The sequence below is a fragment of the Aliidiomarina soli genome (assembly GCF_003986975.1).
Taxonomy (GTDB): Bacteria; Pseudomonadota; Gammaproteobacteria; order Enterobacterales; family Alteromonadaceae; genus Aliidiomarina; species Aliidiomarina soli.
Map to the genome: position 1 here is coordinate 346,030 of NZ_PIPO01000002.1, position 111,838 is coordinate 457,867.

118 protein-coding genes and 1 pseudogene (2 of these 119 running past the window's edge) are annotated in these 111,838 nt (G+C 52.4%); 65 read left to right on the forward strand and 54 right to left on the reverse strand.

Annotated elements, in window-relative coordinates:
• On the reverse strand, positions 1–436 hold the 5' end (the start) of the coding sequence (locus CWE14_RS05195; RefSeq protein ID WP_126798429.1) for a dicarboxylate/amino acid:cation symporter. The gene continues 737 nt to the left of window position 1, outside the view; only the first 436 of its 1,173 coding nucleotides appear in the window; the start codon lies at positions 434–436; its stop codon lies off the left edge, out of view.
• Positions 437–516: 80 nt separating this feature from the next.
• Complete coding sequence (dinB, locus tag CWE14_RS05200) at positions 517–1,587, reverse strand: DNA polymerase IV (RefSeq protein ID WP_126798430.1); 1,071 nt, start codon at positions 1,585–1,587, stop codon at positions 517–519.
• Between the two features lie 225 nt (positions 1,588–1,812).
• On the opposite strand from dinB, the gene CWE14_RS05205 reads away from it, so the two are divergent.
• Positions 1,813–2,196: a c-type cytochrome gene (locus tag CWE14_RS05205; RefSeq protein WP_126798641.1), complete on the forward strand. Its 384-nt coding sequence runs from the start codon at positions 1,813–1,815 to the stop codon at positions 2,194–2,196.
• Between the two features lie 263 nt (positions 2,197–2,459).
• Positions 2,460–5,060: a sensor domain-containing phosphodiesterase gene (locus tag CWE14_RS05210; RefSeq protein ID WP_126798431.1), complete on the forward strand. Its 2,601-nt coding sequence runs from the start codon at positions 2,460–2,462 to the stop codon at positions 5,058–5,060.
• 1 nt (position 5,061) lies between these two features.
• Here the strand turns inward: CWE14_RS05210 and rep are convergent, their stop codons facing one another.
• Complete coding sequence (gene rep, locus CWE14_RS05215) at positions 5,062–7,077, reverse strand: DNA helicase Rep (protein ID WP_126798432.1); 2,016 nt, start codon at positions 7,075–7,077, stop codon at positions 5,062–5,064.
• Between the two features lie 93 nt (positions 7,078–7,170).
• On the opposite strand from rep, the gene ubiK reads away from it, so the two are divergent.
• The 7 genes from ubiK to CWE14_RS05250 all read left to right on the forward strand — a co-directional run bounded on the left by ubiK (position 7,171) and on the right by CWE14_RS05250 (position 13,659).
• Complete coding sequence (gene ubiK, locus CWE14_RS05220; protein ID WP_198676537.1) at positions 7,171–7,464, forward strand: ubiquinone biosynthesis accessory factor UbiK; 294 nt, start codon at positions 7,171–7,173, stop codon at positions 7,462–7,464.
• An 8-nt stretch (positions 7,465–7,472) separates the two neighbouring features.
• On the forward strand, positions 7,473–8,735 hold the full coding sequence (locus CWE14_RS05225) for a paraquat-inducible protein A (protein WP_126798433.1): 1,263 nt from the start codon (positions 7,473–7,475) through the stop codon (positions 8,733–8,735).
• A complete protein-coding gene (gene pqiB, locus CWE14_RS05230) occupies positions 8,719–10,362 on the forward strand; it encodes an intermembrane transport protein PqiB (RefSeq protein WP_126798434.1) in 1,644 nt (547 codons plus the stop codon). The genes CWE14_RS05225 and pqiB overlap by 17 nt, the downstream gene beginning before the upstream one ends.
• A complete protein-coding gene (locus tag CWE14_RS05235; protein ID WP_126798435.1) occupies positions 10,359–10,991 on the forward strand; it encodes a PqiC family protein in 633 nt (210 codons plus the stop codon). The genes pqiB and CWE14_RS05235 overlap by 4 nt, the downstream gene beginning before the upstream one ends.
• 6 nt (positions 10,992–10,997) lie before the next feature.
• Positions 10,998–12,431 carry an ATP-binding protein gene (locus CWE14_RS05240; protein WP_126798436.1) on the forward strand — a complete coding sequence of 478 codons (1,434 nt, stop codon included), beginning with the start codon at positions 10,998–11,000 and terminating at the stop codon, positions 12,429–12,431.
• Complete coding sequence (locus tag CWE14_RS05245; protein ID WP_126798437.1) at positions 12,428–13,144, forward strand: response regulator; 717 nt, start codon at positions 12,428–12,430, stop codon at positions 13,142–13,144. The genes CWE14_RS05240 and CWE14_RS05245 overlap by 4 nt, the downstream gene beginning before the upstream one ends.
• A gap of 80 nt (positions 13,145–13,224) precedes the next feature.
• The gene (locus tag CWE14_RS05250) at positions 13,225–13,659 is read left to right on the forward strand and encodes an EF-hand domain-containing protein (RefSeq protein ID WP_126798438.1); all 435 of its coding nucleotides are present in this window, start codon (positions 13,225–13,227) and stop codon (positions 13,657–13,659) included.
• Positions 13,660–13,672: 13 nt separating this feature from the next.
• Here CWE14_RS05250 and CWE14_RS05255 read toward each other — a convergent pair whose 3' ends face one another.
• Genes CWE14_RS05255 through CWE14_RS05265 form a run of 3 tightly spaced genes read right to left on the reverse strand, consistent with a single transcriptional unit; the run spans position 13,673 to position 16,142 of the window.
• Complete coding sequence (locus CWE14_RS05255) at positions 13,673–15,214, reverse strand: PH domain-containing protein (RefSeq protein WP_126798439.1); 1,542 nt, start codon at positions 15,212–15,214, stop codon at positions 13,673–13,675.
• A gap of 18 nt (positions 15,215–15,232) precedes the next feature.
• A complete protein-coding gene (locus tag CWE14_RS05260) occupies positions 15,233–15,712 on the reverse strand; it encodes a PH domain-containing protein (RefSeq protein ID WP_126798440.1) in 480 nt (159 codons plus the stop codon).
• Between the two features lie 4 nt (positions 15,713–15,716).
• On the reverse strand, positions 15,717–16,142 hold the full coding sequence (locus tag CWE14_RS05265) for a hypothetical protein (RefSeq protein WP_126798441.1): 426 nt from the start codon (positions 16,140–16,142) through the stop codon (positions 15,717–15,719).
• Between the two features lie 223 nt (positions 16,143–16,365).
• Between CWE14_RS05265 and CWE14_RS05270 the strand changes: the two genes are divergently transcribed.
• The 3 genes from CWE14_RS05270 to CWE14_RS05280 all read left to right on the forward strand — a co-directional run bounded on the left by CWE14_RS05270 (position 16,366) and on the right by CWE14_RS05280 (position 20,794).
• Positions 16,366–17,922, forward strand: a complete 1,557-nt coding sequence (locus CWE14_RS05270; RefSeq protein WP_126798442.1) for a YifB family Mg chelatase-like AAA ATPase — start codon at positions 16,366–16,368, stop codon at positions 17,920–17,922.
• Between the two features lie 168 nt (positions 17,923–18,090).
• A complete protein-coding gene (locus CWE14_RS05275) occupies positions 18,091–18,723 on the forward strand; it encodes a hypothetical protein (RefSeq protein WP_126798443.1) in 633 nt (210 codons plus the stop codon).
• Between the two features lie 184 nt (positions 18,724–18,907).
• Positions 18,908–20,794, forward strand: a complete 1,887-nt coding sequence (locus tag CWE14_RS05280; RefSeq protein ID WP_126798444.1) for a S8 family peptidase — start codon at positions 18,908–18,910, stop codon at positions 20,792–20,794.
• A gap of 77 nt (positions 20,795–20,871) precedes the next feature.
• Here the strand turns inward: CWE14_RS05280 and CWE14_RS05285 are convergent, their stop codons facing one another.
• Complete coding sequence (locus CWE14_RS05285; protein WP_241972331.1) at positions 20,872–21,504, reverse strand: hypothetical protein; 633 nt, start codon at positions 21,502–21,504, stop codon at positions 20,872–20,874.
• Positions 21,505–21,693: 189 nt separating this feature from the next.
• Here CWE14_RS05285 and CWE14_RS05290 point away from each other — a divergent pair, with 189 nt between their 5' ends.
• Genes CWE14_RS05290 through CWE14_RS05300 form a run of 3 tightly spaced genes read left to right on the forward strand, consistent with a single transcriptional unit; the run spans position 21,694 to position 24,278 of the window.
• Positions 21,694–22,659, forward strand: coding sequence for a PLP-dependent cysteine synthase family protein (locus CWE14_RS05290; protein ID WP_126798445.1), 966 nt, complete (start codon positions 21,694–21,696; stop codon positions 22,657–22,659).
• 9 nt (positions 22,660–22,668) lie between these two features.
• A complete protein-coding gene (locus CWE14_RS05295; protein WP_126798446.1) occupies positions 22,669–23,841 on the forward strand; it encodes a cystathionine gamma-synthase in 1,173 nt (390 codons plus the stop codon).
• Positions 23,841–24,278 carry a VOC family protein gene (locus CWE14_RS05300; RefSeq protein ID WP_126798447.1) on the forward strand — a complete coding sequence of 146 codons (438 nt, stop codon included), beginning with the start codon at positions 23,841–23,843 and terminating at the stop codon, positions 24,276–24,278. The genes CWE14_RS05295 and CWE14_RS05300 overlap by 1 nt, the downstream gene beginning before the upstream one ends.
• On the opposite strand, the gene CWE14_RS05305 is transcribed toward CWE14_RS05300, so the two are convergent.
• From CWE14_RS05305 to CWE14_RS05320, 4 genes are all read right to left on the reverse strand, one after another.
• The gene (locus CWE14_RS05305; RefSeq protein ID WP_126798448.1) at positions 24,275–24,601 is read right to left on the reverse strand and encodes an ArsR/SmtB family transcription factor; all 327 of its coding nucleotides are present in this window, start codon (positions 24,599–24,601) and stop codon (positions 24,275–24,277) included. The two genes, CWE14_RS05300 and CWE14_RS05305, sit on opposite strands and share 4 nt — an antisense overlap.
• Before the next feature lie 53 nt (positions 24,602–24,654).
• Positions 24,655–25,284 carry an SRPBCC family protein gene (locus tag CWE14_RS05310; protein ID WP_126798449.1) on the reverse strand — a complete coding sequence of 210 codons (630 nt, stop codon included), beginning with the start codon at positions 25,282–25,284 and terminating at the stop codon, positions 24,655–24,657.
• Positions 25,285–25,454: 170 nt separating this feature from the next.
• Positions 25,455–26,561, reverse strand: coding sequence for an alanine racemase (locus CWE14_RS05315; RefSeq protein WP_126798450.1), 1,107 nt, complete (start codon positions 26,559–26,561; stop codon positions 25,455–25,457).
• Positions 26,558–27,547 carry a threonine ammonia-lyase gene (locus tag CWE14_RS05320; RefSeq protein ID WP_126798451.1) on the reverse strand — a complete coding sequence of 330 codons (990 nt, stop codon included), beginning with the start codon at positions 27,545–27,547 and terminating at the stop codon, positions 26,558–26,560. Before CWE14_RS05320 ends, CWE14_RS05315 begins: the two co-directional genes overlap by 4 nt.
• A gap of 94 nt (positions 27,548–27,641) precedes the next feature.
• Here CWE14_RS05320 and CWE14_RS05325 point away from each other — a divergent pair.
• Together CWE14_RS05325 and CWE14_RS05330 are read left to right on the forward strand one after the other, a co-directional pair.
• Positions 27,642–28,242, forward strand: a pseudogene (locus CWE14_RS05325) (YhgN family NAAT transporter).
• Positions 28,239–28,856: a YjaG family protein gene (locus tag CWE14_RS05330; RefSeq protein WP_126798453.1), complete on the forward strand. Its 618-nt coding sequence runs from the start codon at positions 28,239–28,241 to the stop codon at positions 28,854–28,856. Before CWE14_RS05325 ends, CWE14_RS05330 begins: the two are co-directional and overlap by 4 nt.
• Here the strand turns inward: CWE14_RS05330 and rsmD are convergent.
• Positions 28,846–29,457 carry a 16S rRNA (guanine(966)-N(2))-methyltransferase RsmD gene (rsmD, locus tag CWE14_RS05335; protein WP_126798454.1) on the reverse strand — a complete coding sequence of 204 codons (612 nt, stop codon included), beginning with the start codon at positions 29,455–29,457 and terminating at the stop codon, positions 28,846–28,848. The two genes, CWE14_RS05330 and rsmD, sit on opposite strands and share 11 nt — an antisense overlap.
• Positions 29,458–29,587: 130 nt before the next feature.
• On the opposite strand from rsmD, the gene ftsY reads away from it, so the two are divergent.
• The 5 genes from ftsY (at position 29,588) to CWE14_RS05360 (ending at position 33,949) form a co-directional block, all read left to right on the forward strand.
• On the forward strand, positions 29,588–30,811 hold the full coding sequence (gene ftsY / locus CWE14_RS05340) for a signal recognition particle-docking protein FtsY (RefSeq protein WP_126798455.1): 1,224 nt from the start codon (positions 29,588–29,590) through the stop codon (positions 30,809–30,811).
• Positions 30,812–30,893: 82 nt separating this feature from the next.
• Complete coding sequence (gene ftsE, locus CWE14_RS05345) at positions 30,894–31,598, forward strand: cell division ATP-binding protein FtsE (protein WP_126798456.1); 705 nt, start codon at positions 30,894–30,896, stop codon at positions 31,596–31,598.
• Complete coding sequence (ftsX, locus tag CWE14_RS05350) at positions 31,595–32,581, forward strand: permease-like cell division protein FtsX (protein WP_126798457.1); 987 nt, start codon at positions 31,595–31,597, stop codon at positions 32,579–32,581. Before ftsE ends, ftsX begins: the two co-directional genes overlap by 4 nt.
• A gap of 242 nt (positions 32,582–32,823) precedes the next feature.
• Positions 32,824–33,684 carry an RNA polymerase sigma factor RpoH gene (gene rpoH / locus CWE14_RS05355; RefSeq protein ID WP_126798458.1) on the forward strand — a complete coding sequence of 287 codons (861 nt, stop codon included), beginning with the start codon at positions 32,824–32,826 and terminating at the stop codon, positions 33,682–33,684.
• A 13-nt stretch (positions 33,685–33,697) separates the two neighbouring features.
• Complete coding sequence (locus CWE14_RS05360) at positions 33,698–33,949, forward strand: YkgJ family cysteine cluster protein (RefSeq protein ID WP_126788714.1); 252 nt, start codon at positions 33,698–33,700, stop codon at positions 33,947–33,949.
• Between the two features lie 3 nt (positions 33,950–33,952).
• Here CWE14_RS05360 and CWE14_RS05365 read toward each other — a convergent pair whose 3' ends face one another.
• Together CWE14_RS05365 and gpmI are read right to left on the reverse strand one after the other, a co-directional pair.
• The gene (locus CWE14_RS05365; RefSeq protein ID WP_126798459.1) at positions 33,953–35,104 is read right to left on the reverse strand and encodes a murein hydrolase activator EnvC family protein; all 1,152 of its coding nucleotides are present in this window, start codon (positions 35,102–35,104) and stop codon (positions 33,953–33,955) included.
• A gap of 7 nt (positions 35,105–35,111) precedes the next feature.
• Entirely contained in the window at positions 35,112–36,659 is a 1,548-nt protein-coding gene (gene gpmI / locus CWE14_RS05370; protein WP_126798460.1) for a 2,3-bisphosphoglycerate-independent phosphoglycerate mutase, read from the reverse strand.
• A 237-nt stretch (positions 36,660–36,896) separates the two neighbouring features.
• Here gpmI and CWE14_RS05375 point away from each other — a divergent pair, with 237 nt between their 5' ends.
• The 3 genes from CWE14_RS05375 to gpsA are packed head-to-tail and all read left to right on the forward strand — an operon-like array spanning position 36,897 to position 38,924.
• Positions 36,897–37,346 (forward strand): rhodanese-like domain-containing protein, encoded by a 450-nt coding sequence (locus CWE14_RS05375; RefSeq protein WP_126788711.1) that lies wholly within the window; start codon positions 36,897–36,899, stop codon positions 37,344–37,346.
• Positions 37,347–37,379: 33 nt separating this feature from the next.
• Positions 37,380–37,892 (forward strand): protein-export chaperone SecB, encoded by a 513-nt coding sequence (gene secB / locus CWE14_RS05380; protein ID WP_126798461.1) that lies wholly within the window; start codon positions 37,380–37,382, stop codon positions 37,890–37,892.
• A gap of 12 nt (positions 37,893–37,904) precedes the next feature.
• The gene (gene gpsA / locus CWE14_RS05385; RefSeq protein ID WP_126798462.1) at positions 37,905–38,924 is read left to right on the forward strand and encodes an NAD(P)H-dependent glycerol-3-phosphate dehydrogenase; all 1,020 of its coding nucleotides are present in this window, start codon (positions 37,905–37,907) and stop codon (positions 38,922–38,924) included.
• Between the two features lie 16 nt (positions 38,925–38,940).
• Here the strand turns inward: gpsA and radC are convergent, their stop codons facing one another.
• Positions 38,941–39,621, reverse strand: coding sequence for a RadC family protein (gene radC, locus CWE14_RS05390; protein WP_126798463.1), 681 nt, complete (start codon positions 39,619–39,621; stop codon positions 38,941–38,943).
• 162 nt (positions 39,622–39,783) lie between these two features.
• Between radC and coaBC the strand changes: the two genes are divergently transcribed.
• From coaBC to CWE14_RS05420, 6 genes are all read left to right on the forward strand, one after another.
• Positions 39,784–41,022: a bifunctional phosphopantothenoylcysteine decarboxylase/phosphopantothenate--cysteine ligase CoaBC gene (gene coaBC / locus CWE14_RS05395; protein ID WP_126798464.1), complete on the forward strand. Its 1,239-nt coding sequence runs from the start codon at positions 39,784–39,786 to the stop codon at positions 41,020–41,022.
• A gap of 3 nt (positions 41,023–41,025) precedes the next feature.
• Positions 41,026–41,496, forward strand: coding sequence for a dUTP diphosphatase (gene dut / locus CWE14_RS05400; RefSeq protein ID WP_126798644.1), 471 nt, complete (start codon positions 41,026–41,028; stop codon positions 41,494–41,496).
• A gap of 67 nt (positions 41,497–41,563) precedes the next feature.
• On the forward strand, positions 41,564–42,151 hold the full coding sequence (gene slmA, locus CWE14_RS05405) for a nucleoid occlusion factor SlmA (protein ID WP_126798465.1): 588 nt from the start codon (positions 41,564–41,566) through the stop codon (positions 42,149–42,151).
• Between the two features lie 113 nt (positions 42,152–42,264).
• The gene (rpmB, locus tag CWE14_RS05410; protein WP_126788705.1) at positions 42,265–42,501 is read left to right on the forward strand and encodes a 50S ribosomal protein L28; all 237 of its coding nucleotides are present in this window, start codon (positions 42,265–42,267) and stop codon (positions 42,499–42,501) included.
• Positions 42,502–42,520: 19 nt separating this feature from the next.
• Positions 42,521–42,676: a 50S ribosomal protein L33 gene (gene rpmG / locus CWE14_RS05415; RefSeq protein ID WP_111568740.1), complete on the forward strand. Its 156-nt coding sequence runs from the start codon at positions 42,521–42,523 to the stop codon at positions 42,674–42,676.
• A 64-nt stretch (positions 42,677–42,740) separates the two neighbouring features.
• Positions 42,741–43,109, forward strand: coding sequence for a hypothetical protein (locus CWE14_RS05420; protein WP_126798466.1), 369 nt, complete (start codon positions 42,741–42,743; stop codon positions 43,107–43,109).
• 6 nt (positions 43,110–43,115) lie between these two features.
• Here CWE14_RS05420 and CWE14_RS05425 read toward each other — a convergent pair whose 3' ends face one another.
• Positions 43,116–43,733, reverse strand: a complete 618-nt coding sequence (locus tag CWE14_RS05425; protein ID WP_126798467.1) for a 2OG-Fe(II) oxygenase — start codon at positions 43,731–43,733, stop codon at positions 43,116–43,118.
• Positions 43,734–43,803: 70 nt separating this feature from the next.
• Between CWE14_RS05425 and CWE14_RS05430 the strand changes: the two genes are divergently transcribed.
• Both CWE14_RS05430 and mutM read left to right on the forward strand, forming a co-directional pair.
• The gene (locus tag CWE14_RS05430; protein ID WP_126798468.1) at positions 43,804–44,292 is read left to right on the forward strand and encodes a hypothetical protein; all 489 of its coding nucleotides are present in this window, start codon (positions 43,804–43,806) and stop codon (positions 44,290–44,292) included.
• 11 nt (positions 44,293–44,303) lie between these two features.
• Positions 44,304–45,113: a bifunctional DNA-formamidopyrimidine glycosylase/DNA-(apurinic or apyrimidinic site) lyase gene (gene mutM, locus CWE14_RS05435; protein WP_126798469.1), complete on the forward strand. Its 810-nt coding sequence runs from the start codon at positions 44,304–44,306 to the stop codon at positions 45,111–45,113.
• Here the strand turns inward: mutM and CWE14_RS05440 are convergent.
• The 5 genes from CWE14_RS05440 to bioH all read right to left on the reverse strand — a co-directional run bounded on the left by CWE14_RS05440 (position 45,110) and on the right by bioH (position 48,484).
• Positions 45,110–45,781: a GNA1162 family protein gene (locus tag CWE14_RS05440; protein ID WP_157981780.1), complete on the reverse strand. Its 672-nt coding sequence runs from the start codon at positions 45,779–45,781 to the stop codon at positions 45,110–45,112. The genes mutM and CWE14_RS05440 overlap by 4 nt on opposite strands.
• Positions 45,768–46,229: a DUF4810 domain-containing protein gene (locus CWE14_RS05445; RefSeq protein ID WP_126798471.1), complete on the reverse strand. Its 462-nt coding sequence runs from the start codon at positions 46,227–46,229 to the stop codon at positions 45,768–45,770. The genes CWE14_RS05440 and CWE14_RS05445 overlap by 14 nt, the downstream gene beginning before the upstream one ends.
• Before the next feature lie 11 nt (positions 46,230–46,240).
• Complete coding sequence (locus tag CWE14_RS05450) at positions 46,241–46,579, reverse strand: hypothetical protein (RefSeq protein WP_126798472.1); 339 nt, start codon at positions 46,577–46,579, stop codon at positions 46,241–46,243.
• 32 nt (positions 46,580–46,611) lie between these two features.
• A complete protein-coding gene (locus CWE14_RS05455) occupies positions 46,612–47,559 on the reverse strand; it encodes a CsgG/HfaB family protein (RefSeq protein WP_241972332.1) in 948 nt (315 codons plus the stop codon).
• Between the two features lie 172 nt (positions 47,560–47,731).
• Positions 47,732–48,484 carry a pimeloyl-ACP methyl ester esterase BioH gene (gene bioH, locus CWE14_RS05460; protein ID WP_126798473.1) on the reverse strand — a complete coding sequence of 251 codons (753 nt, stop codon included), beginning with the start codon at positions 48,482–48,484 and terminating at the stop codon, positions 47,732–47,734.
• A 65-nt stretch (positions 48,485–48,549) separates the two neighbouring features.
• Between bioH and CWE14_RS05465 the strand changes: the two genes are divergently transcribed.
• Positions 48,550–49,221, forward strand: coding sequence for a ComF family protein (locus CWE14_RS05465; RefSeq protein ID WP_126798474.1), 672 nt, complete (start codon positions 48,550–48,552; stop codon positions 49,219–49,221).
• Here CWE14_RS05465 and CWE14_RS05470 read toward each other — a convergent pair.
• Positions 49,218–51,851, reverse strand: coding sequence for a M14 family zinc carboxypeptidase (locus CWE14_RS05470; RefSeq protein WP_126798475.1), 2,634 nt, complete (start codon positions 51,849–51,851; stop codon positions 49,218–49,220). The genes CWE14_RS05465 and CWE14_RS05470 overlap by 4 nt on opposite strands.
• A gap of 164 nt (positions 51,852–52,015) precedes the next feature.
• Between CWE14_RS05470 and nfuA the strand changes: the two genes are divergently transcribed.
• Together nfuA and CWE14_RS05480 are read left to right on the forward strand one after the other, a co-directional pair.
• Positions 52,016–52,594, forward strand: a complete 579-nt coding sequence (nfuA, locus tag CWE14_RS05475; protein WP_126788693.1) for a Fe-S biogenesis protein NfuA — start codon at positions 52,016–52,018, stop codon at positions 52,592–52,594.
• Between the two features lie 164 nt (positions 52,595–52,758).
• On the forward strand, positions 52,759–54,168 hold the full coding sequence (locus tag CWE14_RS05480; protein WP_126798476.1) for a DUF4397 domain-containing protein: 1,410 nt from the start codon (positions 52,759–52,761) through the stop codon (positions 54,166–54,168).
• A gap of 67 nt (positions 54,169–54,235) precedes the next feature.
• Here the strand turns inward: CWE14_RS05480 and CWE14_RS05485 are convergent, their stop codons facing one another.
• On the reverse strand, positions 54,236–55,558 hold the full coding sequence (locus tag CWE14_RS05485; protein WP_241972333.1) for an MATE family efflux transporter: 1,323 nt from the start codon (positions 55,556–55,558) through the stop codon (positions 54,236–54,238).
• A gap of 12 nt (positions 55,559–55,570) precedes the next feature.
• On the opposite strand from CWE14_RS05485, the gene CWE14_RS05490 reads away from it, so the two are divergent.
• Positions 55,571–56,638, forward strand: a complete 1,068-nt coding sequence (locus CWE14_RS05490) for a polysaccharide deacetylase family protein (RefSeq protein ID WP_157981781.1) — start codon at positions 55,571–55,573, stop codon at positions 56,636–56,638.
• A gap of 84 nt (positions 56,639–56,722) precedes the next feature.
• Here CWE14_RS05490 and CWE14_RS05495 read toward each other — a convergent pair whose 3' ends face one another.
• From CWE14_RS05495 to CWE14_RS05515, 5 genes are read right to left on the reverse strand one after another with little or no spacing between them, the layout of a single operon-like run.
• On the reverse strand, positions 56,723–57,415 hold the full coding sequence (locus CWE14_RS05495) for an SCO family protein (protein ID WP_241972334.1): 693 nt from the start codon (positions 57,413–57,415) through the stop codon (positions 56,723–56,725).
• Entirely contained in the window at positions 57,412–58,311 is a 900-nt protein-coding gene (gene cyoE, locus CWE14_RS05500; RefSeq protein WP_126798478.1) for a heme o synthase, read from the reverse strand. Before cyoE ends, CWE14_RS05495 begins: the two co-directional genes overlap by 4 nt.
• Positions 58,312–58,330: 19 nt before the next feature.
• Positions 58,331–59,320, reverse strand: coding sequence for a COX15/CtaA family protein (locus tag CWE14_RS05505; RefSeq protein ID WP_126798479.1), 990 nt, complete (start codon positions 59,318–59,320; stop codon positions 58,331–58,333).
• Between the two features lie 6 nt (positions 59,321–59,326).
• Positions 59,327–59,920: a hypothetical protein gene (locus CWE14_RS05510; RefSeq protein ID WP_126798480.1), complete on the reverse strand. Its 594-nt coding sequence runs from the start codon at positions 59,918–59,920 to the stop codon at positions 59,327–59,329.
• Complete coding sequence (locus CWE14_RS05515) at positions 59,917–60,759, reverse strand: SURF1 family protein (protein ID WP_126798481.1); 843 nt, start codon at positions 60,757–60,759, stop codon at positions 59,917–59,919. Before CWE14_RS05515 ends, CWE14_RS05510 begins: the two co-directional genes overlap by 4 nt.
• A 24-nt stretch (positions 60,760–60,783) precedes the next feature.
• On the opposite strand from CWE14_RS05515, the gene CWE14_RS05520 reads away from it, so the two are divergent.
• Positions 60,784–61,002 (forward strand): DUF2909 domain-containing protein, encoded by a 219-nt coding sequence (locus CWE14_RS05520; RefSeq protein ID WP_338022818.1) that lies wholly within the window; start codon positions 60,784–60,786, stop codon positions 61,000–61,002.
• Positions 61,003–61,066: 64 nt separating this feature from the next.
• On the opposite strand, the gene CWE14_RS05525 is transcribed toward CWE14_RS05520, so the two are convergent.
• The 6 genes from CWE14_RS05525 to lexA all read right to left on the reverse strand — a co-directional run bounded on the left by CWE14_RS05525 (position 61,067) and on the right by lexA (position 66,807).
• Entirely contained in the window at positions 61,067–61,951 is an 885-nt protein-coding gene (locus tag CWE14_RS05525; protein ID WP_126798482.1) for a cytochrome c oxidase subunit 3, read from the reverse strand.
• A gap of 10 nt (positions 61,952–61,961) precedes the next feature.
• Positions 61,962–62,537 carry a cytochrome c oxidase assembly protein gene (locus CWE14_RS05530; protein ID WP_126798483.1) on the reverse strand — a complete coding sequence of 192 codons (576 nt, stop codon included), beginning with the start codon at positions 62,535–62,537 and terminating at the stop codon, positions 61,962–61,964.
• 11 nt (positions 62,538–62,548) lie between these two features.
• A complete protein-coding gene (ctaD, locus tag CWE14_RS05535; protein ID WP_126788684.1) occupies positions 62,549–64,153 on the reverse strand; it encodes a cytochrome c oxidase subunit I in 1,605 nt (534 codons plus the stop codon).
• Between the two features lie 12 nt (positions 64,154–64,165).
• Entirely contained in the window at positions 64,166–65,263 is a 1,098-nt protein-coding gene (gene coxB / locus CWE14_RS05540) for a cytochrome c oxidase subunit II (protein WP_126798648.1), read from the reverse strand.
• 393 nt (positions 65,264–65,656) lie between these two features.
• On the reverse strand, positions 65,657–66,184 hold the full coding sequence (locus CWE14_RS05545) for a hypothetical protein (protein WP_126798484.1): 528 nt from the start codon (positions 66,182–66,184) through the stop codon (positions 65,657–65,659).
• Entirely contained in the window at positions 66,181–66,807 is a 627-nt protein-coding gene (lexA, locus tag CWE14_RS05550) for a transcriptional repressor LexA (protein ID WP_126798485.1), read from the reverse strand. Before lexA ends, CWE14_RS05545 begins: the two co-directional genes overlap by 4 nt.
• A 217-nt stretch (positions 66,808–67,024) precedes the next feature.
• Here lexA and plsB point away from each other — a divergent pair, with 217 nt between their 5' ends.
• Entirely contained in the window at positions 67,025–69,463 is a 2,439-nt protein-coding gene (plsB, locus tag CWE14_RS05555; RefSeq protein ID WP_126798486.1) for a glycerol-3-phosphate 1-O-acyltransferase PlsB, read from the forward strand.
• Here the strand turns inward: plsB and ubiA are convergent.
• Positions 69,460–70,341, reverse strand: coding sequence for a 4-hydroxybenzoate octaprenyltransferase (ubiA, locus tag CWE14_RS05560; protein ID WP_126798487.1), 882 nt, complete (start codon positions 70,339–70,341; stop codon positions 69,460–69,462). The two genes, plsB and ubiA, sit on opposite strands and share 4 nt — an antisense overlap.
• Positions 70,342–70,379: 38 nt before the next feature.
• Positions 70,380–70,928: a chorismate--pyruvate lyase family protein gene (locus tag CWE14_RS05565; RefSeq protein ID WP_157981782.1), complete on the reverse strand. Its 549-nt coding sequence runs from the start codon at positions 70,926–70,928 to the stop codon at positions 70,380–70,382.
• Between the two features lie 120 nt (positions 70,929–71,048).
• Here CWE14_RS05565 and CWE14_RS05570 point away from each other — a divergent pair, with 120 nt between their 5' ends.
• Positions 71,049–71,477, forward strand: coding sequence for a flagellar basal body-associated FliL family protein (locus CWE14_RS05570; protein ID WP_126798489.1), 429 nt, complete (start codon positions 71,049–71,051; stop codon positions 71,475–71,477).
• On the opposite strand, the gene CWE14_RS05575 is transcribed toward CWE14_RS05570, so the two are convergent.
• The 4 genes from CWE14_RS05575 to CWE14_RS05590 are packed head-to-tail and all read right to left on the reverse strand — an operon-like array spanning position 71,471 to position 74,904.
• Positions 71,471–72,268 carry a rhomboid family intramembrane serine protease gene (locus tag CWE14_RS05575; RefSeq protein ID WP_126798490.1) on the reverse strand — a complete coding sequence of 266 codons (798 nt, stop codon included), beginning with the start codon at positions 72,266–72,268 and terminating at the stop codon, positions 71,471–71,473. The genes CWE14_RS05570 and CWE14_RS05575 overlap by 7 nt on opposite strands.
• Before the next feature lie 21 nt (positions 72,269–72,289).
• Positions 72,290–72,628, reverse strand: coding sequence for a thiosulfate sulfurtransferase GlpE (gene glpE, locus CWE14_RS05580; protein ID WP_275065551.1), 339 nt, complete (start codon positions 72,626–72,628; stop codon positions 72,290–72,292).
• Positions 72,629–73,657: an L-threonine 3-dehydrogenase gene (gene tdh, locus CWE14_RS05585; protein WP_126788676.1), complete on the reverse strand. Its 1,029-nt coding sequence runs from the start codon at positions 73,655–73,657 to the stop codon at positions 72,629–72,631.
• 53 nt (positions 73,658–73,710) lie between these two features.
• Entirely contained in the window at positions 73,711–74,904 is a 1,194-nt protein-coding gene (locus CWE14_RS05590; protein WP_126798491.1) for a glycine C-acetyltransferase, read from the reverse strand.
• A 181-nt stretch (positions 74,905–75,085) separates the two neighbouring features.
• Here CWE14_RS05590 and coaD point away from each other — a divergent pair, with 181 nt between their 5' ends.
• From coaD to CWE14_RS05625, 7 genes are all read left to right on the forward strand, one after another.
• Positions 75,086–75,571: a pantetheine-phosphate adenylyltransferase gene (coaD, locus tag CWE14_RS05595; protein WP_126798492.1), complete on the forward strand. Its 486-nt coding sequence runs from the start codon at positions 75,086–75,088 to the stop codon at positions 75,569–75,571.
• Positions 75,572–75,760: 189 nt separating this feature from the next.
• Positions 75,761–77,362: a phosphoenolpyruvate carboxykinase (ATP) gene (pckA, locus tag CWE14_RS05600; RefSeq protein ID WP_126798493.1), complete on the forward strand. Its 1,602-nt coding sequence runs from the start codon at positions 75,761–75,763 to the stop codon at positions 77,360–77,362.
• 153 nt (positions 77,363–77,515) lie between these two features.
• Positions 77,516–78,451, forward strand: coding sequence for an ABC transporter ATP-binding protein (locus CWE14_RS05605; protein WP_126798494.1), 936 nt, complete (start codon positions 77,516–77,518; stop codon positions 78,449–78,451).
• Entirely contained in the window at positions 78,448–79,644 is a 1,197-nt protein-coding gene (locus tag CWE14_RS05610; RefSeq protein ID WP_126798495.1) for an ABC transporter permease, read from the forward strand. The genes CWE14_RS05605 and CWE14_RS05610 overlap by 4 nt, the downstream gene beginning before the upstream one ends.
• Before the next feature lie 165 nt (positions 79,645–79,809).
• The gene (locus tag CWE14_RS05615) at positions 79,810–80,184 is read left to right on the forward strand and encodes a DUF6746 family protein (protein ID WP_126798496.1); all 375 of its coding nucleotides are present in this window, start codon (positions 79,810–79,812) and stop codon (positions 80,182–80,184) included.
• Positions 80,185–80,235: 51 nt separating this feature from the next.
• The gene (locus CWE14_RS05620; RefSeq protein WP_126798497.1) at positions 80,236–81,093 is read left to right on the forward strand and encodes a cysteine hydrolase family protein; all 858 of its coding nucleotides are present in this window, start codon (positions 80,236–80,238) and stop codon (positions 81,091–81,093) included.
• 26 nt (positions 81,094–81,119) lie between these two features.
• Complete coding sequence (locus CWE14_RS05625; RefSeq protein WP_126798498.1) at positions 81,120–82,298, forward strand: acyl-CoA dehydrogenase; 1,179 nt, start codon at positions 81,120–81,122, stop codon at positions 82,296–82,298.
• Here the strand turns inward: CWE14_RS05625 and CWE14_RS05630 are convergent.
• Both CWE14_RS05630 and trhP read right to left on the reverse strand, forming a co-directional pair.
• Complete coding sequence (locus CWE14_RS05630; RefSeq protein WP_126798499.1) at positions 82,295–82,495, reverse strand: YfhL family 4Fe-4S dicluster ferredoxin; 201 nt, start codon at positions 82,493–82,495, stop codon at positions 82,295–82,297. The two genes, CWE14_RS05625 and CWE14_RS05630, sit on opposite strands and share 4 nt — an antisense overlap.
• Positions 82,495–83,805 carry a prephenate-dependent tRNA uridine(34) hydroxylase TrhP gene (gene trhP / locus CWE14_RS05635; RefSeq protein ID WP_126798650.1) on the reverse strand — a complete coding sequence of 437 codons (1,311 nt, stop codon included), beginning with the start codon at positions 83,803–83,805 and terminating at the stop codon, positions 82,495–82,497. Before trhP ends, CWE14_RS05630 begins: the two co-directional genes overlap by 1 nt.
• Positions 83,806–83,961: 156 nt before the next feature.
• Here trhP and CWE14_RS05640 point away from each other — a divergent pair, with 156 nt between their 5' ends.
• Positions 83,962–84,273 (forward strand): ArsR/SmtB family transcription factor, encoded by a 312-nt coding sequence (locus CWE14_RS05640; protein ID WP_241972335.1) that lies wholly within the window; start codon positions 83,962–83,964, stop codon positions 84,271–84,273.
• Positions 84,274–84,277: 4 nt separating this feature from the next.
• On the opposite strand, the gene CWE14_RS05645 is transcribed toward CWE14_RS05640, so the two are convergent.
• Entirely contained in the window at positions 84,278–84,712 is a 435-nt protein-coding gene (locus CWE14_RS05645) for an Rrf2 family transcriptional regulator (protein ID WP_126798500.1), read from the reverse strand.
• Positions 84,713–84,794: 82 nt separating this feature from the next.
• Between CWE14_RS05645 and CWE14_RS05650 the strand changes: the two genes are divergently transcribed.
• The 3 genes from CWE14_RS05650 to CWE14_RS05660 all read left to right on the forward strand — a co-directional run bounded on the left by CWE14_RS05650 (position 84,795) and on the right by CWE14_RS05660 (position 86,768).
• Positions 84,795–85,016 carry a hypothetical protein gene (locus CWE14_RS05650; RefSeq protein WP_126798501.1) on the forward strand — a complete coding sequence of 74 codons (222 nt, stop codon included), beginning with the start codon at positions 84,795–84,797 and terminating at the stop codon, positions 85,014–85,016.
• Between the two features lie 50 nt (positions 85,017–85,066).
• The gene (locus CWE14_RS05655; RefSeq protein ID WP_126798502.1) at positions 85,067–86,236 is read left to right on the forward strand and encodes an NnrS family protein; all 1,170 of its coding nucleotides are present in this window, start codon (positions 85,067–85,069) and stop codon (positions 86,234–86,236) included.
• Positions 86,237–86,351: 115 nt separating this feature from the next.
• Positions 86,352–86,768, forward strand: coding sequence for a putative zinc-binding protein (locus CWE14_RS05660; RefSeq protein ID WP_126798503.1), 417 nt, complete (start codon positions 86,352–86,354; stop codon positions 86,766–86,768).
• A 3-nt stretch (positions 86,769–86,771) separates the two neighbouring features.
• On the opposite strand, the gene hemN is transcribed toward CWE14_RS05660, so the two are convergent.
• Together hemN and CWE14_RS05670 are read right to left on the reverse strand one after the other, a co-directional pair.
• The gene (hemN, locus tag CWE14_RS05665; RefSeq protein ID WP_126798504.1) at positions 86,772–88,136 is read right to left on the reverse strand and encodes an oxygen-independent coproporphyrinogen III oxidase; all 1,365 of its coding nucleotides are present in this window, start codon (positions 88,134–88,136) and stop codon (positions 86,772–86,774) included.
• A gap of 165 nt (positions 88,137–88,301) precedes the next feature.
• Positions 88,302–90,320, reverse strand: a complete 2,019-nt coding sequence (locus CWE14_RS05670) for an alpha/beta hydrolase family protein (protein WP_126798505.1) — start codon at positions 90,318–90,320, stop codon at positions 88,302–88,304.
• 167 nt (positions 90,321–90,487) lie between these two features.
• Here CWE14_RS05670 and CWE14_RS05675 point away from each other — a divergent pair, with 167 nt between their 5' ends.
• A complete protein-coding gene (locus CWE14_RS05675; protein ID WP_126798506.1) occupies positions 90,488–91,177 on the forward strand; it encodes a hypothetical protein in 690 nt (229 codons plus the stop codon).
• On the opposite strand, the gene fabR is transcribed toward CWE14_RS05675, so the two are convergent.
• The gene (gene fabR, locus CWE14_RS05680; RefSeq protein WP_126798652.1) at positions 91,110–91,769 is read right to left on the reverse strand and encodes an HTH-type transcriptional repressor FabR; all 660 of its coding nucleotides are present in this window, start codon (positions 91,767–91,769) and stop codon (positions 91,110–91,112) included. The genes CWE14_RS05675 and fabR overlap by 68 nt on opposite strands.
• Before the next feature lie 146 nt (positions 91,770–91,915).
• On the opposite strand from fabR, the gene CWE14_RS05685 reads away from it, so the two are divergent.
• From CWE14_RS05685 to CWE14_RS05695, 3 genes are all read left to right on the forward strand, one after another.
• On the forward strand, positions 91,916–93,016 hold the full coding sequence (locus tag CWE14_RS05685; RefSeq protein ID WP_126798507.1) for an acyl-CoA desaturase: 1,101 nt from the start codon (positions 91,916–91,918) through the stop codon (positions 93,014–93,016).
• Positions 93,017–93,174: 158 nt separating this feature from the next.
• Positions 93,175–93,561, forward strand: coding sequence for a hypothetical protein (locus CWE14_RS05690; protein WP_126798508.1), 387 nt, complete (start codon positions 93,175–93,177; stop codon positions 93,559–93,561).
• Complete coding sequence (locus CWE14_RS05695) at positions 93,558–94,178, forward strand: hypothetical protein (RefSeq protein ID WP_126798509.1); 621 nt, start codon at positions 93,558–93,560, stop codon at positions 94,176–94,178. Before CWE14_RS05690 ends, CWE14_RS05695 begins: the two co-directional genes overlap by 4 nt.
• Before the next feature lie 18 nt (positions 94,179–94,196).
• Here CWE14_RS05695 and CWE14_RS05700 read toward each other — a convergent pair whose 3' ends face one another.
• Both CWE14_RS05700 and CWE14_RS05705 read right to left on the reverse strand, forming a co-directional pair.
• Positions 94,197–95,129, reverse strand: a complete 933-nt coding sequence (locus tag CWE14_RS05700; RefSeq protein ID WP_126798510.1) for an AEC family transporter — start codon at positions 95,127–95,129, stop codon at positions 94,197–94,199.
• 3 nt (positions 95,130–95,132) lie between these two features.
• Positions 95,133–97,469, reverse strand: coding sequence for a Tex family protein (locus tag CWE14_RS05705; protein ID WP_126798511.1), 2,337 nt, complete (start codon positions 97,467–97,469; stop codon positions 95,133–95,135).
• Between the two features lie 147 nt (positions 97,470–97,616).
• On the opposite strand from CWE14_RS05705, the gene CWE14_RS05710 reads away from it, so the two are divergent.
• The 7 genes from CWE14_RS05710 to envZ all read left to right on the forward strand — a co-directional run bounded on the left by CWE14_RS05710 (position 97,617) and on the right by envZ (position 101,824).
• A complete protein-coding gene (locus CWE14_RS05710; RefSeq protein WP_126798512.1) occupies positions 97,617–98,201 on the forward strand; it encodes a DUF4097 family beta strand repeat-containing protein in 585 nt (194 codons plus the stop codon).
• A 104-nt stretch (positions 98,202–98,305) separates the two neighbouring features.
• Positions 98,306–98,476: a sll1863 family stress response protein gene (locus CWE14_RS14705; protein WP_157981783.1), complete on the forward strand. Its 171-nt coding sequence runs from the start codon at positions 98,306–98,308 to the stop codon at positions 98,474–98,476.
• Positions 98,477–98,503: 27 nt separating this feature from the next.
• Positions 98,504–98,755, forward strand: coding sequence for a hypothetical protein (locus CWE14_RS05715; protein ID WP_126798513.1), 252 nt, complete (start codon positions 98,504–98,506; stop codon positions 98,753–98,755).
• A 35-nt stretch (positions 98,756–98,790) separates the two neighbouring features.
• The gene (greB, locus tag CWE14_RS05720; protein WP_126798514.1) at positions 98,791–99,258 is read left to right on the forward strand and encodes a transcription elongation factor GreB; all 468 of its coding nucleotides are present in this window, start codon (positions 98,791–98,793) and stop codon (positions 99,256–99,258) included.
• A 43-nt stretch (positions 99,259–99,301) separates the two neighbouring features.
• Positions 99,302–99,589, forward strand: coding sequence for a hypothetical protein (locus tag CWE14_RS05725; protein ID WP_126798515.1), 288 nt, complete (start codon positions 99,302–99,304; stop codon positions 99,587–99,589).
• A gap of 148 nt (positions 99,590–99,737) precedes the next feature.
• Complete coding sequence (gene ompR / locus CWE14_RS05730) at positions 99,738–100,472, forward strand: osmolarity response regulator transcription factor OmpR (protein ID WP_126798516.1); 735 nt, start codon at positions 99,738–99,740, stop codon at positions 100,470–100,472.
• On the forward strand, positions 100,472–101,824 hold the full coding sequence (gene envZ / locus CWE14_RS05735) for a two-component system sensor histidine kinase EnvZ (RefSeq protein ID WP_126798517.1): 1,353 nt from the start codon (positions 100,472–100,474) through the stop codon (positions 101,822–101,824). Before ompR ends, envZ begins: the two co-directional genes overlap by 1 nt.
• A gap of 13 nt (positions 101,825–101,837) precedes the next feature.
• Here the strand turns inward: envZ and sthA are convergent, their stop codons facing one another.
• Positions 101,838–103,244, reverse strand: coding sequence for a Si-specific NAD(P)(+) transhydrogenase (gene sthA, locus CWE14_RS05740; protein WP_126798518.1), 1,407 nt, complete (start codon positions 103,242–103,244; stop codon positions 101,838–101,840).
• 40 nt (positions 103,245–103,284) lie between these two features.
• Positions 103,285–103,947: a GMP/IMP nucleotidase gene (gene yrfG, locus CWE14_RS05745; protein ID WP_198676538.1), complete on the reverse strand. Its 663-nt coding sequence runs from the start codon at positions 103,945–103,947 to the stop codon at positions 103,285–103,287.
• A gap of 62 nt (positions 103,948–104,009) precedes the next feature.
• On the opposite strand from yrfG, the gene nudE reads away from it, so the two are divergent.
• Together nudE and cysQ are read left to right on the forward strand one after the other, a co-directional pair.
• The gene (gene nudE, locus CWE14_RS05750) at positions 104,010–104,570 is read left to right on the forward strand and encodes an ADP compounds hydrolase NudE (RefSeq protein ID WP_126798520.1); all 561 of its coding nucleotides are present in this window, start codon (positions 104,010–104,012) and stop codon (positions 104,568–104,570) included.
• The gene (gene cysQ / locus CWE14_RS05755) at positions 104,567–105,391 is read left to right on the forward strand and encodes a 3'(2'),5'-bisphosphate nucleotidase CysQ (RefSeq protein WP_126798521.1); all 825 of its coding nucleotides are present in this window, start codon (positions 104,567–104,569) and stop codon (positions 105,389–105,391) included. Before nudE ends, cysQ begins: the two co-directional genes overlap by 4 nt.
• 14 nt (positions 105,392–105,405) lie before the next feature.
• Here the strand turns inward: cysQ and CWE14_RS05760 are convergent, their stop codons facing one another.
• The gene (locus tag CWE14_RS05760; RefSeq protein ID WP_126788643.1) at positions 105,406–105,633 is read right to left on the reverse strand and encodes a YheU family protein; all 228 of its coding nucleotides are present in this window, start codon (positions 105,631–105,633) and stop codon (positions 105,406–105,408) included.
• A complete protein-coding gene (locus CWE14_RS05765) occupies positions 105,630–106,652 on the reverse strand; it encodes a hydrolase (RefSeq protein WP_126798522.1) in 1,023 nt (340 codons plus the stop codon). Before CWE14_RS05765 ends, CWE14_RS05760 begins: the two co-directional genes overlap by 4 nt.
• Before the next feature lie 129 nt (positions 106,653–106,781).
• Here CWE14_RS05765 and ptrA point away from each other — a divergent pair, with 129 nt between their 5' ends.
• On the forward strand, positions 106,782–109,682 hold the full coding sequence (ptrA, locus tag CWE14_RS05770) for a pitrilysin (RefSeq protein ID WP_126798523.1): 2,901 nt from the start codon (positions 106,782–106,784) through the stop codon (positions 109,680–109,682).
• A gap of 13 nt (positions 109,683–109,695) precedes the next feature.
• Here ptrA and CWE14_RS05775 read toward each other — a convergent pair whose 3' ends face one another.
• Together CWE14_RS05775 and CWE14_RS05780 are read right to left on the reverse strand one after the other, a co-directional pair.
• Positions 109,696–110,103, reverse strand: coding sequence for a TIGR02444 family protein (locus CWE14_RS05775; protein WP_126798524.1), 408 nt, complete (start codon positions 110,101–110,103; stop codon positions 109,696–109,698).
• On the reverse strand, positions 110,055–111,838 hold the 3' portion of the coding sequence (locus tag CWE14_RS05780; RefSeq protein WP_126798525.1) for an ATP-binding cassette domain-containing protein. The gene runs 139 nt beyond the window's last position; the window shows 1,784 of its 1,923 coding nt (coding positions 140–1,923); the start codon falls outside the window, past its right edge; its stop codon occupies positions 110,055–110,057. The genes CWE14_RS05775 and CWE14_RS05780 overlap by 49 nt, the downstream gene beginning before the upstream one ends.

Below are 111,838 nucleotides of genomic sequence, written 5' to 3' on the forward strand. Positions count from 1 at the left end.
ACGTAGCCTGCAGTGCGCTGATACCTAAGCCAAATACAAAAGCGGCTGCCAGTGCCGTCATAACACTGAGCAAGGGCGGAATTTCAAGGCTAAGCAATGGCAGCACACCATGTGCACCGAGGTTTTCAACCGAACCACTTGCTGCGGTGAGCGAAGGGACGATGGCCGCGGTTATAAAATAAGCCAAGCTGCCGGCGACAATAGTCGAGCCGTAGGCAATAGCCAGGGTTCGCCCAAGCAAATGGCCGGACTTTTGCGGCAGGTTTGCGATCCCACTGGTAATAAAAAATAAAATTAATAAAGGAATGGTGAACGTGAGCAACTCACTGAACAGATCTTTAAACGTGAGCAGAACACGGTTTAACCATTCCGGGGCGAACAGGCCAATCAGGATGCCGCCGAGAATACCGGCAATTAATTTCAATATCAGTTTCATAATACAGCTGTAACAGGTTGGTCAGGGGATAACGGAGATTACCACAGCTGAGGTAACGGCGTTAGCCGACCAGTGTTGGTTTACTCGAGGTCGAGCTCAAGCTGACGCGAGGAATCAGGGTCGGGCAGGGTAACGCTGATGCCTATTAAGCGAACTGAGCGCAACGCACGGCGGTCCCAGGCCTCGCGTAGCAGGCTATAAAATATCGAGGGACTGATACGGTTGCTGGCGCGGGAGACCGTCGTTTGCTGAAAATCATTGAACTTCAGCTTAACGGTCTGAGTTTTGATGCGGGCATCCTGCCAGCGGTCAATACGCAGGCGGCGCTTTAACGATGGCAGCAGTTCGCGTTCCGTGAACTGCTCCACTGCGCGCAGCGAGGTCAGATCCTGACGCAAGGTTTCTTCGGTGCCGACGCTTTTGCGAACGCGGGTGGTAACGACCTCGCGAAGATCAATCCCCAGGCAGCGCTGGTGGAGCACATAACCTGCCTTGTCGCCGAGTACTTGCTGCAGCTGCTCGAGTTGCAGTGCCTGGATATCGGCGCCGTAATGCCAACCCATGGTTTGTAAACGTTGCTGACTTTTGGGCCCGATGCCTGGAATTCGGGCAAGTGCCAACTGACCAATATAACTGAATACCTGATCGGGTTTGATTAGGGTCTGGCCATCGGGTTTGTGCTCTTCCGAGGCAATTTTAGCGACCATTTTCTGATTTGAGATACCGGCAGATCCAGTCACTCCAAATTCTCTTAGCTCGTCACGGATCATCTCCATTGTCAGTGACGCACTGCCCTTACACAGCTGGTTTTCAGTCAGGTCGAGATAGAACTCATCAATCGAGGCAGGTTCCATATGAGGCGTTACTTCCAGTAAACGTTGCTGGATTTGCAGGGAAGTATCTTTATAGGCAGCCATGTCAGGTCGCACAAAATGCAGCTGCGGGCATAGCCGGCGGGCCTGATGACCGGGCATGGCGCTGCGAACACCAAACTGGCGGGCGAGGTAGTTGGCGGTTGCGACCACCCCTCGCTCACCACCACCGCCTACTGCAAACGGAACGTTTGCCAGCGCTGGATCTTTTTTTACTTCCACCGCGGCAAAGAAGGCATCGAGGTCAAGTAAGGCAATTTTACGGTCATGTGGGTCCATCCACTGAGTTTATCACAGTGATCTTTTTCCCATACGAGTGGTAATGAAAAGAGACAGCTATTTAACCGAGCAAGGTTTGTGGCTATAATCGGCGGAGGTTTAAACCTCTAAGTACGGTGATAACCCCCCAGGCAAAGGTTGCGAATGGGGTAGGCCGTCGTTTGGCAATCTCAGGAGATAACTGTGAAAGTAGCGAAATTAGCGAATTGGAAGACTTGGGTAGCGATGGCGGCAGGAATGGCTATCGCAGGCGGTGTTGCTGTTGCACAGGATATGTCAGAAGACAGCATTGCAGAACGCATAAAGCCAGCGGGCCAGGTTCGTATGGCGGGTGAGTCGTCTGCAGCGCAAAGCGGTGGTTCGAGTGAGCCTCGTTCAGGTGAACAAGTTTATAACCAGGCTTGCGCAGCTTGTCACGCAGGTGGTGTACTGGGTGCGCCGAAAAAAGGCGATGCCGGTGACTGGGAAGAACGTATTGCCAAAGGGATGGACGTATTGTTAGACCATTCTATCAATGGTTTTAACGCGATGCCTCCACGTGGTGGTTGTGGTGCGTGCTCGGACGACGAGATTGAAGCCGCCGTTGAGCACATGATCGCGGGCTTATAAGTCCGGTAAAAATTTGAGTTCTATAAAGCCGCCTCATTGAAGGCGGTTTTTTTTGTCTACAGCTTGCTCGCGGCGAACTCATTTCCGTGAATAACTTGAAAAGTCTTATTTTTGTACTATTTAAAGAGCAAATATTAATATTATTTTAAACTAATTGGACGCTTTTCAGACTTTTGTGACCCATGTATAGTAGTGGTTGCTTATATGCTGATGTTTTATAACTTAATGACTGACCACTTACTATAGGGTACTAGTCTAACAACATGACACAAGTTGCCGCCCCCAACGAGCAGCTCTCAGAACTCAAACGCCAGCAAAAGGTGATTGAGCGGCTGAAGCTGCTCACGCATAAGTACCGCCAGGCAGAGGTGGTGCAGAAAGCGCTGTTCAGGATTTCTGAGCTGGCGGCCTCGGCACGTGACATGGACCAGCTTTATGCGTCGGTACACGCCATTATTGGTGAGCTTATGGCCGCCAATAACTTTTATATTTGCTTGTATGACGCGGCCTCTGAAACGGTTCACTTCCCCTATTTTGTTGACGAGCAGGATAACCTCGACACCCTGACCCAAATGCCCGCAGAAAAATTGAAGCGCGGTATAACTGGTTATGTGCTGCGCACAGGTGAACCTTTGTTATTGACCAAGGACACCTTCCGCGAACTAGAACACAGCGGTGAAATCGATAAAATGGGCTCGCTGCATGTGGACTGGCTGGGTGTCCCCTTATTATCTGGTGACCAGATCATGGGCGCGATGGTAGTCCAGAGTTACCAGGAAGACGTTCGCTACAGCCAGCAGGATCTCGAATTACTGATGTTCGTTTCGCAACACGTTGTGAATGCGCTGGAACGTTTTCGTCAACGAGAGTTGATGCAGGCAGAGATTAAAAGGCAGACAGCGGAACTGCGGGTCACCAATGAAGATCTGTTGAAAGAAATCACCGTCCGCGAAAAGGCTGAGCTGCAAACGTCGGTGTTGTTTGCGATTTCAGAACTGACCAATAGCTCTGAAGATATGCACAGTTTCTACAGTGAGCTGCATAAACAGATCAATAAGCTACTGAAAGCGCAAAACTTCTACGTCGCGCTGCTGACAGAGAATAACCAGCAGGTGTACTTCCCTTATTATGTCGATGAAAACGATCGTAAAGCCAAGCAGCGACGCTTGCGTAAAGGGATGACAGAGTACGTTCTGCGCCAGGGCTCGCCCATTATGATCGGCAGTCGTGAACGTGAGGAGCTGGTGCGTCGCGGTGAAATTGTGGTTGGCGGTGACAACGGCATGCTGGCACAGCAATGGCTGGGGTCGCCGCTATCAATCAATGACGACGTTTTCGGCGTGCTGGCGGTGCAAAGCTATAACAACGAGTCGACCTATTCGAGTGATGATCTAGAGTTGCTTAATTTCGTTTCTCAGCACGTGGCAGTTGCTATCGAACGCCGGCGTTCAGCGGAGAAACTGGCTCGGGCCAATGTTTTCCTGGAAAAACGTATTGCGGAGCGAACCGAGGAACTGGTCGAGGAAATAGAACGGCGTAAGAAGATTGAAGAAAAACTTTATTACGATGCCCATCATGACAACCTGACCGGATTACCGAACCGTCCGATGTTTACAGAGCGGGTCGAAAAAGCAATTCGCCGGCAACAACGTGAGCGAAAGGGCAACTTTGCGGTGCTCTTTATCGACCTTGACCGTTTCAAAAATATTAATGACACCCTTGGACATTCGGCCGGTGACCAATTTCTGCTTGAAGTCAGTCAACGCATGCGCAGTTCAGTCTCGCAACATGATCTGATTGCCCGTATCGGCGGTGATGAGTTCGTAATTTTGCTGGAACATATCGAAAGCCTTGAGCAGGCCCAGCAGGTTGCTGAGTCAATTATTCAGATGATGCGGGCACCCTTTATCCTGGACGATCAGGAGCATTTCTCCGGGGCCAGTATTGGCATTGCATTAAGCCGCGATATTAATGAAAGTGTTGACCGCCTGCTGCGCGATGCAGACGCTGCTATGTATGAAGCGAAAAGCTCGGGCCGCGGCCGCTATGTGATCTTTGACGATACCATCCGCCACGGCCTGGTGGCAGCAGTTAGTCAGGAGTCGGCGCTGCGAAGTGCGCATACCTACCGCGATTTTCGTTTGTGGTATCAGCCTATTTATGGGCTTGATAGCGACCGTATTGAAGGGCACGAAATCCTCTTGCGCTGGCAACGAGGTGATAAGTTATTGGCCCCGGGGTCCTTTATTAAACAGGCAGAACGTTCAGGCGCTATTTTGGATATCGACCACTGGGTCATTAAACAGACGGCGTTGGTGCTGGAGCAGCAAGACGGCGAATTACCGCAGGCGCCGGTTCATTTTAACCTGTCGACACAGCACCTGATGACCATGCGCCATCTTAAAGCCCTGGAAGAAGCAATCGATGCGTTGCCGATACCTAAGGACATGGTAGTACTGGAATTTGACGAACAAAACCTGCTCAGACAGGAAGGACGACGACTGCTGGTCAGTCTGCGCCGGTTGCACGCATTCGGCGTCAAGCTGGCGCTGGATGATTTTGGACGGGGGTCAGGACCGTTGCAGTTTATCTATAATTATCCGTTTGACATTATTAAGCTCGACCGCAACTTCGTTCGCCAAACAGGTCGCAAGCCGCGCGCCCGTGCGATGGTGCGACACGTGGTCACCTTATGCGAAGAACTTTCTATTCGTCTGACGGCGGAGGGGCTTGAGTCAAAGGCACTACTTAAACAATTGCGTAAACTGGGTGTGCATCATGGCCAGGGCAACTTGTTTAGTGCAGCACAACCGTTGCAGGAAAGCGATAACGGAGCCAGCGACGAGCAAGAAGCCTACGCTTAAGTCAGTCTTTTTTCAGCATATTGCGTAATGCGGCAATGTTGCTGGCACTGCGTTGTTGTTTTTCTTCATGACTGACTTTGGTCTGACTATCTTCCCACTTAACGTCATCCTGCGGCAGCTCGAATAAAAAACGGCTTGGTTCGGGCCGTATAGTTTCACCATACTGGCGACGTTCACGGGCCAGAGTGAAAATCAGTCGTTGTTGGGCGCGGGTAATACCGACATAGGCCAGGCGCCGCTCCTCTTCAATATTGCCTTCATCAATACTCGACTGGTGCGGCAACAAACCTTCTTCCATGCCGACCATAAAGACGTAAGGAAACTCGAGCCCTTTTGAAGCGTGCAGCGTCATTAGCTGCACCTGATCGCCGTCGTCTTCTTCGTCCTGTCGCGAGAGCATATCGCGCAGCATCAGTTTATTCACTGCCTGCTCGAGACTCAGCGCCTCGTCATCGTCGTCCTTTAGCATGTCGCTGACCCAGCGATACAGCTCATTAACGTTCTTCATCCGCATTTCGGCGGCGGCCGGACTTGGGCTGCTTTCGAACAGCCACTCTTCGTACTGAATGAATTTAATTAAATCGCGGATGGCATGGACGCTTTGTTCACCGGGTTCAGCCGCTTTGCGTGCGGTTCGCTGGATAAGCTCAACAAAGCTTTGCACCGCATGAAAGGCAGGCGCGCTTAACAAAGTATTCAGGCCATGAATTTGGCAGGCAGAAAAAAGACTAACCCTTTCCTGATTGGCAAGTTCGCCAATTCGTTCCATGCTAGTCGGGCCTATGCCTCGACGCGGAAGGTTGATGATACGCAAAAACGCATTATCGTCGTCCGGATTCACCAGCAAGCGCAAATACGCCATGATGTCTTTAATTTCGGCGCGCGAGAAAAACGACTGACCACCGGTCATTTTGTAGGGTATACGGTTGTTTATCAGTGATTTTTCGAACCCACGTGCCTGGTGGTTACCGCGATACAGAATGGCGTAGTCACCATAGCGTGTTTTCTCTAAGAAACGCTCGCGGACTATCTCGGCGACTACCCGTTCGGCTTCGTTTTCTTCGTTGCGGCCAAAGATGACGCGTAACGGCTCACCATACCCCATATCGGAAAACAGACGTTTTTCAAACACATGCGGATTATTGTCAATCAGGATATTGGCGCATTTGAGGATCCGCTCCATGGACCGGTAATTCTGTTCAAGCTTGACCACGCGCAGCTGTGGAAAATCGTCCTGTAGCAATGCCAGGTTCTTCGGCTGCGCACCACGCCATGAATAAATACTCTGATCATCGTCACCCACTACGGTAAAGCGAGCGCGTTCGCCAACTAACAGGCGAACTAACTGGTACTGACTGGTATTGGTATCCTGATACTCGTCGACCAACAGGTAGCGGATGCGTTTCTGCCAGCGTTCACGAACGGCTGGGTGATCGCGAAGCAGCACCGTTGGCAACAGGATCAGATCGTCGAAATCAAGTGCGTTGTATGCTTTCAGGTGGCGCTGATATTGCTCGTAAACTACCGCAAACACTTGGTCGTCACCCTCAGCTGACGCCAGTACGGCATCAGGCGAGCGCATGTCATTCTTCCAGTTACTGATTTTACTGACCGCTAATTTAAGCCAGCTTTTATCGACATCCAGTTCATCGTCGGTGAGCGCTTTTAGCAGTGCCATTGAGTCCTGGTCGTCAAACAACGAAAAGCCAGGTTTCATACCCAGGGTGGCGGTTTCCCGGCGGATAATATCGAGACCCAGGGTGTGAAAGGTGGAAACACGGAGTCCACGGCAGGCCTGGCGGCCAAGGGTTTTGTGAATACGCTCTTTCATCTCGCGCGCGGCTTTATTGGTGAAAGTTACCGCGGCGATGTCTTTGGCCCGGTAGTCGCAATGGCGGACCAGGTGAGCGATTTTCTCGGTGATGACTCGGGTTTTACCACTGCCAGCACCGGCCAGCACCAATAATGGGCCGCCAATGTAGGTTACTGCTTCGCGCTGACGTGGATTTAACTGCATAAATACCTCGAAGAAAACGCGCAGAGTGTACCCCATTTCCCGTGCTATAGTTAAGGCAAGAGTTAAACATGAAGTAAAAACGGATTAAGCCTAATGATTGATACTAAAAAAATTGAACAACTCGCCAAGCAGATCACCGACAGCATCCCGCCGGGTGTACGTGATATGGCCGATAATATTGAAAACCGGGTGAAATTAACGTTGCAGCAACAGCTCGGCAAGCTCGATGTGGTGACACGTGAAGAGTTTGAAATACAGCAACAAATGCTATTACGCCTGCGTCAGCGTATCGAAGTACTGGAAAAAGCCGCACACGATGACAATGCAAGTCAGCCGGCCACGGTTCAGGGTGCTGACGAGGCGAGTTCAGTGGATACTACCAACTAAGTGCAGTCATGAAACGGCGTCGAGCATGTCCGGAATGTGATCTTGTCGTCGCCTTGCCAGCATTAAAGGCCGGGCAGGCGGCGAATTGTCCTCGTTGTAAACGGGAACTAACCTACCGTGCTCACGCCCCCGCCGAACGTGTTTTAGCCTATGCACTGTCGGCGTTGATCATGCTGGCGTTTACCATGCCATTTTCCTTTATGTCCTTCGCTTTAGGCGGCCAGGCTCAGGATATTGTGTTGCTGGACACTGCGACCGCCTTTCGCAGTAACGACTGGCCGTTGTTATCTATTCTTATCGCGGCAACGGTCCTGGTGTTACCGGGTTTGTATTTAATAGCGGTGGTCTATGTCTACTCAGCCGTTGCCCTCCGCCAGTACTGGATGGGCGCCATCTGGTTAGCGCGGGCGATCAGCAGCATTAAACCCTGGCTAATGACTGATGTATTTTTAGTCGGAGTGTTAGTCAGTCTGGTAAAGCTGTTGGGCATGGCCGATATTCAGCTGGGCATGTCGTTTTGGGCATTCTGTGGCTACGTTATTCTGCTGGTAAAGACGGTTTCTAACATCGATACCGACTGGATGTGGTTTGCGTTGCGCCATGAAGCGAAAACGCCATACGTCGCCAAAGCAGGCGTGGATGCATTGTCTCAGGGGCTGGTTGGCTGTGACAGTTGCGGCCTGTTGAATCGAATTGAACAGGGCCATTGCCGCCGCTGTTTTCGTAAGTTGCGTATGCCCGGACGTCACCGTATTGAGTGGTGTCTTGCGTTGCTGCTTACGGCGAGCATTCTATATATCCCGGCCAACCTCTACCCGATGATGCGAACCGTTACCGTGGGTGGCACTGTCGATTCGACGATTATCGGCGGCGTTTGGCAAATGGCCGAGATGGGCTCGTACCTGGTCGCAGCGATTATCTTCTTTGCCAGTATTATTATTCCAATCGCAAAAATAGCGGTACTTAGCTGGCTCTGTTTTGTCATTCGTCGGCCGCAGCCACTCAGCGTCGAGCGCCGGGTGTATTGGTACCGGGTAGTTGAATTCATTGGCCGCTGGTCGATGATTGACGTCTTCGTGGTGGCCATTATGGTTGCACTTATTCAGGCTGGGGCCTTGCTGTCTATTTATCCGGGGCCTGCAGCGATGGCGTTTGCAGCTGTGGTTGTTTTAACTATGCTTGCTGCTATGGCTTTTGACCCGAAAGCACTTTGGCACCCCGAGCGAGTTCGCTTTGACGTACAGGAATGGAAGCATGAACGACACCTTTGAAAAAGCCTCTCGCCGCAAAGCGCGCCGGATATCCTCGATTTGGTTAGTCCCCGCTGTGGCGCTGGCTATTGGCGTGTGGATGGCCTTTGATACAGTCAGTGGGCGGGGCCCGCTAGTGACACTCGAACTGCGCAACGCAGAGGGGATTGAAGCGGGCCAAACCCTGGTCAAAGTGAAAGATGTGGCGGTGGGCAGAGTAGAAGGCGTGCGTTTGTCGGACGACTTTAGTCATGCCATTAGCGATATTCGAATGTTTGATGGAACCGAGGCCATGCTCACTGAGCAGACTCGATTCTGGCTGGTAAAGCCGAGGATTGGACGCGAAGGGATCAGCGGCCTGGGCACTATTTTATCCGGCGCCTATATTGAAATGCAGCCCGCCGAAGGCGCCTCGGGGAAACGAGATTTCGTTGCCTTAGCTCAGCCTCCGGTACTCCGCGGCGACGAGAATGGCCTCACGGTTCAGCTACGTGGCCAATACGGCAATCAGCTAAACCCGGGGGACCCGGTGACCTTCCGCGGCCACACCGTGGGTCGTATTGAACGCACTGAATTTGATATTGAAGAGCAGTTGAACGTATTTTCAGTGTTTATTGAAGAACCCTTTATGGCACTTATTACCGATGACGTACGGTTTTGGCAGAATTCTGGCGTTTCGATGCAGTTTGGTGCAGATGGCGTGAACATCGACATAGGGTCGCTTGAATCAGTGCTGGCCGGAGGGATTACCTTCGATACCCTGGTCGACACCCGCTATGGCGAGCCGGTCGAAGACGGTGCCGAATTCACCCTGTTTCGCGATCAGGAAGCAGCGCGGCAGGAAGGTTTCACGCACTACGCAGACTACTTATTGTTAGTCGAGGACAGTGTCCGTGGGCTGAGCCCGGGAGCGCCGGTTGAGTACCGCGGAATTCGAGTCGGTACGGTGTTGCAGGTCCCGTATACGGGGGGTGAAAACCTGGGGCAAAACCTGTTAGAACGGCAGGTGCCGGTGTTAATTCGGATGGAGCCAGAACGACTCGGACCCAGGTTTGCCGGCTTTAATATGGATCTTTGGGAAGAGCAGCTGGACGCGTTGTTCGAGCGCGGACTGAGCGCCAGCTTGCGCGCTGGAAACATGCTGACCGGTGCCTTGTATGTGGATATTGGTTTTAGCGAAGCTGAAACCATCTCGGTGGCAGAAGCCAGTGCCGACTACCCGGTGTTTCCTGTTCAGTCAGGCAGTGGAGGCAGTCTGGATAAACAACTGGGCGAGCTAATCAGCAACCTCAATCAGGTTGATTTTGGTCAATTGGGTTCCCACGCAGAGCAGACCCTGGCGACTTCAGAAGAAACCTTGCGAGCGGTGTCGTCGTTAAGCCAGCAGGTGACCCGCTTACTCAGCGACCCGGCGATGGAAGATATGCCTGCCCGGCTTAATGCGACCTTAGCTGAACTGGAGCGGATGATGGCTGGGTACTCCAGTGACGCGCCAGCCTACAATGATTTGTCACGCTCGCTGGATAGCCTGCAACAGATCCTCAATGATCTAGAGCCGTTTGCCGAGCAACTGCGTGAGCGCCCTAACTCGTTGTTGTTTAATCCCCCGACGGAACGCGACCCTGAGCCACGGAGACCTCGCCAATGAAGCAGTCCATCCATTTAACCATAACTCTTGTACTGAGCATTTTGTGGCTCAGTGCGTGCAGCAGCCAACCGCCGCAAACCGTTTCGTACCTGCTGAACACACCGGAATTTGAGGTTATTGACGACTCGATGCAGAAACGGGTCGTGGTTGGCGATGTTGAAGTGGCCAGTTACCTGGCCGGCAAAAGCCTGACTCAGGCACTCAACAACCAGCAGATTCATCGTTCACGGCAGCACCAGTGGGCAGAACCGTTGCATTCACAGTTGCAACGACAGCTTCGCCACGGTCTGACCCAGCAACTCGCTAGTAGCGACTGGCTGCCAGTGGCCGGGAGCGGCCATTTGCGGAGCTACGACTTGCGCCTGGATCTGCATATCGACAGCTTTCACCTGTTGCCAAATGGGGAAGTCGAGGTGGCTGGGATCTGGCAGGCACGTAACTATCAGCAGGACTTCTTTGCCAGTGGTCGCTTTAGTGAGCATCAGCAATTGGCGGAGGATGGGTATGACGCTATGGTTGAGGCCCTTGAGATTGCCTGGCAGCGAAGCATGCAGGAAGTTGCGACTCAATTGTTGAGAACCCTAAACGAAGCAGGCGAAGGCAGTGTGAATACCGACGAAGGCGAGTAACCCAGCGTGAAAAAACTTGGCTTATCCACTGGCTGGCAGCTATTTGTTGCCATCGCAGGTGTTGCATTGATTCTGGTGATGGCCACTCTGGTCGGCATCCGTCTCTATTTTATTCATAACTTCAATAATTACCTCAGTGCTCAGGAAACACAGCGGATGCAGGAGCTCGCTGTGCTTATTGCCGACTACTACGAGCGCCAAACAGAACGTGATGCGGATTTTCGCTTCGAGCAGCTCGGTGAACTTGAACGGGGCGGGGTGCGCCGGCTGTTGGCTGGGTTGAGCATCGCGCAGTGGCGCGAGTCACGTCAGCAACCTCAGAGCGACGGGCTCGACCCGCGACGCCTCAGCTTTCGCAATCTTGCCTTGTATAGCGCCGATGGTGATTTACTGTTTGGGCGCGATATTAATGACCCTATTCAGGTATCTATTGTTGAGCCGGACAGCGGGGTGACTCTGGGTTATTTACGCACGGGCCGGCCGCAAGGTCCGTTACAACCCATTGACGAGGTCTTTCAACAGCAGCAAATGGCGGCGATCCTGCTGGCGGGTTTTGCTGCTTTGCTGGTCGCGGCGCTGGTTGCAGCAATACTGGCACGACGTTTACGACGCCGGGTGAGTACATTGACCCGGGCGACCCGACGGCTTGCCGCTGGAGCGTACGATGTCGAAGTGCCGCAGCAGGGGCGGGATGAGCTAACGGCGCTGGCCGCCGATATTAATGCGCTGGCGCGAACGCTGCGTGCGGCAGCAGGCCAGCGACAGGCGTTCATGGCCGACATTGCACACGAGTTACGCACGCCGCTGACTATTTTGCAGGCTGAGCTGGAAGCGTTAGAAGATGGTATTCGCCATCTGGACGCACAAGAAATGGGTCTGTTGCAGGGCCAGGTTCGGCAACTGACGCAGTTGGTGGACGACCTGCATATGCTGGCTGACGCCGATGCAGGTTCGTTGCGTTACCAGTGGCAACCGTTGACCCTGAATGGCTGGTTACAGGAGCAGTGGCCGGTGCTTAGCCATCAGGCTGAGCAGGCGGGCCTTAAAGCGAGGCTGAAATTGCCGTTGCAGCCACTTAGTATCAAAGCTGACCCGCAAAGGTTGCAACAGCTACTGATGAATGTCTGGTCCAATTCCATGCGGTATACCGATGCGCCAGGTGAAGTTGAACTTGAGTTAGCGCAGGTAGACAATGCCGTGCAATTGATCGTTCGGGACTCGGCGCCGGGTGTCGCAGAAAGCGCAATGAAAGATATCTTCCGCCGCCTGTATCGGGAAGAGGGCTCCCGTAACCGCCGATCGGGTGGCAGCGGATTGGGGTTGGCGATATGTGAGCGGATTGCGCAGGCGCATGCTGGCACCCTGACAGCAACGCAAAGCGCGCTGGGCGGCTTACAAATTTGTCTGAGCATGCCGGACCCGGGAGTAACCAGCCAATGAGCCAACCCCAGGCCCATATCGTCGTGGTAGAAGATGAAGTAGAAATTCAGCAGCTTGTTGCGGACTATTTGCACCATGCTGGTTTCAAAGTAACCACTTTTGGCGAGGGAGACCGGGCCCTAACGGCGCTAACCGCAGGATCACTAGAGGCAGATCTGGTGATTCTGGATATTATGTTGCCAGGCCTTGATGGACTCGAGCTTTGCCAGTCACTGCGCCAGCATTCTCAGGTTCCGGTGGTATTTTTAACCGCCCGCCACGATGAAATTGACCGTTTGTTGGGGCTGCGGCTTGGCGCCGATGACTACATCTGCAAACCTTTCAGTCCGCGTGAAGTAGTTGCCCGTGTGGAAGCAATTTTACGGCGTCAGCGCTGGCTGAGTAGCTCCGCTGCAGAGCAGGGTACACCCGGTTTATTGCTTGATCCGGCGGCACTCAAAGTGAAGCTGGATAATCAGGCGATTGAGTTAACACCGGTTGAGTTTCGCCTGTTGCAGACTCTGGTTGAAAATCCGGGGCGGGTGTTCAGACGCGACCAGCTGGTGAATGCTGCGTATGACGACTATCGTGTGGTGTCGGACCGCACGATTGACAGCCACATCAAAAATATCCGCCTTAAACTGACACAGGTGCGTGCAGCGCAGCAATTTATTCAGTCGGTTTATGGGGTGGGTTACCGGTTTGAACCGGATATCTCCACAGTTTCTCCTTAATTCCCTCACCCTCTCTGCACACTTGAGGAATAGATTAGAGGTATCAACTTAGGATACCCAATCGGGTAAGGAGAACGACCATGAAAACATCTATGCAATTAACCTTTAAAACTCTCATTGCAGCGGTAACCTTAACCTCGGCTATGCTGCTGGCAAGTACTGCTGCAACGGCCAATGATGAAACCGGTGAGGCTGTTGAGGAGCACGACTGGTTTGCCCGGATTGACAGCAACAATGACGGCGTTATCAGTGAAAGCGAATTTGTTGCCAACGCGATACAACGGGCGGAAGAACGAGCGACATCGGCCTTCGCGCGCATGGACGAAGATGGCAACGGTGAAATTTCCGCAGATGATTTCAATGCAATGCTCGAGAAACGTGGTGAATGGACAACCGAGCGTCGTCAGGAAATGCGTGAACGCATGCGCGAGTGGCGGGAAGCAGGGCACTTCCGGGGTGACAAACATCGTGGTGGGCGCGAACGTCGTTCAGATCGTCAGCAACAGCAAGGCTAAGCGAGCTTCAACACTACATCCATCGGCCGTGGAAGGTCTTGCTGTTGGTTAGTAGGTGCTCACTAATTCGTTGTAATTCAGATTCAGGCAACCAGCTAATGGTTTCACGGCCGGCAGCGCTATAGACCTGCAGACTGAGCATTCCCCAATAGCGTAGCCACGGGCCCTGGCGTAATGTCAGGGCCTGTATTTTATGTGCCGGCACCCAACGCTGTTGCTTACCGAGAATACCTTGCTGGGTCGCAAACCAGTGGTCATTTACAAATACTGCCCGTTTGCGCCAGCTCAACCATTGCACCAGCCCTGAAACCAGCGTGCTTATCCATAAAGCGTGCAATATCACTTCCAAATCGAATGAACTGATCAGAGTGGCAGCTGCAGTTATAAAGGCGACGCTAATCAGGAACGGCAGCACCATACTGGCTTTGTGGGTCCGTTTCCATTCCGGGGTCTGCGCTAAGCCGAGCTGAATTTTTAGGTCGTCGAGACGAGACTGGTCCAGTACCGGCAGGAAAAAGGCTTTTTGCTGCTGGCGCTGCACCTGACCACTTTGATTGACCCGCATCGAGTAGCGTGAAATAAGGCGTGCCACGAACCCTTGCTGAATGACCACGCGCTGTAACCGCAGGTACTGGAAGGTACGTGAGGCGATAGTAAAGAGGCCGAAACGAGACTGGTAGCGGTGCAGGTTTTTATCCTCAGTCTTCCCGGCAGTGTCAGCTGTGGTGGTTTCTGAGGTGCTAGCAAAAATGTGCAGGCTGAAACGATAGAAACGAACGATAGCGATAACTACCGACAGCGCCACCAGCAGCGCAATCGCACCCAGGGTCAGCGCTATTAACAGCGCCCAGCCGCTTTCGTCCTGACTGATGTGATTGAAAGACTGCATCAGTTGCTGCAGATGCTGATCAATCAGGTCGTCCAGTATATCGCCCTGGCTGAGTGGGTAGAGCAGAATAGGCAGGGCCAGCAGCACCGGATTATGCATCAGACCATAGCGGGCGATTTCTTTTAGCCCAAGGGTGAACTGATAAATGGTTGAGGGGCTGTTGTCACCACTGGCTTCGCTCCCGTCGACGGCGCGGCCTTGTTGCTCGCTGCCTTTCGAGCGTGACTCATGCAGCATTTGCTCTTTAAGAGTTTGTGCGTGGGCGAACGGAATTCCGGCCAGCTCCACCTCCTTGCTTTCTGAGCCAGCGCTGTCGACACCGAGCACCGCTAGGCCTAAAGGACGAAAGTACCAGGGTTGACGAATGTCCGCCTGCTGAATACGGGCATAATCCAGGGTTAACTGGGTACGTTTAAAAATGCCACTGCGGATAAAAAGGCGGGTGTTATCGTTCTGGTATCGGAAGAACCACCACGACAGCACGGCGTGTAAACAAAGCCCAGTGGGTATGCCAATGAACAACACAGGTAACGCCAGTTGGCGTAGGTGCTCGCCGCCAGCAAAAAGAATGACCAGCAACGGAATAAAGTTACTCCCTTGCCTGACCAGCTGGACGATCGAGCGGCCGAGAAAGTAAATCAGCGTATAGACGGAGACTCGTTGCACGTTTAGCTCTCTACTCCTTTAGTCTTCGTCCGGCTCGTTGATAAGGCCGAGCAACTGACTGCGAATTTGTGCCGCCTGTGATTTGGCTAAGCCGGGTATCGCTAAGTCTGAACCAGCCCCGCCAGCGGTATACAACGACAGGCGACTAAGCCCGAGCATACGCTCAATCGGACCCTGGCTTATTTCGACATGCTGAATACGATTCACAGGCACCGCGGTTTGCTTGCGCCACAGGGCGCCAGTGCGGTAATGAACGTCCAGTTCACTGACCGCGTAGCCGGTTAACTGGTAACGTCGCGGCGCCCAAAAAAACAGCATCACCAACAGGATCAGAATAAATAAAATTGCCGCCAGGCCTGGAATCCAGCGCCATTCAGCGGGTATCCACCACAGCGCTATCAAGCTGGCCACAATTAACAGCCCCCAGTTTATCAGCGCGTCTATGCGCAGCTGCAGGCGATACTTAGGGTCTACATGCAGGTAGTCCGGTAAGGTCATTTAGTTATTCCACCAGAATAATGTTGGGCAATAGGCGTTTTAAATGCAGGCTAAGCTGACCAACCTGATCCGCAGGAAATAGCAACCGGACCCGGAACTTAGGGTTGAACGGAAACTGCAGGTAACCCTGTTCACCGTTACTGCCAATAGCAATGCGTTGCACCTGATTCGCCTCAATGGACTCGCCCAGTATGCGCAGGCGCCCGCCTTCCAGCTGCACCGCCTCAATAACATCTTCCACATACACCGACTTATGTTCCGTGCGGGCCACAATGCGATCAAAAAAGAGTAAAAACAGCAAAACCAGAAAAAAGCCGACGTGATTAAAAATAACCGGGCCGGACATTACCAGCAGAATAGAAAAAATGGCGACCACGAAAGTCACCCGAATCCAGAACGGAATTTTACCGACTGCGTTTGCTAACCACATACCTAAACCAAGCCTGTTGTTTGACTAGGTCAGTGTATGCGTTTTCGCGAGTGGCGGCAATTGAGGAGGGAGTCTCTGGATAAGTAACCGTTACGAGTTTCCGTTGTTTTGATAGGTCCGAGCATGGGAACTAAATCAGCTAGCACTATACGCAATTGACTCATAGGCAGCTGGCGCGCGGCTGACTAGGCTTAGGGAAGGTTATTGGCCAGGGAGAGGGCGTATGGGGCTTGCGGTGGTGCACACCCGGGCGATGCTGGGCATGGAAGCGCCGGCGGTTCAGGTTGAAGTGAGTGTGGCAAAGGGAATTGGCCAGTTTCAGATTATTGGCATGCCGGAAACCACGGTGCGAGAGGCGAAGGACAGGGTACGTACGGCACTGCTGAATAGTGACTTTAGTTTTCCGGTGGGGCGGATTACCGTCAACCTGTCACCGGCTGAGCTGCCGAAGCAGGGCGCGCGCTATGATTTGGCTATTGCAGTTGGGGTATTGCTGGCGGCTGATACCTTGACCCTTGAGCACCTTGATGACATCGAATGCTATGGCGAACTGGGCCTCAATGGCGAGCTGCGCCCGGTGCGCGGCACCCTGCCGAGTTTAATCGCCTGCCAGCAGGCGCAACGTTTAGCACTGATCCCAAGCCAAAACGCTGAAGAAGCGGCGTTACTACGCGACGCGGTGGCCTATGGTTTCGCCACCCTACGGGAGGTGGTCGCGCACCTTTCGGGCGCGCAGCGCCTACCCCTTATCCAGCCGTCACCTTTACCCGTCAGGACCATGGCCCATGGCGACATGCAGGACGTACAGGGGCAGCATCAGGCTAAACGGGCGTTGCTGCTGGCTGCTGCCGGTGGCCATAATATCCTCTTTGTCGGGCCACCGGGGACGGGCAAAACCATGTTGGCGCAGCGCATGTTGAGTATTTTGCCGCCTCTTAACGAACAGCAGGCGCTGGAAGTGGCGGCGGTGCAGTCGATAAGCCAGGACGGCTTTCAGGCGCAAAGCTGGCGTCAGCGGCCGTTTCGCTCGCCGCATCATACCTCGTCGGCTGCGGCCTTGATTGGCGGTGGGTCGGACGCCAGACCGGGTGAGATATCGCTGGCGGATCACGGTATTTTATTCCTTGATGAACTGGCCGAGATCCATCGTCATATTCTGGACAGTCTGCGGGAGCCACTGGAGTCAGGGGTCGTCCATATCAGTCGGGCTAAGCAACGGGCCTCGTATCCGGCGAGGTTTCAACTAGTCTGTGCGCTGAACCCGTCGCCCTGCGGTAGCTTTGACGGTGATCTCGCGTCGGCCCGGGCTACCCCGGACCAGATCCTGCGTTACTTAAGTAAAATCTCCGGGCCATTTTTAGACCGGATTGATTTGCAGGTGGAAGTGCCGAGGCAGCCTGATGTGTTACGCCATGGCATACAGCGCGGTCCGGAAAGTAGCAACGAGGAAAACAGCGAGAACAGCGCCGAGAGTTCGAGCCTGTTAGCCAAGGTGGAAGCAGCCAGGGAGCTGCAGCTTGAGCGTCAGCATTGCCTTAACAGTGAACTGAAAGCCTGTGACGTGATAGAAATCTGTCAGCTCAGTGAGGCGGACCATGAATTTCTGGTCGCGGCTGTGGAGCGTTTTAAAATGTCTCATCGCGCCTACCATCGGGTTTTGCGGCTGGCGCGAACCATTGCTGACCTGGATGCTGCAGGTCAGGTTAGTCGTCAGCATTTGAGCGAAGCATTAAGTTACCGTGCGCTGGATGCATTGTTACGGCAGTTGCGTGAACTCTGATTGCACAGGCACTCGGCTATATCAGGCTCTGCTATGGTGAGTTTTGCTGTGGTACTCTGTTACTAAAGCCGAGGTACTCTCTTGGCAAAGAGAATGAGCGACAGCGATGTTGAGGCTTAGCAGCCACAACTGTGACAAGCCAGTGAAGTGGAAGTGAAAGAGGCAAGTATGACTGACCAACGAATGAATAAAACGCAAGGCTCAAATGCAAAAGCGGACGGCCAGCGATTGCTCTGGCTGGCGCTGGCGATGGTGGCTCTGACCATTCCCTTATGGTACGAAATTGCATTGCAACCGGGAACCTATGTGTTTGCCTGGCGCTGGACTGAGCAACAGGTATTGATTGAAAGTATTGTCAGTGTACTTCACCTGATTGTAGTGATTGCCGGTGTCGTGATGCTCAAGCGCGCGGTCGGTGACATGCCGCAGTGGCCGTTGATACGGATTGGGGCCTGGGTCTGGGCTGGTTTGGTGGGCTTACTGGCACTCTTTGCTATTATCATGTTCCAGGTCAGTGACGATACCGTGCTTGAATCGATTGAAGGTGAAGGGTATCGGATTAATGCCGTGCGCAGCGGTGGGGAGGTTGCAGAACGCACTCAAATAAACGTGGTATTTAGCTGTAATCACACGCTGCTGTACAAAAACATTCTCTATCTTGATCGTCTGGCGACCGTGAATGAAGTCGATATGAACATTGATGAGGATGAACTGCACATTCGTTATCGTTGGGATGAGCGCATGGTGCAGGAAGAACGCTACTCGATCAGTGACTTTTATCGTCAGTGCCGAGAAGAATAAAACCAATCTGACCAGGGGTTTAGTAATCTTTTTGTAAACATTGTTAAAATAACGTTTTTAATTTGTTAAGGTTTTTGTGGGCTAGCCGTTTTGGGTGATGTTTAGATCCTTATCAGACCCGCAGTAATCAGAACTACGGGGCTCATTTGAGCCGATTTCTTTTCTAAAACAAAAAGAAAACGTTATGCAAAAAGTTATAAACACAAAATTAAGCGTGCTAGGTTTAGCACTAGTTTCTTCCTTTGGTCTCGGCGCCGTTCAGGCGAATGAACTAACTCAAACTGAGATCGCTCGTCCAGCTCCTCCGGGACAGGTTAAAGAGGTTAACCGCGGTGGTGCAGGACAAAGCGGGCAGAGTCGCACTTCATTGCGTCAGAACGGGCCCGAACTCAGTTTTATTATCCGCTTCAAAGAAGAAAAAGATCCTGACGTAATGGCGAAAGTTAATGGCAACCCGAGCCAACGGGGCGCGTTAATGCAAGCTCGGGCTCAGCAGATGTCTCAGCTGAGTGGTCAGGAAATCAGTTATGTACGTAGTATGGGCCTGGCGCGTACTCACGTATTCCGTGCGGTCGATGCTGTTGGTGGTTCCGCCCAGTCGTTGCACCCAACTTCACGGCGCAATGTTCGTCGTATGATGGAAGTTCTGGCTAGTGACCCAAGTGTTGAGCTGGTTGAAGAAAACCGCTTTCATCATCCGCAAAACGCGCCGAACGACCCGCAATATAATCAGCAGTGGCATTATTACGAGTCGGTTGGCGGTGCCAATACCGAAGGTGCCTGGTCACAGGGTATTACTGGACAAGGCGTGGTCGTAGCGGTACTGGATACCGGTTATCGCCCGCACACTGATCTGGCAGGCAACCTGTTACCGGGTTACGACATGATCAGTGACCCTTTCATAGGCAACGACGGTGATGGCCGTGACAACGATGCCAGTGACCCGGGCGACTGGGTCAGCGCTGGCGCTTGTGGAGGTGGCCGACCAGCCCAGGATCAGGATTCAAGCTGGCATGGAACCCATGTCGCGGGCACCATCGCGGCGGTTTCTAATAACGGTCAGGGTGTCGCCGGTGTCGCTTACGACGCTCAGGTTGTTCCGGTTCGTGTATTAGGCCGTTGTGGTGGTACCACCGCCGATATCGCGGATGGTATTTTATGGGCGTCTGGCGCTAGTGTCCCTGGCACGACCGCGAATCAGAACCCGGCTGATGTTATCAACATGAGTCTTGGCGGGCAGGGCAGCTGCCAGTCGGTTACCCAAAGTGCAATTAACACGGCGCGCAGCAACGGCTCGACGGTGGTGATTGCCTCAGGTAACAGCGACTCAAACGCGGATAACTTCAGCCCGGGCAACTGCTCAGGCGTGGTGAATGTTGCCTCCACCAACCGTGATGGTGGCCGTGCTTACTACTCTAACTACGGCTCGTCTGTGACACTGGCGGCTCCAGGCGGGGCTCAGAGTTTCGCAAACGACCCTGAAGGCGTATTGTCTACTTATAACTCGGGTTCTACGACACCTGGCAGTGACAGCTATCGTTTCAGTCAGGGTACGTCCATGGCTGCTCCGCATGTTGCTGGTGTTGCCGCGCTGGTAAAACAGGCACTGCCTTCAGCTACCCCAGATCAGGTTGCGCAAATCTTGACCGACAGTGCACGTAGCTTTCCTGCGTCGTGCAGCGGTTGCGGGGCGGGCATTCTGGATGCTGGTGCAGCAGTCCAATTGGCGTTAGGCGATGGCGGCGACAACGGTGGTGGTGACGATACCGGAGGTGGCGGCAGCGTCGATAACCTTAGCGCTGCGACCGGCGAATGGAACCGATTCACCATCGATGTTCCATCTGGTATGAGTACCTTTACGGTCGAAATATCTGGTGGCTCGGGCGATGCTGACCTATACGTTCGTAAAGCCGGGTCACCGACCCTGCAGAACTGGGATTGTCGCCCGTATCTTGCCGGTAACAATGAAATCTGCACCATCGATAACCCGCAGGCTGGCACCTGGTATTTAGGTGTGCATGCTTATCAGGCTTATTCTGGCGTAGATTTGGAAGCTAACTATCAGCCATGATCTAATCAGTGCTGAATAAAAAAACCGGCCGTCACTTTATTAAGTGCGGCCGGTTTCTTATTTGTACGGCGAGAATCTTACTGGCGATAATCGTAGTTATCCTGCCAACCCCATGGTGCTGGTGGCGCTTCAACCGGTTGTGACAGGTCGACATCGACCTGGAACTCGCGTCCGTCACGCACTAAGCGGTAGCGTAGTGTATTTTCGTCTGGTAGCTCAAGCCACCAGGTATTGCGGATAGAAGCAGTCGACCCCAGTTCGGCAAACAGTTGCTTACTGTATTCATCGGCCGGGAATGATTGTGAGGTCGCGGTGCCGGGGCTAAAGGTTTCGCCCCCGTACATGGTCAGCGGGTCATGGCTGCCATCTTCCTCTCGGTGATCGTGTTTTAATTCCAGCCCACTTTGAGTGCGGGTAAGTACCCAGGTTCGCGAACGGTCTTCGCCAACGTGAAGTGGGATACGAATCCGTTCTTCATTGCATTCACGTAATTCGATGACAATGTCACTGGCGATCCATGTTGCATCCTGTTCTTCGTCTCCTTCTGTGACTTCGCCTGCATAGGCATTGCCACAATGTGCCAACAGGCTATCAAAGAACTGGTCCTGAGGGGGCTCGTCAGCAGTCGTACACGCGGCCAGCGCGAGTAGCGCTGAGCCACCGAGAAGAGCGCGTGTTAAGCGAGAAGAAGCAAAAGTACTAAGTTGCATTCAGGTTTCCTTATTTATAAGCATCGTGTAAACAGAATTGTCCGCGAATTGCGATTTGTCTCAGTCTAGCTACATTTGAACGCACATAAAAGACATAGCTGATAACCAGTTGGCATAGACGCTGCCATAGATACTGGTCTTCAGCTTTAGTATCATACCCACTCACCCAGCACCACAGGCAGATTCACTATGAACGTATATGCAAATGCACTGGAAATGATCGGCAACACGCCAATGTTACGCGTTAGCAATCTTGATACAGGCCCTTGCGAGTTGTATTTGAAACTTGAAATTCAGAACCCTGGCTTGTCGATTAAAGACCGTATCGCCGTGAGCATGATTGAAGCAGCCGAAGCAGAAGGCAAGCTGAAGCCAGGCGATACCATTGTCGAAGCGACTGCTGGTAATACCGGTCTGGGATTAGCGCTGGTTGCGATGCAAAAGGGCTACAAGCTGGTTATCGTGCTGCCGGACAAAATGAGCCGTGAGAAGTTACACAACCTTTTAGCGATGGGCGCTGAAGTTATTGAAACACGCTCGGACGTTAATAAAGGCCATCCGGAATACTATCAGGATATGGCCCAGCGGATTGCTAAAGAACGCAATGCGTATTACGTCAACCAGTTTGCCAACCAGGCGAACGTGAAGGCCCATTACACCACCACAGGCCCGGAAATGTGGCAGCAGCTGGACGGTAAGCTGGATGCCTTTGTGTGTGGCGTCGGTTCTGGCGGAACATTAAGTGGCGTCGGCAAATACCTGCGTGAGCAAAATGCCAATGTCGATCTGGTGCTGGCTGACCCGGACGGTTCAATTCTGGCGCCGCTGGTCAATGAAGGCAAAGAAGTTGAGCCGGGCAGTTGGCTGATCGAAGGCATTGGTGAAGATTTTATTCCCGACACCTGTGATATCAGTCTGGCGAATAAAGCCTATGCTATCAGCGACAAAGAGTCGTTTCAGACCGCGCGTGATGTATTGTCCAAAGAAGGCATCTTGGTCGGTTCATCCAGCGGTACATTAATTGCCGCAGCGTTGCGTTACTGTCGTGAACAGACCGAAGCAAAACGCGTAGTGACCCTGGCGTGCGATACCGGTAGCCGCTATTTATCGAAGCTGTTTAATGATGACTGGCTAGCCGAGCAGAAACTGGATTAAGAGGTAGTTATGAGCAATAAAAAAGATTTAGCATTTTCAACCCGTACTATTCATGGCGGGCAAGCGCCTGATCCAACCACCGGCGCAGTGATGCCGCCGATTGTGACCAGTTCAACCTATTTGCAGGACAGCCCGGGTGTACATAAAGGGTTTGAATATTCGCGCTCTCACAACCCGACCCGCTTTGCCTATGAGCGAGCAGTAGCGAACCTTGAAGGTGGTAGCCAGGGGCTGGCGTTTGGGTCAGGTATGGCGGCTACGTCAACCATTCTCGAGTTGCTCGACAGTGGTGACCATGTGGTGGCAATGGACGATTTATACGGCGGTAGCTTCCGTTTATTTGATAAGGTCCGAGGACGTTCTGCAGGGCTTGAGTTCTCCTACGTTGACCTGGCCGATCTGGAGCAGGTTAAAACCTCATTCACTGATAAAACACGCATGCTGTGGATTGAAACACCCAGCAACCCGATGCTGAAATTAGTGGATATTGAAGCGGTTACCAAAGCAGCGAAAGCGCACAACCCGGATATGATTGTGGTCGTTGACAACACTTTTGCGACCCCATTCAACCAACGCCCGCTTGAGTTCGGCGCCGATATTGTGATGCATTCAGCGACTAAGTACATCAATGGTCATTCTGATATGGTTGGCGGCATCGTCGTAGTGGGCGACAACGCCGATCTGGCTGAGCGCATGGTGTTCTTACAGAACGCGGTTGGCGCGATTGCCGGGCCTTTTGACAGCTACCTTGCTCTGCGTGGGGTTAAAACACTGGCGCTGCGGATGAAACAGCACAACGAAAGCGGTCTCAAAATCGCGCAGTGGCTGGAACAACACCCACGGGTGCGCAAAGTGGTGCATCCAGGCCTTGAAAGTCATCCTCAGCATGAGTTAGCGGCACAACAGATGTCTGGTTTTGGCGGCATGATTTCAATTTTCCTGGACGGTGACATTGAGAGTGCGCGGCGTTTCCTGAAGGCTGTTGAGATTTTTGCGTTAGCGGAAAGTCTGGGTGGGGTTGAGAGTTTAATTGAGCACCCTGCAATTATGACCCATGCATCTATTCCTGCGGAAAATCGTGAAAAGCTCGGTATCCACGATAATTTCGTGCGTATTTCTGTCGGCATTGAAGACACCGATGATCTGATTGCAGATCTCGAGCAAGCGCTGGAGGCCATGTAATGGCTCACCAGCAGCAGACCGGGATACCACCATTTCATCTGGCGATTCCGGTTGATGACCTGGACAAAGCGCGCGAGTTTTACGGCACGCTCTTAGGTTGTGAAGAAGGCCGAAGTTCCGCGCAGTGGATAGACTGGAACTTTTTTGGCCACCAACTGGTAACCCATGTAGCGCCAGATCGTATTCTGCCACCAGCACACAACGCTGTGGATGGTCACAATGTGCCAGTGCCACATTTTGGCGCGGTGCTGGAAATGGATGTATGGCAGGCACTGGCGGATAAAGTGAAGACGGCGGGTATCGAATTCGTTATCGAACCCTATGTGCGCTTTAAAGGTAAGCCGGGTGAGCAGGCAACGATGTTTTTCTACGACCCGGCGGGCAATGCAATGGAATTCAAAGCGTTCGCTGATATTAATCAGCTGTTTGCCAGTTAATCGCGTTGCTTTTTGCCTCTGGCAATTTCGGTCTCCAGTGCGCTGAGCCGGGGTTCCCAGAAGGTTCGAAAACGATCCAGCCAGGCATCTACTTGCTGCAAAGGTGCTGCTTGCACTGAGTAGATGCGCCTGGCTCCATCGATACGGGCGTTAGCGAAACCGGTTTCACGGAGCACCCGAAGGTGCTGGGATACCGCCGCCTGAGTAATACCGAACTCACTCTGAATGACCAAAACAATATCGCCTGATTTGTGCTCGCTTTTAGCGAGCAGCTCCAGTATGCGACGACGAACGGGGTCGCCCAGTACATCGAAAGCGTGCATCTGACAATCCTCTTTATTTTTATCTACGTGCTTTCACCTGACTATTCACCTGACTATTCACCTGAATAGAACGCCGCTGTTTTTTCGGCCGCCTGCCTTGCTTCCTGCTCATCGTCACCCGCTTCAACAGCAGCCTCGCCCCAGTTCTGACTTAATGCCGCGATAAAAGCCCGACCGTCTGCAGTCTTTGCTAAAGCCTCTTCATCAAAACGTTCGCCACCCTCAGACTCAAGGTGAACCGCCAGCCCGACTAAACCGAGATCCCAGCCAACGCCTGTGGCACCAGGTCCATAGGTCGGCCAGAACTCCTCGTCAAGCGGGCAGATATGAACCAGTTTAAGATGTGAGGACTGCTCGTCCTGGGGGGTAAGCGTCACCTCTACCCAGCTCACACCGCCACCAAACTCCCAGGTCAACGCTAACGAACGCGGCGCTGTGCATTCGGTGATAGTGCCACCGGCATTGCCTTCCAGTTGATAGTGGCCACCCTGTTTCAGCTCACCGCTAACCGGCAAAAACCAGCGTGGAAGTCGTTCCGGGTTGGTAATAGCATCCCAGAGATCCTCAATAGTCGTTTTAAAGTCCCGCTCCAGGGTGACGCCCCGGGCGGGTTCACCATTTCGCTCTAACACAGCCACGGAATGCGTAACCTTACCCAAATAAGCACCAAAATCAACGGACATATCATGCTCCTTATCAAGTTAGTATTTATATAAGTCCATACTTATATGAACGAATTTAGTGGTTCTGTCAAGGACGCACGGGAAAAAACGTAAATCGTCACGCGACAGTGACGAGATCGACCCGGAGTGAGTGATTGAGGGCTGAATAGTGGTGAGCAAACAAAGGACGCTTACCGCGTCCCCTGAATAATCATAAAGTCGTGCATAGCGGCCATCGTCAGGCAGGAGTGAGCAGGGGCGATGACTAACAGGTCACCGAGTCTGGTTTGCTCGATTAGTGCTGGTGGCATGCGCACCTTGCCATGCTCCTGTGACAGGCCATGCACGAACGCACCATCGACGGGCTTGCCATGCCAGCCATGCTCACTTATCTGCATGACCTGGCCATAACAGGGCCGCCCTTCATAGCGGTCTTTACTGAGCAAATAATCTTTACTTAAATGCACAGCCCCGGCATGGACGACGACTTCATTGCGCTCCGGGTAGCGGGCGATAACCGGGCAGGCCAGGGTTAGTGCAATGTCATCCCAGTCGCAGGCACCAATGTGTTGTTGCTGTAAGTCATAAAACACATAATTCCCGGGGCGGATCTCATCTACCCCGGGAAAGCTTTGCATGCGGCTGCAAGTCGGCGTGTCGCCAGCGGATACGAAAAGCTGGCTTTGTGCCGGTTCGGCAATATGGGCTTTGACTTCAGCTAAGCGTTGCAGACTTTCTTCATGAACTTGCTGAATAGCGCTGTCACCGCTTGCCTGATAGCTGTTGCCGGCGTGCAGCAGCAACCCGACCTGACGAACCTGGGGTAACTGTAGTGCCTGGTTGGCGAGGTCGCTGATTAGGCGCTGTTGCTGCCAGTCTATGCCAGTGCGGCCGTAACCAGCATCGATTTCGATCATCAGGTTCACGTCCTGACTAAGTCGGCGGATGGTATCGAGTGCATCCGCGCTTTCAATGGTCAGAGTTAATGAACAGTTGCCGGCGAGCTGGTTGATGGCGGACAGTTCTCTGGGGTTGAGCGGGATGGCAAGCATGATATCGCGCCAGCCTGCGCTCTCAAATTGCTGTGCCATGCGAACGGATGACACCGCAATGGCATGGGTACCGGCTTCGCGGAACCAGCGGCCTATCTCTACCGACTGGTGCGTCTTAAAATGGGGGCGTAACTGAACACCCGCCTGAATCGCTTTTTGCTGCATACGCTGGATGTTGCGCTGCGCGCGAAACCGGTCGACCAGCACTCGCGGGCCGGTGATGTGTTGCCATTGCAAATGAGTCATGTCAGCTCCTGATAATCGACTGGCCAGGGCAAGCGGCTGAGGTCGACGTTACCACCGCTTATAATCAGCCCGACCCGTTTACCTTTAAATAAATCGGGGTAGCGCAGCACGGCAGCGAGCACGGTAGCCGACGAGGGTTCGACTATGACTTTTAGTTCTTGCCATAGTAAGCGCATCGCCGCGACCACTTCGTCTTCACTGATGCGCAGAATATCGTTGACGTGTTGCTTAATGATGGCGAAGGTCCTGTCGCCGAGGTTGGTCAGCAAACCGTCGCAGATACTATTGGGGCCGCGTGATGGTTCGATAGAGCCGCTTTGCAGCGAGGCCCAGGCATCGTCGACCTGTTCTGGTTCCGCGGCATAAATCGGCAGGCTCTGGCTGTGGGCGACCATGGCGCTTCCACTGAGCAAACCACCGCCGCCAACAGGCGTTATCAGGCAGTCGAGGTCTGCTACGGTTTTAATCAGTTCCAGCGCAGCAGTGCCCTGACCAGCAATGATGTGATCGTGATTGTAGGGCGGTATGAAGGATGCGTCCGGACGCTCCTTCTGCCACTGAGCTATGATCGCCTCGCGTGCCGGCATGCCAGGTTCAATCTCCACCGTGGTTGCGTGGTAGCGGGCAATGTTGGCTTTTTTACTGGCTGGCGCACTGGCGGGCACTGCGACCGTTACCTTGATACCCAATAACTGTCCGGCACAGGCCAGTGCTGCACCGTGGTTGCCTGACGAAACGGTGTACACACCTGCCGCCCGCTGTGCTTTGGTCAGCTGCAGTAACGCATGGCAGGCACCGCGGAATTTAAAGGCACCAGTGCGTTGCAGGTTTTCACACTTAAAAAATAGTGACGCCCCGGTTAGTTCATCTAACTGCGGGCTCTGCAGCACCGGCGTGTGTACAATATAAGGCTCTATCAATTGATGAGCCTGATGAATAGCGCTCAGTTGAAGCGCTTCGGTGCCTGCGACATGTTGCCAGTTCATACGCTAAAAATTCGCCTTTGCTGGTTGGTGAATAACTGACTTCAGAGTACACTATCGACAACCTGTCACGCCAGCCTAAGGACCCACCACGCAGATGGATATACTGACTGCAACCGTTAACTCTGTTATTGATTATGAACCCGCTAGGCAACCTGCCCATCTTCCTGTCGGTGCTGCGTCATGTCGAACAAAAGCGTCGTCGGCTGGTATTAATGCGTGAGCTGCTGTTTGCACTGGCGTTTATGCTGCTATTTTTATGGCTCGGGGCAAGCCTGTTGAGCTGGCTGGGTCTGCGTCAGGAATCGGTGTCAATTGCGGGTGGTATTATTCTGTTTATTATCGCGTTGCGGCTTATTTTTCCACAGCCCGGCGGTGTCTTGGGGCTGCCGGCAGGGGATGAACCTTTTATTGTCCCGCTGGCGATCCCGTTAATTTCCGGACCTTCTTTGCTCGCCGCGTTGATTCTGTTTGCCAACCAGGCGCCTGACCGGATGCTGGACTGGACCGCTGCCAGTGTTATCGCCTGGGGGATTACGGCGACTGTGCTAATGTTCAGCAACGTATTTTTACGGGCCCTGGGTCAACGTGGCTTGAATGCTATTGAACGGCTCATGGGTATGATTCTGGTTATGATTTCAGTGCAAATGTTCCTGGACGGGATTATGGCGTACATGGAGCAGGCGGGGCAGGCATGAGTAAACGTACTACTTTTCAGCAAATCCGTGAGTTACCTTTTCTCCATCAGGCTCTCCTTGCCTGTTACTTAAGTGCGCGGATGCGACCAAACTACGATCTGTTTCATCGCGTCACTGGCTTTGGTGACCCCAAGGTATTGCAGGGTGCGCTGGATGTCGTCTGGCATTGGCTCGGCCATGGTGGCAAAGCGAACTTTGCCCGTTGGCAGGAAAAAATTGATGAGCAAACCCCCAGTGAGCATGGCCATGATTTACTCGGCGTTTACCCGGCAATGGAAGCCTGTGTAGCTATTAGTACCTTGCTGCAGGGTTTGCTGGACAAAGAAGACAAGCCGTTGCTGGACGTAGCGAAAGTTTCCCAGGGTAGTGTCGCTCATTTTCTTGAACTGACTGAAGGGGCTGAAATGAGCCCGGATGACCGTCAGCAAATGCTGCAGGAGCATGAATTGGTTGAGTACGAAATTGCCATGCAACAAGCGATGGTCACCTTTCTTCAAGGTCAGCCTGAGATTACTGCTGACCTGGTTAAGATGGTCCGCAGCATGGTAGAGGACGAAGGCATCAGTAACCTCGGCTTAGCCATCGATACCTTGTCTGAAGCGCCTAGTCGGTAATTGCCTGGGCGTTTTCACGACGCACTCTGAATAAACGGCTATGAACTTGCCCGGCACGCTTTTCGCGGTGCAGATGCCAGGCTGACGGCCAGCTTACGAATGGGTCATTGACTCCGCTTTCGACATAGACCCAGCCGCCGTCGGCGACCAGTTGACGGGTCTCCATTGGTGCAATAATTCGCTGCAGCCAGTCTTTGCCAAACGGCGGGTCAATAAACGCAATATCGATGCTATGGGCTGGTAACTGTTGCAGGCAATGCTCAGCACCCTGGCTATCGATCTGTCCACTCGCTTCAAGCATGGCCAGATTACTAGCTAGCTGCTGACAGGCCGGGCGTTGGGTTTCTGCGAAAGTTACCACCGCCGCACCGCGCGATAGCGCTTCCAGACCAAGACTTCCGGTTCCGGCAAATAAATCCAGTACGTGGGCGTCCTGAAGCTCAAACTGGAGCCAGTTAAACAGGGTTTCTTTTACCCGGTCCGTGGTCGGGCGTAATCCGTCCGCGGCCAACACTGGCAGTTTGCGTCCGCGCCAACGGCCCCCAATAATGCGAATGCTGCCTGTGGCCTGAGTGGAGCGTGCTTTGGGTTTAGCTTTCAATGTCGGGGTACCTGATTGAGATATCTTGGTAAATTGTATCCAAAATCTCACCTCGGTGGCCACTTTTGAGACGTGCGTGTTAGAATTGAACGCAAATTACGCATTTGACGAACTGGATACTTGCTACGCTATGGCTGAAAAACGTTCCCTATTCTCCTCATGGTTCAAAGGTAAGAAAGAGCCTGAACCAACGCCCGATACGCTTGTTAACGACAATCAACCGGAACAGACCGACGCGCAGCCCGCTGCACCAGAAGTGGAGCCGGTGCGCTCAAGCGAAGCCACTGAGGATGCCGCTGTCGCGATGGCAGAGTCTGCCGCGCGCCAGCGGTCGCTTGATCAGACTGCGGTGACTGAACAGGTGCAAACAAAAAATGAACCAGCACCGACTCAGCCGGAGCAAGATAAAAAGAGCTTGTGGAGCCGCTTACGCGAGGGCCTGCGTAAGACATCGTCGAATATCGGTGAAGGCCTGGCCAATGTATTTGTTGGTAAAAAGATTGATGACGAGCTGTTTGAAGATTTAGAAACTCAGCTATTGATGGCCGATGTTGGGGTGGAAACCACCCAAAAGATTATTGATGAGCTGACCGACCATGCCTCGCGCAAGGACCTGAAAGACGCAGAGCGCTTGTTTGACCGGCTGAAAGAATACCTTGAAGAAATCCTTGCGCCGGTTAGTAAACCACTGGTGATTAAGCCGGAAAATGGCCCTATGGTGATTCTGATGGTCGGCGTCAACGGTGTGGGCAAAACCACCACCATTGGTAAGTTGGCGCAACAGTTCAAGAGCGAAGGTAAATCGGTCATGCTGGCGGCAGGCGATACGTTCCGTGCGGCTGCCGTCGAGCAGTTGCAGGTCTGGGGCGAGCGCAACGATATTCCCGTTATTGCGCAACATACCGGGGCCGATAGTGCGTCGGTTATTTATGATGCGGTTGAAGCAGCGCGAGCCCGCGATGTGGACGTGTTGATTGCGGATACCGCCGGACGTTTACAGAATAAAGCCAACCTGATGGAAGAGTTGAAAAAAATTGTCCGCGTGATGAAAAAAGTAGACCCACAGGCGCCGCATGAGATCATGTTGACCCTGGATGCGGGGACAGGTCAGAATGCGATTAGTCAGGCACGCCTTTTTAATGAGGCGGTTGGGGTCACAGGTCTGGTTATGTCCAAGCTGGATGGCACTGCCAAAGGTGGGGTTATTTTTGCATTGGCCGACCAATTTGCGATCCCAATCCGTTATATTGGTGTGGGTGAGCAGCTGGACGACTTGCGTCCGTTTAAAGGTGATGAATTTATTGAGGCACTTTTTGCTGAGGTGAAAACTGCCGATGTGAAGGGCGCTGATTGAAGTCGGCAGGCTTAGCCAGCGCGGCCTGCTCTGACAAGAGCTTACATAACCAAAGCTTACTTTAAGTGAAGCGATACCCAATATGATTAAATTTGAGCAGGTCAGTAAAACCTATCCCGGTGGCTTCCAGGCGCTGAATCAGGTCAATTTTCATTTACGAGCAGGTGAACTGGCGTTCCTGACCGGTCATTCCGGGGCCGGTAAAAGTACGTTGCTGCGCTTAATTGCGTTGATGGAGCGTCCGAGCATTGGGCGAGTCTTAATTAATGGCCACGACCTGCGTAAAATTAAACGACGCCAGATCCCGTATGTGCGTCGTGATATTGGGGTTATTTTTCAGGACCACCGGCTGCTGATGGACAAAACTGTCTATGACAATGTCGCCTTACCCTTGCTGATTGAAGGGTACACCCATAAGGAAGCGGCCAAGCGGGTCAGCGCAAGCCTCGATAAAGTGGGGCTTGGCGGTAAAGAACGGCACTACCCGATTATGTTATCCGGCGGGGAGCAGCAACGTGTTGGTATTGCCCGCGCGATTGTAAATAAACCGCCGCTGTTACTCGCCGATGAGCCGACTGGTAACCTTGACCCTAAATTGTCGATGGACATCATGCGTTTGTTTGAGTCATTTAACAGTGTTGGTATGTCGGTGCTGATTGCGAGCCATGACCTTGGGCTGATTGCGCGCATGCGCTATCGCACCCTGACACTGAAAGACGGACGCATGATTGACGATGGGCTGGCTCATGATCATCATGGCGGCGCGTTGACAGGGAGCGAGTTATGAGTCTGTTGTTTCGTAGTAAGCGCGGCGAGCAGGGAGCCAAAATCACTCGTATCGGTCCGATACGTCGCTTTATTATGTTTTTCGTCTCCAATGCGCAACAGGCGGTGGGCAGCCTGGGCGAGTTATGGCGCACTCCGTTTGCGTCGCTGATGACCATTGCTGTGCTCGGACTTAGCCTGACGCTGCCAGCCACCTTATACGTGGTGGTTAAAAACAGCCAGGCAGTGGGTCAGCAGTGGGATAATCCGGCGGAGATCACTGCCTTTCTGGACAAAGACCTCAGTAGCCAACAGGTCGAAACGTTCCAGCGTCGGGTTAGCCTGATGGACGAAGTGGCGGAGGTCAGCCATATTTCACGCGAGGACGCCTTGCGGGAATTCAGGGAGTACTCCGGATTTGGTAGTGCGATTGATTATCTGGACAGCAACCCGTTGCCAGACGTCCTTATTATTACTCCGGTTCGTGATTACAGTTCGTCCGAACGTGCGTCGCAACTGCAGCGTAAACTAGCGAGCGAAAACGAAGTCAGTGAAGTCAAACTGGACCTGGATTGGGTCGAACGCCTGCAGGCACTGATCCAACTGATCGAAGATGCGCTAGGCGCACTGGCAATTTTGCTCTGTATTGCCGTGGTATTGATTGTTGGTAATACGATACGTCTGGGTATTTTGAACCGGCGTGACGAAATCATGATCATGAAGCTGGTCGGGGCGACGGACGGCTACATCCAGCGACCATTTTTATATACGGGTGCCTGGTATGGCGTGATAGGTGGCCTGATCGCCTGGTTGGCGACGTTTCTACTGATCTGGTGGATACGCGCCGCGGTATTACGGGTGACAGAACTCTACGACAGCCAGTTTCGTCTGCAGGGACTGAGTTTCAATGAGTTGTTAATTCTGTGGGCGGTGGCCGTTGGGCTCGGGTTATTGGGCTCCTGGATTGCGGTGCGGCGGCATGTGGCGGCGATAGAGCCACGCTAAGCGAAGCCGTCATCTGCCTGTCATACCCCTGGGCTAAACTGACCAGACTATAAGATTTTACAGCGCTTGAGATCGTCGTTGGCTCTGCTAGTATAGTGGGTCCGACGGAACTTTTTCACCGTTTCGGGCTCTGAACGAGTGCGATCTGTAGCGGACAGTCACTCTGGTAAACGTTTCTTCCGCTAAACTTCCGTTAAAGAAGTGCAGAGAGCTCTCCAAAGAACATGAACGCGAGGTAGTAAATGAGCACTAACGTTAACTCAATGGCACTTTCGGTTCCGCGCAGCGGAAGCCTGGAAGCCTATATTTCTTCGGTAAACAGCATTCCGATGCTAACTGCCGCGGAAGAAAAGTCATTGGCAGAACGTTTGCAAAATGAAGGCGACTTAGCGGCGGCTAAGCAGCTGATCATGTCGCATCTGCGTTTTGTCGTTCACATTGCCCGCGGATATTCAGGCTACGGCCTGCAGCAGGCGGATCTGATTCAGGAAGGTAACATCGGCCTGATGAAAGCCGTTAAACGCTTTGACCCAACGGTCGGCGTACGCCTGGTCTCTTTTGCAGTGCATTGGATCAAAGCTGAAATTCATGAGTTCGTTTTGCGTAACTGGCGTATTGTTAAAGTAGCGACCACCAAAGCGCAACGTAAGTTGTTCTTTAATCTGCGTAAAGCGAAAAAACGCCTGGGCTGGTTTAACCGTGCTGAAGTGGAAACTGTCGCCAGCGAACTGGGTGTAACCAGCGCTGAGGTGATGGAAATGGAGTCGCGTATGAGCGCCCATGACCCAGCCTTCGAACTAAGTTCTGATGACGATGATGCCCGTGAAGGCGGCAACTTCTCACCTGCTCAGTATCTCGAAGACAAGAGTACCGATGTTGCCAGTCAGGTAGAAAATGATGACTGGGACGCACATGCCAATAAACGTTTAGGCAAGGCCCTGCGTGCGCTTGACGAGCGCAGTCAGCATATTGTGCGGGCGCGCTGGCTGGACGACAGCAAAGTGACGTTACAGGATTTAGCAGAAGAATATCAGGTCTCGGCGGAACGTATCCGTCAGCTTGAGCAGAACGCGATGAAGAAACTGCGTTCCGCTATGCTTTAAATTGCCTTCTAGTATGCAATGCCGGAAGGGGTGTGGTGCTTGCTGCATCGCCCCTTCTATCTCTTCGCCTATTCCAGGCATGCCGAATGGCAAACCCGCCAATACTCCCTGTGTCCAGCTCGACAGCGATAATCTGTGTAAGCTCTTTGGCGATCCGCGTCGGCCTGACGTGTGTGCACAATTTAGTGCCGAAGCCTATGTTTGCGGTGACAACAGGGAGCAGGCATTGATTCTGCTGAGCACTCTGGAAGAGTCTACTTCCTGAGCCTTAGCGACGAATGTAGCGCACCGGGTCGACTGGATTGCCTTCATGGCGTATTTCGAAGTAAAGCCCCGGTCTTGACTGACCGCCACTTTGACCGGTCAAGGCAATGGTCTCGCCACTTCGAACGGCTTCACCGACGTCCCGGGTTAATGATTGATTGTAGCCATAGAGACTCATATAGCCTTCCCCATGGTCGACCACAACGACCAGCCCAAAGCCTCTTAACCAGTCTGAGAAAAGAACCCGGCCGTCGGCAATAACCCGCACCGGCTCTTCTGCATCGGTATTGATGATGAGCCCTTTCCAGTTCACCTGGCCGCTGCGGCGTTGACCAAAGGCATGACGAATCGAACCGTTAACAGGCGCGCGTAACTGCCCGCGTTGCGATGCCAGGCCAGCAAGCTTGATCTCCTGCTGGCTAATGACATCGTCTAATGCCGCAAGAAGTTCGGTCAGCTCCTGTTCGTCCTGCAGCATATCGGTTAATTCACGTTCTTCATTCTGTTGCGCGGTGCGCAGTTGCTGCGCGTTACGCTGCTGTGTTTGCTGCTCTTCGCGTAACTGTTGCCGTTGTTGTTCCTGACGGGCTATGGTGCGGCTCAGGTCGTCACGCTGCGACGTTAAGTCCTGTTCGACACTACGCAATTCCTGTTCGGTGGCGTGCAGTGCCTGGATCTGTTCCATTCGGGCCTGATTGAAATAGCGATAATAGGTCAGCAGACGTTCAATTCGTGCCGGGTCCTGCTGGTTTAATAGCATTTGGACGAAGTCGTTGCCTCCGCTGCGGTAGGCACTTTCAATCTGGTCGGCGAGCATTTCTGCCTGTTCCTGCAACTGCGCTTCAAGCACGCCTTGTTCCTGTTCCAGGTCACTGATACGGGACTGGTTCGCGTCCAGTTCAGCTTCGGTGCGGCGGATCTGTTGGGTGGTATCAGCGACTCGATTCTCGATGTCACGCAGTTCGCGCTCCAGTGAACTCAGTCGCTGTTGACGACGCTGGACTGATTCCCGACGCGATTCAATTTCGTTTTGCAGGGCTCGCAGTTGCTGTTGAGCTTGCTCGCGTTCCTGTTCGGTATCGGGTTGTGCATTGCTACTTGCTGCCATCAGGCAGCAACATGCTCCGAAAAGAATCAGGCCAGGCCGCCATGTCATCAATTACTTATCCTTGTTTTAGCTGCATTAAAGGTTTACCGGTCATTTCATCCGGCTGTGCTAACCCAAGTAAATGCAAGATGGTCGGCGCTACATCCGACAGCCGCCCATCACTTACCGGGGTCGCGTCGCGACCGACGTAGATAAAGGGCACCGGTAAACTGGTGTGGGCGGTGTGCGACTGCCCGGTGTGATGATCGGCCATTTGCTCAGCATTGCCGTGGTCTGCGGTAATCAGGCACTCACCATGATTACGTTCAAGGGCTTCAAGCACACGACCAATACAGGCATCGACGGCTTCACAGGCCTTTACTGCAGCGTCAAAGTTGCCGGTATGTCCAACCATGTCGCCATTAGGGTAATTACACACGATAACATCGTATTCGCCACTGTCGATTGCCTTTACTAAGGCATCGGTCAGTTCAGTAGAACTCATTTCGGGCTTAAGATCATAGGTCGCTACATCAGGCGAGGGGATCAGTACGCGTTTCTCGCCCGGGAATTCCTGTTCGCGTCCACCACTAAAGAAAAACGTGACGTGGGCATATTTTTCAGTCTCGGAAATACGCAGTTGAGTGCGGTCATGTTTGGCCAGCCACTCGCCTAATACATTGCTCAGCGCATCGGGCGGGAAGGCAACCGGCGCTTTAATATCTGCCGCGTACTCGGTCAACATCACAAAGCTGGCGAGGGCCGGGTGCTGGTTACGTTGAAAGTTGCTGAAGTCAGTTTCAACAAAGGCCCGGGTCAATTCACGTGCCCGGTCGGCACGGAAATTCATGAAAATCACTGCGTCGCCGTCACTGATTGGGGTGTGCTCACCGATCCAGCTTGGTTGCACAAACTCGTCGCTTTCGTCGCGGTTGTAGGCGGCTTCTAATGCGCTCTCGGCACTGTCATAGACCTCGGCCTGGCACTCGGTAAGTAAACGATAGGCACGTTCAACCCGGTCCCAGCGGTTATCACGGTCCATTGCGTAATAACGGCCGATCAGACTGCCAAAGCGGCCTTTTCCAAGTTCAGTGAAACATTGCTGAAACCGCTGCAGGCTCGGCTTCGCCGAGCGTGGAGGGGTGTCCCGGCCGTCGAGGAAGCCGTGCACAATAACGTCTTTAGCACCTTTGTGAGCCGCCATTCTGACCATCGCCAGCAAATGCTCCTCATGGCTGTGCACACCACCGGGAGATAGCAGGCCCATAATATGGACTTTGCCGCCGGCCAGGCTGGCCTGTTGGATAGCGTCGTTGAGGACCTGATTGTCTTCAAAGGTGGCGTCGTCAATGGCTTTACTGATGCGGGTGAAGTCCTGATAAACAATGCGACCGGCACCCAGGTTGACGTGACCTACTTCGGAGTTACCCATTTGTCCGTCGGGGAGGCCAACGGCCATACCGGACCCATCAATCTGGGTGTTCGGGCGGGTTTTGTATAATTCGTCCAGCACTGGGGTGTGTGCCGCTGCAATCGCATTATCAGGGGCGTCTTCACGTAAACCCCAGCCATCAAGAATTAAAAGAGCGAGTGTTTTTTTGCGAGCGCCTGGCGACGTATTCATAAACTGCCTCAATTAGATTAGTCGTCTGCAGAAAACCGGTTTTATCCAGGTGATTTACAATAGTGTCAACATTTTACTGCAAACTGGCTATTTAAGCACCCGTCCAGACGGAGATTTTACTGGTAACTCAAATTTGAGTCGGTATACTTTGGGGCTCGATTTTATGCCGTCAGGCGAGCTACAGCGACGTTTTTCGGTTCAGGCAGCAAAAGATTCAACGGGAGTTGCAGCAGTAACATGAATGAATTTATCGATTTTGCGACCGAGCATTACATTCTTACCACTGCATGGTTAGTGGCGTTTTTCCTCTTGGTCAATAGCCTTATTAAGGGCGGTTTATCCTCAGCTAAAATGTTAAAACCGCAGGAAGCGACCATTGCTGTAAACCGGGGTGGTGTCTTTGTCGATGTTCGTTCGGCAGATGAATTCAGCCAGGGGCATATCCAGGGGGCTCGTAATATCAGCCTGGAGCAACTTAAAGCCGGTGAAACAAAAAACCTTGAAAAATTTAAGGACGCCCCCATCGTTGTAGTATGCAACCATGGTAACACGGCTAAACAGGGCGCAGTTGCCCTTGAGAAAGCAGGATTTTCACAAGCGTCAGTGCTGCAAGGTGGGATGTTTGCATGGAAAAATGCCAGTTTCCCGGTTTCTAAGTCGAAAACCTCTGGTAAGAAATCAAAATAATCTTATTCAACAACATTTAGGCAGGAATTTATTATGGCTGATGAAAAGCAACCAGCACAGCAAAATGGCGCCGCTCAAGGTGAGCAACAACAACCTCAATTCGCAATTCAGCGTATCTTTCTGAAAGATGTTTCTTTCGAAGCGCCGAATGCTCCTGATGTTTTCCGTAAAGAATGGAAGCCTGAGCTAAACGTTGATATGAACGTTGGCAACAAGAAAATTGATGAAGGCGTGTATGAAGTAACCTTAACGCTAACAGCTAAAAACACCGTAGAAGGTGAAACCGCGTTTCTGTGCGAAGTGGCGCAGTCTGGTATCTTCAGTGTTTCTGAAGAAATGCCTGAGCCGAATAAAGCGCATACTCTGGGTGCGTTCTGCCCTAACATCCTATTCCCATACGCACGTGAAGCCATCAGCAGCCTGGTCACCCGTGGTACTTTCCCACAGTTAAACCTGGCGCCGGTCAACTTTGATGCGGTTTTCGCTCAGCACATGCAACAGCAGCAAGCGCAACAGCAAGCCGCTGAGCAAAAGCAGGACGCGTAAGCGAGTCATATTGTGACGACATCGGTAGCGAACAACGCAATTACCGTATTAGGGGCGGGGTCTTATGGCACCGCCCTTGCTATTTGTATTGCGAGAAAAGGGGTCCCGCTAACGCTGTGGGGGCGCAATCAGGACGACATTGAAACCATGCGGAGCAAGCGTGAAAACACCCGCTATCTGCCGGATATTCAGTTGCCTGATACCATTACCCTGCAAGCGGACCTGGCCAAAGCGGTGGCGGATGCCGATACCATTTTGGTGGTGGTTCCCAGTTATGGTTTTGCGGACGTACTGCAACAGATCAAGCCTCACTTGCGTCCGAATGCGCGGGTTGCCTGGGCAACCAAAGGGCTTGAACCTGGCACTGGGCGTCTGCTATCAGACGTTGCCGTGGATGTGTTGGGACCGAAGCGGGGCCTGGCTGTCTTATCGGGACCTACGTTCGCCGGCGAGATGGCCCGTGGCATGCCCACTGCGATCGCAGTGGCGTCGAACCAGCCCAATTTTGTCAATGAGCTGTCTGAAATTCTGCACTGCGATAAATCGTTCAGGGTCTATCAGAACGACGACTTTACCGGCATGCAGCTAGGTGGTGCGGTGAAAAATATTATCGCCATTGGTGCTGGTATGGCTGACGGCATCGGCTTCGGGGCCAATACCCGGACCGCCCTGATCACCAGGGGCCTAGCTGAGTTAACCCGCTTAGGCCTGGCGGTGGGTGGCAAACCGGAAACCTTTACCGGAATGGCTGGGCTCGGCGATTTGATTCTGACCTGCACCGATAACCAGTCGCGGAACCGTCGTTTCGGCATGGCCTTGGGCGAAGGAAAAACTGTTGAACAGGCAGTCAAAGAGATTGGCCAGGCAGTAGAAGGGTACCGCAATACCAAGGAAGTCTACGAGCTTGCTAAGCGCTATGACGTAGAAATGCCGATCGTCGAACAAATCTACCTGGTGCTGTATGAAGGCAAAGACCCGATGCAGGCGTCTCAGGACCTGCTGGCTCGAGCGCGCACCACGGAAGGGCTGTAGTTACTTACTGCTGGCCTTAGAGCATCCCGCGTTCAGCGAAGGACACGGTGCCTTCACCGCCGATGACGAAGTGGTCCAGTAAGCCAACATCGATCACTTCCAGAGCGCGTTTGATCCGCTCGGTAACTTTCTGATCGGCCAGACTGGGTTCAGCGACGCCAGACGGGTGATTGTGGGCGATGATGACCGCCGCGGCATTGTGCTGCATCACCAGTTTAACAATTTCCCGCGGATAGACCGGCGCGGCGTTGATAGTGCCCATAAACAGTTCCGTGTAGTGTAACAGTCTATGCTGAGTATCCAGTAGCAGCACAGCAAAGACTTCACGCGGCTGGTGACGCAACTGGGTAGCCAGGTAGTCGCGAACCAGTGACGGGCGTGTGAAGCCCTCTCCGCGACTTAGTGCCGCAGCCAGATAGCGTTTGGAAAGCTCAAGCACTGCCTGCAACTGAATACTGCGCGCCGGACCGATACCATTAAGTGCACACAGCTGCTTGCCCTCCATGGCCAGTAAGGGGGCGAGTCCACCGCTTTGCTGCAGTAACTCGCGCGCCCAGTTAATGACATTCTTTCCAGCTGTACCAGTCCCAAAGAGCAGTGCCAGTAGTTCGGCATCACTTAATGACTGGCTGCCGTGACGAATAAACTTTTCCCTCGGCCGTTCTTCAAGCGGCCAGTTTTTGATTACGTTGTCCATGCAACTACTCCCTGTTAACTTGTTCCCTGACTATTGTCCGCCGCTCAGCCCTGAGCTAGTAAGCACTTACAGCCTAGCCAAGGTAGGTGCCAAATGCCTATAGGTCGTGGTATCTTAAGCTAAATTTGCGACATATCGGCGACTTCAGAGATGACTTCAGAGATGGAAAACCAACAGTCTAAGCGCGTCATTCTGGCCCTGACCGGTGGCATCGCCGCCTATAAAACGCCAGAAATCGTACGCCGTTTGAAAGAACGAGGGATTGAAGTAAGAGTTGTGATGACCGCAGGGGCTAAGTCGTTTATCACGCCGCTGACCATGCAGGCCGTTTCAGGTCTGCCGGTTCATGATGACCTACTCGACCCGGCTGCAGAAGCAGGCATGGGCCATATTGAACTAGCCAAGTGGGCAGATTTAATTCTGGTCGCCCCGGCAACCGCTAGTGTGATGGCTAAGCTGGCACATGGACAGGCGGATGACTTGCTTGGCACCTTGTGTCTGGCCACAGCAGCGCCTGTTGCAATTGCGCCGGCGATGAACCAGCAAATGTGGGCGGCGCTAGCCACCCAGCGTAATCTGGCTCAGTTACGTGCCGACGGCAAACTTATCTGGGGGCCGGGCGAGGGCTCGCAAGCTTGTGGAGATGTCGGCTCGGGACGCATGCTGGAACCCGCTGAGCTTATCAACCGGGTTATTCAACAGCTCGAAGGCAGGAGCATGTTATTGGCCGGCACCCGAGTGATGATCACGGCGGGCCCAACCCGTGAAGCACTCGATCCGGTGCGTTATATCAGCAATCATAGTTCCGGTAAGATGGGCTTTGCGCTGGCCGAAGCAGCGCGAGCGGCAGGCGCCGAGGTTACTTTGATTGCCGGGCCGGTCACTTTGCCTACCCCCTCGGGTGTGACCCGGATTGACGTTGAGTCTGCGTTGCAGATGCAAGCAGCAGTCGATGCCAGAATAGCAGAGCAGGACGTCTTTATAGGCTGTGCCGCAGTAGCCGACTACCGTGCCGCCGAGGTTGCTGAACACAAGATGAAGAAGAAAGGCACAGAAGACGACCAGCTTGAGCTGCGGCTGATTAAAAATCCGGATATTCTGGCTAGTGTCGCGACTATTTCGCAGTCACGCCCTTATACTATGGGGTTTGCGGCCGAAACACAGGATGTAGCAGATTATGCGATAGGCAAGCTCGAACGCAAAGGTCTGGATATGATTGCGGCCAATGATGTGAGTGTGGCAGGCAACGGATTCAATAGTGATGCCAATAGCATCGAGCTGTTTTGGCGCAATGGCCCCACGGATATTGCGCATGAGTCGCTTGGTAGTGCCAGCAAACGAGAGCTGGCAGAAAAAATTGTCCAACATCTGAGTCAACAACTACAGCAACGAGAACACTGAATGATGAATAACAACCCAGGCAAGAAAGTGGATATAAAAGTACTGGATCCGAAAATGGGTCAGGAGATCGCGTTACCTGAATACGCAACACCGGGTTCAGCGGGTTTAGATTTACGCGCCTGTCTGGACGCGCCGCTCCACATAGAGCCGGGAGAAACCGTTTTAATCGGCACCGGGCTGGCGATGCATATTGCTGATCCAGGCCTTGCTGCAACCATTTTGCCGCGCTCCGGGCTTGGCCATAAACATGGTATCGTACTTGGAAACCTGGTCGGTTTAATTGATTCGGATTACCAGGGCGAGCTGAAAGTGTCATTGTGGAACCGCAGTGACAACGCGTACAGGGTTGAACCCGGTGAACGTATTGCACAAATGGTGATAGTGCCAGTGGTGCAGGTGGAGTTTAATCTAGTCGATGAGTTTACTGACAGTAGTCGTGGGGAAGGCGGCTTCGGTCATTCAGGAACGCAATAAGCTACACAGATACACACTACGATAAAAATAACGCAGCATATATCAGGGATTAAAGAAGGACCCACACATGTCACAGCCGAAAACCAATCGTCGCGAGGCTATTTTGCAGAGCCTCACTACCATGCTTGAAAATAGCCCGGGGAAACCTATCACAACGGCGCGTCTGGCCGCAGAGGTCGGTGTATCGGAAGCGGCTCTATACCGCCATTTTCCGTCTAAAGCGCGCATGTTCGAGGCGTTGCTGGACTATCTGGAAGATATTTTGCTGGGTGGTATTAACCGCATTCTCGAACATGAAAAGGATAGCACCGAACGGGTTCGCCTGAGTGTCCGCCTGTTACTGGATTTCGCCACGCGAAGTCCTGGTATGGCGCGCATTTACACTGGGGATGCATTAAGCGGGGAGCATGAACGCCTGCGTCACCGTGTTGCAGCGATCGCAGATAAGATCGAAGCACAGTTTAAACAGATGCTTCGCGAGCGACGGATTCGTGACGGGCTGACGTCGAGCATGGAAGAAGGCATTTTAGCCAATTGGGTACTAGCTTTTGTAGAGGGGAAGATCGTACAATTCGTGCGTTCTGGTTTTACCCGCAAACCAATCGATCATTTTGATCAGCAATGGTCACTAATTGAGCAGCAACTAAAAAATTAAGCGGTTTTACTTGCTTTTACCGCTCAAATTTTGTATAAATTGCGCCCTCGAATTTAAGGCAAGGCCACCGCGGCGAAAGGCGAGCTTGCAAGCAATTTTTGGAGTAAATGAAAATGTCACGAGTATGCCAAGTTACAGGTAAGCGACCTGTGGTTGGAAACAACCGCTCACACGCGCGCAACGCAACGCGTCGTCGTTTCCTGCCAAACCTGCAGACTCACCGTTTCTGGGTTGAGAGCGAGAAACGTTGGGTGAAGCTGCGTATTTCTACTAAAGGAATGCGTATTATTGATAAGAACGGCATTGACGCAGTATTGGCAGGTTTACGTGCCGATGGCGTTAAAGTCTAAATAAAGGGAGCTCATTACGATGCGCGATAAGATCCGTTTAGTATCTTCAGCTGGTACAGGCTTCTTTTATACCACTGATAAAAACAAACGCACCATGCCTGAGAAAATGGAGATCAAAAAGTTTGATCCGAAAATTCGCAAGCATGTGATTTTCAAAGAAGCGAAAATCAAGTAAGTAGTGTTTGTTAAAAGCCCGGCCCTGGCCGGGTTTTTTGTATCTGCAATCTGGCCAGCCAACCATGTTCCGATTAATTTCCAGTAGCCGCCTTGTTAAGCCAATTTTCCTCTTGGTTATGCTTTCCTATGTGCCACCTTTTCTTTGGTATTTGATTAGCGGGCAAGGCTTCTATCAGCACGGCTACCATGTCTTGCTGGTACTGCTTGCCTCCGGGCCTGCTACCGGTGCCACTTTGCGCTGGCCGTTGCTGGCGACGTTTCTGATTGCCTCGATGCTGCTCAATCTACTGATTCTGGTATTGGACACGGCGGGACTGCGGCTGAACGCCTCGATATCTCTTGCTGCGCTGGTGTTACTAGCGCTGAGTGTGCTCTGGTACTATTTGGTTTGGGGATTAGTGCTGTATCTGCGCTGGCGTAAAAAACGCTAGCCTGGTTTAGCGGGGTGGATCGATAATACCGCTAATTGAACTGTTAAGACGAAACCAGCCGGTGATGCTGAAGCGTTCTTTTAGTCCGGTTTTCACTTCATGGACGAACCGATCGCTGAGAAAAATCACCATGGTACCTAAAGTCGGCAGCACCTCTGTCAGTACCTCACCGCGCTCACCATACAGCACAAGCTCGCCGCCATCGGCTTTGCTCCATTGTGGATTGAGATACAGCACAGTGGTGAGGATGCGGTTGCTGCGACCTTTAAACGCGTCCAGGTGTTTTTTATAGAAAGCGCCCGGACGGTAACGGGCCAGATGAGCTTCGTAATCGAACAGGCCCATGAACAACTCCCGATTGAGTCCCTGCCGCAGCTGGTCCATGTGCGTCAGGTAATCGGATTCAACACCATGCTGTTTGTCCAGCCAATGGATGGTATCGCTGCGGACATTGGTATTAATGGTTTGCTGTTGCTGACGGCCAATCGCAGCTAGCTGCCACTGGCTGTCATCCAGTGATTGAGCATAACGATAGAACTGCAGAGCTTTCTGTTGGCTAAAAAATTGTGGCACAATGAAATAACCGTGCTCGGCGAGCTCGTCGGCAATACCAGAAATATCCAAGTGTGGTGTTTCCTTTAGTCAAACGGCGCACAATATATAGTGTTCTGGCGAACAAGTGAACAGGCATAATATGAAAAAAACACAGTCTGACCAACGTAGTATTTTCGGGATCACGCTTTCAAAGCGGGGCTGGAACAACGTGATCATTTACGTTGTGTTAGCTTTTATGTTTATTTTCTACTTCCTTGGTCATGATAGCAGCCGAAATGCATCTGACGAGTCTTTCCGCCCATTTGCGGTCTTTAACATTGTTGAGTTACGTGACCAGCAACATGATCTTGTTCGCGTGGGCAACCAATGGGAATTGCGCGGCGGGCAGTTGACCAGTGCAGAGCAAAGCAACTGGCTGGATGCCTGGCAAAGTCTTACCCTGAAACCTTACGACGGCCTTCTGGAAGGCGAAGAATATGCGGTCGAAGTCAGTGTGGCGGATCAGAACGGCGTACTTAAAATTGCGGTGTTCTTTCAGCCGAACCAAGTTCTGGTAGCGTTGCCTGGTTACGATACCGTGTTTTTGGCCACCCATGAGCAAGCCACCAGCTTACGACCGCCGCGATAGGCAGCAACGATATGCCAGAATTACCCGAAGTAGAAACCAGCCGACGCGGAATTGAACCGCATATTGTCGGCAACCCTGTGGTTCAGGTACGAGTCCATCAGCCTCAGCTGCGCTGGCCAATACCGGCTAGTGTGCAGCTGATAAGCGGGCAGGCGATCACTAGCGTTGAACGCCGTGCCAAGTACTTGTTATTGCACACAGCACCCGGCATTCTAATCATTCATTTGGGTATGTCCGGTGCGTTACGCATTGTTGATGCAGCGTTACCACGCAGTAAACACGACCATTTTGAAATTGAATTCGCTTCAGGCCAGGTACTGCGCCTGAATGACCCGCGACGTTTTGGTGCTGTACTGTGGCAGGAGCACGGCAGCGAATTGTCTGTGCTTAGTCGCCTTGGCCCGGAACCGTTGACCGATGAGTTCAGCGGACAGCGTCTTTATACCTTGTCGCGCTCGCGACGCAGCGCAGTAAAAACCTTTATTATGGATAATGCAGTGGTCGTAGGGGTTGGCAATATCTATGCAACCGAAGCGCTGTTTGCGGCGGGTATTGACCCGCGACGTGCGGCCGGGCGTATTTCGCTGGCACGGTATCAGGTGCTGAGCAGTGCAATTAAAGCAGTATTAACTAAAGCGATTGAACAAGGCGGCACCAGCTTAAAAGACTTTACCCAGGCGGACGGCAAGCCTGGGTACTTTAAGCAGGAGCTGCTGGTGTATGGCCGCGCCGGAGAGCCCTGTGTAAGCTGTCAGACGGTGCTGGAAACAATTCAGCTAGGGCAGCGTGCTTCTGTCTATTGTCGTCGTTGTCAGCGCTAGCGAGCGTCGTCCTGCGCTGATCGAAGGATCTCCGCTCGTTCTGCGGCTGAGATGAAACGGGGGTGGTAGGGGCCATGCGGCAAACTTGAAAATGCCCGTCGGTTCATTTCTCGTGCCAGCGGAATATAGTCTTGCTGCGCCGTGTTTAACGCGGTTTCCAGTAAGGCTCCCAGCAGACTGCTGCTGTCTCCTCCGGTATTTACCGATTGTCGCTCATTAGCCTGCCAGACAACCTCGCCGGTATGGGTCGAGACCAGTTGATACTGAGCAGCGACGGTAACCGACCCACCGATCACCAAGTAACTGGTATCCCATGCAACCAGCGTGGTTTGCAATACCATGTCGGCACCAAACAATTCATAGAAACGGCGTGGGTCGACGCTCTCAAGCTGAGCGCCGTCTATAATCCCCTGATCACGTAACAGCTGTTGGGTCAGTTGACTGGGGAATACGTAAAACCCGGCCCGGGTTAAAGGCACCGCAAGGCTGGTATAGAAAAGATCCGGCGCCTGAGCTGCGGTCGTCCGATTGGCTGGCGGCAGGACGAGTACGCTGCGCATATTGGGTGAATTGAAATACGCGTATTCATCGGGCGGAGCTGAACTGGCACATGCACTCAGGGTCAGCGCCACGACAAGGGCGAGAACCACTGTTTTAAGATGGGTCATTGGCTTGCTCCTCAGTGGCATTCTGGTCCGTGGCTGGGCCTGCTGGTTTGTCGTTTTCGTCGGTCACCACAGGCTCAGGTACAACCACAGGTGGCACGACATCGGCAAACCAGCGCCGAATGAACAGGTTCGACTCAGGATAAAGCTGACGCTCACGATTAACGTAGTACGCGTAGGTCTGCTGATTGCCTAACTGGCGTTCGTAGTTAGCAAGCTCAAGTAAGGTACCGGGAGGCGGTGGCCAGCCACGACTGTCGCTGACCGCAACGATATTACGCAGGGTATCGATGTGGCGTTGGCGGGCCTGGTCGCCAGGCGTATTCTCAAGCTCATAATAGCTCGATTCATAGCTACCCCAGTACATCCCTTGCCGTGGTTGGCTGGCGCAGGCTGAGAGGAGCAGACAGAGACTGATTATGAGCCCGTGGCGTAAGCGTAATTTAGTCATATGAGTTTAGGTCAGGGCACACGAATGGCGACAGCGTTTCCATTGGAAACGTACAGCTCGCGGTTTATCAAAACTCTGTCGTTGCGGTATATCTGCACATGCAAAGGCCCCGGTGAAACTTCAAAGGCGGCAAAGCGCTGACCTTCAAGTTGAAAGGTCCGGGTCTTGCCTTCACGCAGCGTGATTGGGTCCTGGCTGTTGATGATCAGAACAGTTCCCATGAAGTTACCGGTAAGATGTAAAAAGGCCTGCTCGCTGGCTGGCTGTGTGACCCGTTCATAACTGCTGGTGCAGGCATTGAGCACCAGTAGGGCGAACGCGACACTGATAATGGTTATAAAACGGGGCATAGTCAATTCCTTAAAGACAGAATATCGGTTATCTACTCGGCGCGTATGACCAGGTTATCGAAGTCGTCGCTCAACTCGGTATCGCTGCGTACCAGCGATAACTCATTGTCACCACGACCAATAAAGTCGATGACCTCAATTTGACCGAGTCGAGTCGGAGGAAGTTCGATGTTGAGCCCTGTTTGTGGGTTCTTAACCTGCTCACCACGACGATAAAGGACCAGTTGCTCACCCCGGCTAAGACCCTGCTGCGAGCCACCGGTCATTAATAAATGGCCGTCCTGACGACCTATTAAATAGGCCTGCCAGGGCTTATCCAAAAGATTCTCCATCAGGTTGCTGACCAGCTGTGATATCGCGGCTGAGACCGCTTGATCTGCCAGCGCGGTGTTGAATGCCGCGCGCTCACCTACGCCAAAGGTAGTGCTTGCCTCGGCCCGGGCTTCGCCACTGGCCTCTTCCGAAAAGACGATTTGTCCGTTGCTGGTGTCAACCAAGCGCACGTTTACTGTGGCCCGCGCTTGCTGGATACGGTTACGGGTGAAAATGCCGGTTTCACTAACATTAGAATGACCAAATTCGGAGACTGAACCGACAATAAGGTAATCCGCGCCGACCCGACTCGGTTCAAGGTTGGCGTAGTTTTGTTCTGCGATAACCTGGTTCAGGTCAGTTCGCTCTAACATAATGAAACGACCGCTGTCGGTTAGTCTGGAGGCAAGAATATCACTTGCCTGTTTGCCCAGACGGTCAAAATTGTCATCCACAAAAAAGCTACTGCCGCGACGAGTTTCATCACTAAAGCGGGCAATGGCGACGCGTCGTTTCAGCCCTTCATAAGGTTCATCCTGCTGCAGACTTGGACTAACCTGCGGCGATGACGGGGTCGGATTCACCCGTTCATTGGTTGAAGTGGCACAGGCAGCCAGAGTGATGCTTATGAGAAGTAAAAGTGCCGATCGAAAAGGGGAGCGAATCATAGTTATCGAGTCCTTGATGGTAAGTAGTCAAACGCTGCTAAGTATAGAAAACAAACATATTTATGCTACATAAATGTAGAGTAACTTACTGCAAAACAGATACAAATACCTGAGCTTACTTTAGTCGCTTTTTGCCGCCTGTGGTGGCTCTTTGCTGACGTTTTACATTGTCTTACATTGTCGCCTTAATCCAGTCAATAAAATCCTCAGGCTGATTGAGAAAGGGAGCATGTGCACTGCTGGCAAAAATTTCACAGTCACCTGATGTAATCTGATTTGCAACCGCCACTGGTACCAGGCTGTCGAGCCGACCATAGGCGCGGTAGAAGGGCATACTCAGTTGCGACAACTGGTCGCGCAGGTCAACTTTTTCCAGCCAGTTTAAACCCGCTTGCAGTGCTTCGGGGACCGGCAACGGTTTTTTTAGCAGCAGTGCCTGCAACTGCTTGATATCATTTCGGGCGGAGGGAGCCCCCATTGCCTGCACCGCTAAGAAGCGTTTCAGCGTGGTCTTAAAGTCATCCCTTAGCTGAGCCTGAAACGCCTTTAATACGGTGGGGTCCATGCCGGGCCATCCGTCGTCAGGTCGACTGACGAAGCAAGGGGAGCTGGCGACTGTATACAGCCCGGTGACGCAATGTGGATGACGCAACGCCAGTGTAGTGGCGAGCAAGCCACCCATAGACCAACCAAGTACCGCCGCCTGTCCGGTCGGAGTATGGGTTTGAATATAATCAGCCAGATAGTCCGCAACGGCGCTGGCTTCAGTCAAGTCGTCTTTCCACTGCGCGTCACCAAAGCCAGGCAAATCAAGGGCATGAACGTCGATTGAGCCTGGAATGGCTTGCTCAAGCTGAGGTTTTATCGATTCCCAGACTGCGGCGTTCAACCCCCAGCCGTGAAGCAGAACCAAACTTTGCGCCATGGCTGACTCCTGTTTATAGGGTAAAGGTTCATACTAAACCCATGATTATCCACTGATGTTGAGCTATGTCTTTCTTTTCTTTGGATATTGTAGGGCAGTGTTGGTTGTGTGACCAGAGCTGCGTTGATCACTGCGGTCTGTGTTCGACCTGCTTCAACGATTTACCGCGATTGCCACCGCACAATCTACGGCCACTGACACGCCCTGATTATTGCCATACCTGGGTTGCCCCGTTGTCGTTTCAGCCGCCGACAGACCGCTGGCTATATCGCTTTAAGTACCATTCAACGCCGGCGCTTGCGAGTCATTTTGCGGTCTTGCTGGCGGCTCAAATTATTGCCTACCATAAGCAGTCATGTACCCCCTTACCGGATGCGGTATGTGCGGTACCTATGTCATGGAGTCGGTGGCGACAGCGCGGTTTTAACCAGGCCTGGGAGCTGGCTACAGCGACTGCAAAGGTCTTGGGACTGCCGGTGCTTGATAGACTGATCCGGGTTGGTGGCGAACATCAGCAACATCAGTTGGACTGGGCCGCACGGCAAGCGAACGCCGATCAGGCATTTGCCCACTGTGGACGAGCCTGTGGGTGTCGCCATGTGGCAATTGTGGATGATGTTATTACGACAGGTGCAACCCTGACGGCGGCGGCCAGAGTGTTACTGGAGAGTGGGGTAGAACAGGTCAGCGGGTGGGCACTGGCGTACACACCCGCTGAATACCATGGTGAGGGTTAGTGCGCGTGCGCATGCTCCATTTCGGCATCAGCCGCTTCGTCATCGTCCGACGTCGTGCCGTGTGCATACTGAGACCAGAAAATAGCATTTGCTAACAGTTTCGAAGTGCCCCAGAAAAAGCCGCGGAAGTTCACGTTGTCGGCAAAACCTACGACTCGTCCGCTACCAAAACGATGTGCAGCAACACTGGTGCGGTCCCGCAGTACATCGCGGTTCTGACTGGATACGTAACCAGCAAGAACAGGTTCTTCACGGTAACGTGCGACATCAACAAAAGGAGAAGTGTCGGCCATCATCGCCATTGTGCTGTCTTTAAAGACCGGCAGGTACTGGCGGGTGTAACCCACTGCAAGCGGGTGACTAAGATCAAGCTCGGTTTCAAAAATGGCACCGGCTACACGTTGCTGAGCGTAAAACTGGTCACGCTCGCCGTAACTCAAACCATGTTTTTTGAATTGCTCGTCAAACTCTGCCTGCTCGACAAAGCTCACCCCAAGGATCTCTTTCTCAGCCATCCAGCGCGCGCCGCCTTTTTGACCGATTAGGGTACCGCCGTGAGTAACCCAGTTACGGATACGGTTAGTCAGTTGATCATTAAAGTTGTAACGGCCGTTGACCATAATAATATGGCTGTAGCGGTCAATGTTTACCTGCTCCAGGCGCTGCGTTTCGATTTTGCTGACTGGCAGATTGAGATGACGATCCAGGTAGTACCAGGTTTCCCCAGCTTCCTGTACCGGAACACCGTCGCCGACGACCAGAAGTACCTCTGGCATTTCAACCGGGTCGATACTGCGGCTACCAATGTCCATGCCTTCGCTTGGGGTAAGACCACGAGCGATGGTATGGACTGGAACCTGATTGTCGTTGGCATACCCGGCAACTAAATTAGTAACCTGGTCCCATTCTTTCGTCTGGTAAGCGCGAGTGACCAGGGCCGTACCAGCGGGAAAGTGTTGCTCGCCGTTGGCCGTTTCGATGGTCATTGGCTGATGCGCCAGACGAACATGGACATCCTCTTGCAGCAAATTGCTGAGCAGACGAGGGGCAAAATAGTGCTCCCAACTGAATGCATAACCAACGTTGGTTTCGGTTAACCGATTCGCTTGCCAGTTGCGTTCGCCGTCGAATGCTTCCTCGCTGACGCGGAAACTGCGAGTACTGTCTACCTGGGCGAACTCAATGTTAAAAGCGCTCGGTAAGGTCCATGCAGATACGTCGTAAAAGGTGTTGTCAGGAAAGTCCTGGCGGGTGCTAAAAGCGCCTTCGAGTAAACGGAACTGGCGCTGACTGGCTGGAATGTAAAAATCGCGGCCCGCTTTATAGTCTTCGCCGTCGGCAGAAAAGTCTTCACTGACCGCGAAGGCTTCGATTTGATGCTGGCGCAGAATGTTAAGGAGTTCGTCCATCCGCGCCGGATCGGCGTCATCACCACGCAGCATGTAACCGTCAAAGTCAGCGTCACCGGCCAGTTCAATGCTGTCACGGTAAAAGCTCTGCATATAGCTATTCAGACGATCCCGGTTTTCAACCGATCCGCGAATGGTCGACAAGGAGGTCAGGAACTGATTGCGGATAGTAAACGGAAAGGATAGCTCGCCGTTGACTGATTCCTGTAAATGGCCCCGCGATGATGCCTGTTCGAACAAAATCCCGATAGTTCCCTGAATGTCCGGGTAGCTCGAGCCTTTGCCGTAATAGAAGTCATCAAAAGATTCTTCGGTGTAATACAGGCTATGCACATCGTCCAGACTATCCGCGTGGTACTCGGCTAGTAACGCGGTTAGCTCGACATTGCCGTCAGGCGTCATTGGGTTCTTGCGCGATGGGATGCCGGGCTGGAAGAAATATGTCGAGTTGGTGCCCATTTCGTGGTGGTCAGTCAGTACATTGGGCATCCAGCGCTGGTACGCACTGATGCGAGCACGGGACTCAGGGTGTTGTAGCAGCAACCAGTCGCGGTTTAAGTCAAACCAGTAATGGTTCTGGCGCCCACGTAACCATAGTTGTTGCTGTTCGATATTTTGTGAGTCACTAACCAGGTTCTGGCTCTTAAACTGATTGGCCCACTGTGCAAAGCGTCCCAGGCCATCCGGGTTAAGGGCAGGTTCAAGCAGAATCACGGTATTGTCCAGCCACTGCTCGACTTCCTCTCCCTGCGCCGCCGCCAGATAATAGGCTGTCAGCAGTGACGCATTGGCGCCAGACGACTCGTCGCCATGAACACTAAAACCAAGGTAAACGACTAAGGGGGCTTCGCTGACATCGGCGTCGGCCTCAGGATCCGTCAGGGCAAGGTGCTGTTGACGCATTTCCTCGACCCGATCTTTATTCTCTGCTGAGGTGACTGTTACCAGGATCAGCGGACGTCGTTCGTGGCTGTAACCAATAATCTCCATCTGAAAGCGGTCGGAATGGTCGCTGAGTACTTCCATGTAACGCACCAGTTGGTCATGGCGAACATGCCATTCACCGACTTCATAATGCAATACTTCAGCCGGCGTTGGCACGCTTGGGTCAAGCTCGGTACCTGCAGGCAGGTAGTAATCCAGATCGTAGTCTGCTGCCTGGAGCGGCAAGGCAACTAAAGCGACGATCGCCAGTGCCCATCGAAAAAGGTGGTGTTGCATGGTAACTCCCCTGATTTACATATCGTTATCAGGCACGCTAACAGAAGGGCGACTCAAGCTCTAGCGCTTTACTATGCATTGCCGTTTGTTTGCGATAAAATAAACCCTAGTAAATTACTCGGGTATTCTGAGTGAGAGCAATATATCGTGCAAAGAGGTGAGTGATGATTACTATTTCGCAAGCAGCGCAGGGTCATTTCCGTGAACTATTAAGCCAGCAACCAGAGGGCACTAATATTCGCGTGTTTGTGGTTAATCCTGGCATGGCCAATGCGGAATGCGGCGTTTCATACTGCCCGGCAGATTCGCTTGAACCGACTGACACAACGTTGCCATTTGAAGGTTTCGATGCCGTTGTCGATGCCCAAAGCGCGCCGTTTCTGGAAGCTGCCGAAATTGATTTTGTAGAGCAGGATCTGGGTTCGCAGCTGACGCTGAAAGCGCCCAACGCCAAAGCGCGCAAAGTGGACGATGATGCGCCATTGATTGAGCGGGTGGAGTACATGATCCAGACCGAAATCAATCCACAGTTAGCGAGTCATGGCGGACAGGTGATGGTCGCTGAGATTACCGACGATGGCTTTGCCATTCTGCAGTTCGGTGGTGGTTGCAACGGTTGCTCAATGGTCGATGTGACCCTTAAAGAAGGCATTGAAAAACAACTTCTGGAAGAGTTTCCAAATGAGCTGAACGGTGTTCGTGACGTGACCGAGCATAGCCGTGGCGAGCATTCTTACTATTAAAAGTTGTATAAAAAATAACAATCCAAATGCTTGAGTAATCAATGAGTTAATTATTTATGCGTTAATGAGATGTTAGTTTTTTGCAGTGGAAGTGTGATCCTGATCACTTTGTACCCGCGTAGTTAAGATTGCTGAACCCTAACTACATATTAACGAGGTACATCATGATCAGAATCACACAAACCCTGGCCGTGTCGTCACTGGCGTTGGCACTGGCTGCTTGTAACAGCAGTAGCACACGGGTTGAACCTACTCCTACGCCAGATCCTGATCCCGCCGGCAATGCGCAACTGCGTATTCATCACGTTTCAGCGGATGCGCCTGCGGTCAACATTCTTGCTAATGGCGACATTCTGGGTGGCCTTGAAGGTGTCGACTATCAACAGTCTTCGCCCACCCTTGAAGTGCCTGAAGCATCTTATAATGTCACGGTTGATGGCATATTGCCAAGTGGCGAATTTAGCACCGTTATCGACGAGACATTGGCGCTTGAGACCGATGTTCGTTACGAAGTATTTGCCATTGGTCAGCTAGGTGCGGACGATGCGTTCGCTTTTGAACCTTTTATTCTGAATCGTCCGGTAAGTTCGGTCACTGATGGTGATGCCCGGCTGTGGGTCCTGCATGGGGCACCGGTTGATGTCTCTGTTGATGTTTACCTGACCGAACCAGGTGCCGATATTGTCGATGGCAATGCTGCCTACACATTGTCATATAAAGAAGATTCGGAGCCGTTCGAGGTGCCGGCGGGCGACTATGAGGTAACCCTCACGGCGTCAGGTGATGCCAGTAGCGTACTTTTCTCATCACCGCTGACCCTGAATGATGGTGACGACCTGATGGTCACAGCCACTTTAAACACCGCCGCGAACGCTGATGACGCGCCGCTTGCACTGCTCGTCGCCGATGGTGAGAGTTCATCGGTGGTGTACTCGACTACGACAGGGGCGGACCTGCGAGTGGTGCATGCTGCGGCTGATGTACCGGCGGTGGATGTGTATGCCAATCAAGTTACAGGTACGCCTGCGGTTGCAGCACTGGCATTCCCTGAATTCACGGACTACCTGAACGTCGCGGCGGGCGATTATGATTTTCTGGTTACACTGGCTGACGATGCGGACGTGCAACTAGAGCTGGCAGCGTCGTTAGTTGACGGTTGGCAGGGGACTGTAGTTGCCGCCGGTGAGCTGGGCGATGGCAGTGCTAACCTTCAGGCTCTCACCTTCGACAACCGCCGCGTGGCCACCGAAGCTCGGGTTCGGATTGTGCATGCATCACCATTCGCTGGCGATGTCGATATTTATGTTACGCCAAGCAATGACTTCACCGACTCCGCTCCGGCATTTGAAAGTGTACCTTTTAATGCGGCTGAACTAGCCACCACCGGGAACGTACCGCTGGCAGCAGGCACTTACTTTGTGACGGTAACCCTGGCCGGTCAGACCGATGCGGCGCTGGGTCCACTTGAAGTGGATCTTGAGGCTGGTGGAATCTACACGGCGGTAGCTGTCGGCAACGATGCGGATAGCCTGGGTCTGGTGCTAATGGATGATTTGGCCCCGAGCGGAAACTAATAGTTTAACTTTCGACATGCCCATGTCATTTCAGGCCGCCTTCGGGCGGCCTTTTTTTCCTCATCGATTATGAGGTTAGGGTGAGCATCTGGCGGCGTTGCAATAACAGCCATTGCCAGACACCCCGGCTGAGCATAAACAGGCTAAGTGCGAACCACAGCCCGTGGTTTTGCCAGCTTAACGTCAGCAACCAGGCCGGCACAAAGCCAAACAGTGCGGCCAGCAGCATTGAATCACGCATCGCTTTACTCTGCGAAAGGCCGATATAGATACCATCAAACAGATAACTCCAGTGAGCTAACAATGGCATCACAATGAGCCAGGGCAGATAACTTTCGGCGACGCGAATGACCTCTGGAATATTGGTAATCAAGCGGATAATGGCGCTACCGGTGAACAAAAACAGCAGACTGTAGCTAACGGCAAAAAGCATTGACCAAAACAGGCTTAAACGAAACCAGTGCTTCAGTCTGGCAGCGTTGCGCTGCCCTTTGGCCTGACCCACCAATGCTTCTGCTGCATAAGCAACGCCATCAAGCCCCAGTGAAATAAGCATCAGAAACTGCATCAGCACCGCGTTTGCGGCGACGGTAGTGGCCCCATAATAGGAAGCGTAGGCGGTCATCACTGCCATACACAGCTGGAGCACTAGCGAGCGGATGAATATATTCTGGTTCAGAGTTAGTAAGTCTTTACATACTTTCAGGCTGATTTGCTTAAAATGACGCAACTGCAGGGTCAGGCCGCGGTGAAGAAAAAACAGGCCAGTCAGGGCGGTTACCCATTCAGCACTGACCGATGCCCAGGCGGCGCCGGCAACATTCATGCCGAGGCCAATAATTAAAACCACGTCGAGTATGACATTGATAAGATTACTCAGGATCACCAGTACCATGGCGCTACGTGCTTGTTGCCGTCCAAGTAATACGCCCAGAATGACCAGCATACTTAGCGCGGCTGGGGTGCCCCACAGGCGAATACGGATATAGTCCGTGGCTAACAGCTGTAACGCGTCGCTGGCGCTCACCAGCTGCCACAGAGACCACAGAATAAGTGGCTGCAATGCAATAATGACAACACCGAGCACTACTGCGAATAACAAGCCGTGTACGGCAAAGGTACGTTGGGAGTGGATGTCGTCTGCGCCGAAACTTTGTGCCACCAGCCCGGTGGTGGACATGCGCAAAAAAACCGCCAACAGATAGACGAAATTAATAGCCATGGCACCAATTGCAACGGCACTCAAGTAGATAGCGTCCGGCAAATGCCCTATGATGGCTGTATCAACCAACCCTAATAAAGGGGCGGCGATGTTGGAAATAATCATTGGCAAGGCAATCGCAAACAGCGTGCGATGGTCACCTGGATTTTTCAGTACAGACTGCAACAAAGAGGACTACCTATGCATTTTTGGGGACTGGTAAAAGGCACTGCTTTGGCGGCGCTGCTGGCAGTGTCGCTGCCTTTCGACGCTGCCGCCGAGGCTGAGCCGAGTGTATCTATATTAATGTACCACCATGTTAGTGAGAGTACACCACGCTCAACCACAGTGTCACCGGACGAATTACGAGCACATCTGCAGTACCTGGCGGACAATGACTTTACCGTGATTGATATCCGTGACGCTATTGCTGGTGTGAAAGGCGAGGCCGAGTTACCTGATAAAGCGGTAGTGCTGACCTTTGATGATGCTTACGAAAACATTTTTAGTGCTGGGCGACCGATTTTGCAGGAATTTGAGGTGCCATGGACCTTATTTGTTACCACCGACCCCATTGGTGAGCGGCCTGGGCGCTATATGAGTTGGGACCAGGTCCGTCAGTTACATGACGAAGGCGTTACCATTGCTAACCACACCACTGACCATGCCCATATGCCTCGCCGTGATGACGCCGAGTGGCGACAACGTGCGGCCGAGAATATTCTCCAGGCGGAGCAAAAAATCCTCGATGAAGTAGGCGTTAGTCACCAGTTGTTCGCTTTCCCATATGGGGAGTATGACAATGTGTTACTGGAGCTTGTTGAAGAGCTTGGCTTCACCGGCTTTGCTCAGCACTCGGGCGGATTTGGGCCGACCTCGGATATGCGCGCTATTCCGCGATTCGCGGCTGCCGGGGTGTATGCAGACCTTAGTTCATTGGGGACCAAAATGGCGGCACTGGCATTCCCCATTAAGGAGGTTCGCTACGAGGACACCTTGCTGACTCATGAACAGACCCGTCCGACTCTGGAAATCGAATTCGAGGTGCGCGATTTTCGCCCCTCACAAGTAACCTGTTTTATCAGCAATCGGGCACACGATATTGAGTGGATTGATGATAATACTATGCGTGTGCAGGCTGAAGATGATCTTGGCTTTGGCCGTTCGCGATACAATTGTACCGCGCCCAGTATCAGTAAGCCCGGTCGTTATTACTGGTATTCACAGCAGTGGATACGAATGAACGAAGAGGGTAGCTGGCCAGGTTAAGTTTGCGTTGCCCCGGAACAAAAAAGCCCGAACCTGGTTCGGGCTTTTTTATGCCATTTTTTCTGAGCTCTTTATGCCATCCCTTTATTCAAGGTAACGGATAATGCGTTTAAGGTCATTTACCAATAAAGTTGGGTTAACGGTCGGTATCATTCCCGGCTCATGGCTGGCGCGAAAAACCGCTTGCTGATGGCCTTCTGGGCTAATCAAAATAATAGCCGCACTGTGATTAACCAGATAGTTGGTTTCATCTTCTTCCGGAATGCTATACATCAGCCCGATGTTACGCACGAACGGGAACAAATCTTTATGTTCACCGCGCACACCGAGGAAAGGAGGCTGGTCAGAAGCGTCAAGACCGTCGTTAAAGAAGCCTACATAGTCCCTCAGGCGAGGAATATCATCACGCTGGGGGTCGACAGAAACCATCCATACCTGCATCGGCGTAGCGCTGACCTGATTAATATCAGTCCAGCTTTGCTTGAGCTGCGCCATGGTGGTGGGGCAGATATCAGGGCAAAAGGTGTACCCGGTAAAGATAATGGTCCATTGCCCTAACAGGTCGTCATTACTGACCTGGCGTCCTGCAGCGCTTTCATTGTCGGCGTCTGGTGCTGCGGTGCTGTGTAAAGTGAAAGGGTCGATACTACGTGGACTGGAGTAAAGCAGACTGGTTTCCAGTTGTGGAGGCCCCGGGTTGGCAATTTTCTGATAGCTCCACACACCGCCAACCGCAACCAGCGCCAATAATAAGATAAAAACTATACGTAACATCATGTGAATAAGTAATGGTCCACAAGTAATAGAATGAATAAGCCCATCAGGTACCAGATAGAGTACTTGAACATGTTGTAGGCAGTTAGTTTCGATGGGGCAAACTTCAGTTTCCAGGCGTAGCCAAGAAAACCAAGATTCAGTGCGCTAACACCGGCAAGGTACAGCCAGCCCGACATACCGGTTAAAAAGGGCAGAATACAAACCACCGTCAACAAAACTGTATAGAGAAAAATGCAGGTCTTGGTGAAATCAATGCCGTGAGTCACAGGCAGCATCGGGATATCGGCTTTCGCGTAGTCTTTAGCGCGATGCACGGCGAGTGCCCAGAAATGCGGTGGCGTCCAGGTGAAAATAATCATCACCAGTAAAACCGCATTGGCGTGAATTTCTCCGGTGACGGCGGTCCAGCCCAATAAGGGGGGGGACGCCCCGGCGAGCCCGCCAATCACGATATTTTGAGGGGTCGCACGCTTGAGGTACATGGTATAAACGAACGCGTAACCGACTAAGCTAGCCAGGGTGAGCAGCGCAGTAATGCGATTTACAAATAGCTCGAGGACGAGGTAGCCAAGGGCGCCAATGATTGCAGCGAAAGTCAGTACCTTGACTGGCGACAAGGCCCCGGTTGGCAATGGACGGCGCAGGGTTCGTGCCATTTTGGCATCAATATGGCGATCAACGAGATGATTAATAGCCGCTGCAGAACCCGACATCAGACCAATACCGGCCACCGCAGGCACCAACACCTCGAGACTGACCCAGGTGGTCGTGGCCAGGCACATGCCAACCACTGCGGTTAACAGCAGTAATGCCACCACCCGAGGCTTGGTGAGTTCGAGATAATCACGCCATTGCGCACGTTTGGCTGACGCCTGTGCAATCGCTTGATGAGCCATAAGAGGTTCCCCTTTCTTATTATGCTTTGCGGGATAAATTATAGTTTAGTCCGACTAAGGAAATGAGCAACAGCGCACCGACCGCATTATGGGCGACGGCTACTGCAAGCGGCAGACTAAACACTACATTACTGACACCGAGCGTCAATTGCACGATCAGTAACAGGGTAATAATAAATGTATGAGTACGGAACTGGTTAGAGCGGGCTGTATGCCAGAGCTTGTATAGTAAATAACCCACCACTAGTGTGGTAACAATGGCGCCAAGCCGATGCAGTACATGCATGGTCATGCGTTCAGCGTAGCTATGAACGCCAAACTCGTAAGTAGCGGCTTTGGGCAGACTAAAGGCTCCGGCGAGGTCGAAACGGCTGAGCCAGGGGCCCTCACAAATGGGTAATTCGGTACAGGCAACCGCTGCATAATTAGCAGCAACCCAGCCCCCCAGTGCAATCTGGCCGACTACCACAACCAAGGCTAACGCGGCCAGCCCTCTTAGTTTACGCAAATTCAAATCGCCGCCCGGAATGCGGAAGTCGTTTTCTCGCTGATATAACAGGTAAAGTAAGGAAAAGGTGGCGAACCCGCCCAGTAAATGGAGCATGACGATCACTGGTTGCAGCATCATGGTAACCGTCCACATTCCAAGCGCAGCCTGAAAGCAAATCAGCACCAGCAGAATAATCGGCAGCTTCATTGGCTTGCTGCTCTGAGACGCTTGTAGCTTGCGGCGAATGGCGACCACTGCAATGGCGAGAACAAGAAAACCGAGAGTACCGGCTGCATACCGGTGGATCATTTCGTGCCAGGCTTTTTGCGTATCCAGCGGGGCGTCAGGGAAGGCCTCAACGGCAACTGTCTGTCGAGCTTCGCTATGCGGCACACTGAGGAAGCCATAACAGCCGGGCCAGTCTGGACAGCCCAAACCCGCATCCGTCAGACGAGTGAATGCGCCAAGGACAATAACGATAAAGCAAAAAACCAGGGAAAATTTAACCAGATTACGCATCAGTGCTTACCCCACACGAGACATTTTTAATAGTTTTTTTAAGTCATCCAGCATATCACTACCGCTCTGGATAGCCGTGTCACGGTCTGCACTGCCTTCATAGCGCATCATCACCGCGCCCAGCGGATCGATAATAAACAGACTGCCTTGCGGTTGCTCGCTAAGCTGGTCGTGTAACTGCGGCAGTACCAAATACTGCAAGCGGCTACCCTCTTCAGGCGCCGGTAAAGCAGAGACATCTGGCCCGGCCTGAATTGCTATCGGGGTGACGCGGTCGCTTTCGCGACCAAGTGCCATATCGACCTGTTGGATAACATAGAGGCCGTTGATACAACGCTGGTCACAGTCTGCTGGAACGCGGTACGCAAGGCGCCAGGTCTGCGGCATGGATTCGTTCTCACTGCTGCTGGCTTCAATTGGCGGACTAATCAGCTCCCCTTTATTGGTAACACCGGGGGTAAACCAGCCAAGGCTAAGAATAATCTGGGCGCCGGCTAACGGGATCAAAAAGCACAGGAAGATGCCTATAAATAGACGGCGGTTTTTTCGTTTGCGCTGTTGCTCGCTTTGAGTAGCGGATGGGTTATCAGAGGTGGTCATGGTTTGTGTTCTCCTGAACCATTCTTATTGTTTTTGCCAGAGTCTTCAGATGTATGCTGTTGTTGCAAAGGCTGGGGCGGACGCCGGGCGAGGCGTTTATTCGCTATCAGAAAGATAACCAGCGCCGCAATTGCCAGACCGAACCACTGCGCGGCATACGCATAATGACGATGCGGCTCCATCACCACGACTGGCCAGTCACGGCGAAAGCCAAAGTCGATGTTTTCATTTAATAAAATACTGAATGAAGCCAACGGCAGTTGTGTTTGTGCACGGATAGAATCAAGCTCCAGATACTGTACACGCTGCGGCAGTTGAGCAGAAAATTCCTGCTCGGCGAGCAGGAACGGGCGCTCGGCCGGTAATTGAATGCGCCCTGACACTGTTCGTGTACCCTGGGGAAGCTCTACCTCAGGCAGTGTGTCGCGCGGACCACCGAGAGGAACCCAGCCGAGGTTAACCGGAACCAGATAAGGCGCGAGGGCCTCGTTCTCAAGTAATGCGACGACGTGATAGCCAACTCGCCCATTGTAGGTTTGATTGTCGACCAGGAAATAGGCGCCATCCTGGAAAGAACCCGTTATCTCAATCTGGTCATCGGTTTGCAGCGATTGTTGGCGAATATGCTCGAGGGTAAGAGATTGGGTCTGCTGAGCCGATGAGGTTGCATGGTAATCGACTATAGCCTGTTTCTCCTGACCACGGTCAATTTGCCAAAAGCCTAGCTTGACCATCGCAGCGATAGCTAGCAAAGTAATAAGCAGAGCGACAGGATGCAGGTAAAAACCCGCGTTGCGGCGCCGCGAGGCGAATGTTTTACTCAGGCCATCAAACGACATAATAAATAACCCGGAGAATACTGCGTGATAAACATCATTTTAAAAATACTGCTCGTTGCGTTACTGCTGTATGTGATCTACAACCTGTTTCAGGGCCTGTTTCACCTTATGCGGCAGAAGCAGGATGGGCCACGGATGTCGCACTTCATTGGTCGCCGAGTGCTTTTCTCTGTCATTATAATTGCACTTATTGTGCTGGCCCTGGCGACAGGTATTCTGACTCCAAACCCGAGGCCTTATTAACTAACTTTATTAACTAGCAATGATAAAAAAGCCGTACCGCAGCAGCGAGTACGGCTTTTTTGACTCAAATGATATAGACGAAAACAAAGAGTAGAATCCACACCACATCGACAAAGTGCCAATACCAGACACTGGCTTCGAAGGCGAACTGGTTCTCTTTATTAAAGTGGCCTTTGAGGACCCGGAAGAACATCACAATCAGCATCAGTGCGCCGAGGGTGACGTGCATGCCGTGGAAACCTGTCAGCAGGAAGAAGGTATTGCCGTAAATACCGGACTGCATGGTCAGGCCAAGGTCACGATACGCGTGGACATACTCATACATCTGCATGCTGAGGAAGATCAAACCAAGCACAATGGTCAGCGCAAGCCACAGTTTCAAAGCGCCGCGTTTACCATGCTCAAGCCCATGATGAGCGAAGTGCAGAGTCACTGATGATGTAACCAGGATCAGCGTATTGATAAAGGGCAAACCCCAACCCATGGCCTGAGTTTCGCGACCATCCGGGGTTGTGGTCAGAGGCCAGATAGCCTCGAACGCTGGCCATAAAACTTCACCGGTCATGGCGTTGTTACTGGCGCCGCCTAACCATGGCACTGCGATCATACGGGTATAAAACAGCGCGCCGAAGAAGGCGAGGAAAAACATCACCTCTGAGAAGATAAACCAGCTCATCCCCTGACGGTACGAGCGGCCCATCTGTTCACTGTACAGCCCCTGATGCGATTCGTTGATTTGGTCACGGAACCAACCTATCAACATGACTACCAGAACAACAATCCCGGCCAGTAAAACCCAGTGGCCAAAGCCAGCTTCTTCATTCGACCACTCGATAATATAGTGAGCCGCGCCGAACGCGATAAGACCCAGTGCGATGGCGCCAATTAATGGCCAAATACTTGAGTCGGGTACGTAATATTTTTCGTGTTGTGTGTTTTCTGAACTCATTTCCTGTTCCTCACTCAGAGGTGTCGACAACGACACGCCCTTGGGCCGCAGCTTCCGTCATGTCATACATCATGTAAGACAAGGTGAAAGTACGTATGTGATTGGGAATATCCGGGTCAACATAGAACTGCATCGGCATCACCGCTGTATCGCCCGCAGCCAGAGGCTGATTTTGAAAGCAGAAACATTCTGTTTTCAGCAGGTAGGGAGCGGCTTCGCCAGGCGCCACAGATGGCAGCGCCTGACCAGTCATGTCCCGGCCTGTACGGTTAGTGGCGGTAAAGTTAACGGTCGTAGTTTCGCCGGGGTGCACCTGCAGGCGACGGACTTCTGAGCTGAACTCCCAGGGTAACCCTCGGTTAACCCGGGTATGAAACTCTATCGTCACCAGGCGGGTAGTATCGACGAGGTTGCCGTCGCTGCCCGCCGCTGCTGAATTGTTGGTGCGTCCATTAAATCCGGTCACCTCGCAGAATTTCTCATACAAGGGGACCAGCGCAAAACCGAACGCAAACATCAGCACAACAGACGCCAGCAAGCGGGTAATCATCTTGCTGTTATCAGGCTTTGAATGCTGTTCGCTCATAGTGACCTCACTTAACGGATCGGTGCTTCAATTTTAGGTGGCGTATCAAAGGTATGGTAAGGCGCAGGCGATGGTACATCCCACTCCAGACCTTCTGCCCCTTCCCAGGGTTTGGCGACTGCAGCCTGACCTTTCTTGGCCATACACTTAACTACAACGGCAAGGAAAATCAGTTGAGAGAAGCCGAACAGGAAGGCGCCGACGCTGACGATTGCGTTAATGTCGGCAAACTGCAATGCATAATCCGGGATCCGTCTTGGCATGCCGGCTAGCCCCACAAAGTGCATGGGGAAGAACAGGATGTTGACGGAAATCACCGAGCACCAGAAGTGCAGTTTGGCAAGACCTTCGTCCGGCATGAAACCGGACCATTTCGGCAGCCAGTAGTAAGCAGCCGCCATGATCGAGAACACTGCACCACTAACCAGAACATAGTGGAAATGCGCTACCACGAAGTAGGTGTCGTGATACTGGAAGTCGACTGGAGTAATCGCTAGCATGATCCCAGAGAAACCACCAATGGTGAACAGGATTACGAATGCCAGGGCGAACAGCATCGGTGGTTCAAAGGTCATCGATCCGCGCCACATGGTACTCACCCAGTTGAAGATTTTCACGCCGGTCGGGACGGCAATCAACATCGTCATGTACATAAAGAACAATGACGCGAAGACCGGCATACCAGTGGTGAACATGTGGTGAGCCCAGACCAGAAAGGACAGGCCTGCAATCGCTGCGGTAGCGTATACCATTGATGCATAGCCAAATAATGGCTTACGGGCAAACGCCGGGATAATCGCAGAGACGATACCAAATGACGGCAGGATCATGATGTAAACTTCAGGGTGACCGAAGAACCAGAACAAATGCTGGAACAGTACGGGGTCACCGCCACCGGCCGCATCAAAGAAACTGGTCGCAAAGTACTTATCGGTCAGTACCATAGTTACCACGCCCGCCAGCACCGGCATTACCGCAATGAGCAGGAAGGCGGTTATAAACCAGGTCCAGACAAACAGCGGCATGCGCATATAGGTCATGCCTGGAGCACGCATGTTCATGATGGTGACGATAACGTTGATCGCGCCCATAATCGACGAAATCCCCATAATATGGATGGCAAACACAAACAGTGCTGTTGAATCCGTACTATAGGTGGTCGATAGCGGGGCGTAGAAGGTCCAGCCGAAAGCAGGTCCGCCACCCGGCATCAGCATCGAGGAAAGCATGATGATGAAGGCAAATGGCAGGATCCAGAAACTCCAGTTGTTCATTCGCGGTAGCGCCATGTCTGGCGCACCAATCATCATCGGAATCATCCAGTTAGCGAGACCGGTAAAGGCAGGCATAACCGCACCGAACACCATAATCAGACCGTGCATGGTGGTCATCTGATTGAAAAAGTGCGGGTCAACGATTTGCATACCAGGTTGAAACAGTTCGGCGCGGATAACCAGCGCCATGGTGCCACCAGCGAAGAACATCAGGAAGCTGAATAACAGATACAGCGACCCTATGTCTTTATGGTTGGTGGTAAATAGCCAGCGTTTAATGCCCGTTGGCTTATGGTCATGATGGTCATCATGCTCATGATGTGTATCTACAACAGTGCTCATGGCCATCCCCCTTTAGTTATCGCCTTGGATATAATTATGAATATCAGCCGCCTGAACTTCATCGCCGGTGTCATTTTGCCAAGCGTTTCGCTCGTAGGTAATGACGGCGGCTAGTTCACGCATGCTGAGCTGATCGCGGTAGGCCTGCATCGCGGTTCCCTGAACCCCGTTGGCGACAATGTCGATATGGTCGTTCAGACCGTCACTGTCGACAGACACACCTTCACCAGCAAGCGCGGGGAAGACACCAGGAACACCTTGTCCGTTTGGCTGGTGGCACGCCGCACATTGTGCGTTGTACACACTTTCACCAAGCGTCATTAGCTCGTCCATGGTCATTTGCATAGAAAGCAAACGTTCTTCTTCTTCACGTTCTTCAGCCAGTCGGGTTTCTTCGTTTGTCGCCCATTCCTCAAAATCATCGGGCTCAAGTGCGATGACTACGATCGGCATGAAAGCGTGGTCACGACCACATAGCTCAGCACATTGGCCCCGGTAGATACCGGGTTCATCGACGCGGGTCCAGGCTTCATTAATATAGCCCGGGTTTGCATCTTTTTTGATCGCGAACTCAGGGACCCACCAGCTATGAATAACGTCATCTGAGGTTATCAATAAGCGAACTTTTCGATTGGTCGGAATAACTAAAGGACGGTCAACTTCGAGAAGATAATTCTCACCTTTGGGCAAATTCGCATAGACCTGATCGCGCATGGTCGCCATGCTGCTGCGGTATTGCACGTCATAGTCAAAATACTCGTAGTCCCAACGCCATTGCGACCCGGTGATAAGAACGGTCAGATCAGAATCGTCTGTATTGTCCATGTCCAGAAGCAGAGAGGTCGCAGGCCAGGCCATGGCGATAAGGATCAAAAACGGAATAACCGTCCAGGCAATTTCGACTCGGACATTATCGTGGAATTTCGCTGGTACAGCGCCCCGGGATTTCCGGTGACGGATGATGGACCAGAACATGGCCGCAAACACAATGACACCAATGACCACACATACCAGAAATACGTACATGTGAAGGCTGTAAACTGAATTACTAACCTCAGTGGCGCCGCGTGGCAGATTAATTTGCAGGCTTTCAGCAAAGGCCGCTGGCATGACGAATAACACCAGCGCCGCCGTAAGCACGCGGTACAGTCTCGCTTTCACTCGACATCTCCTCTTAGTCTTTTGTTATCCAATCCATGGGGGGATTGGTAACGCAAGAACAAAGAGATACGCAAGAATTGGAACAGCTTTTCCCCAGAAATCGCAGTTCTTGCCTAACCCTTTGTTATGTTTTAATTATTTCCCGCTGAACGGGATTTATTTTGTTATAGGTTGCTTGGCAAGTGCACGTCTCATCGGGCTTATAAGTTTAGTAAACCGAAGATGAACTACTTAGCGCGCAAAAGCTAATCAGGACATATTGTCGCAGATCAAAATAGCATCATATTTGTTAATAAAAAAGGGGCTGTTAATAACAGCCCCTTGGAATTAGCCCTGCAAGGGCTAGTGGAGTGGAGTCGTTACGCAGGCTGAAGTGCTGAGCCAGCTTTGCGCCTGGCTATGTTTACGCGCAAGTTGCAGACGCTTGAGGTCGCGCCATTCACACTGGCCCAACCAGGCTACTACAAGTGCACTATTGTCGAGTAACAAGGCCTGCTCGGTGGCCCAGGCTTTGTTTTCAGCATCTGTGGAGCGGATCCAGCGTACCTTATGCAATGCGATCCCCGCTTTATTGAGCAGGTTTTCGATTTGCTTCTGCATGCCATTGGCATTGCCGACATCATCAGGCATTCCGATCAGCGTGATCCATTTTCCGCTTTGCTCGGCGAGCACTGCACTTTGCTGAAACAGCGTAGCAAGGTGCCGTAATTCTTGTTCAACAGCCGGTAATGATGTCTCTGTCAGTGGAGCCTGAGGCGCTGACACCTGGGGCATCGGAGCCTGTGGAAACAATGGCAATTGGCTTTCTTCCTGCGTCTGGGGCAAGGACCATAACCCAGGGTGACGGTGAGCCTTTAAATTCGCGTTCATAACCAGCCTCCATTTCGAATAACACCAACTGCCAGCCCCTCAATAGTGAGCGGCTGAGAAGTAAGGTCGACATAGATTGTCGAAAACTCATCGTTCTCTGGATGCAGTAATACAGTGCTGCCCTGACGTTCAAAACGCTTCACCGTCACTTCATCGTCGATGCGGGCAACCACCACCTGGCCATCACGTGCCTGATTTGTTTTATGCACAGCCAGCAAGTCGCCATCCAGAATACCTATCTTTTGCATGCTCATCCCTTTTACCCGAAGCAGGAAATCAGCCGCCGGGCGGAATAACTGCTGGTCAACCTGAACGTGGTTTTCTATATGCTCAGCAGCAAGAATTGGCTCACCCGCCGCCACCTGGCCAACCAGGGGTAAGCCTAATTGCTCGGGTTCTACCAGGGTGTCATCCTGTAACAGACGAATACCACGAGACATACCAGGCAAAATCTCGATGACCCCTTTTTTGGCCAGCGCTTTAAGGTGGTCCTCCGCCGAGTTGGCGGAACGGAATCCCAGCCTTTTGGCAATTTCCGCGCGTGTTGGCGGCATGCCGGTGGCTTCGATATTGCTCTTGATGAGCTCCAGAATTTCACTTTGACGAGGGGTTAACGGTCGCATATTAGTACCTGTTTTTCTATACAGTATGCTGTGAGTATATACAGTATTTTAACCAGTGCAACCTCTGTTGAGTTATTTTTGTGCAACAGGCTAATCGGATTGGCGGGGTCGCAGGGTGGGCACCGCAGTATCAGCTGGACAGACCTTGAATAAAGGACAACGGCATGTGTTGGTGGTATCCTCTGGAGCAGATTTGGCATAGGTTGATGTGACAGCTATGAGCATAAAACATACGTTATTTACGGTTTTTAGATGGCCAGTACGTTGGTTAACGAAAGCAGAGACGATTTGTGATGAACATGACACCACGGCGTCTGCCGCCGAACATGTGGTGTATGTGATGAAGTCGCCTTCGTTCAGTGACCTGGTGGTACTGCAGCGTGCTGTCAGTAAGCTTGGGCTGCCGGACCCGATGACCGCACTTGAAATAGACGGTAAGCGTTTTGACCGGGTGCTGTTTGTCGAAGATCCGAAGCGACGCCTGGAGTATGAGGCTGAAACCCCGTTCGGCGAATTGCTGTCATTGCATAAAGCCAACCCTGCCTGCAACGTGATCATGTATCCAGCGAGCCTGTTCTGGGGGCGTAATGCCGGACGTGAACAGCCAACCGGCATGGTCAGTGCGGATATCGAGGTGCCCAGTCTGTGGAAGCGAATGATGGTTCTGCTCTTTGCTGGCCGTACTATCATGCTGCGTGTGAGTCGGCCGGTAAGCCTGCGTCTGATGGCTGATAAATATCAGGATGACGATAAGCTGGGGCAGAAGTTATCACGCGTGGCACGCACCCATTTTAGCCGCCTGCGCCATGCAGTAGCAGGACCCAAGCTATGGTCACGCGATGAAATGATCCGCTCCTTACTGCGCACGCCGGTGCTGAAGCAAGCCATTGCTGATGAAGCCCGGAGTAAAAAGATCAGTGAAGACAAAGCACGCAAACGGGCCCAGGAGTACCTCGAGGAAATCGCTGCCGATTACCGCGAAGGACTGATCCGTATTGGCGATCGGGTGATGACCTGGTTGTGGAACCGACTGTATAACGGCATCGACGTACGTCATGCCAAGGTGGTCCGTACTTTAGCGCAGGACGGGCATGAAATTATTTATGTTCCCTGCCACCGCAGCCATATGGATTACCTGCTGTTGTCGTACGTTATTTATAAAGAAGGCCTGGTACCGCCTCACATCGCGGCCGGGGTAAACCTGAATTTCTGGCCCGCCGGACCTATTTTCCGCCGCGGCGGGGCGTTTTTTATTCGTCGTAGCTTTCGCGGCAACAAACTGTATTCCACGGTTTTCCGCGAATATCTGGGACGTTTGTTCGAGAAAGGCTATTCGGTTGAATACTTTATGGAAGGTGGCCGGAGCCGGACCGGGCGCTTGTTGGCGCCGAAAACCGGTATGCTGGCAATGACGGTGCAGGGCCAGTTACGCGGCATTAGCCGGCCGATTAGCCTGGTTCCTGTCTATATCGGCTACGAACACGTGATGGAAGTGTCGACCTATCATAAAGAGTTACGTGGCAAAAATAAGAAAAAAGAATCCGTCTTCCAGGTTTTTGGTATTTTGCGCAAACTGCGTAACTTCGGCCATGGTTATGTCACCTTTGGTAAGCCAGTGCGCCTGGATGAGTATCTTGATAGCAACCAGCCGAATTGGCGAGAGTCGAGCACTCGTGGGGTTGAAGAGCCGGCTAAACCGAGCTGGTTAACGCCGAGGGTTAACCACCTGGCCGATATCCTGATGCGTAACATCAATGATGGGGCCGTGGTCAATTCGATTAACCTGAGCGGTTTATGTTTGCTCAGTGCTGAGCAGCATTCGTTAACTAAAGAAGAGCTGATTGCTCAGTTTGATGGGTATCTGACGCTTTTGCGTGAGGTGCCGTATAGCAGTTATGCGGTGGTTCCAAAGCTGGACGGCAAAGCATTCTGGCAGCATGCGGTGAAGATGGATAAGTTCCACGTTGAACAGGATGCGGTGGGTGAAGTGGTTAGTCTGAACGCAGAGCAGGCGTTGAGCATGACCTATTACCGCAACAATGTACTTCACCTGTTTGCGGTACCCGCCTTGGTGGCTAACTTTGCACTGGCCCGACAGAACTTCAGTACCGAGCAGGTGGTTGCTTTTATAACCAATGTAATACCCATGATCCGTGCTGAGCTGTTCCTGAACCAGGATGCTGAGGATGTACCGAGCTGGGTCGCCGCTATTTGTGAACAGCTCAGCGAGCAAAAGTGGCTGGTTAGAACAGAGCAGGGCTTCCGCGTGCCGACACATGACTCGCAACCGTATTTTCAGTTGCGTCTGCTGGCGACGGCTATTAATGAAACCCTGGCACGCTATGCGATAGTGCTGGAGCTGGTGCAGATGTTTGACAATCTGTCGCGCTCCGAACTGGAGAAACACAGCGAGTTACTGGCGATGCGCCTTGGCTCTATGCATGGTATCGATGCACCAGAATTCTTCGATAAGCGCATTTTTAGCACCCTGGTTCAGGTGCTGAAGCAGGAAGGTTACATTGTGGTCAATGACAAGGGTGATTATGTCTCCAATGACAGAACCACCCTGTTGAGCGATGAAATCGATGGTTTGTTACCCAGTCCGGTGGTGCAAACCATTCGCCAGTCGGTGCAGAAACTAAAAGAGTCCGCTTAGATCAGGCTGCCCAGCCAGGGCACATCGGGCAGCCAAAAATGCAAAGCAACGCCGATGGTGATAACCATGCCGACGTAGTAGTTTTGGCGGAATGCGCGCATGCACTGGTCTGGCTCGCGGCCACTAATCATCCATAGTTGCCAGACGAACATCGCAGCGGCGATAACCAGTGCGATCCAGTAGTAGGGAGCCGCGCTGAACATCCAGCCTGCTAATGCCAGCAAGGCCAGGGTAATGACCTGCAGAACCGCAATGGCGAGGATATCGTAACGACCGAAGAAGATCGCGGTCGACTTAATTCCCGCCTGGACGTCATCCGGGCGGTCGGCCATCGCGTACTCAGTATCGTAGGCGACCGTCCACAGGAAGTTCGCAGCAAACAACACCCAGGCTAGCACAGGTACCCGGTACTCGACTGCCGCAAAGGCCATTGGAATCGCCATGCTGAACGCTGCGCCGAGAAAAAGTTGGGGGAAGTGAGTAAAACGTTTGGCAAATGGATACACCGCAGCCAGTGCTAATGCCACCACACTCAAGCCAACGGTTAGCCAGTTCAACGTCAGCACCAGCAGAAATGCGAGCAAAACCAACACTGCGAACAGTAGCAGAGCTTCGAGCGAGGTGACCGCGCCGGTGGCCAAAGGGCGTTCGCGAGTGCGGCTAACCTGACCGTCTAGATTGCGGTCGGCAAAGTCGTTGATAACACACCCAGCGGAGCGCATTAAAAAGACCCCGGCGGCGAAAATAGCAACAATTCGGATCGACGGGTCACCCGCACCAGCAACCAGCAGTGCCCAAAATGTAGGCCAGGCGAGTAACCAGGTTCCGATTGGTTTATCCATTCGCATCAGGGCGCGGTAGTGTCGCAGACGGCTCATGCTAGCTCCTTGGTCACAGGTTGGTATCAATAATAGTACTATTTATCATAGCAGGGGGCGTTGGGTAGAAATACCTCGGCGACCAGAATAGCCTGGTCGGCCAGCCAGAAATTGCGCCGACGTGCCCATAAATCGCGCTCCGAGCCAGTTAAATCGGTACTGAAACGACCGATCTGACTCGAAGGCCCAAACCTGGCCACCTGAAATGGCCCGGCGACTACATCTGGATGTGTAAACAGGATTTGGCCGAGTGGTTGTTCGCCGATGTCCTGCAGTTGCTGTAAAATACGACTGGGGTGTTGCGGAATAATGCTCCGGGCAAACACCCAGGGACGTTCCTCGTCACAGAGCAGGACTTCGCGTACCTGCACGTCAGGATTGTGCTGTGCAGTTTGCATAAACGCAACCTCATCGGTCTGTGCCGTTGCTTTTTCATGGCGTAACACGCGCACATTGAACTGCCCGGTATAGCGCTGCAATTTGAGGGTTAGCGAGTCCTCATCTGTGAGCCAGTCCGCCAGAGCATCAGGCAAAGGGAGGTCGTCGATGTTTACCCAGGTGACATCGGATAAATGTGTACTAGCCAAGCGTGTTCGTCCTTTGGTCATGGTTCGCCGATAATAGCAGAAGCCTGTCCTGCTCGCAGTGATTGCCGTCGCGTCCGCATTCGGTATACTGGGGTTAGGTTTGATGACAGGTGATTACCGATGCAGTTTGCAGTTTTAATGAACACCAAGTTTTGGCTTTCCAGTATGGCGGCGCTCATGCTGCTAGTTTCGCCAGCAAGTTTCGGCAATGAAGAGCCGCGTCGGGTGATGTACTTCCCCTTCGACCCTGATATCACCACAAACTTCATTAAACTCGATGAGACCCGACATTTAGGCTATATCCGGGTTGCTATCGAGGCCGCGGTCAGCAATCCGGTGGATCTAGGCATTGTCGAACACCATGCGCCGTTGCTGCGTAGTGCGTTCGTGGAAATATTTGGTGCCGCTCAGGAAGGTAAAGTTCGCTCGATGACCGGGCGCGAAGAGCTTCGCCAGGAATGCATTACTACTGCTCGGGAGCTGCTGGAGCGCGAAACGGGTCGCCCGGTAATCGAAAACCTGTTGTTTACCACGTACATGTATCAGTAGCGCAGACGGTAAATAAAACCAAGCAGCACACCGCTGAGTAAGCCGAATAAATGAGCTTCATTGGCCATATTAACCCACAGCAGATTAGTGTATCCAAGCACTAACCAGGCCACCATAAATACCAGCAAGGCGTTGGGCAGGGTCAGACTATTTTGACGCTGCCAGCCATACACCGCACAGAAACCAAGCAAACCGTAAACGACTCCGGAAAGCCCACCAAATAGCGGTCCACTGGTGTACCACTGAGCCAGATTCGCACTGACCCCGGTAAGCAGAAATATAAGCGCCAGATGAGCGGCGCCAAAGCGCAGTTCGATACGTCCACCCAGATACCACCACCAGAACAAATTAAACAGTAAATGAGTCGCTGAAAGGTGAATAAATGCCGGTGTGATCAACCGCCACGGCTGAGTGAAATCAAGCTCATTGGTGCCAACCGGCGTGATCATCAGTGCCGCGAAAACGCCGTCCATCGACCACAAAAACTGCAGTCCAGCAACCGCAAGCGTAACTAGAAAAACCACAAAGGTGAGCAGACCGGCCTGCTGCGAGAGGCTGTTGATGGTCGGTCCCAGCACCGAGCCCTGCGAGGGGACCTGCGTATTATCGGCGGGGTCGTCGACAAACTGATCGAGCAGCGATAGCGCCGTCTCATAGTAACCGTCGTCCACCACCCAAAGGTCAAGTTTGCCGGCACTTTCAGAGACGCTGACCGGCACCCCGTGACGCAACATAAACTGACGCAAGCGGGCAATTTTGGCGGTATCTGAACTGGTCGTTAGCTTTTTCATTGTGGGCTGTATTCCTTCGCCTTAATCGCGTCCTGCGTGATTCTGGGCCACCTGATCAGGCTGGTACTGTTGCCAGGAGGTAAAGCCGCCATCCAGACTGTAGACTTCAGCAAACCCCTGTTCAACCAGGTAGCGTGCAGCACCCTGGCTACTGACGCCATGATAGCAAACCACAATCACCGGCTGTTGTTGATCCTGCTCAAGAATAAACTCATGCAGGTTTTCGTTGCTTAAACGCACGGCGCCCGGGATGTGCCCGAGCGCGTAGGACTGAGGGTCGCGAATATCGGCAAGGACGACCTCGCGGGTCGCCATTAGCTGACGGGCCTGTTCAATACTGAGACGTTTAAAGTCGGCCACCTAGGCCTCCCAGTCGAGAATAACTTTACCCGATTTTCCTGAGCGCATGATATCGAAGCCTTGCTGGAACTCATCGATCGGCAGGCTGTGGGTGATCATAGGAGTCAGATCCAGACCAGACTGGATAAGCGCCGCCATTTTATACCAGGTCTCAAACATTTCGCGGCCGTAGATACCTTTAATCACCAGCCCTTTAAAAATGACCTGATTCCAGTCTATCGCCATATCTCCGGGCGGAATACCCAGTAGTGCAACCTTACCGCCATGGTTCATTGCTTTTAGCATGTCATTGAAAGCAACCGCAACGCCGGACATTTCCAGTCCGACATCAAAGCCTTCACTCATGCCCAGCTCGTTCATGATGTCGTTAAGGTTTTCCTGCTTCGAGTTAACCGTGCGTGTCGCGCCCATTTCTTTGGCCAGTTTCAGGCGGTAGTCATTGATGTCGGTTATTACAATATGGCGGGCGCCGGCATGTTTGGCCACCGCGGCTGCCATCATTCCGATTGGTCCAGCACCGGTGATAAGAACGTCCTCACCGACTAAGTCAAAGGAAAGCGCGGTATGCACTGCATTGCCAAAGGGGTCGAAAATAGCGGCCATGTCATCAGTGACTTCATCTGGCAGCTTAAATGCATTGTCGGCTGGAATGGACAGGAATTCGGCAAATGCGCCTGGGCGGTTCACACCAACGCCCATGGTATTGCGGCACAAATGGCGACGGCCGGCACGGCAGTTACGGCAGTGACCGCAGGTAATATGGCCTTCGCCTGATACCCGGTCACCAATTTCAAAACCCCGCACCCCTTCGCCTATGGCGGCAACTACACCGACATACTCGTGGCCTACGGTCATGCCGACAGGCACTGTGTTCTGCGACCATTCGTCCCAGTTGTATATGTGAACGTCGGTCCCGCAAATGGCGGTTTTCTTAATTTTAATCAGAATGTCATTGTAGCCAACTTCGGGTTTGTCGGCTTCGCTCATCCAGATGCCTTGTTCAGGCTTTAACTTTGCTAAAACTTTCATGCTACATCCTCAAACAGGAATGAATATCAGTGCTGTCAGGCGCTCAGACGTGGCTAGGAAACGATGCCAAGATCTTTACCAATGCGGATAAAGGCATCGATGGCGCGATCTAATTGCTCGCGGCTGTGCGCGGCTGACATTTGGGTACGAATTCGTGCCTGACCTTTCGGTACCACCGGAAATGAAAAACCAATGACATAAATACCTTCGTCCAGCAGACGGTCCGCCATTTCCGACGCGACTTTCGCGTCGCCCAGCATGACTGGGATAATCGCGTGGTCAGCACCGGCTAATTCGAAGCCTGCGGCACTCATTTTTTCACGGAAATAACGGCTGTTTTCATTCAACTTTTCGCGCAGCTCATCGCCTTCGCTGAGCATCTCAAGTACCCGGATAGATGCAGTAACAATTGATGGCGCCAGTGAATTGGAAAACAAATAAGGGCGCGAACGCTGACGCAGCCATTCAACAACTTCTTTTTTCGCTGCAGTGAAGCCGCCTGACGCGCCTCCTAATGCTTTACCCAGAGTGCCGGTAATAATATCCACCCGGTCCATGACCTGATGGTACTCATGGGTGCCGCGGCCTTTCTGGCCGACAAAGCCAACCGCGTGGGAGTCATCAACCATGACCATGGCGCCGTACTCTTCGGCTAAATCGCAAATGCCGGATAAATTGGCAATCACACCGTCCATGGAGAACACACCATCGGTCGCAATCAGGATATGTCGGGCGTTGTCAGCTTTTGCTTTGTCGAGTTGCTCTTTCAGTGCCTGCATGTCGTTATTGGCATACCGGTAGCGTTTAGCTTTACACAGACGAACGCCATCGATGATAGAGGCGTGGTTCAATGCGTCGGAGATAATCGCGTCTTCCGGCCCAAGCAGAGTTTCAAACAGGCCTGCATTGGCGTCAAAGCACGACGAATAGAGAATGGTGTCTTCCATTCCCAGAAAGTCGCTGAGTTTTTGCTCAAGTGTTTTGTGAATGTCCTGAGTGCCACAGATAAAGCGTACTGAGGCAACACCAAAGCCGTGCTTATCGAGGCCTTCTTTAGCGGCGGCAATAAGCTGTGGGTGGTTCGCCAGGCCCAGGTAGTTATTGGCACAGAAGTTGAGTACCTTGTGCTGGTTTACCTCAATTTCGGAAAATTGTGAGGATGAAATAATCCGTTCTTTCTTAAACAGGCCTTCGTCTTTCACCTCTTCAATTTGTGTCCGGATTTGCTGGTAAAAATCGTTTTTCATCCTTAACCTCTGCCTTAGCATGCTGTCTGTCAATTAATAGTCGCCATTTTACGCGCCCGCCGTTAAATGATCATCCTTTCTTTCACAGCGCAGACCTTTCCCTGTTATGATTTGTACACTTTTAGTAACAGTGGCCATGCTTTAAGCCCTGGCCAGCCATTTGCACACAGGTAAACAGCCGATGCACACAAAAGCAATTTACCCCGGAACCTTTGACCCTATCACCAATGGTCACAGCGATTTAATTGAGCGTGCCGCCAACTTATTTAACCAGGTAGTGGTCGGCATAGCGGCGAGTCCAAGTAAGAAGCCATTGTTTACTCTTGAGCAGCGGGTTGAGTTGGTTAAGGCTGTCACCAGTCATTTGCCGAACGTCGAAGTGGTAGGGTTTTCCGGCTTACTGGTAGAGTTTGCGCGTGAGCAGGACGCCACCGTGCTGATTCGTGGTTTACGGGCCGTCTCGGACTTCGAATACGAGTTCCAGCTGGCCAATATGAACCGTCGCTTACACCCCGGCCTGGAGTCGGTATTTTTAACCCCGTCAGAAGAAAACTCGTTTATTTCCTCGACCTTAGTAAAAGAGGTCGCGTTGCACCATGGCGATGTAACGCAGTTTACCGATGCGCGGGTCGCGCAAGCCCTGCAAAAAGCCCTCGCGCAAAATTAATGCAAAATGCATAGCGGGGTATCTTTTCGGGCTGAAAACCGCTATGATTCTCGCCCAAAATTTGACCGTTCAATCGCCTCTTTGTGGCAATGAACTGGTCTGGTCAAAAAGTCGGTTCTCCGCGGGCTGGCTTTTTGGGTTGACGCTTTACCCACTTAATTAAACAGACTGTCCCGCAGGAGTCGTATCATGACCGATCTGGATCTGAGCCAATATGGTATTACAGAGGCCACGGAAATCGTTTATAACCCTTCCTATGAGCTGCTTTTCGAAGAAGAAACCCGCAGTGATTTAGAAGGTTATGAAAAAGGCGTTGTCACCAACTTAGGTGCGGTCGCAGTAGATACTGGTATTTTTACCGGTCGTTCACCGAAAGATAAGTACATTGTGCGCGATGACACCACCAGAGATACCGTGTGGTGGTCGGATCAAGGTAAGAACGACAACAAGCCAATTGATCAGGACACCTGGAACCATTTGAAAGGTGTGGTCACCAGTCAGTTATCCGGTAAGCGTTTGTTTGTGGTCGACACCTTTTGTGGCGCCAACGAAGACACTCGTCTTGCGGTACGTTTTATTACCGAAGTGGCGTGGCAGGCACATTTCGTTAAGAACATGTTTATCCGCCCTTCAGACGACGAACTGAAAACCTTCAAGCCAGACTTTATCGTTATGAATGGTGCCAAGTGCATTAATTCTGAATGGCAGAAACAGGGCCTTAACTCTGAGAACTTTGTTGCTTTCAACCTGACTGAGCGTGTCCAGCTTATCGGCGGCACCTGGTACGGTGGCGAAATGAAGAAAGGCATGTTCTCAATGATGAACTACTTTTTGCCACTGAAAGGCATCGCCTCGATGCATTGCTCGGCCAATGTTGGTAAAGAAGGCGATGTGGCAATTTTCTTTGGTTTGTCGGGTACCGGCAAAACCACCTTGTCGACGGATCCAAAGCGTCAGCTGATCGGCGATGACGAGCATGGTTGGGATGACGATGGTGTCTTCAATTTTGAAGGCGGCTGTTATGCTAAGACAATCAACCTGTCACAGGAAGCTGAACCGGATATTTACAATGCGATCCGCCGCGATGCCTTGCTGGAAAATGTCACCGTAGGTGATGATGGCACGGTTGATTTTGATGACAACTCGAAGACTGAGAACACCCGTGTCTCGTATCCGATTTATCACATCGACAACATCGTCCAGCCAGTGTCTAAAGCCGGTCATGCGAAGAAAGTGATTTTCTTAACCGCCGACGCGTTCGGTGTGTTACCACCGGTTTCAAAATTGACCAAAGACCAGACCAAGTACCACTTCCTGTCTGGTTTTACTGCCAAGCTGGCCGGCACGGAGCGCGGTATTACTGAGCCAACGCCGACCTTCTCAAGCTGTTTTGGCGCGGCGTTCTTAAGTCTGCACCCGACTCAGTACGCTGAAGTGCTAGGCAAGCGGATGGAAGCGGCTGGCGCCGAAGCCTACCTGGTAAATACCGGCTGGAATGGCACCGGCAAGCGTATTTCGATCAAAGCGACCCGCGCTATTATTGACTCGATTCTTGATGGCAGCATTGAAGATGCAGAGTTTGTTGAATTGCCTTATTTTAACCTGGCGATGCCGACTAACTTACCAGGCGTTGAAGACAGCTCGATTTTGGATCCACGGCAAACCTACGCGGATGCGAATGACTGGGATGTAAAAGCTCAGGATCTGGCGGCTCGGTTTGTCGCGAACTTCGAGAAGTTCACCGACAATGACGAAGGCCAGGCGTTGGTTGCAGCAGGACCTCAGTTGTAACAACAGGTAAGACTGTCGCTCTGACGACAGTAACAATCTGAAACATAAAAAGTCGGCATTCGCCGACTTTTTTTATGATTTTTTAACAACTGCAAGGCACACTAGGCAGTTGTGAATGCAATCCTTGCTACAACAACAAGACAGGATAAAAACGTGCATATAGAAATTTCTAATCTGGTAAAAGAGTACGCCACCCTGCGTGCCGTCAACCAGGTCTCTTTTTCGGTCAATGATGGTGGCATCATCGCGTTGCTGGGGCCTAATGGGGCGGGTAAGTCGTCGCTGGTGCGAATGCTGGTTGGGCTGACAGAGCCGGACAGCGGCGAGATCCGGGTTGAGTCGGAAGGCAAGAGCTATCCCCATTTACCCGACGGTAGCTTTGGTTACCTGCCGGAAGATCGAGGTTTATACCAGGACCGGACCTTAAAGCAGAACTTAATCTATATTGGTCAGTTGCGCGGCCTTGAGAAGGCGGAGATAGAGCGACAGCTTGACCACTGGCTGCAACGTTTTGAACTCACCGAGCGTGCCAACGAACACCTGAAACAGTTATCCAAGGGCAATCAGCAGAAGATCCAGTTGATTGCGACCCTGTTGCACCGTCCTCCCATGGTCATTCTGGATGAACCCTTTTCAGGCCTGGACCCGGTTAACCAGGAGCACGTGCTGACAGTATTGAAAGAGCTGAAGGCCGAAGGGGTGACGATTTTATTAAGTGCTCATCAGATGGATCTGGTTGAACGCCTGGCCGACGAGTTCGTATTGATGAACTGCGGTGAAGTCATCGCCAAAGGCTCGTTGGATGCTATCCATAACCAGCTGGCGGACCGCCAGCAGATTCACTTTAGTTTTTCTCGTCAGGTCGAGACGGGCGCACTGCAAAGCCTGGCGCTGGACAATTTGCAAAGTAATGCCGCCGGCACCCATTTCGAAGCCGACGTTGACTTAAACGCGCCGCTCGATGAGTTGCTTAAACAGGTTGCTGCCTGTGGCCCGTTGCAAGAGTTTCGGCGCCATCGCAAGCCACTGCATGATCTGTATTTATCCGCTGTCCGCAGCTCTACTGCTACCCAGGAGATCCGCTCATGAGTTCAGCTTATCTGCAACGAGTTCGTCGTGTCGCGACTTTTGAGTTCTTACGTTTCTTTAAATGGAAACAGGAATTGCTAACCATAGGGTTAATGCTGGGTGGCTTCATGCTAGCTATTCTGTGGCCGATGATTGTCGCATTTTTCGATAGCGAGCAACGTATCGCGGTGTTTGATGAAGGGGCCTTACCCGAAGTTGAAAAGGTCGAGTTTGTCCGTTTGCCACCGGTCCAGAAAGACCGGATTATCAGTTCCATCGGCGAAGACTATGACGGCGTTCTGGACGTTGAAGGCTTTGATATGGTGCTGCATGTCGAAAAGAGTGCATCGTGGCAGGACAGTCTGCGCAACGAGCTGAGCCAGTGGATGCAGGACCGCAAATTTAATGCCCTGGAGCTGGACGACGAGGCCCGTGAGTTTTATCACAGTGACGTTGAGATCAGTATGTTCTACACCAGCCGGGCTGACGACGAGGATGCAGAAAGCGCCGAGAATGAGCGTCGTGGGCGCAGTCTGATTACCGGCGGGATCGTGCTGTTGCTGTTTATCGGTGTGATGAATGGCTTCGCGCTGATGATGTCTTCGATTACCCAGGAAAAACAAACCCGGGTTACAGAGCAGTTGTTGACGCTGCTCAATCCGCAGGAGTGGATGGATGGAAAGATCCTCGGCGTTACCATGCACAGTGCCAAGTCGATGCTGCTGACTGGCTTTTTAATGTTCTTACTGGTGAATGGTGTGCACATGGCATTTCAGGGCGGCTTTATGCAGTTGCCGCTGAGCCTGCTGGTATTTCTGAATGCGATATTTTTCCTGCTCGTCGGGTTGTTGTTGGTAAACAGCTTCCTCGCCGGTTTTGCCGCCACTATTGATGACCCTAATCATTCATCGCGCTCGGTGGTGATGTTCATTCCGATGGTACCGGTGTTTGCCAGTTTCTCCATTGTTGGCTCGGCTGACAGTGGCTTAGCTACTTTTCTAAGTATCTTCCCGCTGACGTCGTTTGCCGCGATGCCGATCCGGGTTGCTGAAGTTGGGGTGCCCTGGTGGCAATGGGTGATCTCGGTAGGGCTGATGCTGGTCACGCTTTATTGGGCGCGTAAACTGGCGGCCCGCCTGTTCCGTTATGGGATTACTATGTATGGTAAGGAGCCGGGCTGGCGCGATATCTGGCGCGTGATTATTAATACCTAAGCGAATCACCAGCTAATTCGAACTAGCCTCACCAGTAGTGGTGGGGCTTTTTTATAGGTAGTTAAGGAGCATGACTTGATCATGAAGATGATAATCATTATCATTGGTGTACTGTTGTTGCATTGAGTCGTCTCAACGCCACAACCTAACCGAGGGAGTGAAGATATGATTAAAGAAGTACTGACTGTTACCGCTTTATTATGGGGTGCCACCCTGTCGACAGCGAACGCTGACCAACGGCCGGAGCACTATCAGGCCTTACCGGCTGAGTCCATTGAACAGGCGGTGAGCAATCTGACCAATTACAATCAGGAACTGGATGCACTGATTAGCCAGAGCGAATTAAGCGATGAGGATATGGTGAAGATTCACGAACTTACCTATACCCTTGAAAATGCGCTGCAGCGCTTGCAGGCTGAACTAGAAGGGACTGCTGAGGTGCTGGAAGAAGTTCATCTTGGTTCTGAAACGATGGATAACAACCGGGTGTTAGACAATGCTCGTCGTTACCTGCAAAGTATGAACGAAATACTTCAATAACCTCGCTACTTCTCCTAGGCTGTAGTCATTGGCCACAGCCCGGGAGACCACATGCCCCAGCGTAAAACCTATCAAAAGACCGACCTTGGTGGTGTTCAGTTAGGCGCTAGTACCGCGCGCTGGCACCTGGAACACGATCATATCGACCTGTCACCTCACCATCGACCCATTGGGCGCCTGCTTAAAATAGGTACTACCGAATCGCCTGTGGTTGAAGACACCCGCCGCATGGCATTGTTGATTGTCGATATGCAGAACGACTTTTGCAGTACCGGAGGCTGGGCTGATCAGGCAGGCTTTGCGACGGAACGTTGTCGTAGCGCAATACCCGGGATTCAGCGCGCTTTAGAATGGGCGCGAAAGCATGACCTGTGGGTCGTCTGGATTGGGTGGGCGAATCGGGAAGACTTGCGAAACCTGGGCGCGCCAACGCTCTATCAGTACAAGAAGTCTGTTGCTATGCAGGGCATTGGTGAAAGCCTCGGTAGCCACAAAGCGTTGATTAGCGAAACCTGGGGGACCGAAGTGGTGGAAGAGCTTGCGGATCTGCAGCAAGATAACGACGTCGTGGTAGATAAAGTACGCACCAGTGGTTTTTACGGTACCCATCTTGAGCAGATTTTGCGTACCCAGGGGCTTAATACTTTATTATTTGCAGGCGTAAACACCGACCAGTGCGTCACTACAACGATGGAAGATGCCTGCTTCCGGGATTACAATGTGTTGCTGATAGAGGACGCGACCGCCACCTCCAGTCCGGACTTTTGCAAGCAGGCAGTACTTCACAATACCCGCTTATGTTGGGGGTTTGTAACTGATACCAAGGCGCTCTGCAGTGCCCGTGAAACGACCCGCATGCAACCCGAACCTGAGGCGGGTGTCGAGACACCGAGTGGCGACACTGGCTAATAAACTGACTTAAAAAAGGAAGCACAATGACAAGTTCGCGCGCGCACTTTGACTGGCAGGACCCCTTTGCTCTGAATACCATGCTTACTGACGAAGAACGTTTAATCCGCGATAGCGTACATGAGTATTGTCAGCAAAAATTGCAGCCGCGGATCCTGCAAGCCAATCGAGAGGAATATTTTGACCGCGCCATCATGAATGAACTTGGCGAACTCGGTTTACTCGGCGCGACACTGCCCGAAGAGTACGGCTGCGCAGGGGTCAACCATGTCAGTTATGGCTTGATCGCGCGCGAGATAGAGCGGGTCGACAGTGGTTATCGCAGCGCAATGAGCGTGCAAAGTTCTCTGGTGATGTATCCGATTTATCAGTTCGGAACCGATAGCTTGCGCCAGACCTACCTGCCCAAGCTTGCCAGTGGCGAATGGGTGGGTTGCTTCGGCCTAACTGAACCTGATGCCGGCTCGGACCCTGCCAGTATGAAAACCCGTGCCGTACGTGTCGACGGGGGCTACCAACTGAGTGGCAGTAAGATGTGGATCACCAACAGCCCGATAGCGGATGTCTTTGTGGTGTGGGCAAAACTCGATGGTGAGATCCGTGGTTTCGTGCTGGAAAAAGGCATGCAAGGGCTGTCAGCGCCCAAAATTGAAGGGAAGTTCAGCCTCCGTGCGTCGATTACCGGTGAAATTGTGATGGACCAGGTTTTTGTACCTGAAAGCCATATTTTTCCTGACGTTCGAGGTTTGAAAGGTCCCTTTAGTTGTCTCAATAAAGCCCGTTTCGGGATTGCCTGGGGCGCGTTAGGGGCGGCTGAATTCTGTTGGCATGCAGCGCGGCAGTATACCCTTGAACGTAAACAGTTTAACCGGCCGCTGGCTGCGACTCAGTTGATTCAGAAGAAACTGGCAGATATGCAAACAGACATTTCGCTTGGGTTGTTAGGCTGCCTGCAAGCTGGGCGAATGGCCGATACGGGCCAACTGGCGCCGGAAACCATTAGCCTGATTAAGCGCAATAGTTGTGGTAAAGCGCTGGATATTGCACGCGTGGCCCGTGACATGCACGGCGGGAATGGTATCGCCGATGACTACCACGTTATTCGTCATGTGATGAACCTGGAAGCGGTGAATACGTACGAAGGCACCCACGACGTGCATGCGCTTATTCTGGGGCGTGCGCAAACCGGGTTAGCCGCTTTTTAGCGGTTAGCAGGTAGCTGAATGATACTATCGACGGGGCACACCGGAATGCACTGGGGTTGGTCGTAGTATCCTTCGCATTCGGTGCAGGTGTCTGGGTTTATCTGGTAGACAAGTTTACCCATGGAGATCGCGTCATTAGGGCATTCCGCAACGCAGATGTCACAGTTGATGCAGTCGTTGGTAATGGTAAGTGCCATTAGCTTGCCTCCACGGCCAGGGTATCCAGCACTCTGTCGGTACGAAGCAGGTAAGCATGTTTAAGCTGCGTTTTCGCAGTGGCTGCCGGAGCCGGTAACTGCAGCCATACCTGGTGCCCGGACCCCTTAGCGACCTCAATCGGAGCCCGCTGCGCGTTGCTTAAACTACTTAACGTCCAGGCGTGATTCCCTTGCGGGGTCATCAGTTCGAGCTGATCACCCAGACTAAACTTATTCTTCACTTCTGCCTCGACCCAGTTACCTTTCGCTTTACCGGTAAAGGTTGCGACCAATTGCTGGTTGCCATTGCTGTGACTGGTGGCGTAATTTTGCGTGTCCTGCGGCCGGTGCCGCTGCAAAAAGCCTTCAGTGAAACCGCGGTTGGCCATGCCTTCAAGAGCATGCAGCAAGCGCGTATTAAACGGACGGCCTGCGGCCGCGTCATCGATCGCCTGACGGTAAACCTGGGCGGTACGTGCGACGTAATACGGCGTCTTGGTGCGACCTTCGATTTTTAATGAATGCACGCCCATCGCTGCCAATGCAGCAACATGCTGAACCGCACGAAGGTCCTTCGAGTTCATGATATAGGAACCGTGTTCATCCTCATCCATCGGCATGTATTCTCCCGGACGCATGGGTTCTTCCAGCAACACGGGCTGCGGATTTAGCTGACCGACCTGGTCTTCAGTCGCGGCGCTGGCTTTGTACTGCCAGCGACAGGCGTTGGTGCACGCACCCTGGTTCGGATCGCGCTTATTGAAATACCCGGACAGCAGACACCTTCCCGAATAGGCCATGCACAAGGCGCCGTGTACAAATACCTCAAGTTCCATATCAGGACAGCGTTGGCGGATCTCAGCGATTTCGTCGAGCCCCAGTTCACGCGATAAAATGACCCGTTCTATGCCTTGTTGCTGCCAGAACTCGACGGCGGCCCAGTTGATGGTGTTGGCCTGTACCGACAGGTGCAACGGCATCTCGGGGAAATGTCGGCGAAGTAACATAATAACCCCAGGATCAGAGACAATGAGCGCATCGGGTGATAATTCAATCACCTCAGCTAAGTCATCCACCAGAGTGTCTATCTTTCGATTATGTGGGGCAATATTACTTACTACATAAAACTTTTTACGTAGTTTATGGGCTTCCTTAATACCCTGAGCGAGGGTAGCCAGGTCAAATGCGTTATTGCGTACACGAAGACTGTAGCGTGGCTGGCCAGCGTAGACTGCATCGGCTCCGTAGGCGAAGGCGGAGCGCATTGCGTCGAGGTTACCGGCCGGCGAAAGAAGCTCTGGTTGCATAATTATCCTCAAAATACGACAAAATACCTAGGGGAGCTTCCCAGGCGGGGGCGGTATAGTGTATAAAATGTTCGGTAAATCCCATTGATCTATCACAAAGATCGAATAGTTTGCGCTATAATCCGCAAACATTAATTACCTTTGTTATGTTGGCGACGTATGAATACACAACACATCGATATGGCTCAAATTGAAGAAAAGTCTGGCGAAGCGGCCACGCTGTTAAAGCTGCTGAGTAACCAGCATCGCCTGTTAATCCTGTGCCATTTGGTTGAAGGTGAGCTGTGCGTGAGTGAGCTTGAGGAGCGACTCAGTATTTCACAATCGTCGCTGTCGCAGCATCTGGCTCGCCTGCGAGAGCAGGGTATCGTCGAATTCCGTAAGGAAAGTACCACCGTCTATTACCATCTAGCGGATGCGAAAGCGCAGAAAGTGCTGGAAACTTTGTATGAGTTATTCTGCGGCGCTTAAGTTTTTAGAATTCTCGGGTGCTAAATATCTGCTCTAGCTCATTCCGCTTGTGTAGTAGCGAATGTAACGTGTAACTGGCCAGGTAATCGTAGAACACACGTTTGCCTGCGGCCAGAATGTGCTTCAGTTCACACGCCGGCTCAATGACGCACACTGGGCTATGGCAATTAACCCAGGGTGTATCTCCCTCTAAACGTCTTATCACGTGATCCAGGCGGATTTCCGCGGGTTCAGCTGCGAGCTGAAAACCACCATTTTTACCACGCCTGGTGATGATAAAACCCTCTTTACCCAATTGGTGAATCACTTTATTCAGGTGATTTCTGGGTATCTCATAGGCAGCACAGATCTCATTAATAGTTGCCAGCCTTCCTTTTGGAAGGGTGGCAAGATAGATCAGTGTGCGTAAACCGTAGTCGGTGTATTTTTTAATTTGCATGACAAAATTATCGCACACGTTGACAAAGTAAGTACATGCTTTAATAATGCATCTTAATAAGGTGCATTATTAAGGTATGTTTATGTCAGGTGAAACTTTATTAAAGTGGTCGAACGCAAGCATGCTGTTTTTTCTATTGGCGTTCGGTGCTGCGGTGTACGGCGCATGGGGGCTTGAAACTGAGCTTCCGCTGATGGCGATTACCTTGCTCCATGTTGCACAAATTGTTACAGCAGGGCTGTTTAAGCTGGCCTATGTACTGCGTTTAGTGGCGCAATCCCAGCTGGGACGAGAGTTAAGATAAGGCGTCCGGTACCTGCCGACTTCGATGGTTTAAACTTTGCGGGAGTTTGTATGCGCTCACTATGGGATCAGGCATTTCGACCAATGTTTTTAGGCGCGGCCGTATTTGCTGCAATGGCCGTACTCCTCTGGGGCCTGGTATTAAACGCGGCGGTTGAGTTTAAGCCGTATGGCGATGTGATGTTCTGGCATCAACATGAAATGATATTTGGTTTTGTCGCTGCAGCTATCGTCGGTTTTTTACTAACAGCAGTACAAAACTGGACAGGTCTTCGGGCGCCTCACGGAGCCCAGCTACTACTGCTCACCTTACTCTGGGTTTTAGGCCGGTTGGTAATGGCAATTGGGGCTGCCTTGCCAGTCTGGCTGGTGGCGGTTATCGATCTTAGTTTCCTGGTGTTTGCAGCGGGGCTTCTCGCATTGATAGTTGTACGTGCCGGCAATATGCGGAATTTGTTTTTTGTGCCTGTTTTGCTCATTCTGGCTTTGTTAAACGGGGTCATGCATCTGGGAGTCTGGAATCAGGTGTCCAGTTTAGTAGCCTACAGCAGCAATGCGGCCATATTTCTGATTACCGTGCTTATGGTTGTCATTTCGGGCCGGGTTTTACCGATGTTCACGGCAAATGGCTTACAACGGCCCAGAGTTGCTAGCGTACCCTGGCTGGAGCGCTGTGCATTGGTGTCCACATGGACTATCGCAGCTATACATCTGCTCAATGTGCCAGCACGACTTCCGGCCCTGGCGATGAGCCTGTTATTCAGTTTTGCCACTGTGGTTACTGCATGGCGGCTGTTGCGGTTGCGTGGCTGGCAGGCCGGGCGACTTCCGTTGCTGTGGTCACTTCATTTGGCTGCCGCGTTTATTCCCGTTGGGTATGCGTTGTTTGCATTGCGTTACGCCGGATTTGGAATTCCGCATTCATCGGCCCTGCATGCACTGACCGCGGGCGCAATGGGATGCATGATCCTGGCAATGATGGCACGGGTCGCACTGGGTCACTCTGGCCGCTCTTTGCATCCACACCCGATAATGACGCTGGCTTTTGCCCTGATAACCGGAACGGCGCTGTTGCGCATTTTTTACCCCTGGGTATTCCCGCAGTGGGGCCTGCTGTTACTTAATGTCGCGGCCGCAGGCTGGATCATCGCATTCAGCCTGTACGCGTTCGTCTATTGGCGGATACTAACGCATCCCCGAATCGGCCAGAACGACAACTAACTGAGTAAAGACGGCTAATTGTAGCGGCTGTTATCGCGAGTGCTTGATTCAAATCAATCCGTTGTTATTGGGCAGCGATACACTTCGTTTATATCAATTGAAACGGAGGACGGTCATGCAACAACGTGCGAGCAAGGATTTGAAGCCATTGGTTTATTCGTGCTCCGGTTGCTCCAGCCTGGCTCAACTGGCAAACGATCTCGCAGTTTGGCTACACGCCGATGGCATCGCTGAGATGTCCAGTATTGCCGGGGTAGGAGGGGGAGTCCGTCAGTTGGTGAGCGTCGCCACATCCGGTCGCCAGATCATCGCCCTGGATGGCTGTTCACTGGGGTGTGTACAACGCTGCCTGGCGCTGCGCAATGTAGCACCTACCTGGCACATTCAGCTAACCGAATTAGGCCTGAACACCGATTCAGGCGAGCCCTGCAGTCTGGCTGATACCTATCGGGCGTTGCGATTTATCCATGATAAACTCGGCGTGAATTTCGACGCCGATATCACCAGCCCGCTGGACAGAATAACGGGCTAGTAGTCAGATTACTTTAGAATATTGCTGGCTTTGCCCCTGAAGATAGGCGTCGAATGCAGCACATATGATCCGCACCCATAACCGACCTGCGTCGGTGACTTCTATTTCAGTCGTGCTTACCTTAACCAGGCCGTCGTCCTGATAGCGCTGTAGCAGCCGCAAAGCCGGCGCAAAGTAGTCGCTGAAGGTGATGCCCCAGGCCTTTTCAAATTCATCAATGTTGAGTTTAAAGTGGCAAATTAGCTCGGCAATAAGTGCAGCGCGGAGACGATCGTCCTCATGCAGAACGATTCCTTTGCTGATCGGCCGCTGTCCATGGGCCAACTTGCGGTAATAGGGTTGCAGGTCTTTCTCATGCTGCCAGATAACCCCGTTAACCTGGCTAATTGACGATACGCCAAGCCCAAGCAAGGCGTCACTACCATGGGTCGTATAGCCCTGAAAGTTACGCTGCATGTGACCTTCACGTTGGGCCTGGGCAAGGCGGTCATCTGGTTTGGCAAAATGGTCCATGCCAATAAACTGATAGCCAGCCGCATTTAATCGTTCAATTCCCGCAAGCAGTAGCGCCTGTTTATCAGCACCTTGCAGCAAGGTCTCGTCGGCAATTTTTCGTTGCGCTGCGAAGCGGGTGGGTAAATGCGCGTAGCTGAACATTGACACCCGATCCGGTGACAGTGCTATCACTTTGTCGAGTGAGTGATGAAAGTTGTCCAACGTCTGGTGTGGTAAGCCATAGACCAGATCGAGGTTAATCGAGCTAAAACCAAGCGCTTTTGCGGCGTGGACCTGACTTGAAACCAACTCTTCACTTTGCACCCGGTTGATGGCGATCTGGACGTCCTGATTAAAGTCCTGAACGCCATAACTGACCCGGTTAAAGCCTAAATGACGAAGGTGCGCGAGTTTATCCAGACTGCAGCTACGTGGGTCAATCTCGATACTGACTTCATCGGCGTGGCCTGGGTGGAACGCCAGTTCATCGGCTAGCAGTGACATCAAACGGCTTAACTGCTGCTCATTGAGAAACGTCGGAGTCCCTCCACCAAGGTGCAGGTTACGGATCCCCCGGTGCGCAATAAGCGGCGCGTACAGTCGCATTTCATCGGCCAACGCATCAAGGTAGCTATCGGCTTTGTCCTGGTGACGGGTGATGACCCGGTTGCAGCCGCAGTAGTAACATAGCTTGTGGCAGAAAGGTAAATGAATATAAAGGCTTAACGGTTGATTGCTGGTCTGCAGCGCAGAAATAACCTGATCAGCAGCGAACCCGGTGTCGAGCGCGAGTGCAGTCGGATAGCTGGTATAACGCGGGCCGTTAACATTGTATTTGTTTACTAACGACTGATTCCACTGAGTATTCTGCATGGTCGACTCCTGGCTGTACGCTGCTTGCACGGTGAGACCTGAATTCTACGTCAGGCAAGGGCCTTATAGGTTGATCTCAAGCAAGCGAAGCGGCATTAGCAGTCAACGCCCGGTTACAAAAAAGGCCAGCTCAATCGAGCTGGCCTTTCCTAAGTTGGCAAGCGCTTACAAATTTTCTGCGTGCGGCAATTCGTGCTCTGGAATGCCGTCGTTCTGTTCGACCAGATAAAAGTTCATCCAGCGCATCAGACGCATGGCGTAATCCAGTTGCGAACCGACGCGGCTGTTACCATGCCCTTCGCCTGGGTAGAGCACCAGGCGAACCGGCACGTTGTCATGCACTTTCAGATACCGGTAGAGTTCCATCGACTGGCTAGGGTGAACCCGGGTGTCATCTTTACCGTGCATAATCAGGATTGGGGTACGTGCCTGTTCGGCCCAGTAGATAGGGCTGCGTTCAAGGTACCATTGCCATTTATCCCACGGGTAGCTGCGGGCATGCACCAGATGCATTTCATTTGGAATATCGGTGGTGCCGAATTTCGACAGGTTGTTACTGATACCAACGAACATCACCGCGGCCGCGAAATGTTCGGTCTGTTTTGTTGCACCCCAGGCCGACGCGTAGCCGCCATAGGAACCACCGGTAATACCAACACGGTCAGGGTCGGCAATACCCGCCTCAACCAGATGTTCTTTGGCATCGACAATGTCATCAAACTCTTTACCGGCGTAGTCATTTTGCCCCAGCTGGGAAAACTCGACGCCACGGCCAGTACTGCCACGGTAGTTGGGGAAGAAGGTGGCAAAGCCTTGTGCAGCTGCATACCAGGTCGGGCTTGAATAGCGGTCGTTCCAGCCATTGCGGACATGCGCTTCGGGGCCACCATGAATACTCATGATGACCGGCACCGACTGGCCTTCACGGTAGTTAAGTGGGTAGACCATAACGCCCTCAAGTTCGAGACCATCGCGTGCTGTGTAGCGAATGGTTTCCTGGCGGGGTTGCTCTACATCAGCTAACCATGGGTTTGAATCTGTGATCCGTTGCAGCTCACCGTTTGCTAACTGATACACTTCGCCAGGATGGGCAGGGGAGTTAGCGAGGATAGTCAGACGACCGTTGTCGTCATAATTAACCAGGCTTTGTACAATCAATCGGCCGGGTTCGAGCAACTGGCTGTGTTCGTTCGAGCGGACATTGAAGCGCAGGATTTCTGTCTCGGTGCCAGTTTCGCCTAAAATAAGTAAGTGTTCGCTATCTTGCCACAACATATCCCGAACATGCCCTTCGTAGCCGGGCAACAGATCACGGGTCTCGCCATTGGCGAGATTTGCATGAAGGATGCGGCCTACGGCGGGGTCATGTTGATCTTCCGCGCCTAACACAGCTAATTGAGAGCCGTCGTCTGAGAAGCGGGCGGCGCCAAGTTTGCCTTCGGTTTGTAATCGCACGACTTCGTTGCCGTCGAAATCAATCAGCAGGTAGTTACTCAGCATCATACTGTCGTCAACAAACGGGGTGGCGGCGACGCGAAGTAACAGCTGCTCATGCTGGGGGCGCAATGCGGCACTTAAAACGTGTTCGTTGAGCTCAATCTGGCGAGCTTCGCTGTCGTCATCGCTGTTCAATGTGTGGATAAACACCTGGCCTAAGCGTAATTCTTCTTCAAAGACTTCAGCGCGAAACCCTTTTTTGGCTAGCTCTTCGTTATTTTCTGCTGCAGCTTCACGGGTAGTAAAAGCAAAGGTATTGCCATCACTGCCTATTGAGTAGCTGTTAATCGCTGTGTCATGCGAATAGGACTGTGACGATTCGCCTCCACGCAGGGGAATACGATACAGGGTGTTGTGTTCATCGTCCTCGCGCTTGGCAATAAAGTGAATGTAGTTTTCATCATCACTGAAACGGATCTGACTGACCTGCACGTCGCCACTTATATAGGGAACATGCTCGCTATCAGGGGTCTTGACGAATAGTTCGGTGTAGGCTGGACCGTCATCGTCTTCGTAGGCGGTTCTGGGGCGGACCCGGGTATAGGCGATGTAGTCGCCATCGGAGGTGGTAATGGCGGAATTTACCCGCTGCATTTGCACGATATCCTGTAAGGTAATGTCGTGCGCCTGGGCGACGGATGCACTGGCCAGTGCAGCACCGAGGCATAAGCTAAATAGTCGAGCCATGCGAACTCCCTGATTAGGTTGTTGTAGATGCTAATTGAATAGGTTAGCTGAATAGGTTAATTGTATGCCATCAGGCCTTGGTAGAATGGCGGAGCTTGCTACCCGTTAGCCATGCAAGGCATGATAGTTAAATACTCTACCTTGATCACCGATAAAAAGGAACGTGCATGAAGTTCAAGCGTCTGGTCTGTGCGACCATTACCACGGCCGTCGTTACCCTCATCAGCGGCTGTCAGCAGACGCCGACGATGGATCCGACCCGAGCCAGTGAGCGAGCCGCCTTTAGCGAATGGAATTGCGACGGTGAGCCGGTGCTGGCTCAGTTTTACGGTGCGCGAGTGGTAATAAGCGACAGCAGCAGTTCACACTGGCTTGACCGTGGTACTCAGGTTGGCAAGGTATTCCGGGCAGAAAACCATAGCTTTCGGTTTCGCGGGGACACGGCAACCTGGACTCGCCTTGAACAAACCAGGCACTGCACTGAGCGCGCACTCCCCGGTGATTGGCAACAGGCGATCAGTGAGGCGCCACGTAATCAGCTCCACTACATGGCACAAGGGGCAAATGAGCAATGGCAGTTTAAGCTGCAAGGCAATCGCGTGCTGATTGAACTGCAAGAGGCCGGAGAAGCGGTTGAACGGCGCAATCTGCCGGCTGGTGAAGCTGATTATTATCTTGATATGTGGACCTATAACGTGCAAACCCGGGAAGAGCGGATGCGGGTTCAAATCACCGACGGCTTATGTCGTCGCGCCGGAGACCCAACTCCGTATCCGTCCAGTATTCAGATCAACTGGAATGATCAGGTTTTGCAGGGATGTGGACGCTGGCTGGCAAAATCTGGTCATCGCCCATAAAGGTTTGCGCACCGCGGGCGACCATTCTGACCTGAACAATGGTCTGTTCCATTAAACGTAATTTAGCGTCATCTTCCAGGTCAAGCGCATCGGCGCCGGCGCTGAAGACGACCCGTACAATCGCGTCACTCTGCAGCTCTGCTAGGCGACGAGGCATTTTACGCTCAGCCATCAGATAGTCGGCTAATTCAGATTTGAAGTGGTCTATTTCGCGGGCCACAGCGTCGCGAAACTCTCGTGAGGTGCCGCTGCGCTCCTGTAATAACAGGCGGAATACGCTGCTGTGGTGGGTAACGAAATAGATAAAGGTTTCCAGCGAGACACGGATAATTGAACCTCCGCTGTCGATACGTTGTCTACTTTGTCGTAGCAGTTGTCTTAACGCGAGTCCGCCCTCATCAACTAAGGTTAAACCGAGTTCTTCCATATTCTGGAAATGACGGTAAAACGAGGTTGGTGCAATCTGTGCTTCACGGGCAACTTCACGCAAACTGAGGCTGGAAAACGATATCTCTGCACTAAGCTGATTCAGCGCAGCATCTATCAAAGCGCGACGGGTTTTTTCTTTTTGTCGGGCACGCACACCAGCCATGGCAATCCTCGGTGTAGTCAGGGTAAACAGGTAGGAAATTAATGCCAGTGTAACAAGTTTCACTTGAGTCTGTCACTTAACTAAGCTACATTGAGCGAACACTTGTAAGCTGAAAGTGTTTTGATGGTTTGAAAAGTAAGGTATTTATGAAAAAAGCTCCAATTATTTGGCTCAACGTTCTGGTTTTCAGTATCACTTTTGCTGTCGCAGCAATTGGTGTGCCTGTATACGCTTTAACGGTGGGTATCGATGCAAGCCTGTGGTGGGCCGCATTGGCAATGTTTATTTTCTCGGGTCTGTCGATCACGGCTGGTTACCATCGCCTGTGGTCGCATCGCACCTATGACGCACACTGGAGCGTGCGTGCAATTTTTGCGCTGGGTGGCGCGCTTGCGCTGCAAAATAGTGCTTTGCACTGGTCATCAGATCACCGCGAGCATCACAAGCATGTCGACCATGATGACAACGACCCGTATTCGGCAAGTCGTGGCTTCTGGTATTCGCACATTGGCTGGATGCTGCGCGAGTATCACCCGGATAAGTACTATGACTACAACAACGTCAAAGATCTGCAGCGTGACAAAATTGTCATGTGGCAGCACAAGTATTATCTGCCACTAGCGCTGGCGCTGAATATTGGCCTGCCTGTTGTCCTCGGGTTACTGGTTGGTAACGTGCTGGGTGCCTTATTGGTCACTGGATTCCTGCGCCTGGTGGTGAACCACCACACCACGTTCTTTATTAATTCGTTAGCCCATATCTGGGGTAACCGTCCATACACAGAGCGTAATTCGGCTCGTGATAATGGCGCGCTGGCGTTCGTAACCTTTGGTGAGGGCTATCATAACTTTCACCATATATTTTCAGGCGACTATCGCAACGGCATCCGCTGGTATCAGTTTGACCCGACGAAGTGGCTTATTCGCGGCATGAGTTTCATTGGCCTTGCAGGTAACCTGAAGCGGGCATCGGAGTACCAGATCGAGAAAGCGCGGATGGAAGTGATGTGGTTACGTCTGCAGCGCAAGCGTCAGACAACTGCCGAATGGATGCAGCACGAGTATGATGAGTTGCTGGAAAAAACCAAGGCCTATTATCTGTCACGGAAAAAATTACTGGATACAAAAACCCAGTCAATTAAAGACCAGGTTGCACACTCAGCATTGATGGCACAGTACCAGGAGCTGAAAAGCAGCTTCCGCGAAGAACGTCGTCGCTGGCGCAAAATGGTCCGTGCCGCCTTGTAAAAGCTTGGTAAGTTTCTTTACAAGCGCGTCATGCTGGTGAATAATTAACCTCAAGTCCTACGTAGAATGTTAATACGTCGGCCTTGAGGTTTTTTCGTTTCAGACGTTTAATAGTTACTGATGAATAGTTATTGGTAAATAGTTACGGAAGCTGAATCATGCTGGTTAATTATATTGGTGCGATGCCAACTCAGGTTTTGCAAAATGGACAGACGGGAATGCAATCTGCCGAACAGCAGGTGGCAGGCGCGAGCAATGAAATTGCCCGGCAGCCGCTGTACCAGCAAGAGCAACGAGAAGTGCGCGAACAAGCGCAGGCTGGCTCGCAAGCCAATGCTGAGAAAACCAGCACTGAGCAGACCGGCTTGCAGCTTAGTCCACAACGTAGTTCGATGATGCGAGAATTGATTAATCTAAGTGAAGGCGAAATGGCGTTTAAAGCCAATGCCCGCTCTATCGAAGCTGCGCAAACCATGTTTGACAGTTTACTGGCGGTTGGTCGTGACCCTGATACCCGTACCGATCAGCGGGGCGACTCATTATGAACGTAACCGCTCAACCTGTTAGCTTCCTCCCCACCACGGCCGCTCAACCGACCGATGTTTTACGGCGCGACAATACAACCCGGGAAGTTATCAGCCCGATGCATGCGAATGAAGCGTTCAATCGGGAACGGGGACTAGGGGCTGATTCAGAACGCCGCCCACTGCCGCAAGACCGCTCCTACGCCCAGCAACTGGCGGATGCCCGCATAGAATCAGGCTTTCCTAACTTTCTAAACCGGGTTGAAGAACGTCAGCAGGGGCAGGGCGAGCGTCAACAGGGCGATCGTCAGCAAGAGCAGCAGTCTGACGCCGTAAAAAGCGCTGAGCAAGATGCTAAGCCGGCGACGTTAAGTAATGACGGACAATTGCAGCGCGACGAGGATCGACTCAATACGCGATTTTCTGATTTATCCAGGGAGTGGGGCACTGCCAAAAATCCAGCGGCGCAAACCACACTGACCTGGCGCAATGACGATGGGTCGTATCAAACCTCAGTAAATATTTCTGACAATGGCGCTGCCGTTGACCCGCAGATTTTAGCGCGGGGCGAGCGTATTGAGCAGTTTTACCAAAGTAGCTATCGGCCGAAAGAACGCTTTCTGTTAGGCGTAGCCTAGCCCGGTAATACGCTTCCCCTAATTGAATACCAGCTCAATCAGCCAGTACCATACTGGCAACGTCAACACGCTCAATAACACCCCATAACCAATAATTGCAGCGACAAGTGTGGTGCGCAAGCCAGCCGCAATCGCAATCGCGCCTGCGGTGATCATAGGTGGCATCGCCGCTTCAAGTAGTGAGACTTTAACTGCTAAACCATCCAGGCCAAGGCCCCACATGGTTACAAACGCCAGGGCCGGCAATATCACCAGCTTCAACAACAGGCTGGCTACAAACGGACCTACATCCTCGCGCGGAACCCGTAAACGCAACTGCAGCCCGACCGCAACCATGACAGCGGGAACCAGGGTCATACCGAGTATTGCTAATGCGCTAGCGAACCAGACCGGGTAGGTCACTTCACTGGCAAGCACCAGCAACGCGAGAACCAGCGCGATAAACGGCGGGAAGGTGAGGATTTTCAGCGCAATGCCGCGAGCAGAAGGGGTCATTCCTGCGCCATTCAGTGGCCGGCCAAATATAGCAGCCAGCGTCGTGGCGATAACAGCGAGGCCAATGAAGGAACCAAATTGGTCATACAGCACAGCGTAAGCCAGACCTTCGTTGCCGTAAAAGCTGCTGATAATAGGGAACCCTAAGAACGAGGTGTTCCCCAGCGGCACTACAATTAACAGCGCACCCATTACCTGACGCGACCAGCCAAACCACTTGGTCAGCAGGAACACCATCAGCATGCTGCTTATCAGCATTGCCCAGGGCGTCAGAACCGGCACCCAAATGGTGGCATCTACGGTTAGCTGCGCGAGGTGCAACAACACCATTGCAGGCACCGCCACGTTGAGTACATAGCGGGTTAGCCAACGGGCGGTACTGATCGGCAGCGCAGGCACCCGTTGTAGGATAACGCCGACGAGCAGAAAGCTCAGAACAATCGCAAAACCGAGCATGGCTTATTTTTTCTTGGCGTTAGCAAACGCGTCGGCGAGCGCATTACCCATAGCAGCATTGGCATTGGCGGCGGGCTTTGGCTTGCCGCTGCCACTATTGCTGCGATGACGGGAATCGCCTTTAGGGCCGCCCTTGCCGGGTGCTGTCGCTTTATCAGCAGGAGGCAGCTCGTCGTCCAGACGCATGGTCAGGCTGATCCGTTTGCGCGGAATATCGACTTCAAGCACTTTCACTTTGACGACCTGACCCGCTTTAATGACCTGGTGCGGGTCTTTAACAAAGTCATGCGACAAGGCGCTGATATGAACCAGACCATCCTGGTGCACCCCGATATCGACAAAGGCGCCAAAATTAGTAATGTTGGTGGCCACACCCTCCAGTTTCATTCCTGGTTTCAGGTCGCTCAGCGTCTCTACGCCGTCTTTAAAGGTGGCGGTCTTAAACTCTGGACGTGGATCGCGTCCAGGCTTCTCTAACTCCTGAATAATATCTGTCACCGTTGGCACACCAAAGGTCTCGTCGGTGTAGTCTTTGGCTTCCAGTTTACGCAGGAATGCGACGTCGCCGATAATGCCTTTCACATCACGGCCATGGTTTGTGGCGATGCGGTTTGCCACCGGGTAGGCTTCCGGGTGAACCGCTGAGGCGTCGAGTGGATTAGAGCTGTTCATAATACGCAGGAAGCCAGCGGCCTGTTCGTAGGACTTCGGCCCCATTCGGGATACGCTGAGCAATTGCTGACGACTTTCGAACGGCCCTTCAAGGTCGCGATGGTTGACAATGTTCTGCGCCAGAATTCGGCTTAAGCCTGAAATCCGAGCCAGTAACGGCACCGATGCTGTATTGACGTCAACGCCTACGGCGTTCACACAGTCTTCGACCACCGCATCCAGGCTTTCAGCCAGCAGTGATTGACTGACATCATGCTGGTACTGGCCAACACCAATGGATTTAGGTTCTATTTTAACCAGTTCTGCGAGAGGGTCCTGTAAGCGACGGGCAATGGACACCGCACCACGGTAGGACACATCGAGATCGGGAAATTCGCGGGCGGCCAGTTCAGAGGCTGAGTAAACTGATGCACCCGCTTCGCTGACCATAACCTTGGTCAGCTTTAATTCGGGTGCTTTTTTCATTAGCTCGCCAACCAGCTTGTCGGTCTCACGGGAGGCGGTGCCGTTACCAATTGCGGCCAGTTCGACCTTATGTGTTTTACACATCTGCTCCAGCGAGCGAATGGTTTTATCCCAGGCGTTCTGTGGAGCATGCGGAAAGAGCGTGGCCTTGGCCAGTAACTTACCAGTGCCATCGACTACAGTGGCTTTGATACCAGTACGCAGACCCGGGTCGATACCAATTGTCGTGCGTTGCCCGGCCGGCGCTGCCATCAGCAGGTCTTTCAGATTGGTGGCAAAAACCTGGATTGCGGCTTTCTCTGCGGCATCCCGCAGCTGGCCGAACAGATCAGTTTCCATGCGTGGCAGGATCTTAATCCGCCAGGTCCACTGCACGACTTGCAGGCGCCAGCCATCTGCCGGCGCGTCATTAAAGCGAAGTCCAAAATGGCTCGCAATGACAGACTCATACTGGCTGTTTCGACTCGTATCAACGTGCTCGGGGTCTGCATTCAACTGCAGCTGCAGAACACCTTCGTTGCGGCCTCGAAGCAGCGCTAATGCGCGGTGCGATGGCACCTTGCGAATAGCTTCGCTGTACTCAAAATAGTCCTGGAATTTAGCGCCTTCCTGTTCTTTCCCTGGGGCCACTTTGGCAGTGAGCTCGGCACCCTGCCACAGACTTTGGCGAATGGTTTTAAGTAGCGCTGCATCTTCGGCAAAGCGCTCCATCAGAATATAACGGGCACCTTCCAGAACGGCTTTTTCGTCCGCGAAGCCAGCGTCGGTATTAATATACTGAGTCGCTGCCTGCTCAGGGGTCTGTGCAGGGTCGTTTAACAGGCTGTCGGCTAATGGCTCAAGCCCGGCTTCAATTGCGATCTGCCCTTTGGTGCGTCGTTTGGGCTTGAATGGCAGATATAGATCTTCCAGTTCAGTTTTCGATTGTGCCTGCGCGATCGCAGTACGCAGTTCGTCGCTCAACTTACCCTGGTCGTCAATACTCTTCAGAATGACACTACGGCGCTCGTTAAATTCGCGCAGGTAGGTTAGCCGTGACGCCAGTGTCCGTAACTGGGTGTCATCGAGACCACCGGTGACCTCTTTACGGTAACGGGCGATAAAGGGGACGGTTGCGCCTTCGTCAAGTAAGGCGATGGTGGCCTGAACCTGTGCTTCGCGCACATTTAATTCGTTGGCGATAGTGGATACAACGTGCGTCATGGCATCTCTCTGCTATCTTTAATTGACTGATTTTTACCCAACCCGGAGCTCCAGCTCCAGATTTAAAGCCAGCATCATAGCACAATTGCAGCCTCGTGCTGCGCGATGAAGATCAACCTATGTAGACGAGTGATAAAGGACATAACAATGAACGATTTTGCGACGTGGTTTAGCAGTGGGCTGAGTACCTGGGTCGGTACTCTGCTGGGCTCAGCGAGCCTTTTTCTGGCGGTCTCATTTCCCCTTGCAGCACAGCAGCCGCCGCACACAACAGAGCGCACCCTGTATTTAGCCAGTGCCGATCTTGACCATATACACTCGCGTCTCGGGGACGGTCAGTTGACCTTGATCGGCGAACCGGATCGGGAGCAGGTGGAAGTGCAGGCGACGCTTTATTATTACGCCGAGGAATCGATTTTGCTGTCGCTGGAACAGCTAAACGGCGAAGCTCGTCTTGAGGGTGGCTTTATCGAAAGCAATTACACCGGGTTGGCACCCTACATGGATGTGGTTATCCGGGTCCCGTCCAGCTTCAGTGCAGCGGTGCGGCACGGCAATGGTAATCTGTTTATTCAGGATCTGACGGGAATGGTCAGTATCGAAAGTGGCAGTGGCGATATTGACGTTAGCAATGTCGGCGGGGTGCGCATTGAGCATAGCAGCGGCGGCAAGGTAAGTACTCAATCGATTCAGGGGCCAGTCCGCATCAGCCAGCGTCGGGCGCAGCCGTAGAGAAGTGAACAAGGCGAAAAAAGATGTAAAGGTCGCATCGGGGGCATGCATATTTGCTGGCAACAGCTAGGCTTTATATAGGTTTTCTATAGAAGGATGACGATATGAGTGATTCAGATGCACATAAACGCAAAGGTGAAGCTCAGGTAGAGCAGTGGGAAGCCGAGCTGAAAAAACTTAAGGCCGAGGCGAAAGAGGCAAGTGCCGACGGTCAGATTAAGCTGGAAAAGAAAATGGATGAGTTGCGCGGAAAAATCGAGAAAGCCCGCAATTAATCAGTTTGGTTTTGTTACAATGGAGTGATGGCGAAACCAAACAAGAAAGGTCCAGTGCGCACGGTTAATGTGTATTGCGCGCGCTGCAAGACCCAGCTATTCAAATACCGTAAAGGTGGCAAAGGGGCGTTGGTTAAATGCTTCATCGAGCGTATCGTTGAAGACATGACCAATGCCCCTTGTGTTTGCCCAGGCTGCGAACAACAATTTGCCAGACAAACCATGATCCGTGGCGCCCCCGCCTATAAGATGATTGGCGGCAAAGTGCATATGAAGTAAGCACCCTTTCAAGTAACCAGACAAAGAACCAGAGCATGAAAACCAACCTGATTACACGAGAAGGCTTTGAACGCCTGCAAGCTGAACTCGACCATTTGTGGCGCAAAGAACGCCCGGAAACAACAGCAAAAGTCAGCTGGGCAGCGAGTCTTGGCGACCGCTCTGAAAATGCAGACTACCAATACAACAAGAAACGCCTGCGAGAAATAGACCGCCGGGTGCGTTATTTGCGCAAACGACTGGAAGATGTCCAGGTTGTGGATTACAACCCACAACAGGATGGCAGGGTTTTCTTCGGCGCCTGGGTTGAAGTTGAAGACGACGATGGTCAGGTGCTGAACTTCAAAATTGTCGGCCCGGATGAAATTTATGGCCGTAAGGACTACGTCTCAATTGACTCACCAATGGCCAGAGCGCTGCTGAAAAAGGAAGTGAATGATGAAGCGGTTGTTAAAACCCCGTCAGGCATAAGAAATTGGTATATCAACCTGATTAAATATTGAGTATTATTTAACCAGTGCCCACTGTTTAATTAGGAGGTGTGGTATGTGGTTAGTCACTAAACTATCAGTGGCGGCTGTTGTGATAGGTTTAACCGCATGTGCGGGTAATCAAGGCAGTCAATATGAAGGTACCCGGCTAGTCATCGACTGGGATCAGGTGAATCGGGTTGAGCAGTCTACCCGGGGTAACGCGTCGCTATTTTGGGTTAATTATCCACGCAAACGAATTGATGCTGAGGGTCGGGTCGTTGAACGGATCAACCAGCATGGCGAGGTTATAGCGCGCTACTCATACGATGACGAAAACGATGAAGATAGCGACGTTTACTAACCCTTTAGTAACGGTAAAAGAGCGTGACGGGCCGGAGTGCCTCGTTACGCTTTGTAACAAATCTTCCGCTTAAATACGCGCTACGCGATTGCAGATTAAGGCGCGCCCTCTTATATTGGGTTTAGTTACACTAACTGAACCCTGCATTATGAGTATTCAAACCCCAACAGAAACCCATAAAATTCTTGTTGTCGATGATGACGCGCGCCTACGAGCTTTACTTGAGCGTTATCTGATTGAACAGGGGTTCGCAGTACGCTCTGTGGCAGATAATCTGCAAATGGACCGTTTGCTTGAGCGTGAGAACTTTTCGCTGATGGTTCTTGACCTGATGTTACCGAATGAGGACGGCATGTCGATCTGTCGACGCCTGCGTGAGCAGGGTAGCCAGTTACCAATTGTTATGCTGACTGCAAAAGGTGACGAGGTTGACCGGATTATGGGGTTGGAACAGGGGGCTGACGACTATCTGGCAAAACCCTTTAACCCGCGTGAGTTAATGGCTCGCATTAACGCCGTATTGCGACGACAGAAGCGTGAATTGCCGGGGGCGCCGAGTGACGAGGAAACCATCGTTGAATTCGGTGATTTCTGGTTTAATCTGGCAACCCGTGAAATGCGTCAGGGTGACAAACCTATTTCTCTGACCAGCGGCGAGTATGCTGTACTCAAAGCGCTGGTTCAGCATCCGCGTGAACCTCTGTCGCGCGATAAACTGATGCATCTTGCACGGGGCCGTGACTATAGCGCGCTAGAGCGCAGCATTGATGTGCAGGTCTCACGGTTACGGCGGATGATTGAGGCGGATGCGACCAAACCTCGCTATATCCAGACGGTGTGGGGGCTTGGTTACGTGTTCGTTCCTGATGGCACTAAACACTAATGTGGCGTTTACTCCCCCGAACCGCGTTCGCCCGCACTGTTTTCCTTATTGCGCTCATTCTGGTTATCAATCAGGCGGTGTCCTACCTGATGATAGCGGTCTATGTGGTGAAGCCTGGTGTGCAACAGATTGTGTACCTGATCGGTAGCCAGGTTGAAACCCGGGCGTTGCTGGAACGTCTCGACATCGAGAACAGGGACGCTGTGCTTCGCGACTATGAAGCACTCGGCGGCGTGGAGCACTTTGATTTTGATGAAGCACTTGAGGCAGGACTTGAATACACAGTAGCTTATAGTTTTCTTGGCAATGAAATTAGCAAGGTATTGGGCGAACCAGCTGAAGTGCGATTGTCGAACAACGATGACATGTACGCCTGGGTGCGTCGCTCCTCGGCCCCGGATCAATGGCAGCGCATTCTGCTCACCGAAATTGATGAGCGAACCTCGTCCCCGATTATTTTTTATCTGTTTTTAATTGGAACCCTCAGTGTTTTTGGTGGGATTTGGTTCGCTCGCTGGCTAAATAGGCCGTTGAAAGCATTGCAGGCGGCGGCTCGCAAAATAGCCGCTGGTGATGACCCGGGTCTGCTTGAAGAGCGTGGTGCCAGTGAAATTGTTCAGGTGACTCGCGCGTTCAATCAGATGTCGCGCGGTATTCAACGTTTGGAACAGGATCGTAATTTACTGCTGGCAGGGATTTCACATGACCTGCGGACACCGCTAACCCGTATTCGTCTCGCCACAGAAATGATGCCGTCGACAGAAGACTACCTGGTCGAGGGCATCGTCCATGATATTGATGATATGAACGCCATTATTGACCAGTTTATCGATTATGTACGGGCACGGGATACGGCAACCTTTACCGAAGAAGACCTCAATGTTCTGGTTCAGGACGTGGTAGAGGGCCTGCAGTACATCGGCGAAGACGACATCAAACTTACCCTGGCTGAGTTACCGCTGGTCCCTATGCAGGCGGTCGCCATGAAACGGGTGATCAGCAATATTATCGAAAATGCACAACACTATGGTGCATCACCGATTTGCATTGAAACCGGTGTGACTGAATTAACTCCAACTGGAGAGGTAAGCGCAAGGACGCGTGTCTGGTTAGAAGTGACTGATTCAGGACAGGGGCTCGATGAAAGTAAAATGGACGATGTATTCGAGCCGTTCATGCAGGGCAATCAGGCACGTGGTGGCGAAGGGTCGGGGCTCGGCCTGGCTATCGTGAGGCGGTTTGTGCAGTTGCATCAGGGTGAGGTTAGTTTACGTAATCACCCAGATGCTGGTCTGATAGTCCGAATTGAATTGCCGCTGCGTCACCGTAATACGGTCACGCCAGCGGCTTAATTAAAATCGGATTTCAGCCGTCGACCCGATTAATACCATTCAACGCAGCCACCCGGTAGGCTTCAGCCATGGTTGGGTAATTGAAGGTAGTATCAATAAAGTAATCCAGTGTATTGCCTTTGCCTTTTTGCTCCATGATGGCCTGACCAATGTGAATGATCTCTGCGGCCCGCTCACCGAAGCAGTGGATTCCTAAAATTTTCCGGCTTTCCCGGTGGAACAATAACTTCAGACACCCGACCTGGGTGTCAGCTATCTGTGCTCGGGCGAGGTGCTTAAACTGAGCCCGGCCCACTTCGTAAGGCACTTTCTTTGCAGTAAGTTCTTCTTCGGTGGCACCGACTGAACTGATCTCAGGGATAGTGTAGATACCCGTTGGTATATCGGTAATGAGTTTCTTCTCGCATTTGCCGTCAATCATGGCGGTGGCCGCGAAACGACCCTGATCATAGGCAGCGCTGGCCAGAGACGGATAGCCAATAATGTCGCCGACAGCGTAAATGTTATCGGTGCTGGTACGGTAGTTGTCATCGACTTCGAGCTGCCCGCGTCCGTTCGGCTGTAAATCGACATTCCCAACTTGCAGGCTTTCAACGTTGCCTGAACGACCGTTGGCGAATAGCAGGCAGTCGGCCTGCATAATCTTACCTGATTCCGTGGTCAGTACGACACGGTCATCAAAGCCTTCCACCTTGGCAAACTCTTCGCCGTGGCGAATCACTACCCCACTGTTGCGTAAATGGTAGCTGAGCGCATCCGAAATCTCAGTGTCGAGAAATGAAAGCAGGCGGTCACGCATATTAACCAGGTCTACCTTGACGCCGAGGCCACGGAATATGCTGGCGTATTCGCAGCCAATGACGCCGGCACCGACAATAATAATACTGCGTGGGTCATGCTTCAGTGACAACACAGTATCGGAGTCGTAGACCCGGGGGTGATTAAAATCGATCGACTTGGGTCGGTAGGGTCGGGAGCCCGTAGCAATCACGAACTGAGCAGCGGTAATGTCGTCACTGGAACCATCGTCGCGGACAAACTTTAAGGTGTGTTTATCTTTAAAACTGGCTTCGCCGTGCAATACCGGAACACCGTTTCGTTCATAGAAGCTTCCGCGCAGTTTGATTTGGCGCCGGATAACCGACTGAGAATGGTCAAGAATATCACTGAATTTAAGGTGTAACGGGGTATCCTGGCGCGAGAATAAGGGATTTGCATTGAACTCTATCAAGCGGCTGACTGAGTGGCGTAAGGCTTTGGACGGGATAGTGCCCCAATGGGTACAGCCACCGCCGATACTGCTATGGCGCTCGATCATGGCGACCCGTTTGCCACTTTTTGCGAGCTTCATGGCGGCGCCTTCACCCGCCGGGCCTGAACCGATTACAATTGCGTCGTAGTCGTACTTCGTTTTCGCCATAGCTTGCCCTTATTGCTTGAGAACGGTTTTTTTGCTGTTATCAGGTGCTCATTATAGGCTGTAACTGGGCGTAGTTGTCAAAACTGCGGTGGCGCTGAAAAACCTTGGCTGGCAATTGGCTATCAGGGTTTTCGACACCAAGCAAATGGCCGATACCAAAGGTATGAGCTGAATCAAGAATGGCTTCGCCATCGTCAATAAAAAGCGTTCGCCCAGGATTAAAGCCAACCTCTGCGTGCAAACGCTGCCATAATCTCTGATCTTCTTTACAGGCTCCGAAACTATGAGTCGAGAACTGCTGGTCACAAAATTGTTCGAGGTTGGTATGCTGATTTTTCAGTGCCAGCGCGTCCGGGTGTGCATTGGTTAAAAGCAGGATTTGCTTTCCGGCCCGGCGGGCTTCCTGCAGAAACGGTGGTACATCATCACGCAGCCGAATTAAGTCCACGGTGCGGGTCTTTAACTCGCGAATGGGAAGTTGCAGAGTCGTTTGCCAGTAATCAAGGCAATACCAGTTCAGGGTTCCGGCAACCTGCTTGAAGTGGCTATGAACCAGCTGACGGGCTTCGTCTATAGAGACCTGATGATACTCGGCATAATGCTCTGGCACCCGGTGGTTCCAAAACTGGTTATCGTAGTGCAAATCCAGCAGCGTGCCGTCCATATCCAGCAATAAGGTATCGATTTGTGACCAATTGAGCATGGGTTTCATTAACTTTTCAGTTTATAGTAGGGTTACAGCATACCTAGCAGTGTCGGGGAATCATGGCTCAGAAGCAAGTACCTAAAATTCTCGCGCGTCAGCTTGTTGCAGAGAGCCGCTTGCTGCGTATTGAGAGCATTGACCTTCAGTTTAGCAACGGCGAGGAACGTCGCTATGAGCGCGTTCAGGGCAGTGGCCGCGGCGCAGTTCTGGTCGTTCCTATGCTCGATGATAAAACTATGTTGCTGGTGCGTGAATACGCCGCAGGGCTGCATAACTACCAGCTGGGGTTCCCCAAGGGATTAATAGACCCAGGCGAAACACCAGCGATCGCCGCAAACCGAGAGCTCCGCGAGGAGATTGGGTATGGGGCTGAGCGTTTGATAGAGCTTAAATCGGTGACTATGGCACCCGCTTTCTTTTCCGCCTCAATGACCCTCTTTATTGGCCAGAAGCTTTACCCTGAGCGTTTAGAAGGGGACGAACCTGAACCGCTGGAAATCGTGCCCTGGCCGATTGATCAGGTCGATGAATTACTGGCCCAGCCGGATTTCACTGAGGCCCGCAGTGTAGCCGCACTGTTGCTGATGCAGCGCTGGTTGCAGGCAGAGGAGCGCATATGATGACTGAGATGCAGACCAGGGTAGCGCAGATTGCGCGGGAAACAGGGCTACTGGTCCTTGAACACTACCGTAAACAGGACTTTACCGTCAGTGATAAAGCCGATCATTCACCAGTCACCAGTGCCGACATTGAAGCCAGCGAATTTTTGACTGCCGCGCTGCAGGCGTATACCCCCGATATTCCAGTCCTTTCCGAAGAAGCCATTGTGCCATGGCAAGAACGGCGCAGCTGGCAGCGCTATTGGCTTGTTGATCCTATTGACGGAACGCAGGAGTTTATTAATGGCAGCGGCGATTTTGCGATTAGTATTGCGCTGGTTGAGCATTACACCCCGGTATTAGGTGCAATCTACTGGCCGAGCGAAGATATTTTGTACCATGCGGTTAAGGGGCGGGGAGCGCTGCGCTCAAAATTCCGCGATGACGCGTTCAGCAGTGAACCGATTACCGTGCGCCGCTTATCGGACCCACGACAGGACCGCTTAACCCTGGCGATCAGTCGTCGCCAGTCGCAGGACACCGTGCTGTCACGGATGAACCCACAACGTGATATAGACACTTTAATGACCGGCAGTTGTTCGCTCAAATCCTGCCTGGTTGCTGAGGGCTCTGCCGACTGCTTTTTGCGGGTCGGGCCGACCGGGGAATGGGACACCGGGGCCGCTCAGGTGATCGTTGAAGAAGCAGGCGGAACCCTGGTTAGCGAGCATTTTGAGCCTGTCACTTATAATCGCACAGCAAGTCTGGGGAATCCCAATTTTATGGTGCTTGGCGACCCGCGGGTCGACTGGGTGTCAGTCTTCCCTGGTTTAACGGTATAAACGCGCAGCGGGCTTCAGCCGTCGTCAGGCTGATAGTCCGCCGCCAGCACGATATGCACACTTTCATGGAGTTCAGAGTAAACAATAAGAGCCTCACCCCGACGCAGTTGATCGCGTACCTGCTCCACTTTGGTCGACAGGCTGACTTCCTGTTCACCATAGTCAGTACCTTCCTGCAGTACAAAATGCTCGATCAGCGTATTAAGCGTGTCTGTTTCGAGTTGTTCGTAAGGTACTTTCATTCAGCGTTTCCTGTGTCGAAATTGCTTTTTCCAAAATTGCTTGTTTCAAAGTAATTCAGAATGCGTTCACTTAACCAGTGGTAGGGGCGGCCCCGGCGCGAGCCGACAAACCCGACGTGGCCACCACTCTGGGTGAGCTGGTGGGTAACTATGCCTGCAGGATAACTGTCCGGCGGGGGGATGCAAGCCTTGCAGGTAAAAGGGTCGTCAGCGGCATGAATAATCAGCAGGGGCGTACGAACCGAAGGCAGGAATTTTAACCCACTGCAGCTTGAGTAGTAGTCATCAACGTCCTGAAAACCGTGTAAAGGCGCGGTGACCTGATCATCAAACTCGCGGAAGGTTCGCAGTCGGCGCAGCTGAGCCGGTTTTAGGTCAATAAATCCCTGCAACTGGCCGAGTTCTATTTTCTTTAATACCTTGCGTTTGAGGCTACCGAGCAGGTGTCCACGATAGACTCTGGAGAACCCTTGATCGATGCGCACAGAGCTGGGCCCTAGCGCCAGGGGAGCAGACACACTGACGGCTGCTTTGAGCGGGATGTCAGGGGTTTCGCCGAGCAGCTTAACCAACATATTGCCACCCAGACTGAAGCCTGCGGCAACCAGGGGTTTATTTGTCTGGCTGGCAAGTTGCTGTAAAAAATAGCGGGCGTCGCTGGTATCACCGGAATGATATGCCCGGTGGCTTCGGTTCAGGCGCCCACTGCAGCCGCGAAAATGAAAGGTCACCGCGTGCCATCCTCGTGTATGCGCTGTTTGCATCAGGTGGTCGGCGTACGGCGAATAGACCGACCCTTCGAGACCATGGAAAATAACCACTAAGGGTGTTTGTTCATCCTGTAAAGCGTGTTGTGGTGACGTGGTCCACGCGAGATCAATAAAGTCACCGTCCGCCAGGCTCAGGCTTTGCCAGAACAACTTACTACCTGGTTTATAACTAGCCAGTCGGGTCCATAACGTCTGCAGGTGACAATTTTTCAGTAATGGGTGGGGCTGGAATGAACTGTTTTCGGCCATATCTATCTACTACACACTTCTTTACAAGTAAGTGTGCAGTGTGCCTGAACTGCTGATTGCAAGCCAGCACACTGCGCTGCATAATGGGTAACTTTTCATTAACAACTACAGTCAGGATGTTAGAAGATAATGAGTGAATTATTGTTGCAACGAGTCAAGCGGGCAACGTCCGCAGCCTTAGTTGCCTTGGTGTTTACCGCACTAACGGCATGTCAGCCCGCTGAACAGGCGGAGGATAGCCCCGCAGCGCAGTCCGGCGACGTTTACGTGAGTCCTAACGACGAACGTGACTATGGTGTGGTCCGCCTGGACAATGGCCTTACCGTGCTGGTGGTCAGTGACAGCAATGCCGATAAAGCGGCTGCCGCACTGAACGTACACGTCGGAAGTATGCAAAACCCGGCGCAGCAACTTGGCCTGGCGCACTACCTCGAGCATATGCTGTTTTTGGGGACTGAAAAGTACCCGGACCCGGACGAATATGGTGAATATATGTCGCGTCACGGTGGCATGCATAATGCGTACACCGCTGATGACCATACCAATTATATGTTCCAGATAAATAATGACCGTCTCGATGAAGCACTGGACCGTTTTTCCGACTTTTTCAAAGCGCCGATTTTTGATCCTGAGTACTCGGAAAAGGAAATCAACGCAGTCGATTCTGAGTGGTCGATGCGTCGTGCCTCGGACGGGTTTATTCTTTTCAAACTCAATAATATGACGTTGAACCCTGAGCATCCGATTGCGCGCTTTCGTATTGGTAACAACGAAAGTCTGGGCGACAAAGAGGGCAGCGTGCTGTATGAAGAAATGCTCGCATTCTATGAGCGCTATTACTCTGCCAATCTGATGACGGCCTCTATTGTTGGTAACTACTCAGTTGAGGAGCTCACCGAGATGGCGCGTCGCCATTTTGCTGACGTACCTAACCACAATGCTGAGGTGCCAGAAATCGACGTCCCAGCGGTGACTGAGCGCGAACGTAATGTGCAGATCTTCTATAAGCCACAGATGGAAATGCGCATTCTGCAGATTGATTTCACCATCGACAATAACCGTCAACAGTTTGCTTCGAAGCCGAATGAACTGGTGGCCTATATGGTGAATTCTGAAATGCCGGGAACACCGGGTGCATTCCTGCGCGAGCAGGGTTGGGCGGACAGTCTTAATGCCTACGCGCAGCCAGGCGCTTATGGCAATAGCGGACGTTTTATTATCCAGGCTGAACTGACCGAATCGGGACTTGCTCATCGTGAGCAAATCGCCGGCATGCTCTTTAATTACCTGGATACGTTACGCGAAGAAGGGATTAGTGACGCGCATTACAACGAGCTAGCCACTGTACTTAGCAACCGTTTCCAGTTTTTACAGCGCGGTGATGCCTTTAGCTACGCAACTCAACTAGCGGCGGCATTGCAATACTACCCCGTGGCGAACGTTATTGATGCCTCCTATCGGCTCGACGGGTTTAACCGTGATGCGGTGAATGCCTTATTAAGTCAGCTTACGTCGGACAATGCACGAGTCTGGTTTATGTCGCAAAACGAAGAGGTTGACCAAACACTGCATTTTTACGACGGCGAGTATCGCCTGCAGCCGCTGAATGACGAGATCATCAACGGATGGCGTGAACAAGCTGCGGAGATCGAAGTAGGCTTGCCGTCGGTCAATACGTTGTTACCCGAAGACTTGTCGGTAAAACCGCTGCCGGAAACGACAACGGCTCAGCAGGTTATTGAAGAACCAGGTCTCAGCGCATGGTTACAGGTAAGCGAAAGGTTCCGTGAGCCGCGCGCCGATGTCACTCTGATGTTTTATCAGGATCATGCGCAGCGCGATTTGCAGGAACGGATCGCAGCCACGATAGCGGTCGAAGCATTCAATGTTGCCGAGCAGGCGCTGGCCCGTGAAGCCTCGATTGCCAGTGTCAGTTATAACCTGAGCCTGCAACAGGGTTTGAACCTGAGCTTATCGGGTTTTAACGACAAGCAGGCGCAACTTGCTGAGCGTGTGCTGACCAGCTTTGCATCCTACGAACCAAGCGCCGAGCGTCTCAGCCAGATCAAAGACCGCTTACGCCGTAATATTGAGAATCAGGCGCGGCAGTTCCCGGTGCAACAGTTGGGACCTCGTTTTAGTCAGTTAATGAACAAGCCGGGCGACGACAATGCAACGGTGCTTGCAGCCATTGACAAGGTTAAGCTAAACCACGTGGTCGACATGCGTGATGCATTGCTCAATGATGTTCATTTGCGTGCCCTGGTGGTCGGCAACTACACCACTGAAGATGTTGAAGCCTTGATCGAGCGCCTGAGCGGAATCGTATCAGTGACTGCTGAGGTTAATTATGCACGAGACCCAGTGGTTACTCCGCAGCCGGGGCAAACCGTCATTCATGCGCAGGATGTACCGGTTGAAGATGTGGCGCTGTTAGATAGCTATTTGTTTGCCGACGAATCAGCGGCAACCCGGGCCCGGGTAAGCTTGCTGGCGGAGCTTATGCACAGCCGCTTCTTCAACGAATTACGCACCGATAAGCAGCTTGGTTACGCAGTGGGCGTTACTCAGCTCTCCGTCGCGGATTATCCGGGATTAGGCTTCTATATCCAGAGTTCGGTTGCCAACCTGCCTGACATTATGGGTCACTTTGACAGCTTCCGTACGGAGTATACTGAGTACCTTGAGACTCTCGACGAAGACACCTTTGCCGAGGCGAAAGAAGGGGTGCTAGGAAGCCTGCGTGAACAGCCGCAAAATATTAGTCAGGAAGCGGGCCGCATCCGTGCTGACTGGCGTCGTGAAAACTTCAGCTTTGATAGTAGAGATCAATTGATCGCTGCGGTTGAGAACCTGCGCCTTGACGATATGCTGGCCTTTTATCAGCAGCAGGTGTTGCAGGCGGACGCTAATATGCGGGTTCTGATCCAGTTACGGGGTACTAAGTTCAGTGACAGTGACTGGATTGAACTTGATGACGCGGTGGTGGTAGACGACGTCGCCGAATTCCAGCGTCAGTTTGAAGAATAAAGCGGGCGTGGCGTTATAGCTGGTTGTATAAATCGACCAGCAGCCGCTGCTCCACCGCCTCTAAGGTAAGTTCAGCCGCCAGCAAGTGCTCTTTCAGTTGCTGGCGGCTTTTTTCATCCAGTGCCTCACTTGCCAGCAGTTCACGGCGAAGTTTGCGAAGTTGCCCCGTATGCTGTGCAGAAAACGGCTGTAACGAGGCCGCCAGTTGACTGAACTGAGCCTCACTGAGCGCGTTGCCCTGGCGCTGCAGGTAGATTTGCAGCAGCGCCAGATTAACGTTGTCTCCGGCGTTGTCCTGAGCCGCAATCAACCGCGCCTGCATACCAGGCTCCTGATAGATTTGCAGCGCCGCCTGCCAAAGTGTCTGGTAACTTAATCCTCGCTTTGCAGCGCTTGTAGAATCTCGCTTTGTTCCAGCCATATCGCTTCGGCCTCATCCAATTGGGTCTGATACTGGGCCTGCTCCTGAAGCAGGCGTGTTAACTCGTCTTTTCGAGCTGCCTCGTAAAGCTCGCTGTCACTGAGCTTATCGTGCAATTGAGCCAATGCCTGTTCGGCCTGCTGAATACGTTTTTCAGCAGCTTTTACCTTATCTGTTACCGGTTTGAGCTGCTTACGCTTGTCCGCGGCCGCTTGTCGTTGCTCTTTTTTGTTGGCTTTCGTGCTCTCGGTTTTGCCGCCATTGCTGGTTAACTGGGCTTCTTTATCAACCGCTTTTTGCTGCGCCCGCTCATCCTCAACCCATCGCTGATAATCTTCCAGTGAACCGTCAAAAGCCTGGACTGACTGGTTGGCAACCAGGTAAAAATCATCCACAGTGGCGCGTAAAAAGTGGCGATCATGAGAGACAATGACCATGGCGCCGGTGAAACTTTGCAACGCGCGCATCAGTGCTTCGCGGATGTCGAGGTCGAGGTGGTTGGTTGGCTCATCCAGCAATAACAGATTAGGGCGTTGATACACCACCAGTGCAAGTACCAGACGTGCCTTCTCACCGCCGGAAAACGGGCCGGTTGGGTCATACACCACGTCACCATGAAAGCCAAAGCTGCCCAGATAATCACGCAATGACTGTTCCGTTGCCTGCGGATCAAGGCGCTGAATGTGGGTCATCGGGCTTTCTTCAGGGTGCAGTGTTTCCAGTTGATGCTGGGCAAAATAGCCTATTTCGAGGCCCGCGCTCACCCGACGTTCGCCCGCCAGCGGCTTGAGTTCGCCTGCCAACAGTTTCATCAGCGTCGATTTACCAGCGCCGTTGTGGCCGAGCAAACCAATGCGACTGCCGGGCACCAGGTTCAGATGGATGTTCTCGAGAATGGTGGTGTCACCATACCCAGCCCGAAGTTTTTCCATCTCCATTAATGGGTTAGGCAATTTACCCGGTTCACGGAATTCGAACACAAAGGGGGCGGCGTCTTCTATCGGCGCACTGGCGGTCAGTTTTTCCAGTGCTTTGACCCGGCTTTGTGCTTGCTTGGCTTTGGTCGCCTGAGCCTTAAAGCGGTCGACGAATTTCTGCAGGTGGGCGCGTTGGGCCTGTTCTTTTTCATAGGTTTGTCGTTGCTGGGCCAGTTTTTCACTGCGCTGGCGCTGGAAACTGGTGTAGTTGCCGCTATAACACTGGGTTTGCTGGCGCTCGATATGAATTGTGTGTGTCACCACCGCATCGAGAAAGTCGCGGTCATGGGAAATAAGCACCAGGGTACCCGGGTAGCGCAGTAACCAGTTCTCTAACCAGTAGATAGCATCCAAATCAAGGTGGTTGGTAGGTTCATCGAGTAATAGCAGGTCCGAACGTGCAATCAACGCCTGAGCCAGATTAAGACGCATCCGCCAACCGCCGGAAAAGGCACTTACTGGCTGGCTTAGCTGGGCCTGACTGAAGCCAAGGCCGGAGAGCAAACTCGCTGCCCGGGCTTCGATTTGATAACCGCCGATGGCATCAATTTGACCGTGAATCCGGGCGATGGCTTGACCATCATTTGCCTGCTCAGCGTCGGCCAGGCTTTGTGTCAGGGCGGTGTACTCCTGGTCGCCACTGATTACGTAATTCAGTGCAGAGGTATCCAGCGCCGGAGTTTCCTGGGCAACTGAGGCGATCTGCCAGCCAGCTGGAACCTGAATGGTGCCGGCATCTTCTTTTAGCTCGCCACGCA

Coding starts and splice junctions, on each gene's coding strand:
- dinB (WP_126798430.1), bottom strand. CDS start 1,587: ATGGACCCACATGACCGTAAAATTGCCTTACTTGACCTCGATGCCTTC.
- CWE14_RS05205 (WP_126798641.1), top strand. CDS start 1,813: ATGGCGGCAGGAATGGCTATCGCAGGCGGTGTTGCTGTTGCACAGGAT.
- CWE14_RS05210 (WP_126798431.1), top strand. CDS start 2,460: ATGACACAAGTTGCCGCCCCCAACGAGCAGCTCTCAGAACTCAAACGC.
- rep (WP_126798432.1), bottom strand. CDS start 7,077: ATGCAGTTAAATCCACGTCAGCGCGAAGCAGTAACCTACATTGGCGGC.
- ubiK (WP_198676537.1), top strand. CDS start 7,171: ATGATTGATACTAAAAAAATTGAACAACTCGCCAAGCAGATCACCGAC.
- CWE14_RS05225 (WP_126798433.1), top strand. CDS start 7,473: ATGAAACGGCGTCGAGCATGTCCGGAATGTGATCTTGTCGTCGCCTTG.
- pqiB (WP_126798434.1), top strand. CDS start 8,719: ATGAACGACACCTTTGAAAAAGCCTCTCGCCGCAAAGCGCGCCGGATA.
- CWE14_RS05235 (WP_126798435.1), top strand. CDS start 10,359: ATGAAGCAGTCCATCCATTTAACCATAACTCTTGTACTGAGCATTTTG.
- CWE14_RS05245 (WP_126798437.1), top strand. CDS start 12,428: ATGAGCCAACCCCAGGCCCATATCGTCGTGGTAGAAGATGAAGTAGAA.
- CWE14_RS05250 (WP_126798438.1), top strand. CDS start 13,225: ATGAAAACATCTATGCAATTAACCTTTAAAACTCTCATTGCAGCGGTA.
- CWE14_RS05260 (WP_126798440.1), bottom strand. CDS start 15,712: ATGACCTTACCGGACTACCTGCATGTAGACCCTAAGTATCGCCTGCAG.
- CWE14_RS05265 (WP_126798441.1), bottom strand. CDS start 16,142: ATGTGGTTAGCAAACGCAGTCGGTAAAATTCCGTTCTGGATTCGGGTG.
- CWE14_RS05270 (WP_126798442.1), top strand. CDS start 16,366: ATGGGGCTTGCGGTGGTGCACACCCGGGCGATGCTGGGCATGGAAGCG.
- CWE14_RS05275 (WP_126798443.1), top strand. CDS start 18,091: ATGACTGACCAACGAATGAATAAAACGCAAGGCTCAAATGCAAAAGCG.
- CWE14_RS05280 (WP_126798444.1), top strand. CDS start 18,908: ATGCAAAAAGTTATAAACACAAAATTAAGCGTGCTAGGTTTAGCACTA.
- CWE14_RS05285 (WP_241972331.1), bottom strand. CDS start 21,504: ATGCAACTTAGTACTTTTGCTTCTTCTCGCTTAACACGCGCTCTTCTC.
- CWE14_RS05290 (WP_126798445.1), top strand. CDS start 21,694: ATGAACGTATATGCAAATGCACTGGAAATGATCGGCAACACGCCAATG.
- CWE14_RS05295 (WP_126798446.1), top strand. CDS start 22,669: ATGAGCAATAAAAAAGATTTAGCATTTTCAACCCGTACTATTCATGGC.
- CWE14_RS05300 (WP_126798447.1), top strand. CDS start 23,841: ATGGCTCACCAGCAGCAGACCGGGATACCACCATTTCATCTGGCGATT.
- CWE14_RS05305 (WP_126798448.1), bottom strand. CDS start 24,601: ATGCACGCTTTCGATGTACTGGGCGACCCCGTTCGTCGTCGCATACTG.
- CWE14_RS05310 (WP_126798449.1), bottom strand. CDS start 25,284: ATGTCCGTTGATTTTGGTGCTTATTTGGGTAAGGTTACGCATTCCGTG.
- CWE14_RS05315 (WP_126798450.1), bottom strand. CDS start 26,561: ATGACTCATTTGCAATGGCAACACATCACCGGCCCGCGAGTGCTGGTC.
- CWE14_RS05320 (WP_126798451.1), bottom strand. CDS start 27,547: ATGAACTGGCAACATGTCGCAGGCACCGAAGCGCTTCAACTGAGCGCT.
- CWE14_RS05330 (WP_126798453.1), top strand. CDS start 28,239: ATGAGTAAACGTACTACTTTTCAGCAAATCCGTGAGTTACCTTTTCTC.
- ftsY (WP_126798455.1), top strand. CDS start 29,588: ATGGCTGAAAAACGTTCCCTATTCTCCTCATGGTTCAAAGGTAAGAAA.
- ftsE (WP_126798456.1), top strand. CDS start 30,894: ATGATTAAATTTGAGCAGGTCAGTAAAACCTATCCCGGTGGCTTCCAG.
- ftsX (WP_126798457.1), top strand. CDS start 31,595: ATGAGTCTGTTGTTTCGTAGTAAGCGCGGCGAGCAGGGAGCCAAAATC.
- rpoH (WP_126798458.1), top strand. CDS start 32,824: ATGAGCACTAACGTTAACTCAATGGCACTTTCGGTTCCGCGCAGCGGA.
- CWE14_RS05360 (WP_126788714.1), top strand. CDS start 33,698: ATGCAATGCCGGAAGGGGTGTGGTGCTTGCTGCATCGCCCCTTCTATC.
- CWE14_RS05365 (WP_126798459.1), bottom strand. CDS start 35,104: ATGACATGGCGGCCTGGCCTGATTCTTTTCGGAGCATGTTGCTGCCTG.
- gpmI (WP_126798460.1), bottom strand. CDS start 36,659: ATGAATACGTCGCCAGGCGCTCGCAAAAAAACACTCGCTCTTTTAATT.
- CWE14_RS05375 (WP_126788711.1), top strand. CDS start 36,897: ATGAATGAATTTATCGATTTTGCGACCGAGCATTACATTCTTACCACT.
- secB (WP_126798461.1), top strand. CDS start 37,380: ATGGCTGATGAAAAGCAACCAGCACAGCAAAATGGCGCCGCTCAAGGT.
- radC (WP_126798463.1), bottom strand. CDS start 39,621: ATGGACAACGTAATCAAAAACTGGCCGCTTGAAGAACGGCCGAGGGAA.
- coaBC (WP_126798464.1), top strand. CDS start 39,784: ATGGAAAACCAACAGTCTAAGCGCGTCATTCTGGCCCTGACCGGTGGC.
- dut (WP_126798644.1), top strand. CDS start 41,026: ATGAATAACAACCCAGGCAAGAAAGTGGATATAAAAGTACTGGATCCG.
- slmA (WP_126798465.1), top strand. CDS start 41,564: ATGTCACAGCCGAAAACCAATCGTCGCGAGGCTATTTTGCAGAGCCTC.
- rpmB (WP_126788705.1), top strand. CDS start 42,265: ATGTCACGAGTATGCCAAGTTACAGGTAAGCGACCTGTGGTTGGAAAC.
- rpmG (WP_111568740.1), top strand. CDS start 42,521: ATGCGCGATAAGATCCGTTTAGTATCTTCAGCTGGTACAGGCTTCTTT.
- CWE14_RS05420 (WP_126798466.1), top strand. CDS start 42,741: ATGTTCCGATTAATTTCCAGTAGCCGCCTTGTTAAGCCAATTTTCCTC.
- CWE14_RS05430 (WP_126798468.1), top strand. CDS start 43,804: ATGAAAAAAACACAGTCTGACCAACGTAGTATTTTCGGGATCACGCTT.
- mutM (WP_126798469.1), top strand. CDS start 44,304: ATGCCAGAATTACCCGAAGTAGAAACCAGCCGACGCGGAATTGAACCG.
- CWE14_RS05440 (WP_157981780.1), bottom strand. CDS start 45,781: ATGACCCATCTTAAAACAGTGGTTCTCGCCCTTGTCGTGGCGCTGACC.
- CWE14_RS05445 (WP_126798471.1), bottom strand. CDS start 46,229: ATGACTAAATTACGCTTACGCCACGGGCTCATAATCAGTCTCTGTCTG.
- CWE14_RS05450 (WP_126798472.1), bottom strand. CDS start 46,579: ATGCCCCGTTTTATAACCATTATCAGTGTCGCGTTCGCCCTACTGGTG.
- CWE14_RS05455 (WP_241972332.1), bottom strand. CDS start 47,559: ATGATTCGCTCCCCTTTTCGATCGGCACTTTTACTTCTCATAAGCATC.
- bioH (WP_126798473.1), bottom strand. CDS start 48,484: ATGGCGCAAAGTTTGGTTCTGCTTCACGGCTGGGGGTTGAACGCCGCA.
- CWE14_RS05465 (WP_126798474.1), top strand. CDS start 48,550: ATGTCTTTCTTTTCTTTGGATATTGTAGGGCAGTGTTGGTTGTGTGAC.
- CWE14_RS05470 (WP_126798475.1), bottom strand. CDS start 51,851: ATGCAACACCACCTTTTTCGATGGGCACTGGCGATCGTCGCTTTAGTT.
- nfuA (WP_126788693.1), top strand. CDS start 52,016: ATGATTACTATTTCGCAAGCAGCGCAGGGTCATTTCCGTGAACTATTA.
- CWE14_RS05480 (WP_126798476.1), top strand. CDS start 52,759: ATGATCAGAATCACACAAACCCTGGCCGTGTCGTCACTGGCGTTGGCA.
- CWE14_RS05490 (WP_157981781.1), top strand. CDS start 55,571: ATGCATTTTTGGGGACTGGTAAAAGGCACTGCTTTGGCGGCGCTGCTG.
- CWE14_RS05495 (WP_241972334.1), bottom strand. CDS start 57,415: ATGATGTTACGTATAGTTTTTATCTTATTATTGGCGCTGGTTGCGGTT.
- cyoE (WP_126798478.1), bottom strand. CDS start 58,311: ATGGCTCATCAAGCGATTGCACAGGCGTCAGCCAAACGTGCGCAATGG.
- CWE14_RS05505 (WP_126798479.1), bottom strand. CDS start 59,320: ATGCGTAATCTGGTTAAATTTTCCCTGGTTTTTTGCTTTATCGTTATT.
- CWE14_RS05510 (WP_126798480.1), bottom strand. CDS start 59,920: ATGACCACCTCTGATAACCCATCCGCTACTCAAAGCGAGCAACAGCGC.
- CWE14_RS05515 (WP_126798481.1), bottom strand. CDS start 60,759: ATGTCGTTTGATGGCCTGAGTAAAACATTCGCCTCGCGGCGCCGCAAC.
- CWE14_RS05525 (WP_126798482.1), bottom strand. CDS start 61,951: ATGAGTTCAGAAAACACACAACACGAAAAATATTACGTACCCGACTCA.
- CWE14_RS05530 (WP_126798483.1), bottom strand. CDS start 62,537: ATGAGCGAACAGCATTCAAAGCCTGATAACAGCAAGATGATTACCCGC.
- ctaD (WP_126788684.1), bottom strand. CDS start 64,153: ATGAGCACTGTTGTAGATACACATCATGAGCATGATGACCATCATGAC.
- coxB (WP_126798648.1), bottom strand. CDS start 65,263: ATGCCAGCGGCCTTTGCTGAAAGCCTGCAAATTAATCTGCCACGCGGC.
- CWE14_RS05545 (WP_126798484.1), bottom strand. CDS start 66,184: ATGAACGCGAATTTAAAGGCTCACCGTCACCCTGGGTTATGGTCCTTG.
- lexA (WP_126798485.1), bottom strand. CDS start 66,807: ATGCGACCGTTAACCCCTCGTCAAAGTGAAATTCTGGAGCTCATCAAG.
- plsB (WP_126798486.1), top strand. CDS start 67,025: ATGAGCATAAAACATACGTTATTTACGGTTTTTAGATGGCCAGTACGT.
- ubiA (WP_126798487.1), bottom strand. CDS start 70,341: ATGAGCCGTCTGCGACACTACCGCGCCCTGATGCGAATGGATAAACCA.
- CWE14_RS05570 (WP_126798489.1), top strand. CDS start 71,049: ATGCAGTTTGCAGTTTTAATGAACACCAAGTTTTGGCTTTCCAGTATG.
- CWE14_RS05575 (WP_126798490.1), bottom strand. CDS start 72,268: ATGAAAAAGCTAACGACCAGTTCAGATACCGCCAAAATTGCCCGCTTG.
- tdh (WP_126788676.1), bottom strand. CDS start 73,657: ATGAAAGTTTTAGCAAAGTTAAAGCCTGAACAAGGCATCTGGATGAGC.
- CWE14_RS05590 (WP_126798491.1), bottom strand. CDS start 74,904: ATGAAAAACGATTTTTACCAGCAAATCCGGACACAAATTGAAGAGGTG.
- coaD (WP_126798492.1), top strand. CDS start 75,086: ATGCACACAAAAGCAATTTACCCCGGAACCTTTGACCCTATCACCAAT.
- pckA (WP_126798493.1), top strand. CDS start 75,761: ATGACCGATCTGGATCTGAGCCAATATGGTATTACAGAGGCCACGGAA.
- CWE14_RS05610 (WP_126798495.1), top strand. CDS start 78,448: ATGAGTTCAGCTTATCTGCAACGAGTTCGTCGTGTCGCGACTTTTGAG.
- CWE14_RS05615 (WP_126798496.1), top strand. CDS start 79,810: ATGATTAAAGAAGTACTGACTGTTACCGCTTTATTATGGGGTGCCACC.
- CWE14_RS05620 (WP_126798497.1), top strand. CDS start 80,236: ATGCCCCAGCGTAAAACCTATCAAAAGACCGACCTTGGTGGTGTTCAG.
- CWE14_RS05625 (WP_126798498.1), top strand. CDS start 81,120: ATGACAAGTTCGCGCGCGCACTTTGACTGGCAGGACCCCTTTGCTCTG.
- CWE14_RS05630 (WP_126798499.1), bottom strand. CDS start 82,495: ATGGCACTTACCATTACCAACGACTGCATCAACTGTGACATCTGCGTT.
- CWE14_RS05640 (WP_241972335.1), top strand. CDS start 83,962: ATGAATACACAACACATCGATATGGCTCAAATTGAAGAAAAGTCTGGC.
- CWE14_RS05645 (WP_126798500.1), bottom strand. CDS start 84,712: ATGCAAATTAAAAAATACACCGACTACGGTTTACGCACACTGATCTAT.
- CWE14_RS05650 (WP_126798501.1), top strand. CDS start 84,795: ATGTCAGGTGAAACTTTATTAAAGTGGTCGAACGCAAGCATGCTGTTT.
- CWE14_RS05655 (WP_126798502.1), top strand. CDS start 85,067: ATGCGCTCACTATGGGATCAGGCATTTCGACCAATGTTTTTAGGCGCG.
- CWE14_RS05660 (WP_126798503.1), top strand. CDS start 86,352: ATGCAACAACGTGCGAGCAAGGATTTGAAGCCATTGGTTTATTCGTGC.
- hemN (WP_126798504.1), bottom strand. CDS start 88,136: ATGCAGAATACTCAGTGGAATCAGTCGTTAGTAAACAAATACAATGTT.
- CWE14_RS05670 (WP_126798505.1), bottom strand. CDS start 90,320: ATGGCTCGACTATTTAGCTTATGCCTCGGTGCTGCACTGGCCAGTGCA.
- CWE14_RS05675 (WP_126798506.1), top strand. CDS start 90,488: ATGAAGTTCAAGCGTCTGGTCTGTGCGACCATTACCACGGCCGTCGTT.
- fabR (WP_126798652.1), bottom strand. CDS start 91,769: ATGGCTGGTGTGCGTGCCCGACAAAAAGAAAAAACCCGTCGCGCTTTG.
- CWE14_RS05685 (WP_126798507.1), top strand. CDS start 91,916: ATGAAAAAAGCTCCAATTATTTGGCTCAACGTTCTGGTTTTCAGTATC.
- CWE14_RS05690 (WP_126798508.1), top strand. CDS start 93,175: ATGCTGGTTAATTATATTGGTGCGATGCCAACTCAGGTTTTGCAAAAT.
- CWE14_RS05695 (WP_126798509.1), top strand. CDS start 93,558: ATGAACGTAACCGCTCAACCTGTTAGCTTCCTCCCCACCACGGCCGCT.
- CWE14_RS05700 (WP_126798510.1), bottom strand. CDS start 95,129: ATGCTCGGTTTTGCGATTGTTCTGAGCTTTCTGCTCGTCGGCGTTATC.
- CWE14_RS05705 (WP_126798511.1), bottom strand. CDS start 97,469: ATGACGCACGTTGTATCCACTATCGCCAACGAATTAAATGTGCGCGAA.
- CWE14_RS05710 (WP_126798512.1), top strand. CDS start 97,617: ATGAACGATTTTGCGACGTGGTTTAGCAGTGGGCTGAGTACCTGGGTC.
- CWE14_RS14705 (WP_157981783.1), top strand. CDS start 98,306: ATGAGTGATTCAGATGCACATAAACGCAAAGGTGAAGCTCAGGTAGAG.
- CWE14_RS05715 (WP_126798513.1), top strand. CDS start 98,504: ATGGCGAAACCAAACAAGAAAGGTCCAGTGCGCACGGTTAATGTGTAT.
- greB (WP_126798514.1), top strand. CDS start 98,791: ATGAAAACCAACCTGATTACACGAGAAGGCTTTGAACGCCTGCAAGCT.
- CWE14_RS05725 (WP_126798515.1), top strand. CDS start 99,302: ATGTGGTTAGTCACTAAACTATCAGTGGCGGCTGTTGTGATAGGTTTA.
- ompR (WP_126798516.1), top strand. CDS start 99,738: ATGAGTATTCAAACCCCAACAGAAACCCATAAAATTCTTGTTGTCGAT.
- envZ (WP_126798517.1), top strand. CDS start 100,472: ATGTGGCGTTTACTCCCCCGAACCGCGTTCGCCCGCACTGTTTTCCTT.
- sthA (WP_126798518.1), bottom strand. CDS start 103,244: ATGGCGAAAACGAAGTACGACTACGACGCAATTGTAATCGGTTCAGGC.
- yrfG (WP_198676538.1), bottom strand. CDS start 103,947: ATGCTCAATTGGTCACAAATCGATACCTTATTGCTGGATATGGACGGC.
- nudE (WP_126798520.1), top strand. CDS start 104,010: ATGGCTCAGAAGCAAGTACCTAAAATTCTCGCGCGTCAGCTTGTTGCA.
- cysQ (WP_126798521.1), top strand. CDS start 104,567: ATGATGACTGAGATGCAGACCAGGGTAGCGCAGATTGCGCGGGAAACA.
- CWE14_RS05760 (WP_126788643.1), bottom strand. CDS start 105,633: ATGAAAGTACCTTACGAACAACTCGAAACAGACACGCTTAATACGCTG.
- CWE14_RS05765 (WP_126798522.1), bottom strand. CDS start 106,652: ATGGCCGAAAACAGTTCATTCCAGCCCCACCCATTACTGAAAAATTGT.
- ptrA (WP_126798523.1), top strand. CDS start 106,782: ATGAGTGAATTATTGTTGCAACGAGTCAAGCGGGCAACGTCCGCAGCC.
- CWE14_RS05775 (WP_126798524.1), bottom strand. CDS start 110,103: ATGGCTGGAACAAAGCGAGATTCTACAAGCGCTGCAAAGCGAGGATTA.